Raw genomic sequence first — 115343 nt, 5'->3', positions numbered from 1 at the left:
TGCGGTTTTCCGCGAGCATCGGCGTGAGCAGCCTCACCCCGGACGACGCCGACTTCGGCACGCTGCTGCAACGCGCTGACCGCGCGCTGTATGCGGCCAAGCAAGCCGGCCGCAACCGCGTGGCCGTGCTGTGACACCCCTACCGTACTGACGAATCGACGAAAGCATGGGCAAAAGCCGACTGGAAGCCTTCAGCGATGGCGTAATCGCCATCATCATCACGATCATGGTGCTGGAAATGAAAGCACCGCACGGCAGCGAACTGGCCGACCTCCTGCCGGTCGCGCCCACGTTCCTGACCTACATCCTCAGCTATGTCTATGTGGGCCTTTACTGGAACAACCACCACCATCTTTTCCAGGTGGTGCAAAAGGTCTCCGGCGGCGTACTCTGGGCCAATCTGCATCTGCTCTTCTGGCTGTCACTGATTCCGTTCGTCACGCACTGGCTGGGCGAAAACCACTTCACCGCCTGGCCGACGGCGCTCTACGGCGTGGTGCTCTGCATGGCGGCCATTGCTCACTTCATTCTGTCGCGCGCCCTGCTGGCCGTGCACGACGGCGGCAACAAGCGACTCGCCGCCGCCCTCGGGCGCGATTACAAGGGCAAGCTCTCGGTCGTAGTGTATGCCGTGGCCATCGGGCTGGCGTTCGTGGTGCCCGCGGTTTCACTCGCGCTGTATGCGCTGATGGCCGCCGTGTGGCTGATTCCCGACCGCCGTCTCGAACACGTGATCGACGCCTGAGCGTCTGAACCGATGCGCGACACCTGTCGACGCGCATCGGGTTTTTACGTAGTATCCGCTCCACTATGCAAAACGTAACTTTTGAATTGACGGGCGAATTCGTCGCCCTGAACGACCTGCTCAAACTCACCGGGGTCGTCGACTCCGGCGGCGCGGGCAAGGTCCTCGTGGCCAACGGCGAAGTCACGGTCGACGGCCAACTGGAAACGCGCAAGACCTGCAAGATCCGCGCGGGTCAGACCGTCGCCGTGGGCGGGATCCGCATTCGCGTCAAGGCGGCCTGAGCGCGGGCTCAGCCCAACCGGCGGGAAAGTCTCGCGAAGGCCGCTCAATACCGTCCACCGACCGCTTTTCTTCCGTCTGTCGTATTGCCCGGGACGCCATCGTCACGTGTCGTCTCCCGGTTTCTCCCACGTGAGCCTGCCCCCGCAGGTCGCTATACTTGAAAGCGATTTTGGCGTGTCAGCCCCAGTCACACCCGACAATGTCCTCAGGACGTCCGAGGAGGTCCGCTCGATGGTCGCGCCCGGTTCACCGTCCGCCGTCGGCGCCACACCGGCGCCAGGGCGCGAAGCGTTGCTCGAAGCACTCGACCGCTCGCTGGGCATGCTCACGCTCACGCCGGATGGCACCGTCGTCGATGTCAACGACAAACTCCTCGGTGTCTTCGGGTACACACGCGACGCGCTGATCGGCAAACGCCACGCCATGCTGTGCGATCCGCTCGACGACACCTGCGGCGACGCACTCGCGCAAGTCGTCAGCACCCGACGCTCACACACCGATCAGGTACGGCGTCTTCGCCGCGACGGCAGCGCGCTCTGGCTCGAAGCCACCTACAACCCCGTATTCGACGACGACGGCAATCTCACTTACGTGATCAAGTTCGCCGTGGACGTGACCGAGCGCGTGGCGCGCCAGGCCGCCGACGACGCCCGCCTGCACTTGCTCTCGCTCGGCGTCGACGAGACGGACAACGCCGTGCTCATCACCGACGCAAAAGGCAGCGTCTGTTACGTGAATGCAGGCTTCACGCGCATGCTCGGCTATGCCGCGAGCGAGGTGCTCGGCAAATTGGCCCATGCCCCGTTCGCCGATGCCCCGTTGGGCGAGTTCGCCGACGACACGTCGGCGCTCGACATCCGGCAGGCGCTCTCAGGGTGTCTGGTGGCCGCCCGCGACGGCCGCAGTTGCCATTGCGAAGTGCTCGTACGGACCGCGCAGCGTCAGCCGCTGTGGGTCTCCGTTGTCACGAACCCGATTCTGGATGCCCACGGCAAGCTCGTGAATGCCGTGGTGCTGTTCACCGACATCACGCAATCGAAGATTCAGGAAGTGTTGCAGCACAAGGCGCTGGCCGCGATGGTGCGCGATGCACCGCTCGTGGAAGTGCTCACGCTCGTGTGCCGCGAACTGGAGCAGATCGCCCCCGAGGTCATGGCCTCGGTCGTGCGGGTCGACGCCGAGGGCCGGTTGCGCCCGCAAGCCGGGCCAAGTCTGCCCGCGCAATACCATAAGACGATCGACGGCGTCGCCATCGGGCCGAACGTGGGCACCTGCGGCACGGCCGCCTTTCTGGCGCGCCCCGTCATCGTGACCGACATTGCGAACGACCCGCGCTGGGCCGATTTCCGGGAGATGGCCGCCGAGTTCGGTCTGGCGGCGTCATGGGCCATGCCGATCATTGCGAACGACGGGCGGGTGCTCGGCGTGCTGGCGTTCTATTACCGCACCGTGCGCGGCCCGAATGCGCTGCACGAGCGTCTGGTCGACGTGTGTGTGCATCTCTGCAAGCTCGCTTTCGAGCGCGACGAATCGCGCACGCGTATTCGTCAACTGGCGTTCTCCGACAGCCTGACCGGCCTGCCCAACCGCAGCATGCTCGGCGTGCTCGCCGCGCAGGCCATCGCCAGCGCGACGGAATTGAACACGCGCATGGCCGTCATCTTCATCGATCTGGACCGCTTCAAGCAGGTCAACGACTCGCTCGGGCATCAGGCGGGAGACGTGCTGCTGCGCACGATCGCGCAGCGTCTGCGCCGGGCGCTACGCGGTGCGGACATCGTCGCGCGACTCTCGGGCGACGAGTTCGTGGCCGTGCTCACGGAGTGCGACCCGGAGCGGCTCGACATCGCCATCGAACGCATGCGCAGCGCCCTCACGGCGCCGTGCCAGATCGACGGCGTAACGCTGGTCCCGTCGGGCAGCTTCGGCATCAGCCTGTTTCCGAATCACGGTCGCGAATTCGACATCCTGCTGCAACATGCCGACATGGCGATGTATCAGGCGAAGATGACGAGCCCGGGCAGCGTGCGCTTCTACAGCGAAGACATGAATATCCACGCGCAGGAGCGCCTCGAACTCGAGACCGCCATGCGCGACGCCCTGCGTCTGGGCAAGCTCGAACTCTTCTATCAGCCGCAGATCAATCTGCTCGACGACTCGGTGTACGGGGCGGAAGCGCTCACGCGCTGGAAACATCCGCAACACGGTGACGTGCCGCCGTCGCGCTTCATCGCGCTTGCGGAAGAATGCGGACTGATCGGCGAACTGGGGATATGGACGCTGCGCGAGTCGTGCCGTCAACTGGCGGACTGGCGGCGGCGCGGCATCGGTATCAGCAATGTGTCGGTCAACCTGTCGCCGACCAATTTCCACGACCACGATCTGCCGCGCACGATTGCCGAGGCGCTGGCCGATCACGAGTTGCCGCCGTCGTGCCTGGCCATCGAAATCACGGAAAGCGTGCTGATGGACCACAACCCGAGCACGTTGCGCATCATCGAGGAAGTCCACAACCTGGGCGTGCGTCTCTCGATGGACGATTTCGGCACCGGCTATTCGAGTCTGGGGTATCTGCGGCGTCTGCCGGTTTCGGAACTGAAGCTCGATCGCAGCTTCGTCCATGACATCACGCGTGATGAAACGGTGCGCGCGCTGACCAATGCCATCATCAGCATCGGCCGCAATCTGCATCTCACCGTGGTCGCGGAAGGCGTGGAAGATGAAGCCCAGCGCGATCTGCTGGTCGCACAGGGCTATCGTGTCGCACAGGGGTATCTGTTCTCGCCTGCGCTATCGGCCGACGGTATCGAGCATTGGCTTGAGCAATGGTCTGCGCGTCGGCATACGGTTCACCCGGCCTGATTTCGATGGCTCACGATGGATTTCGGCGCGCCGCGCTCCGGATTCATCCGCTGAACGCCAACCGCCAATTCAAGGCGCGAGGCCCAACTCCATTTGATGCAAGGCCGTCTCGATCGCCTGACTTTGCTCGCCATTGAGGGCGTCGGCGGCAACGCTCGTCTCTCGACGATAGATCATCTCGCCATAAACGTTCGCCAACGCGCGTGCCGACGGGCAGAGCGACAGGTTGCTGTCGGCGGCCTGATGGCTTGTCCAGTAATTGATCGCCTGTTCGATGTCGGCGATGGAGTAGTTGGCTTTCATGGGATATCGTGTCTCGCCGTGGAGTGAATACTGTAATTATATACAGTATTCAGGGAGTCTGAGAATGCCTGCGTATTTGCATGGCGCATGAAGCGCCTCGACGTTGATTCTCCGGTGCACGTTTCGGAACTGCAACACTTGATGCAGGAGAAGTCGCTCCAGCTTGTGCCACATCACGAATAACACCATATAAATCAGCAAGTTATTGGATCCGGCACGATATTGGCTTCTGGTTGCGGGAAACGTTGCACGATGCGCCATGCGCTTCGATGCAATGCCCCTCTCAACGATTGCCCCGACGGAGCCCATCATGCCGCCGAGACACGTCACACCGCCTCGCCACGACCTTCGACGCACCCGGTCGACGGCCGTTGACCCAACCGCCGTTGCCGAATGGCGGCGCGTCGACCTGATGGGCGTCCTCGCCATCCTCATACTCGGTCTTCTGGCACTGAGCGCATCGCCACTTGCCCGAGCGCAGTCGATGCCGCCTGCCTCCGCCACACCCGTCGACGCATTTCATCAACCGTGTGTGGCCGTTCGGGCGATGCCGAACGCGCCGATCCCGGACAAGCGCCCCGCCACCACAACCGCCATGTCCGCCATGCCCGCCACGTTCACGGGCCAACCGGTGCAAAAGTGGCACGTCGACCTCGACAACCGGTGTGCCACGCCGCCCGCCTTCGCGCCGACGCGCGACGTCGACTCGACATCCATCTGGTATGTCGATGCACCGGAGCGAAACCCCGGCATGTCGCAGCGACACCCGGGCGCGCTCACCTTGCATGGCGTGACGTCCTGAGCGATTGACCATCACGTTTGCTATGCTGCGGCTTTCGCGTGTCGTCCCCATCGATTTCCGACACGCCTACCGCCTCTCATGAATCGCAATGTCCGCCAATACCCCTGAGCCTCGAGACACCGCCAACAAAGCCCGTCAAACCAAACCGGCCGCCGTCGACGTCACACCGCCGCCGCCGGGCGCCACGCCGCTCGCGTGGATCGGGCTGCTCGCTGCGGCCGCCTGGGTCCTCAAGAGTCCGAACCCCACCTGGGGTGTCGGGGTACTGTGCCTTTGTGCGGGATTGATCTCGTCGTTCGGTGCACGCCGCCGCGCACGCGCCCCGTGGCCCGCCTTCTTCACGGGACTGTTGCCTGTCGGTGTTGCGCTGTTCTTCGCCCTGCTGATGCTGCGTCCCCTGTTTCGGTGACACGTCACACAGGGGTCACGCCGCTGACATCGCGGCGAATCCCTGTCGTCCCCTTAAAGTTACCCACAGCTTCTGTGGATAACCCACTGGATAACCTCACACCACCCTCGCAGAACGCCCGCCGTTACACGCTGTCAAGAGGATTGCCCGTTTCAGCGTCAGCATTGGACAAATTTATTGGGCTTGACGTTTGCCCCCGCTTCTGGCTCGTTTCCGGGTCACGTCGACCCTGCTTCCAGACAGCCTTGTCACAGCTTTGACACGCCGCGAATCGGCGCGAAACAGCACGAGATGCTGCCAACCGCTCCCTGCCGGTTCACGGCTCAGGTGCCCGGCATCGCGTGCACGGGAGGGTTCGCAGCACAAGGGAAACGGCCTATGATGGAGACATGCGACACCTCGCGAGGAGAACGTCTCGTATGACCCAATCCGACAAGCCGTCCGTCAACGCCACGCCAGCAGACGCCCGAACCGATACGCACGACACATCGGTAACGGAAGCCGAACGCGTCCATCTGGACGAATTGCTCGCGCGACACTCGGTCACCGAAACCGTCGACCGGGCCTCCGTCATCGATCTGATCAAGCGGCTGCGCGAACCCGATGTGCAGACCTCGGAAGATCGCGATCGTGTCGTGAAGGAAAGCCGGTTGTGGAAGGAAGTCTCGCACCGCGATACCGCCATGTCCCTGCTGAACTCGCTGGCCCAGATGGCCCCGATCTTCCTCAACCAGATTCACTGGTGACGGTTGCCGCGCCGGTGTCTGCCGGCGCATCCCCTGCCGTTGCGTCGCGGCGCGCCACTGGCATTTCCCCTTCGATCCATTGATCTGGATTAACTTTGCGCACCGGCGCCGGTTCGCAAACAGGACGATGTCGCGCGCGTGCCTTACAATGCGGGTCGCCCAAGTTTTCCCTGATGAATCGACATCATGACCACCACGCTGGACACCCCCACTGAATTCAAGAGCTGGATTTGCCTGATTTGCGGCTGGATCTATAACGAAGCCGAAGGCGCGCCGGACGACGGCCTCGCCCCCGGCACGCGCTGGGCCGACGTGCCCGCCGACTGGCGCTGCCCGGAGTGCGACGTGTCGAAGGAAGATTTCGCGCTGTCGGAGTTCTGACACGAGACGGCGTTGCCCGGCCCGGGCGCGTCGGCTATGCCCTCCCCCCCGGGTAATGCTGCGATATCGGTCAAGCATCTGCGCTCAAGTGTCTGCGACGCCGAAGGTTCGGCTCGCAGATGCGGCATCAGTGATGCCAGCCCCACCCACGGCCACGGCCCCATCCGCGGTGATAGCCGCCTCCGTAGTACCCCCCGCCCGACACGCCGAACGTGACGACCGGCGCCGGCGCCACGGCATAGCCCGGCGCGTAGTCGTATCCGCTGTAATATCCGCCGCCGTATGCGGGCGCCCCGTAAGGCACCGCCACACAACCGCCCAACAATAAGGCGACGGCAGCGCCGCCGGCCAGCATGAGTGTGCGTTTCACGATGATGTCTCCTGCACGAACTATTCGGATCCTGCGTGACGAAGCATTCGCCACGCCTGCTTGATCCGTTAGACATGCGGGTTCCCGTGAAATGCGGGGAAAGGACTCGCTCTTTGGTTACCAAACGTGACATTGGTAACCGCAGCGAAACTGGATTGGCGGCCTCAGAACACCCAGCAGCGGTCGCGCCCGGCGCGCTTGGCGCGATACAGCGCCATGTCGGCACGCTCGACCATGTTCATCGGTGAATCTGTCTCCTGCCATTCAGTGATGCCGAAACTGGCCGAGAAGCGCAGCGGCGGTTCGCTGCCTTCCAGCGATTCACGTTTGCAGCGCTCACGAATCCGGTCAGCCACACGCAGGGCATCGCGCTCGCTCGCGCCCGGCAGCAAAATCGCAAACTCCTCGCCACCGATGCGTCCGATCAGATCGTCACCGCGCAGTGTCGACGAGCAGACAAGCACAAACCGGCACAGCACCTGATCGCCGATGGCGTGCCCGTAGGTGTCGTTGATCGTCTTGAAATGATCCAGATCGGCCACGATGAGGCTCATCGGTTCGTTCTTGCGTTGCGCGGCCTCCAGCAACTGCTCGAAACGATGGAAGAAGTAGCGGCGCGTGAGGCTACCCGTCAGTTCGTCGTAGCTGGCTTCGAACGCCAACTGGTTGTTCGCCGCGCGGAGCTCTTCGTTCGACTGACGCGTCTCGCGATGCTGCACACGCTCGCGCCAGTAAGTCCAGCCGGCCAGCGCCACGATGACGACACCGCCCAGATACAGTAACAAGCACAGCGCCAGGTCCTTGGCGTGCTGGCGCGTCAATGCCTCCCAGGCTTCGACGTTCTCGACCGCATAGACCACCAGATCGTTACTCGAACTCGGACGCGACGAGATCACGAACGGCTTGTGCTGGTCGTTGAATTCGGACATCCGGTCCAGCAATTCCTGCGGCACCCAGGCATTGGAGCGCCCCGGCGCCCGCTTGAACTGCGAAATCGGCATGCGCGCGAAATCGTCACGCTGATACAACGCCAGACGCTCGACGTCAGACAGCGAACCAAGCTTGCCGTCGAGCATGAAGCGATTCTCGAAGCGCGGATCGTTGGCCATGATTACGACACCGTTGCCGTCGGTGATGAACGACTCCCCGCTGCCAACCCAATGGCGCAGACGCGTGAGTCCAATCTTGGTCATGACCACGCCGATCAGCGAGCCGTCGCGATAAATGGGGGCGCTGAAGTAAAGACCAGGCGCCTGCTGCTCCCAGCCGGAGGCATAGCCCTCGAAGCGATCGCCGAGCAAGGCATGTGTGACATACGGAACACCGGCCACGGATTGCCCGACGGGAGACGGCGCATCACGATAGTTGCTTGCCGCCACACAGACGCCATTGGGGTCGAGCACCCACACGCGGTCTACACCGAAGTAGCCCTGTGCCCCGCGCAGAAATTCGTTGGCGCGCGCCACGATGTCCGCGCTTGCAGGGCGGGCGCCCGCTGCGGGCAGAACGTCACGCAGCAAATCCACCTCGGCCAGTGTCGACGGGATGGCTCTGACCATCGACAAATCCGTGTTGATGGCGTGCACCATGCCGTCGGCAACGCGATCAGCGACCGTTTGCCCCGCATCGACACTCTGCGAAAGCTTGTCACCGACCAGAGACGTCGCCGTGCGGTCAGCGGCAACCCAGCAGGCGACCAGCACGCCGACCGAGACACAGGCGGCATAAAGCCAATGCCTTATCCTCATCCGAAAATCAAACGCTCGTTCTAATATTTTTCACTTATTACGTTGGCAAAGTATTCGCTTCCATCTAGTCGCGTTTCTGTCACTTCCCCGGACAGCGCATCTGGTCACGACCGGCATTCGTTGTGCCTGCGAATTCCTGCCAATTCTGGTCTGCGCGTCAAACACTTTCCCTCGTTTCCGATCCCCGGCTTGTCGCGCCCCGCGCCTTCGGATCCCTGCTACCTGCCATTGTCCACCCCGACAATTGCAGGCTGTTGACAGCCCGTCACCCCTGCCCGATCTACTGCCGGTTGGGGCCGACGGCCATCCGTTCACGCCGTTTCAAACCATTGCGAGAACGAAGTGATTCTATAGTACTCCGACGATGATGCCGTATGAAAAACCGTCGAACATTCGAAATATTACCAATATCTATTTAACGTATTAACTAGCTCGGTTTTACGTTTATCATTTACTGCTTCTTTATCGGCAAATGCCAAATCGGGCAATTAGCGAATCCAGCTGCTCAATTTCCACCGGACGGGAAAATAAATAGCCTTGAGCGCTGAGTGGAACGAAGTGGCGCAGCCAATCGAGTTGCCGTTCGTTCTCTACCCCCTCGACGATCAAATCGATGCCGAGCGAGCGGGCAATATTGACGATATTCGAAATCATCAGGCATGAACGCGATGAATCGGGAATCGATTCGACGAACGAGCGATCGACTTTCAATGTGTCGACGGGAAAACGCGTCAGATAGGACAACGACGAGTAACCGGTGCCGAAATCATCGAGCGCGATGCGCAAACCGGCACGCTTGAACTGCTCGATCTTCATCTCCACAAGCGCCGGATTCTTCACCATCACCGATTCGGTGATTTCCAGTTCGAGCCGCTGCGGCTCAATGGCGTATTCCTTGACCAGACGCTCGACCAGTTCCCCGATGTCCCCCCGCCAGAACTGCACGGACGAGACATTGACGGCCAGGCGCAGCGAGCCCATCGGCGTATCGCGCCAGGCCACGAGTTGACGGCAGGCCTGAGTGAGCGCGAACTCGCCGATGGCCACGATCTGCCCGGTCGTCTCCGCCAGCGGGATGAACTCGCCTGCGCTGAGCACCCCACGCTCCGGGTGACGCCAGCGAATCAGCGCTTCCATGCCGCAGATGCAATCGCTGCCGAGCGAAATGATCGGCTGATACGCCAGGAAGAACTCCCCGTTGGCCAGCGCCTGCTCCATCTGACGCTCCCAGACGACCAATTGATGGGCCTGATACGTCATTTGCTGCGTATAGACGCGCACCACGCTCTTGCCGGCCTCCTTGGCCGAGTACATCGCGAGATCCGCCTTCTTGATGAGATCCGCCTCGGTCTCTTCCGGCTTGGTCCAGAACGTCACCCCGATGCTGGCATGCAACGCAAACGACGTGCCGTCCGCCACCATGGGCGCCTTGAGTGCCGCCAGCAGCGTTTCGCCCAGGGGCTCGGCTTGCTCGGGTGCTCCATCGCCTTCGAGCAGCACCATGAACTCGTCGCCGGCGAAACGCGCGAGCATCGCCCCGGCGGGCATACGGGGAATGAAACGCTCCGAGACCTGCCGGATGATCTCGTCGCCCTGCGAATGGCCAAGCGTGTCGTTCACGCTCTTGAAGTTGTCGAGATCGATGTGCAGCAGGGCGACCTTGCCCAGTTGATCGGGACTCGACAGCGACTGGCGCAACGACTCCATCAACGCATAGCGGTTCGGCAGACCGGTGAGCGCGTCGTAGGAAATGAGCCTTGTGAGTTGCTGATCCCGGCCGATCAGGCGTTGCATCAGGTAGGCGATGAGTGCGAAGAACACCACGAGCGCCACCGAAATGAACGTCGCCATCGTGAGATAGACACGCTCGACGTGACGGTACTCGGACAACTCCTCATCAAGCGACAACCCCACCTGTACCGCGAGCGGGTAATCGCGTAAATGGCGATAGGCGACAATGCGCTCGACACCATCGATCGGATCACGCTGCACGCCGGAACTGCGTTGCTCGGCGGTGAACGGCGGCAACTCGCCGGTCCCGGTAATGGCGACGCTCGCGCCGGTGCTACGCGCGAGCAATGCACCATCGTCCGCAATCACGGCGATCTGGCCGTACTGCCCGAGCACGGCATTCGTGTAGAAATCAGACGTGAAGTAACTCGGCTCCTGCGACACCACGACCACCCCCGCGAAGGTGCCGTCGGGATTGTTCAGGCGTCGGCTGAACTGGAGCACCCACTTGCGCGAGACGCGCCCGAAGACCGGGTGACTGATGAACAAACCGTCGCTCTCGTCGTCGAGATGCACCCGAAAGTGCTCGCGATCGGCAATGTTCACGCCCGCAGTGCCGGGCATCGTGGCGGTGACAATGTTGCCTTTGGCATCTGCCACGCTCACGAGCACCATGTAGCGCTCGGCCACGATGCCGTCGGAAAGCGTCTGCTTCAGATTGAAATCGCTGCGGCGACGTTCGTACTCATACTTCACGAAGCGCGTGATCTGATCGACCTGGCGGATGGCGCGCAGGGTCTGTTGCTCCAGCGCGGTGGAGACTGTCGATGCCGACGCCGCCGTGTCACGCAGAATGGCTTTGTGCTCGATGGAGATGCGCCAGAGCACCGCCGTCCAGAGAAGGACAAGAATCAGGAGACCGAAAATCAGGATCGCGACGATCGAGCGATAGGAAGTCGCCCAACGTCCGCGTCGCGCTCCCATCATGCTCGGTTCCGCCATAGGTCGAGATCCTTTCAGCCCTTCGCGCCCCCGCGCGATAAGGTCGGTATTGGCCCGTTCGTTAAGAGGATCCAGGCGACGCCACTGACGGGCGTCATGTTTCCGGCAAGTGTAAGGCAATCGCCCCGCCCCCGGAAGTCGTTCTGTATCGTCTCAATCGGGGGATGTATGGCGTTCATCGTGCCGGACGAGCGTCGCCCCGCCGTGAAGCGTGCCTTATCTCGGATTACGGAAGTTTCGGCCACCGCCGCATTAGGAGAATCCCGGATCCGGCGAGCACCAGGACGTGGCGCCGGATAGACCGGATAGACCGGATAGACCGGATAGACCGAATAGGCCGGATAGGCCAGATAAGCCGGACGGCCCCGGCTCAGGACTTCAGCAGGTCGATGACGGATTCGAGACGGCGGCGCAGGTCGCCTACGTCGAGCGCCCCTTCGTCCATTGCCGCTGTATCGGCAGTCGCCTGACCAGACGCCTGGGCGCCGGCGGCAGTGGATGCGCGGGCACCGCGGGGCGTGTCCGCCTCCAGACGATTGCGTGCGCCGTTGATGGTGAAGCCCTGCTCATAGAGCAGTTCCCGGATTCGCCGGATCAGCAGGACTTCGTGATGTTGGTAGTACCGTCGGTTGCCGCGTCGCTTGACCGGACGCAGTTGCGTGAACTCTTGCTCCCAATAGCGCAGCACATGCGGCTTGACACCACATAGCTCGCTCACCTCACCGATGGTGAAGTAACGCTTGGCGGGAATCGGCGGCAAGGCAACGTGATCCATCGCGGCGTTAGCGGAATGGGACGACGGTTAAATTGCGGACGAAAAACCAGCGGCCGCCACAAAATGCGGCGGCCGGGGAATTACTTGCTCAGTACACCAGACTCGACCATCGACTTGAGCTTCTGGCTGGCGTGGAAGGTGACGACACGACGCGCAGCAATCGGAATCTCCTCGCCCGTCTTCGGATTCCGGCCCGGCCGTTTTGGCTTGTCGCGTAGCTGGAAGTTACCGAAGCCCGACAGCTTGACGCTGTCACCGGACTCAAGCGCATCGCGAATCGATTCGAAGAAGGCTTCGACCATATCTTTCGCTTCGCGCTTGTTCAGACCGACGTGCTCGAACAGCAGCTCAGCCAGTTCGGCCTTCGTCAGCGTCGGCGCCTCGGTCGAGACCTCGTTCACTTCGCTGCGGCCCAGCGCGATCCGCTGCGCCGCAAGCATGGCTTCAAATTCACCAGGATTCATTTCGTTCATACGTCCCACGCGATGGCGATGACAGTGCGATAACCCACTCGCACCCGGATTTTTTACTGAGCTTTAGGCGCGCAAACGTGCGCCAAACCCTTCTACCCGTTGTACCAGTGCGTTAATGGCGCCCTGGACCGTCTCGTCCTGCAACGTACCCGAGGGGTCTTGCAGAGTAACACGAAACGCCAAGCTTTTGTCCTGCGCTCCCAGCGAGCCCGACGCCGCGCCGGCCTTGGGCCGGAACTCGTCGAACAAGCGCACCGATTGCACGACGTTGCACGCCGGATCGTCCTGACGTGCGGCGAGCATGGCATCGAGCAACACCTGCACCGGCTGCGATTGATCAACCACCAGGGCAATGTCACGGGTGACAGGCGGGAACTTCGAGATGTCCTCGTAGCTTGCCACGTCACGACCGAACAACGCCTCGGCTTCGATTTCGAACAGCACCGGCGCGTGCGGCAGATCGTACTTTTGCTGCCAGCGCGGGTGAAGCTCACCGATGAAGCCCACGCGCTTGCCGTCCACTTCGATCGCAGCACTGCGTCCCGGATGCAGCGCCGGATGCTCAGCCTTCACGAAACGTGCCGTGCGCGGCGCCAGCAACGCTTCGAGATCGCCTTTCACGTCGAAGAAATCGACCTGACGTGCTGCCGCACCCCACTGCTCGTCGAGCACCGGACCATAAGCCAGTGCGGCAACCGTCAGCGGCTGACGATAACCGCCAACGCTCAACTCGCCCGATGCCACCGTGTTGTCACGGTGATAGGTGCGACCGATTTCGAACACGCGAACGCGCGATGCCTTGCGATTCAGGTTGTAGCGCGCCGTCGCAATCAGGCTGCCGATGAGCGTCGAGCGCATCACGGCAAGGTGACTCGCGATCGGATTGAGCAACTTTATCGGATTGTCATTGCCCGCAAAGTCGGCTTCCCATTCCACGTCGACAAAGCTGAAACCAACCGTCTCGTGATAGTCACGCGCGGCGACGGCATGACGAACGGCATGCTGCGAACGGCGGCCTTCCTGGGTGGGACGCATTTCGCTCGCCGCCACCGGCGGATTGGCCGGAATGCGATCGAAACCGTAAATACGTGCAATCTCTTCGATCAGATCTTCTTCGATCTCGATGTCGAAGCGGTACGACGGCGGCGTCACTTCGAACACGCCATCCTGCAACGTGAACGGCAGGCCGAGACGCGTGAAGATCTCGCTCATCTCCTGCTCGGAGACCGGCACGCCCAGGATCTTGACGGCACGCGCCACGCGCATCTTGACCGGCTGACGCTCAGGCAGCTTCGCCACCTGGTCTTCCAGCGGACCCGCCTGACCACCGCAAATCTCGAGCACCAGTTGCGTTGCGCGCTCAAGCGCACGCACATTGCCCGCGAAGTCGACACCGCGCTCAAAGCGATGCGATGCATCGCTCGTGAAGTTGTACTTGCGTGCACGTCCCTGAATGGCCTGCGGGAAGAAGAACGCGCCTTCCAGGAAGATGTTCTGCGTCTCCAGACCGGCCTTCGTCGAATCACCGCCCATGATGCCGGCCAGGCCGATCGGGCCGCTGGCGTCGGTGATCGCGAGCGTGCTCTCATCGAGCGTCACGGTCTGTTCGTTGAGCAGCTTGAGCGTTTCACCCGCACGACCGAAGCGCACGTCGATCCCGCCTTGCAGACGGTTCAGATCGTAGACGTGCAACGGCTGGCCCAGTTCGAGCATCACGTAGTTGGTGATGTCGACCAGCGCCGAGATGCTGCGCTGGCCAGCGCGCTCGAGGCGTTCGACCATCCAGCGCGGCGACGGTGCGGCGGCATTGACATTACGGATGATGCGACCACCGAAGCGGCCACAGCCCTCCGGCGAGCTGATGCGCACGGGCAACGTGTCGGCGATGGTCGCCGCTTGCGTGCCCTGCCCCGGCAGATCCTTGAGCGGGGCACCGGTGATGGCAGCGACTTCACGCGCCACGCCGAGCAGCGACAGGCAATCCGCCTTGTTAGGGGTGAGCTTGACGACGAACACCGTGTCATCGAGATCGAGATACTCGCGGATGTTCATGCCGACCGGCGCATCTTCCGGCAGGATCATCAGGCCGGCGTGATCTTCCGAGAGCTTCAACTCGCGTGCCGAGCACAACATGCCGAAGCTTTGCACGCCGCGCAGCTTGCCGATCTTGATCTGGAACGGCGCACCGCCGGCTTCTGCCGGCGGCAATGCCGCGCCCACGGTCGCGCAAGGCACCTTGATGCCCGGCGCAACGTTCGGCGCTCCGCACACGATGGTGAGCGTCTCGCCGGTGCCAGCATCCACCTGGCAGACATTCAGACGGTCGGCATCCGGATGACGGGCGACTTCGAGCACCTTGGCCACGACCACGCCGTGAAACGGCGGGGCGACCGGATCGGTTTCTTCGACTTCCAGCCCGGACATCGTCAGGGCGTGCGCCAACGCGTCCGTCGACAAATCCGGGTCGACCAGGGTACGCAGCCACGATTCAGAGAATTGCATGGATCAGTTCGCTCGCAGTTAAGTCTTCACTTCCGGCAGCCCGGCGGCAGCGACGTTGCGCGCCAGCCAGGGGCGGCCGGTATCGATTACATGAATTGGCGCAGGAAGCGCAGGTCGTTCTCGTAGAACAGGCGCAAGTCCTGCACGCCGTAACGCAACATCGTGAGTCGCTCCAGACCCGAACCGAACGCGAAACCGATGTAGCGCTCGGGATCGAGCCCCATGTTGCGGATCACCGTCGGATGCACCTGCCCCGAACCCGAGATCTCGAGCCACTTGCCGGCGTTCTTGCCGGTCTCGAACTGCATGTCGATCTCGGCGGACGGCTCGGTGAACGGGAAGTACGACGGACGGAAACGCACCTGAATGTCGTCGCGCTCGAAGAACTTGCGCAGGAAGTCGGTGTACACACCCTTCAGGTCGGCAAAGCTGATGTCTTCGGCGATCCACAGCCCCTCGACCTGGTGGAACATCGGCGAGTGGGTGGCATCGGAGTCAACGCGATACGTACGGCCCGGCGCGATCACCTTGATCGGCGGCTTGTTCATGCGCGCGTAGCGCACCTGCATAGGGCTCGTGTGCGTGCGCAGCAGCAACGGCTTGCCGGCGTCGTCATTGCCTTCGACATAGAAGGTGTCCTGCATCGAACGTGCCGGGTGATTTTCCGGGCTGTTCAGCGCAGTGAAGTTAAACCAGTCGGATTCGATCTCGGGGCCGTCGGCCACGTCGAAACCAATGGAACGGAAAATCTGTTCAACGCGCTCCCAGGTGGTGAGCACGGGGTGCAGGCTGCCAGCGCCCAGGCCTCGGCCGGGCAGCGTGACGTCGATAGCCTCGGCGGACAGGCGCGCATCGAGCAGCGCGTCGGCCATGGCCTGACGGCGCGCCTGCAAGGCGCCTTCGATCTGTTGCTTGGCCGCATTGATCCGTGCGCCTTCGGTCTTGCGCGCTTCGGGATCGAGCTTGCCGAGGCCCTTGAGCAACTCGGTCAGCTGACCGGTCTTGCCAAGAAAGCGGGCTTTCTCGTTTTCCAGTGCGGCGGCGTCGGGAGCGGCGGCGAATGCACGCTGCGCTTCGCTGACGATAAGTTCCAGATCCATATGCTACAGACTCAGGTTAGGCGGTCGGAGTGGCCGCATGTTCAAGCAAAAAAGCGGGCGAAAAACAAAAGGGGGCTCCGATGAGAGCCCCCTCCTGGCGAATGGCGCGCGATAAAACGCGCTATACGCTAACTACAGCTTAGGCTGCGACGGCGGCTTTCACCTGGGCGACAATCGCGGCAAATGCCGGCTTGTCGTTGATGGCCATGTCGGACAGCACCTTGCGGTCGAGTTCGATCGAGGCCTTCTTCAGACCAGCGATGAACACGCTGTAGGTCATACCGTGCTGACGCACACCTGCATTGATACGCGCAATCCACAAAGCGCGGAACACACGCTTCTTGTTACGGCGATCGCGATAGGCGTATTGCCCAGCGCGCATGACCGCTTGCTTGGCGATGCGGAAGACGTTATTGCGGCGGCCGCGGAAACCCTTGGCTGCTGCGATGACTTTCTTATGGCGGGCCCGTGCGGTGACCCCACGTTTGACTCGAGGCATGTTTCTCTCCTATCTAAGTCGGGGTTTAAGCGAAGGGCAGCATTGCGCGTACGGAGTTCAGATCAGACTCATGAACGCCGACGGCACCGCGCAGGTGACGCTTATTCTTGGTGGTCTTCTTCGTCAAAATGTGACGCTTGAAGGCCTGACCACGCTTAACGGTACCGCCAGGACGCACGCGAAAGCGCTTCTTGGCACCGCTCTTGGTTTTCATCTTGGGCATGAAAAACTCCAGGGTTTTTAACATGATCACAGGTGTGACGCCAAAATCGCGCCCCTTTCAGGACCTGGGACCACTTATTTTCAGGGTCTGACTGCACCCTGCATCGCTGCTGCGGTCCTTGCGGACTACAGTGGCAATTCCTTACCGCCTGACGGCGCCACTCGGCACCGCCATGGCCTTATTTCTTCTTCGGCGCGATGACCATGATCATCTGACGGCCTTCCATCTTCGGCATCTGTTCCGGCTGGCCGAACTCTTCGAGATCGGACTTCAGACGTTCCAGCATACGAGCACCGATTTCCTGGTGAGCCATCTCACGACCGCGGAAACGCAGCGTGATCTTGGTCTTGTCGCCGTCTTCGAGGAAACGCTTCAGATTGCGCAGCTTGACGTTGTAGTCACCGTCGTCGGTGCCAGGACGGAATTTGACTTCCTTGATCTGGACAACCTTCTGCTTCAGCTTGTTCTCGTGCGCTTTCTTCTGTTCCGAATACTTGAATTTGCCGTAGTCCATCAGACGGCAAACCGGCGGATTCGCGGTCGGTGCAATTTCCACCAGATCGACATCAGCCTCTTCGGACAGACGGAAAGCTTCTGCCAGTTTCACAATGCCGAGCGGCTCGTTGTCGACGCCATTTAGACGCACTTCGGGCGCAGTGATTTCGCCGTTGATGCGATGCGACTTATCGGTAGCGATGTTGCTTATCCTCGAAAAAAGTCAAAAATTTAGCCGCGCTGTCCGACAGGCGTTATTGGAACGATGCGCAATCCTGCGCAAGACGTTCGATGAGCGCGTCAACGGGCATCACACCCAGATCCACGCCGCCACGGGCACGCACGGCTACCGTATTCCCCTCCTGCTCTTTATCCCCTACCACGATGAGATAGGGAACTTTCTGCAAGGAGTGCTCGCGTATTTTATAGCTAATTTTCTCGTTGCGCAAATCGCTGCGAGCCCTAAGCCCTTGTTCTTTCAACTTTTTCGTCACTTCCTGAGCGTAATCGGCCGTTTTTTCCGAGACATTCATCACGATCACCTGCTCCGGCGCGAGCCAGACCGGCAATGCACCAGCATGGTGCTCGATCAGAATACCGATGAAACGCTCGAGCGATCCCAGGATCGCGCGGTGAAGCATGACGGGGCGCTTGCGGCTGTTGTCCTCGGCGACGTACTCGGCGTCGAGACGCTCAGGCATCGAGAAGTCGACCTGCATCGTGCCACACTGCCACTGACGGCCCAGCGCGTCCTTGAGCGTGTATTCGATCTTCGGACCGTAAAACGCCCCGTCGCCCTCGGCGATCTCGAATTCGCAGCCCGAACGGCGCAGCGATTCCATCAACGCAAATTCGGCCTTATCCCAGTTCTCGTCGGAACCGACACGATGCTCAGGGCGCGTAGCGACCTTGTAGATCATGTCCGTAAAGCCGAAATCCTTGTAGACGGCATGCAACAGCGCCGTGTAGTTCACGCACTCATCAAGGATCTGGTCTTCCGTGCAGAAAATGTGACCGTCGTCCTGCGTGAACCCGCGCACGCGCATCAGTCCGTGCAAACCGCCCGACGGCTCGTTGCGATGGCATTGCCCGAACTCGCCGTAGCGCAGCGGCAGATCGCGGTAGCTATGCAGCGCCGAATTGAAAATCAGAACGTGCCCAGGACAGTTCATCGGCTTCAGCGCGTAAGCGCGATTCTCCGACTCCGTCGTGAACATGTTGTCCTTGTAGTTCTCCCAGTGCCCCGACTTTTCCCAGAGCGAGCGGTCGAGAATCTGCGGCCCCTTCACTTCCTGATAGCCGTTGTTGCGATAGACGCGGCGCATGTACTGCTCGACCTGCTGCCAGAGCGTCCAGCCCTTCGGGTGCCAGAAGATGAGACCGGGCGCCTCTTCCTGCATATGGAAGAAGTCCAGCGCACGGCCGAGTTTGCGGTGATCGCGCTTTTCCGCCTCTTCGAGCATATGCAGATACGCGTCCTGGTCTTCCTTCTTCGTCCAGGCCGTGCCATAGATACGCTGCAACTGCTCGTTCTTCGCATCGCCACGCCAGTAGGCGCCGGCGACCTTCATCAGCTTGAAGACCTTGAGCTTGCCCGTCGACGGCACGTGCGGACCACGGCACAGGTCGACGAACTTGCCTTCGCGATACAGGCCGATCTCATCCGTTGCCGGAATCGATTCGATGATCTCCGCCTTGTACTTCTCGCCCATCGACATGAACAGACGCACGGCGTCGTCGCGCGACATCACTTCGCGCGTGACGGGCTCGTCCTTCTTGGCGAGCTCATGCATCTTCTTCTCGATGGCTTCGAGGTCTTCCGGCGTGAAAGCACGGTGGAACGAGAAGTCGTAGTAGAAGCCGTTGTCGATGACCGGACCGATCGTGACCTGCGCCTCGGGGAACAACTCCTTGACGGCATATGCCAGCAAGTGAGCCGTCGAGTGACGAATGATGTCCAGGCCGTCGGCATCCTTATCCGTGACGATGGCGAGACTCACGTCGCGATCGATCAGATAAGACGTGTCGACCAGCTTGCCGTCGACGCGACCTGCGAGGGCCGCCTTGGCCAGCCCCGTGCCGATCGAGCCGGCCACTTGCGCCACCGTGAGCGGGGCTTCGTACTGGCGTTGCGAACCGTCAGGCAAACGTACCGAAATCATGTCGCACTCCCATGCGCAAAAACGTCACGCGCGGCCCACGCCACGCGGCAAACCACGAAAAAAAACGGCCTCGACTGTCGTCGAGGCCGTCTCTTCATTCCTTGCATCCAGACGAAAAACACCCTCGACTTAACGTCGCACCTTCACCACTGTGAAAGTTCGGGCAGTCTTCAACATGAGTGTTTTCCAGCGCCTGTGTCTGCGGGGTTTCGCGGACTGTAATGCATTAAATTTCGTTGGTAGGCTCGATTGGATTCGAACCAACGACCCCCACCATGTCAAGGTGGTGCTCTAACCAACTGAGCTACGAGCCTACTGCAAGAGAACGAGATTCTAGCAAGGTTTCGTCACATCGCCAAGCGATTATTGTGCCTGCCGATCGAAAACCGCATCAAACAAGGCTTTCACGCGTTGTTGCATCGCAAGGTCAAGCTCTTGAAACGGCTCGATCGGCCGTCAAAACCGCCGACCGAGCCACCCCGCGACGACTTGTCGCTTATCGCTTAACGTCGGCGCGACGACACCACACCCGTCACCCCGGTCAGTTGCGCCAGCGCACGCTGCAACTGACCGCCATCGCGCACTTCCACGGTGAATTGCATGAATGCCTGCGCCCCGCGAGATTGCGTGCTGACGCCTGTCACATTGAGCTTTTCCCGAGAAAACACTTCGGAGATATCCCGCAGCAACCCCTGACGGTCGGTCGCCTCGATCTGAATATCAACCGGATACGCGGCCACACCACGCCCTTCCAGCACATCGGACGACCAGGCCGTCTGAATCACACGCTCCGGCGAACGCGCCTTCATCGCCTGGAAACTATGGCAGTCCTGCCGGTGAATCGACACGCCCTTGCCGCGCGTGACGAACCCGACGATCGGATCGGGCGGCGCGGGGCGGCAGCACTTCGCCAATTGCGTGAGCAACGCGCCCACGCCGACCACCAGCACACCGCTCTTCGCGCCCTGCGCCACGCTCGTGTCGAGACTCTTCTTGGCAACGAGCGTGTCTTCGTCACGCGGCTCCGGCCCCGGCAAGTTGCCGGACAACGCCTGCTCCACGTGACGCAGACTGAACTCGTCCTTCGCGATGGACGCGTAAAGATCGTCCGGCGTACGAAAACCGAGACGCGCTGCCAGTTCCTCGAGATTGACGGACGTCTTGCCTTCGCGCTGCAACGTCTTGTCGACCAGCGTACGGCCCTGCGCGATCGTCTCTTCGAGGTCGATCGCATTGAACCACTGCCGCACCTTCTGACGCGCACGATGGCTCTGCAAATACCCTAGCTGCGAATTGAGCCAATCCCGCGACGGCCCACCCTGCTTGACCGTGACGATCTCGACCGTTTGCCCGTTTTGCAGCGGCGTATTGAGCGGCACCATCGCGCCATCCACTCGAGCGCCACGGCAGCGATGCCCCAGCTCCGAATGCAGGTGATAGGCAAAGTCGACCGGCGTCGCGCCTTGCGGCAACGAAATGACACGCGCCTGCGGCGTCAGCACATAGATGTGGTCGTCGATGGTCGCCCGCTTGAGCTGCTCCCACGGCTGCACCGCGCCTTCGGCACCGACGGTATCGGCAACATCGTCCTTCCATGCGAGCAATTGACGCAGCCACGCGATCTTCTCGTCGTAGGCCTCGTTCGCCGAAAACGCGCCGCCATAACCGCGCTGCCCGGCTTCCTTGTAGCGCCAGTGCGCCGCGATGCCGTACTCGGCAAAGTGGTGCATTTCGTGCGTCCGGATCTGCACCTCGAACGCCCGCCCGTCGTCACCAATCACTACCGTATGCAACGACTTGTAGCCGTTGGGTTTCGGCCGCGAGATGTAATCGTCGAACTCTTTCGGAATCGGCTGCCACAGGTTATGGACGATGCCCAGCACCGTGTAGCAATCCTTGATGTCTTCGACGATCACGCGAAACGCCCGCACATCGTAAAGCTCGGCAAAATCGACCGCCTTGCCGCGCATCTTCTTCCAGATGCTGTAGATGTGCTTGGGCCGCCCCGACACCTCGGCCTTCACTTCGGCGCGCGCCAGTTCATCCTGAAGACGCTGAATCGCTCCTTCGATGAACGTCTGCCGCTCGACGCGCTTTTCCTCCAGCAGCTTGGCGATCTGCTTGTAGGTCACCGGCTCCAGAAAGCGGAACGCGAGATCTTCGAGTTCCCACTTCAGTTGCCAGATACCAAGACGGTTCGCCAGCGGCGCATAGATCTCAAGCACCTCGTGCGGCATGTCCTCCGGCGGCGCCTTCTTTTCGGCGGCATACCAGCGCAGCGATTGCAGACGCGACGCCAGCCGGATCATCACGACACGGATGTCCTGAGCAAATGCCAGCAGCATCTTGCGCAAGCCTTCGACCTGCGACTTGCGCTCCGCCGACGCGTCGCGATCGCGCCCATCGGACGGCATCGCCTGCGCAGCGCGGGCGCCCGCGCCGGACAGACGTTGCAGCTTGCGCACATCGATCACGAGCGCAGCCACTTCCGCGCCAAACTTCTGCGTCAGTGTGGTTTGCGGATCCGGGAGAAATTCGACGGCAGAGAACAGCGCCGCTGCCTGATGCGTCGCCTCGTCGACACGCAGCGTGTCGAGAATCGCGATCATGCCGCGCGCATGCGCCATGATCGGCTCGCCGGACGAAAGCACGTTCTCGCCGCACAGCGTCGCGGCGAACGCGAGGGCGTCGTCGAGCGTGGCGGGCAAAGGTGCATCACCCACACCCGGCGTCGAGGGCGACCCTGTAGATGTCGGTGCTTGGTGTTGGTTCATGTCGGAACGCGGGGCGACCAGCGCCCCGGATATTGCGGGTCGCGCACTCAGCTTTCGCGCTGGGCGGCCACGACCACGATTTCAACAAGCATGGCAGGATCGGCGAGCAATGCCTGCACCGTGGCGCGCGGGGGAGCGTTACCGGCCGGCACCCACTCGTCCCACACCTGGTTCATTTCACCGAAGTACTTCATGTCCGAGATGAAAATCTGGCAGGACAGAATCAGCGACTTGTCGCTGTTGGCCTCGCCGAGCAGACGGTCGATATGCGCGAGGACCTGACGCGTCTGACCGGCCATGTCCTGCGAGCGGTCATCGGGGGTCTGACCGGCCAGATAAACGGTGCCATTGTGCACGGCCATGTCCGACCAGCGCTTTTCGACGTAAAAACGTTGTACTGCCATGATGTAAAACTCCTCGTGTTCTTCTGACTTCGGATAAGCCACCGCACGTCGCCGCCAAGGCGAGCATCAGTCGGCATACCCCTCAAAAAACCGGCGCGCGATCTCGATTTGATCCGCATGCACGAATGTCGGCGCGTGACCCACGCCGGGGATTTCCACGGCGCGCGCGTGTTGCGCGTGCGCCAGCATCTGTTCTTGCGTCGTACGTGAGAGCAGATCCGACTGCTCACCCCGCACGACCAGCGTGCGGCCCGGGAACGCCGCCAGCGACGCCCAGAGCATGGCCTCGCCAGCCGCAATGGCTTCGGGCGGAATTGCCGCGAATGCCGCGCCGATGGACGGATCGTAACGCAGCACATAACCGTCGCCATCGGCCTTGAGCAGCGGTTCGCTAAGACCAAGCCACTCCTCTCGCGTATGCGGCCCGAACGCCGACGAAATCGACCAGAGATAATCGGCGCCTTCGTCCAAGCTAGCAAAACGCTTCGGAATGCCGACATATTGACCGATGCGTGCGAGTGCCGCCGCATCGATATGAGGCCCCACGTCATTGAGCAACAAGTTGCGAATCGGCGTGTCCGGCAGTCCCGCGAGCCCCATGGCGATGAGCCCGCCCATCGATGTACCGAACCAGTCCACCGTCGCCACACCGAGACGCGCAATCAGCGTCACCATGTCCGACACGTATTGCGGCACGACGTAGCCTGCGGGATTCGCCAGCCAGGACGACTGCCCGCGCCCCACGACATCGGGACACACCACACGGTAGTCGTTCGCAAACACCTTCGCCAGCGCGTCAAAATCGCGGCCACATCGCGTGAGGCCGTGGACGCAGACCAATACCCGGGGATTGTCAGGGTCGCCCCATTCCGCGTAGGCCATGCGATGCAACCCGGAAGGACTCAGACACTGAACGTTCGATAGACGCGGCACGTGGCTCGGCATGACAGGCTCATCGGATCGGTTTCCAGACCCGAATTCTACCGCGCTTGCCGCGAACCGTAAGCTAGAATGAGGTCACTCATGAGTCGCACTGCGCCGCACCCTGCGGCCGCACTCATTGAACGCACTCATCGAATGCAGCTTCTTCCCCCCCTACTCCCGCACGGAGACCATGCAATGCTGAAAGGAAAAATCGCCCTCGTGACCGGCTCGACCAGCGGCATCGGTCTGGGCATGGCACAAGCGCTTGCCGCACAGGGCGCCACGCTCATCACGAACGGCTTCGGCGATGCCGACGCGGCGCGCGCCGCCATCACCGCCGCAGCGGCCAAGGCCGGCCACACGGGCACGCAGGTCGGCTATCACGGTGCGGACATGAGCCGCGCCAGCGAGATCGAGGCGATGATGCAATACGCCGAATCCGAGTTCGGCGGCGTGGACATTCTGGTGAACAACGCGGGCATTCAGCACGTCGCCGAAATTCAGGATTTTCCGACGGACAAATGGGACGCGATCATTGCCATCAACCTGACGTCCGCCTTTCACACCACGCGACTTGCATTGCCCGGCATGCGTACCCGCAACTGGGGACGCATCATCAACATTGCGTCGGTGCACGGTCTTGTCGGATCGGCTGGCAAATCAGCGTATGTGGCAGCCAAGCACGGCATTGTCGGCCTGACCAAGGTCACGGCGCTGGAAAACGCACAGACCGGCGTGACGGCAAACGCCATTTGCCCGGGATTTGTCCTCACCCCGCTCGTGCAGAAGCAGGTGGACGATCGCGCGGCACGGGACAAGCTCTCCGGCGACGAAGCGAAGCGCTCGCTGCTTGGCGAGAAACAGCCGTCGGGTGAGTTTGTTACCCCCGAACAACTTGGCGCCCTTGCGGTCTTCCTGTGCAGCGAAGCCGCGGCGCAGGTGCGTGGCGCCGCGTGGAACATGGACGGCGGCTGGGTCTCGCAATGAGTCTGCGATACTGTCGGCGCTATAAGTCGACGCTATAGATTGGCGACATCTGAAAAACAAAACGGGCGGGGATATCCCCGCCCGTTTTGCATTTGACGAACCAACTTCCTACTCGCACAGGCCGCCGGGTTCAACGGCCGCGGCAACCCACCCGTCGTCAATCGCGCGCTGCGACCTGCTCAACGGCCAACTCCCGCCGAGCGTGCGCAGTGCTTCGTCCAACGTCAGACAGCGCTCGTGTCGAGCGGCGCGCCGGTCTTCTGCGAGATTTCTTCCTTCGTCACGCCCGGTGCCAGCTCGGCCACCTTCAGACCCTCCGGCGTCACATCGATCACGCCCAGATCGGTAATGATGCGGTTGACCACACCCACACCCGTCAACGGCAGATCGCAAGCCTTGAGAATCTTGTGGGCATCGCCCTTGGCAACGTGCTCCATGAGCACGACCACGCGGCCAACGCCAGCGACGAGATCCATCGCGCCGCCCATCCCCTTGATCATCTTGCCCGGGATCATCCAGTTGGCGAGATCACCCTTTTCGCTGACCTGCATCGCCCCGAGAATTGCCAGATTGATGTGACCGCCGCGAATCATCGCAAACGAGTCGGCCGACGAGAAGATCGACGAACCGGCCAGCGTCGTCACCGTCTGCTTGCCCGCGTTGATCATGTCGGCGTCGACCTCGTCTTCCGTCGGGAACGGGCCGATACCGAGCAGACCGTTTTCCGATTGCAGCCAGACTTCCATACCATCCGGCACATGGTTCGCCACCAGTGTGGGCAAGCCGATACCGAGGTTCACGTAGAAGCCATCTTCAAGCTCACGCGCCGCGCGAGCCGCCATTTCATCACGATTCCATGCCATGGTTATCTCCTTGATCTCGGCGCTTACTTGGCACGTACCGTGCGCTGTTCGATGCGTTTTTCCGGATGCGCGTTCAGCACGATGCGTTGAACGAAGATCCCCGGCAGGTGCACGTCGTCCGGATCGATCGAACCGGTTTCCACCAGTTCCTCGACTTCGACGATCGTGATCTTGCCGGCCATGGCAGCCATCGGGTTGAAGTTACGGGCAGTGCGATTGAACACCAGGTTGCCGGCGCGATCGGCCTTGGCCGCTTTCACCAGCGCGACGTCGGCGCGCAGCGAGCGCTCCATGATGTACGTCTCGCCGTCGAACTCGCGCGTGTCCTTCCCTTCGGCCACGACAGTACCCACACCGGTCTTCGTAAAGAACGCCGGAATGCCCGCACCACCGGCGCGCAGCTTCTCGGCCAGCGTGCCTTGCGGCGTGAATTCAAGCTCGAGTTCGCCCGCCAGATACTGGCGCTCGAATTCCTTGTTCTCGCCCACGTACGACGAAATCATCTTCTTGATCTGACGCGTCTCGAGAAGCAGACCGAGGCCAAAACCATCGACGCCGGCATTGTTGCTGATGCAGGTGAGCCCCTTGACGCCCGAGTCGCGCAGCGCGGCGATCAGGGCCTCCGGAATGCCACACAGGCCGAAGCCACCGACGGCGAGCGTTTGCCCGTCTGCGACGACACCGGCGAGCGCCTCCTTGGCGCTGGCGTATACCTTGTTCATCGTTTGTCCCTTTCCCTCGGTTGAGAATTGAAATTATGCCGCGCTCTCACGCGTTGCGAGACTCGCGCGAACCCTCGAAATGCCACCGTCCACGCGCCTCATGCAACCACAGAGCTTACGGTGCCGCGCAAATGGGGCACAATACGTGAAATTACATATCTTCCCGCGCGCCGCGCCGCAACACGCGGCGAAGCCGCACGTGTGACCGACCGGATCGTACTTCCCCCATGCCGACGTTCGACTACCAGACAGCCTTTCACATCGCACCAGTGGGTCTGGTCATCTCACGCCAGCGCATCATCGAAGACTGCAACCGCCAGCTCGGCAAGATTTTCGGTTACGACCACGAAACACTGATCGGCCAATCCTTTCAGGTGTTGTATCCGTCGCCCAAAGAGTTCGAGCGCATCGGCGAGCGCATTCCTCCCATCATGAGCACACAGGGCGTCTATTCGGACGAGCGCATCATGCGTCGCGCTAACGGCGAGCTGTTCTGGTGCCATGTCACCGGCCGCTCACTCGACGTGAACGATCCGCACGCCGCCGGTTTGTGGACTTTCGAGGACATTTCGGCCACGCGACGCGTCGCCGTCGCCCTGACCGCCCGTGAGCGCGAAATCGCCGCGCAACTCGTGCAAGGCAAGACGAGCAAACAGATCGGCAAGATCCTCGAGATCAGCCCGCGCACCGTCGACATTTACCGGGCGCGCCTGATGCAAAAATACGGCGCCGGCACGGCGACCGAACTTGTCCAGCGCCTGCTCGGCAACTAACCCCAATCTCCCCCGTGCATCACGGGGGTGGAGAGGGCGGGAACATTACTCCCCGGCAAACAACGTCCGTACGGCCTGCGGCAGCGGCACCGACTTCTCGGCCTGATAGTTCACCCATACGATCTTGGCGCCGCCCTCGGCGACGAGGACGTCGGGCAGATCGGCGCGGCGCAGTTCGAAGCGCGTATCGACACTGCTGCGCCCGGGTTCACCGATGAACATGCGGCAATCGATATCGCCCGGGTAACGCAACTGACGCAGAAACGTCATATTCGCGTTGACGATGACCGGCCCCTCTCCCGTCTCACGCTCTTCCGACGCGATATCCAGCGTCTCCAGCCACGAAATACGCACCTGCTCCATGTAGCGGAAGTACACGGTGTTGTTGACATGCCCGAAAGCATCCATATCGCCCCAGCGAATGGGCATGCTCATTCGGAAGACTTCCTTGAACTCTGACGACACTGCAAATTCCTCATGATCGAAAACAGCGCCTTGCCGAGAAATGACAAGGCGTCATGAGAATGAAGTGTAGCGCCTCGGCCCGGGCGGCGCGCATCACGCCATGGGGATTGGCTTTGAGAAGGCGTCTTTTCAGAATTGCTGGAGAGCGCCGCCTCGGAAGATTCCGAAGCGGCAGCGCGGGATTGGCCCGAAGCCGTGAGTGCTACTTGCGAACGCCGCCAGTCTGGGCCGGGGTCTGCGGCTTGCTGGCCATCGAATCGTCCTTGACCGCTGCTTCCGCCTTTTCGACCAGATCCCGCCCGACGAGCGCCTTCCACTTGGCATAGACCGGACGCGTTGCATCGACAAAGCGCTGACGCTGCTCGGGCGTCAATCGGGTGACCTTCACGCCGCGCGCCTCCAGTTCATCCCACATGCCCTGCCCGGTGCTCAGCAGATCCTCGCGAGCGAGCGTCACTTCGAAGCGTGCCGCCTCCATGGCTGCGTCGCGTACGATGTCGCGATCCTGCGGTGACCAGCTATCCCAGACCTGCCGGTTGACCACGAAGACGATCGGGTCGGCCACGTAATCCCACATCGTGATGTAGCGTTGCCCGGCCGTATCGAGCTTGGCGTTGTTGAAAATCGTGATCGGATTTTCCTGACCATCGATCTTGCGCGCGCGCAGCGCGCGAATCGCCTCGCCCCACGTCATCTGGGTCGGTGCCGCGCCCAATGCCGTGAAAATGTCGTTGAACAGCAGGGACCCCACCACACGGAAACGCAGCCCGCGCATATCGTCAGGCGATCGGATCGCACGCCGCGAATTACTCAGTTGGCGAAAGCCGTTTTCCCCCCACGCAAGCGGCACGACGCCCTGCTCTTCCACGCGACGAAACAGCTCGCGCCCGACGTCGCCCTGCGTCAGCGCGTCGACGGAACGATAGCCGCGCAGCAGGAACGGTAGCGAGAAAACATTGAACTCCGGAATGGCCGACGACCAGTTGATCGTCGACCCCACGGCCATGTCGATGACCCCCTGACGCAACGCCGTGAACTCGCGCGTCTGGTCGCCGCCCATGAGCGTGGCGTTGGGATGCAGTCGAATGTTGATGCGCCCGTGAGTCCGTTCGCGCACCATGTCCGCCCAGAGTTGGGTGCCTTTGCCCCAGGGCGTGCCCGTATCGGGCACGATCGACAGCGTGTATTCGGCCTTGTAAGGTTGCGCGGCCACCGGCAGCGCGATTGCGGCGAGGGCAAGCGCGACTCCGACGAGCCCCCGCCAGCCTTGATTACGCATGTTGTCCTCGAGATGATTCGGGATCCGACGTCAACACGACGCCATTCGCGATTCCCGTAAACGTCCCGAAATTATGCGCTCGTCGTCATGAAGCTGACTGCCTCGGACAATCCCCGATTGCCGCATGGCGACTGGCCTGCGCAATCGGGAAAATCGTTTCGCCATCGGCGCGGATCGGGCGCCGCCATCGGCCCGCCCGGCCTGTCTTCACCCTCTCAGCCGATGGCCAGACCGTCGTCGATGGTCATGATGGAGCCGTTGATAAATCGGGAATCGTCTGAAGCCAGAAGCAGAATCAGCCCATCGAGATCGCCCGGCTCACCCACTCGCTGACGCGGCAACATCTGAATCAGTTTGCGCCCGGCTTCCGTCTGCCAATGATCGTGATTGATTTCGGTATCGATATAGCCCGGGCACAGCGCATTCACATTGATGTTGAAGCGCCCCCATTCGAGCGCCATCGAGCGCGTCATGTGAATGACCGCCGCTTTGCTCATGCAGTAGACGCCTAGCATGGATATCGCCCGCTGCCCGGCCACCGACGCCACATTGATAATTCGATGCTGTCGCTGCGGATCCCCCTTGCTGCGGCGGATCATGCGCTTGGCGACTTCCTGTGCGACGAAGAACGCACCGCGAGTGTTCGTGTCGACGACGTAGTCATAGTCCTGCGGCGTGACATCGACCAGCTTCTGCTGTGTCGACACCCCGGAATTATTGATCAGGATATCGATGGCCCCGGCTTCGGTCTCCGCGTGAGCGACGCCCGCGCGAATGCTGTCGTAATCGGTCACATCGAGCGGCACGACATGGGCAGCGCCGCCCTGCGCCTCGATTTCCGCCCGCAACTCCTTGAGCCGCTCCACGCGGCGGCTGGCCAGCACGACTTTGGCCCCCGCCTGCGCCAGCACCTTGGCGAACTGCATGCCAAGCCCGCTCGACGCCCCCGTGACCATGGCGACTTTGCCCTCCAGATTCAGCGAACGACCCATCTTGTTCTCCCTCATGCCTGGACCCGCATTGAACTACGGCGTTGCCGCAAGGCCCGCCGCTAGAGCTTCCTACCTACCAAACCGAACGATCGTGCTATTAATATGCGGTTGCGAGGTGAACCCCATTCCCGGAAAATGGCCGCACCCACGAATTCTAACGTTTATAACAGGAGCATCAATGGATCCCAAGCTGCTTGAGCAGTACGGCCCGAGGGAGTCGATGGAATATGACGTCGTCGTTGTTGGCGGCGGTCCGGCCGGCCTGTCCACGGCTATCCGATTGAAGCAACGTGCTCAGGAAGCGGGCAAGGAGATTTCCGTTTGCGTGCTGGAAAAAGGCTCGGAAATCGGCGCCCATATTCTCTCCGGCGCCGTGATGGATCCGCGAGCGCTCACCGAACTCATCCCCAACTGGAAGGAACTCGGCGCCCCCCTCGACACCCCCGTGGTCGAAGACCGTTTCCTGTTCCTGAACGAAACCGGTGCGACGGCCACCCCGTCCTGGCTGCTGCCCGCCTGCTTCCAGAACCATGGGAACTACGTCATCAGCCTGGGCAATGTCGTGCGCTGGCTGGGCCAGCAAGCCGAAGCGCTGGGCGTCGAAATCTTCCCGGGCTTCCCCGCTGCCGAAATCCTGTACGACGAGAACGGCGCGGTGATGGGCGTGGCGACCGGCAACATGGGCGTGGGCAAGGACGGCGAACCGACCGAAAACTTCCAGCTCGGCATGGAGTTGCACGCCAAGTACACGATCTTCTCGGAAGGGGCACGTGGCAGCCTCGGCCGTCAGTTGATGCGCAAGTTCAACCTCGACGATGGCCGCGATCCGCAGGCCTACGGTCTTGGGATCAAGGAATTGTGGGAAATCGATCCGTCCAAGCATAAGGAAGGCCTCGTCATCCACACCGCCGGCTGGCCGCTTAACGCGCAGACTTATGGCGGCTCGTTCCTTTATCACCTGCCAAATAATCAAGTCGCCGTCGGCTTCATCGTCGGTCTGGACTACAGCAATCCGTATCTGTCGCCGTTCGAAGAATTCCAGCGTTACAAGACACACCCGTCGATCCGTCACTTCCTCGAAGGTGGCAAGCGGATCTCGTATGGCGCGCGCGCCATTACGGCCGGTGGCCTGCTGGCCTTGCCGAAGCTGGTCTTCAAGGGTGGCGCGCTGGTCGGCTGCGAAGCCGGTTTCCTGAACGTGAGCCGCATCAAGGGCAGCCACGCCGCGATCAAGAGCGGCATGATGGCCGCCGATGCGGCATTCGATGCGTTGGCGGCGGACCGTCAGCGTGACGAGTTGAGCGCCTACCCGGTCGCGTTCGAACAATCCTGGCTGCATGAAGAGCTGAACAAGGCCCGCAACTTCAAGCAGTGGTTCAAGAAGGGACTGACGGTCGCCACACTGATGACCGGCATCGAGCAAAAGCTGCTGGGCGGCAAGATGCCCTGGACGATTCACCGCAAGAAGGCCGATCACGAATCGCTTCTGCCGGCCGCGCAATGCCAGCCGATCGTCTATCCGAAGCCGGACGGCAAGCTCACGTTCGATCGTCTCTCTTCGGTGTTCATCTCGAACACCAATCATGAAGAGAATCAGCCGGCCCACCTGACGCTCAAGGATCCGAGCGTGCCCGTCGGCATCAACCTGAGCGAGTATGCCGGTCCGGAGCAACGCTATTGCCCGGCAGGCGTGTATGAATTCGTGAAGAACGACGACGATTCGGAGCGCTTGCAGATCAACGCGCAGAACTGCGTGCACTGCAAGACCTGCGACATCAAGGACCCGACGCAGAATATCGTGTGGGTCACGCCGGAAGGTGGCGGCGGGCCGAACTACCCGAATATGTGATGTTGTGATGCCGCCGGTTCGTCCGGCGGTTTTTGTTTGGACGTCGACGTTGACGTCGCCCGGGCAACTCGCCCGAACGGCAAGTGTCGAATTGACTTCGAATCAACGCCAATGGCAAGGGGGCATGATGTCGAGCATTTCCTCAAGACTTTCGGGTGTGGCACTGGCCGGCGCGCTCGCGCTTGCGGCAGGTGCCGCGCAGGCCAAGACGGTGAGCTACTTGTGCGATAACTCGCGTGTCGCGGTGGTCGTCTATGACGATCACAATCTCGGCGGCAACGTGACACTCTATTGGATGGGGCAGCGCGAAGTGCTCAAACCCGCACGCGCGGCAAGCGGCGAAAAGCACGTGGGACGCACGCTCATCTGGTGGAGCAAAGGTCCGGAAGGCACGCTATATACCGCAAAGGACGAGCGCCCCATCACGCAATGCCGTGAGTGACTCAACCGCGCAGCGCATGCAGCCGTAAAAAAAACGCCAGACAGTCTGTTGTCTGGCGTTCTTGTTTGGCGCTCGATAACGCGACGAAGGCATCAAGAGCCCTGTCCGTTCTCCGCCTCGATTAATCCGGTTTAGTCCGGTGCGCGCGCAGGAATGACCGGCGTTTCGATGTGCACGTCCCCGCACTGCGCACGGTGACGCAGCGCATGATCGATCAGCACGAGCGCCAGCAGTGCCTCGGCAATCGGCGTCGCACGAATGCCGACACACGGATCGTGACGGCCGAACGTCTCCACCGTCGACGGTTGCCCTGCCACATCGATCGATCGACGCGGCGTGCGAATACTGGACGTCGGCTTGATGGCGATCGAGACGTCGATATCCTGGCCGGTCGAAATACCGCCGAGAATGCCACCGGCATTGTTGCCGACGAAGCCTTCCGGCGTCAGTTCGTCACCATGCTCGGAGCCCTTTTGCGTCACGCTGCGAAAGCCTGCGCCGATCTCCACCCCCTTGACGGCATTCAGGCCCATCATGGCGTGCGCGATGTCAGCGTCGAGACGATCGAACAGCGGCTCGCCCAGGCCGACCGGCACCCCGGTCGCCACGACGCGCAGCTTCGCGCCCACGGAATCGCCCGCTTTGCGCAAGTCGTCCATATACGTTTCCAACTGCGGGACAACGTCGGCATTGGCCGCAAAGAACGGGTTCTGCGACACCTGCGCCCAATCGGTCTGCGGAATCTCCACCTCACCGAGTTGCGTCATGCAACCGCGCACCTGCACGCCATAACGCTCGGCAAGCCACTTCTTCGCCACAGCGCCAGCGGCCACCACAGGTGCCGTGAGGCGTGCAGACGAACGGCCGCCGCCGCGATAATCGCGCACGCCGTACTTCTGCAAATAGGTGTAATCGGCATGTCCGGGACGGAAAGTCTGGACGATGTTGCCGTAGTCCTTGCTGCGTTGATCCGTGTTGCGGATAAGCAAGGCGATGGGGGTGCCCGTCGTCACGCCCTCGAACACGCCCGAGAGAATCTCGACGGCATCCGGCTCGTTACGTTGCGTGACGTGCCGGGACGTCCCCGGGCGTCGGCGATCCAGTTCGATCTGAATGTCGGCTTCTGTCAACGCCATTCCCGGCGGGCAGCCATCGATGACACAGCCGATGGCCGGGCCATGCGATTCGCCGAAAGTGGTCACGGTAAACAGGGTTCCAAGCGTATTGCCAGACATACGGGGATCAGGTTGGGGTGGGACGGAAAGACTCTATTATACCGGCCAGGGGCCGCGCAGCTTGAGCACCTTGTCGCGCAACGACTCCGGCGTGGCCTGGGCCGGCGCGACCGGTTCACCGATCACCAGCTCCAGTCGATTCAGAATGCCGCGTTTGAACGGACGCGTCATCGCCGCCCCGCCGTGCCGCGAGAAGAAACTGCCCCAGAGCCCGCGCAATGCCATCGGCACGACCGGCACCGGCGAGCGCTCGATAATGCGTTGCACGCCTTGCCGGAAAACCTGCAGATCCCCCGACGCAGTCAGCTTGCCCTCGGGGAAGATGCAAACGACCTCGCCCGCCTCAAGCGCCTTGGCAATGTGTTCATAGGCCCGCTCGAGTCCGGCCGCATCTTCATGGGCTGGCGCAATCGGAATTGCGCCAACGGTCCGGAAGAACCACGAGAGCACAGGGATGCGAAAAATCCGTTGATCCATCACGAAACGCACGGGACGCCGGATCGACGCGCCAATGACGACCGCGTCGGCGAAGCTCACGTGATTGCACACGAGCACGCAGGGCCCCTCATCGGGAATCTGGTCGGCCCCTTTGACATCGATGCGGTAGATCGTGTGAAGCATCAGCCACATGACAAACCGAATCAGGAATTCCGGCAACAGCGTGTACAGATAGACGGCGACCAATGCGTTGAGGATCCCCGTCACCAGATACAACTGATCGATCGTGAACCCGGCCTTGGTGAGCGCCATCGCCATGAGCGCGGACACGACCATGAACAGTGCGTTGAGAATATTGTTGGCCGCGATGATGCGCGCCCGATGCGACGGTTTGCTGCGACTCTGGATCAGCGCATACAACGGCACGCTGTAAAAGCCACCGAACATCGCCAGCAAGAACAGATCCGCCAGCACACGCCAGTGAGCAGGCCGCGAAATGAACTCGCCGACCGTCAACAGCGACGTCCCTGCGGCACCGCCACGGCTTGCGAAATACAGATCGACGGCAAAGACCGTCATGCCGATCGAGCCGAACGGCACCAGCCCGATTTCCACCTTCCCGCCGGAGAGGCGTTCGCACAACAGCGAGCCCACGCCAATGCCCAAGGAGAACATGGCAAGGAGCAACGTGACGACGTCGGGACTCGCGCCGAGGACGTCGCGCGCGAAATTGAAGAACGAGGCGAGGAACGTTGCACCGAGAAACCAGAGCCAGGAAATACCGAGCAGGCTCTGAAATACCGCGCGGTCCTCACGCGCAATACGCAGATTCCGCCACGTCTCGGTCAACGGGTTCCAGTTGATGCGCAGATCCGGTTGTGCGGCCGGCGTTTGCGGCACCCACGTCGATACGACGCGCCCCACCACGGCGACACCGATGCACACGCCCGCGATCCAGGGCAGCGCGCCTGCCCCTGCGCCCGCCATCTCTCCCCCGATGATCGTGCCCAGAAGAATCGCCACGAACGTGCCCATTTCGACAAGTCCGTTCCCTCCGACCAGTTCATGGTTGGCGAGATGCTGAGGCAAATAGGCGTATTTCACCGGTCCAAACAGGGTCGAATGCAGCCCCATCAGGAAGGTGCAGGTATAGAGAAGCGGCGCGCTCGTCCAGACGAAACCCGCTGCCCCCACGACCATGATGGCGATTTCCAGCGTCTTGACGAATCGAATCAGACGCGCCTTGTCCCACTTGTCGGCAATCTGTCCGCTGGTCGCCGAAAACAGCAGGAACGGCGCAATGAAGATCGCCGAAATCAGGAACGCCGCCGTCTTGCCGTCGACGTCCTGAAACAGCGATGCGTGGTAGGTGACGAGCGACGTGAACGCGATTTTGAACACGTTGTCGTTCATCGCGCCCAGAAACTGCGTCCAGAAGAACGGCGCGAACCGACGCTCTCTCAGCAGTCGTGATTGGTGGCCGTCGCCGCGAGCCTCGCGCTGACTGGCCTCACTCACTTTGCGTTTTCCGCTTCCTCGGCAGGCCAGTCGCGAATGTAGGCCTTAAGCATGCGGTTCTCGAAGGATTGCTCCTCGACGACCGCACGCGCCACGTCGTAGAACGAAATCACGCCCATGAGCGTGCGGTTCTCCATGACGGGCAAATAACGGGCGTGACGCTCGAGCATCATGCGGCGCACTTCGTTCACGTCGGTCTCGGGGGTGCACGTGAGCGGATGGTCATCCATGATCTTGCGAATCGTGGAGCCACCGACCGTGCCGCCGTTCTTGCTGATCGTGTTGATGATTTCGCGGAACGTGAGCATGCCCACAAGATCGCCGAACTCCATGACGACCAGCGAACCGATGTCGTGCTCCGCCATCGTGTCGACGGCATCGGCCAGCGACGTTTCCGGGGTCACGGTGAAAAGGGTGTTGCCCTTTACTTTCAGAATGTCAGACACACGCATGGCACACACTCCTCATTGTGTTGCTCGGGCAATTCGCGGTACCTCGCGGCAATTCGCGCCGATGTGCGACGAAGCACCCTCGCCGGACTTCGGCTTGCGAGACGGATGACCGACGCGTACGCCCGTTGTCTCCGCGTCAAATAGGGATTGAAACCTGTTCGATGGATGCTATCGGAAAGCGTCCGAAAAGGAAAGGCGAAAGACGCTCGCACGACCGCTCCGCGCGGGTTTTCGGGCGATTCCACCCCCGTGATAAGACAACACCTTACCCCCGACATCGGACAACACCGCAATTTCCCTGATGGGCCAGATAAAGGCTGCCGGAGCGCACGAAGGTGGTGCTAGCATTGCCGTATACGTAAAGCCTGCATCACGAGTCAGCCCGGTCAGCGCTCATCACTCAAGCGCCCACTTCACGCCATCAGCGAGGCCCTCTCCGACATGTCAGTTCCGCACTTCGACACGCTTGCCCTGCACGCCGGGGCCGCTCCCGATCCCGCCACCGGCGCACGCGCCACGCCGATTTACCAGACCACGTCGTTCGTTTTCTCCGATGCCGACCAGGCTGCCGCCCTGTTCAATATGGAGCGCGCCGGACATGTGTACTCGCGCATATCCAACCCGACCAATGCCGTATTCGAAGAGCGTATGGCCGCCCTGGAAAACGGCGTCGGGGCCATCGCGACAGCCAGCGGTCAGGCCGCATTGCATCTGGCCATCGCCACGCTGATGGGGGCGGGCTCGCACATCGTCGCGTCAAGTGCGCTCTATGGCGGCTCACATAATCTGCTGCACTACACGCTGCGCCGTTTCGGCATCGAAACGACCTTCGTTCGCCCCGGCGATCTGGACGCATGGCGCGCCGCGGTCCGGCCGGAAACGCGTCTTTTCTTCGGCGAAACGCTCGGCAACCCGGGGCTCGATGTGCTCAATATCGCGCAAGTCGCCGGGATTGCGCACGACGCCGGTGTGCCGCTGCTTGTCGACAGCACGTTCACTACGCCGTGGCTCATCCAGCCGTTCGCACATGGGGCGGACTTCGTCTATCACTCGGCGACCAAGTTTCTGGGCGGACATGGCACGACCATCGGGGGTGTGCTGATCGACGGCGGAACCTTCGATTTCGAAAAGAGCGGCAAATTTCCCGAGCTGACCGAACCGTACGACGGTTTCCATGGCATGGTCTTCGCTGAGGAAAGCTCCGTTGCCCCCTTCCTGCTGCGCGCCCGTCGTGAAGGATTGCGCGACTTTGGCGCGTGCCTGCATCCGCAAGCGGCATGGCAACTGCTGCAAGGTGTCGAGACGTTGCCGCTGCGCATGGCGCGACATGTCGACAACGCACGCCGTGTGGTGGAATTTCTGGCGGGTCACGAAGCGGTGGCCAGTGTGGCCTACCCCGAGTTGCCATCGCACCCGGACTACGCGCTGGCCAAGCGACTGCTGCCTCGCGGCGCCGGCGCGGTCTTCAGCTTCAACCTGAACGGCGATCGTGAAGCCGGCAAGCGGTTCATCGAGTCGTTGCAACTGTTCTCCCATCTGGCAAATGTGGGAGATGCCCGCTCGCTGGTCATCCACCCGGCGTCCACGACACACTTCCGCATGGACGCTGCCGCTCTCGCCGCCGCGGGGATCGGCGAAGGCACGGTGCGTCTGTCCATTGGACTCGAAGACCCCGACGACCTGATCCAGGACCTCAAGCGCGGCCTGAAAGCAGCCGTCAAATCGTCCACGACGTCCACGAAGGGGCAAGGCCGATGAACTTCGAAATCGCAGGCAACAACCTTTATGCCTATACAGCAGGCAAGGCGATGAACCCCGCGCAGCCCACGGTCGTCTTTCTGCATGGCGCGCAACACGATCACAGTGTCTGGGGCTTGCAAAGCCGGTACCTCGCGCATCACGGCATGAACGTACTCGCCCTCGATCTGCCCGGACATCATCGAAGCACCGGGGCGCCCCTCGAAACCATTGGCGAGATGGCGGACCGCGTGGTCGACGTACTGAATGCCGCCGGCATCGAGCGGGCCGTCTGGGTCGGTCACAGCATGGGATCGCTGATCGCGCTGGATGCAGCGGCGCGACACCCCGAACGCGTCTCGCGCATCGCGCTCGTCGGCACGGCGTATCCAATGAAGGTCTCCGACACGCTACTCACGGCCGCCGCAGAACGCGAGCCCGAGGCCATCGCACTCGTCAACGCGTGGTCCCATAGCACGCTCGCGGCCAAACCCTCGGCGCCGGGCCCGGGATTCTGGACGTGGGGCGGCAATCAGCGATTGATGGAGCGCGTGGCGCAGCGCAATCCGGCGAAGGTGTTCCTGACGGATTTCATCGCCTGTAATTCGTACGATCTGGGTACGGAGGGGATCGCAAACATCCAATGTCCGGTGCTTGCCGTGTTAGGGCAGCGTGACCAGATGACACCGCCGCGCGCGGCACAGGCGTTGCTCGACGCCTTGCGCAACGCGGGCGCACCGGTGACGGTGGAGATCGTCAACGCGGGGCACGCGATCATGACGGAGCAACCGGACGCCTTGCTCGATGCCCTCAAGCGATTCGTGCGAGACTGAGCGCGTCACCTTCGCCATTCAGGACAAGGAGGCTTGCCATGACCGAGGAACAAAAGCCCGCACCGTCGGCGCAAACCTTTGACCGGTTTGCAGACTTTTACCCGTTTTATCTCGGTGAGCACCGCAACGCCACCTGCCGTCGTCTGCACTTCGTCGGCTCGTGGGGTGTTATCGCCTTACTGGTGACATTCGCCGTAACAGGCAATGCCTGGTGGCTGCTCGCGGCGGTGGTATGCGGTTACGCGTTCGCATGGGTCGGTCACTTCTTCTTCGAAAAAAACCGCCCAGCCACCTTCCGCCATCCGATCTACAGCCTGATGGGCGACTGGGTCATGTTTCGCGATATCTGCGTGGGCCGCATCAAACTCTAGCGCGCAGACGGATGGGCCTCGCGTTCGCGATCCGAGCGTGCCTTATCTGCCGCGACCTGCCGCGACGCCTTCGCCGTCATCGATGATGTCGCGATCGTCATCGGCATCGCTGGCCGAGGGATCGCGCGGCAAGGCGTCGGCCAGCGGCACGTCCCACTTGCCTTCGCGCAGGATGTCGGCCACATGGGCGCCATCGAGCGCGTGACGCTCCATCTGCCGCGCCAGTTCGTCGACGTTGAGCGCCAGTTGGGCCACCAGCGGGGAAAGCGTAGTCGTGCGTGGATTGGCTAACAGCAGCCATCGCTCGGCGGGAGGCTGCATGGTGAGACGCCCGACCCACCCCATGCGCTCGAGCCGACAAAGCAGGTCGTTGGCGTGCTCCAGACTCGTGCGCATGGTGCGCGCCAGTTGCTGTGTCGTGAACCCGCCGCCGCCGGTTTCACGGTCCTGATTGAGCAGATGGATGAGCGTGAGGCCATCGAGCAGATCGCTGCCCGGGAAGCGCGGATACTGGAAATGTCCGAGCCGCAACGCCGGTAATACGGACGTGATCGTCGCACCCAGCAGTGCCACCAACCACGACAGGTAAATCCACAGCAGAAAAATCGGCACCGCTGCAAATGCCCCGTAGACCGCGGTGTAGGTCGGGAATTGACGGATGTACATGCCGAAACCGCGCTTGGTCAGATCGAATGCCAGCGCCGCCACCACACCGCCGACCAGCGCATCGCGCCAGTCCACCTTGCAGTTCGGCATGTAGACGTACATCAGCATGAACGCCACGCTCGTGAGCGCCAGCGGAATCAGGCTCAGCATTGACGCCACCGCAGGCGGCAGTGTGCTCACCAGCGACATCGACTGGCTGAAGACGTACGAACTGATCGACAGACTCACGCCGAACAGCAGCGGCCCGAGCGTGAGGAGGCTCCAGTAGATGAGCAGACGTTGCGCCAGCGGACGCGGACGCGGCACACGCCAGATCACGTTGAATGCCGATTCGATCGTCATCAATGTCAACACGGCCGTGACCAGCAAACCGATCAGGCCGAATGCCGTCAGGCTTTTTGCCTTCGACGCGAACTGATTGAGATAGTTGAAGATCTGCGCGTTGACGCTCTCCGGCATCAGATGTTCGAGCAGGAAGCCCTGCAAGGCGTCGCGAAACGAATTGAAAATCGGGAAGGCCGTGAACAGCGCGAACGTCACGGCGAACAGCGGGACGATCGACAGGATCGAAGTAAACGTCAGACTGCCTGCGACTTGCGGAATCCGGTCGTCCTGCGCCCGCGCAAGCGCGTACGTCAACAGTTGGCGAGCGTTATTCCAGTTGATGCGGGACAGTTTGAGCAAATCGGGCTCCGTAGTGAATGCCGGCGCGTGTCGCCACGCTCAAGGGAACGTGGGAACGCGGGAACGCGGGAGAGTCATGCGTCGAATGCACGTCAACGATGCGCTTACGCACGCCGCCATACCGTAACGCCATGAGGAACGCCCTATAATACCCGCACTTTTCGCGGGCTTTTCAGTCCGAACCCAATGTTTTGGCCGGTTCACCACCGACTCGACCGCTTCGATTTCATGACCGAAATTCTCGTCCTGTACTACAGCCGTCATGGCACGACCGCACAACTCGCACAATGCATTGCGGCGGGTATCGACAGCGTGCCCGGCGCGCAGGCACGGGTGCGCACCGTTCCCGCCGTGTCGACGGTATGCGAAGCCAGCGCACCGGACATTCCCGATAGCGGCCCGCCTTATGTGGAACTGCGCGATCTCGAAGAGTGCGCCGGTCTGGCGCTGGGCTCGCCGACACGCTTCGGCAACATGGCCGCCGCGCTGAAATATTTCCTCGACGGCACCACACCGCAGTGGCTCTCGGGTGCGCTCGCCGGCAAGCCTGCGTGCGTCTTCACGTCGAGCGCCAGCCTGCATGGCGGTCAGGAAAGTACGCTGCTGTCGATGATGATCCCGCTCCTGCACCATGGCATGTTGCTCATGGGCCTCCCCTACACGGAGCCTGCGCTGTCCAGCACGCGCACCGGCGGCTCGCCTTACGGCGCGACACACTTCGCGCACGACGGCAATCCGCTCTCGGCCGACGAACGTCAATTGGCGTCGGCCCTCGGCGCGCGACTCGCACGTGCGGCCAGCAAGCTGGCAGAATAAACGTTTGCTACGCGTGAACGGCGGCGGCGCCGATTTGCCGATGTCCCCCCCCTGTCGGGCGACGGATCGAAGATTGGCGTTAGCGGCCGGCGTTATAGGGTGGCGGTAAAGGACGGCGAGCGAACAAGCGTCGCCCACGACACCCGGCCGGCCCGGTCACCCCGCGTCATCACGCCTCACTCCGCAGTATTCAAGGCCCACGAGACAAGCCCATGACTGCTACACCGCCCGATCTGCCGCACGACGTTACCCGTCAGGACGTGCCCCCACACGCCTCGGCGAACCGCGCGCACTGGCTGCGACGCGTGAGCATCGCGAGTTTGCTGGCATTGATTGCGTTGTCGGTGGCGTGGGAGTTATGGCTCGCGCCGCTGCGTCCTGGCGGCTCGTGGCTGGTGCTCAAGGCATTGCTTCTGTTGTTGCCGCTACGCGGTGTGCTGCGCGGCAATCTGTACACGCTTCAATGGTCGAGCATGTTCATCCTGCTGTTTCTTGCGGAAGGCGTAGTACGCGGGATGTCCGATACCGGCGCATCCGCCTCACTGGCCTGGATCGAGACGGCGCTCTCGCTCGTCTTCTTTTTCGCCACGGTCTTTTACCTGCGCCCCTACAAGCGCGCGGCGAAAGCACGTGCGGCAGCCGCCCGTTAGCCGTCGCCCGCTATCGTTTCAGACCGCACTCACCGATCAGCCGTCACGCCTCTCACGTCTCCCACGTCTCTCACGCTGCTCATGTCCGCGCCGTCAGCTTCGCCCGCCTCGCCTGAATCAACAGCGGGCTGCGCGATCTCAGGCCAGGCAAGGTCCCCACTGCCATGAACCACGCCGAATTCCTCACCGCCTGCCGCGACCTGCTGGGACGTGACCATGTCCTGGAAGCGGCCACCGACACCAGCGCCTACCTCACGGATCAACGCAAGCGCTATGTCGGCAATGCCCTCGCCGTGCTGCGCCCGGCTGACGCAGCACAGACCGCCGCACTGGTGCGTCTATGCGTTGCGCACGGTGTACCGATGGTGCCCCAAGGCGGCAATACAGGCCTTGCGGGAGGCGCGACACCCGACGCGAGCGGACGCCAGGTCGTCATCAACCTGCGTCGCCTGGATCGCATCCGGCAAGTCGACGCCGATAACATGACCCTGACCGCCGAGGCCGGCTGCCTGCTCGCCAACGTGCAGGCAGCAGCAGCCGCCGTCGAACGACTCTTTCCGCTGAGCCTCGCGGCGGAAGGCAGTTGTACCATCGGCGGCAATCTCGCCACGAATGCGGGCGGCACCGCCGTGCTGCGTTACGGCAATGCGCGCGACTTGTGTCTCGGGCTCGAGGTCGTGACGCCACAAGGCGAACTTTGGGACGGACTGCGCGGTCTGCGCAAGGACAATACCGGTTACGACCTGCGCGATCTCTTCATCGGCGCGGAAGGCACGCTCGGCCTCATTACCGCCGCGACGCTCAAGCTCTTCGCGCAACCGGCGGCCCGCATGACTGCGCTCGCCGCACTCGACAGCCCCGCTGACGCCCTCGCGCTACTCAACCTCGCCCAACGCATGGCAGGGCCGTTGCTCACGGGCTTCGAGCTGATGTCGGACTTTTGCCTGAAGCTCGTCGCGACGGTGTTCGAACAGCAGCGATATCCGTTCTCGCAACCGTATGCCCAAGCTGTCCTGCTGGAGCTTTCCGACAACGAGAGCGAAACGCACGCCCGCGACCTGCTCGAGCGAGTGCTGAACGACGCCATCGAACAAGGGATCGTGCGCGACGCCGTCGTCGCGAGCAGCCTCGCCCAGTCCAGCGCGCTCTGGCATTTGCGCGAGAGCATTCCGCTCGCGCAATCGGCCACCGGCCTCAACATCAAGCACGATATCGCGGTGCCTGTCTCGCAAGTGCCAGCGTTCATCGCGGCCACCGACCCTATCGTACAGCGCATCGCGCCCGGCGCTCGCATGGTGACGTTCGGTCATCTCGGCGACGGCAATCTGCATTACAACGTCATGGCGCCCGAAGGCGTCGATCCTGCCGCGTTTCTCAAGCGGTATCAGGCACCCGTGACCTCCGCCGTGCACGACAGCGCGCATGCGCATCGCGGCACCATCAGCGCGGAACATGGACTCGGTCAGTTCAAGCGCGAGGCGGCGGCCGCTTACAAATCGCCGGTAGAGCTTTCGCTGATGCGCGCGATCAAGACCGCCCTCGATCCGCTCGGCCTGATGAATCCTGGCAAGGTGCTGCCCGACTGAGTGGGCAAGCGGACACGCGTATTCGGGCCAATCAGGCTCGACCCCAGCCTCGACGCATCGCACCAGGTGATTCGCATTAAGAAATCGCCAAAATTTGAAGAAATGTCGTCAATTTCGCGACAAAAAGCCGCGAAATGCCGCCACTTTCTTTACATGGGTGCACCGAACCCCTAGAATGGCATCTTTCCAATGACGACGGAGTTTTCCGTGGGCAGTTGCTCTAGTAGCACGCAAGCGTCGGCAATGACCGGCGACGCGTTGGCCCGGTAACCCGCAGTCGTCCTCGACTGCCGCTGCCGGTCCCAATGCCGCAGCGGTAGTGCATCGATCGCACCGAGTTCCGATGACGCCAGCGTCATCCGCGTCTTTCGGCAGCGATCTCTCGATCTCGCAATCACGCGACTCGTTTTCCCGCATCTACCCCGCAGTTCAGCGTTTGTTTGACGGATGGGGACACCTCGTCCGGCACAAGGCACGCTCCAGGCGCTATTGCGCGTCCGACATCTCACCGTCGCTCGCATTCAGCACCGAAAGCCTGCCGACGCTTGCGTCGAATTCATGTATTGCATGGCGTCTCGTACGCTCCCGTCCCGGTTGACACCGGACGAGGCCATCACGAGTCCGATGCGACACATCGCCAAGCCCCGGCATCCGCCGTCTCAGGCCCTTGATTCAGGAGGACACCATGACGCTGCAAATGCTTATCCCCTCGCTGCTCGACCGCGCTCGCGCCCGGCTGGCGCCCAACGCCGCAGCCTCGACGCCAACCGTAGCCCAGGCCAGCGACGCACACCTGCCTCATTCGCCGCAGTACCGGCTGGTCGTCCTGACGCTGACATCGAAGGCCGACGCCATCGACGCGACCGTCCGCGACGCACTGCGCACTCAGCGCATTGCGCCGGAAATGGCGACCCGCACGGACCGCTCGGGCGGTTACCTGCTCGAACTCGATTACGTGCTGCGGTGCGAGCGCAACCGTCGCGCAGCGCTCGTACACCTCGTCTCGACGCTCGGCGACACCGCTGGCGTGCGCGCGATCCGCTGGGAAACGGCGCCAAATCTCTCGGCACGCTGACCCAGTCCTTCCCTCGATCCGTCGGCCCGCCACATTTCGACGCTCCCGCGTCGTGGTGTGGCGGGCCGATTGTCCTTCAAGATCACCGACATACCCAAACCTGTACGTTTACGTACAGGTTGTGCTAATATTCGTGCCATCATTCGATCGGAGGCACGTTCATGCCCGCAGATACCTCATCCCCAGCCGCCTCGCTCGACGTCGACACCTCGTTCGATGACACGTCAATGCTGAGCGTCGGTCAGGCGGCCGCTGCGCTCGGCGTCACGGCCCGCACGCTGAAGTACTACGAAGAGCTGAATCTCGTCGTTCCGGCCCGCAGCGGCGGACGTTACCGGATGTACACGCAAGCCGATCTGGCCACGTTCGACCGCATTTTGCGCATGCGCTCGCTAGGCTTCTCGATTGCCGCCATCACGGAAATGCTCAAGCGCCCGCGCCGGATGGTCGAAGCCGGCAAGTCGCGCATGAACGAGGAAGACCTCCAGGTGGTGCGCGAGGCGTTGACGTCCCAACTCGACACCCTCCGGGAACGCACTGCGCAGGTTCGACGCGAGTTGCGCGAAGCGGAAAAACTCGAAGCCCAGATCGAGCACGACCTCCAGTACATCGAGCAGCGGCTTCGCGGCGTGCCTGCCGACGAGTTGCTGGCCGAACGCGCCGCGAAAGCGCGCCAGCCGTCGTCTCGCTGATCCTTCGCTTCCGCGCCAACCTTCGCCCGCCATGACACGCACCGCAGCGCCCTCCGATACCGCACCATCGCCGCCGACGACGCCTCCGCGCCCGCCGGCGTCCGGGGGTGTAGGCGGCGCCGGCCCCTTGCGGCCGATGCGGGTGGAGGCCTATCGCTATGCCCTTGGCCTGATTCCCGGTCTCGAGTTCTTCGAAAACGCACTGCTCGTCTACTTCGCCGTCTATGTGTCGGGCGGCGTGGACGCCTCGCCGAAAGAGTTCGTCTGGATGACGACGGCCTACGGCATCGCCTCGGTGCTCGCCATCCTCAAACAACAATGGTTCGTCGAGCGCATCGGTTACCGTCGCTATCTGACGGCATCGCTACTGCTCTATGCCTGCGGCGCCATCCTCGCGGGCACCAGCGAGAGCGTGACGCAGCTCGTGATTGCCCGGGCGTTTCAGGGCTTTTGCGCAGGTAGCTGGATGAGTTCGTGCCGCATTCTGGCGCAGGTTAGCGTGCCGGCGGAGCGCCGCGGCAAGACGGTGCAGACGTTCGCATTGCTGCTGTTCACCGGGTCGGCCGCCGCACCACTCATCGGTGGCTTGCTGGTGTCCGAATACACCTGGCGCACCCTCTTCCTGTGCACGGCGCCGCCCGCGGTGCTGCTCGCCGGGCTCGCCTGGTTCGCCGTGCCGGACGTCGGCCGTCTGCGCGATCGCCTCTCGGGCGGCAGCTACCCGTTCGCGCCATTCATGGCATTCGCCCTTGCAATGGGCGCGTTTCAGGTCGTGCTTCAGGAAATGCGTTACACGCTCTGGCTGCAAACGCCGGCGCTGCCCTTGCTGACCGTCGTCGGTGTCGGTGCGCTGGTCTGGTTCGGCTACCACCAATGGCAGCACCCCGCGCCGTTCATCCGCCTGCAATCGCTGCGTCGACGCGAGTTTCAAGTCGGCCTGGTCCTGTACGCGGCTTACTACTATCTGGCAAACACCCAGAGCTATCTGATGCCTCGCCTGCTGGAGCAGGGCCTTGGCTTCACCGTCGAGCGCACCGGACAACTGCTGGGTTATTCGGCATTGCTCACGGTGATCCTGCTGATCGCCTACTTCCGTGTCGCGAAGTTCATTACGAACAAGAAGCTGCTGATCGTGAGCGGCTTCCTGATGACGATCGGCACCAGCGTCTGGCTTGGCGCCATGCCGCCCGACGCCGGCCAGTCGCAGCTCTACGGCGTGCTCGCCCTCAAGGCTGTTTTCGGCATTTTCACCGTGCTGCCGGTGGCAAACCTGACGTTTCGCACGTTCGATCACGAAAGCTTCGTACACGGCTACCGGCTGAAGAACATTCTTCGCCAGTTGTCCGGCTCGTTCGCCGTCTCGACGATCGTGGCCTTCGAGCAGCATCGCGAAGCGCTGCATCGCACCCGGCTCACGGAGGTCGCCAATCCATACAACCCGATCTTCACGCAGACGCTGGACACCCTCGCCAATGCGCTCACTCACGCAGGCGTTGCCGCATCGCAGGCGCACGGCGCCGCGCTTGCGCAAATCGCCCAGATGATCCAGCGGCAAGCCGCGTTTCTCTCGTTCATCGACGGCTTTCACTTCATCGCCATCGTGGCGCTGTGTGGCGCAATTTTTGCGGCAATCCAGAAGCAGCTAAATTAGAATCGTCAGCGTCATTTGCCTTTGCGCCGCAGGCGCATTGGTACCGCACGAACCCTCGCCGCAGCGCCACGCCGGCCACGCACGCCATGCTCAAGACTCTGTTCGCCAGCCTCGGACTCTCCCGCAAAGCCACAGCGATCGACGACAACGTCTGGCACGAAGTTGTCGGCGCATTGCCATTCCTTTCCCGACGCACCTCGGCAGACCTCGAAAAGCTCCGCACACTGGCCACCGACTTTCTGGCCAGCAAGCACTTCTCCACCGCGCACGACCTGCCGCTGACCGACGCCATGTGCGTCTCCGTCGCCGCACAGGCGTGCCTGCCGATTCTCCATCTGCCCCCGGCGTTGTATCGCGGATGGACCGGCATCGTGCTCTACCCGGGCGAGTTTCTGATCCGCAAGACGGTGCAGGATGAGGCCGGCGTCGTGCATGACGTCGAACAGGAGGCCAGCGGCGAAGCGTGGGAGGGCGGACCTGTCGTGCTGTCGTGGCAAGACGTTCAGGCGAGCGACGTGCTCGCCTACAACGTCGTGATCCATGAGTTCGTCCACAAGATCGACATGGAGGGTGGCGAGGCCGACGGCGTGCCGCCGATGCTGCGCCGCCTTCACGGCGACCTGACGCCGGAAGTGTGGTGCAACGTCTTCGACCCGGCCTACGAGGAGTTCTGTCACCACGTGGCGAATGTCCCGGACGCCGACTGGGATGCCTTCGCGTCGACCTCACTGCTCGATCCCTATGCGACGGAACACGAGTCGGAATTCTTCGCGGTATGCGCCGAAGCGTTCTTCGTGGCCCCGGAGGCCTTCCGGCACGAATATCCGGCCCTGTACGCGCTGTTTTCGCGCTATTTCCGGCAAGATCCCGCCGCGCCAGTCGGCGCGCTGCCGGACGCCACGCCGCCCGTGACGCCCGGGTCTGCCGCAACCCCATGAAAACTTTGCGAAAATTGTGGTTTTCGTGGCATAATGCGCGTTTTCCAAATCCGGAAAGTGGTCGACGCGTATTCCGTCACAAGACGGCAATTGCGTTAGCGAGTCAGGTGACTCGCGCAGGCTGGCTACCGACTTAACTCAAGGCCCATCATGAAAGAAGGCATTCACCCGAATTACCGCGAAGTCGTGTTCAAGGACATGACCCCGGGCATCGACTTCCAGTTCATCTGCCGCTCGACGGTTCAGTCGAAGGAAAGCATCGAAATCGACGGCAAGACCTACCCGCTCGTGAAGCTGGATACGTCGTCGGCATCGCACAACTTCTACACCGGCGAAACCCGCATCATGGACGCGGAAGGTCGTGTGGACAAGTTCCGCAAGAAGTTCGGCAACCGCGCCGGCGGCAAGGCTGCCTAAGTTTTACAGGCAGATCGCCGCACAACGCGATGCGGGGCCCGGCAGACGATGGCGGGCCAGTGCATCAGGGGCAATACCCCGGCGTTGCGGAAAGTGTTGGAAAGGGGCAGCTCAGGCTGCCCTTTTTTCTTGGTTCTGTTCTGCGCCATTTCATCGGTTACTGTCATACTGTCGGCTTTTCCGGGCGCCCCGGGCCTTCCTCCAGGTTGGCACCACGCGTTGCCGCAGGTTTGACCCCCGGGTCATTTCCGGCCATCCCCTCCGCTTTCCCGATCCGGCCGCTCTGCCGGTCCTGCCGTATTGCCTATGAAACGAGTTCGCATCACTGCCTCCGCCACCAGCGCGCTGCCGCGTTCGCTGCTGATCGCCATTTGCGTCATCTATGTGCTGGCGGGGTTGTTTGGTCGCGACCCGTGGAAAAACGAAGACGCTGCCGGCTTCGGCATCATGTGGACGATGGCCCATGGTCATTTGTCCGACTGGCTGCTGCCGAACATCGCAGGCAAACCCATTTACGATAACGGCCCGCTTGTCTCGTGGCTCGGTGCGCTCGCCATTCGCGCTTTCTCATGGCTCGACGCGCCCGACGCCGCCCGCATCGTCACAGGCCTCTGCTTCTACATCACCTGCACGTTCATCTGGTACGGCACCTATCTGCTCGGTCGCCGCCCGGAAGTGCAACCGTTCAAATACGCTTTCGGTGGCGAACCCGAGCCGCGCGACTACGGCCGCACGCTTGCCGACGGCGCGCTGCTGATTCTGCTGGCCTGTTTCGGTCTGGCCGAACGCGGTCATGAAACCACGGCAACGGTCGGACAGCTCACGCTCATCTCGATGGCCATCTACGGTCTGGTGCGCAGTCTGGACAAGCCGCGCCAGGGCGCCGTGTGGTTCGGCTTCGCGCTCGGCGGCATGGCGCTCGCGTCTTCACCGCTGATGACGCTCTCGCTGTGGATCGCCGGCATCGTCGCCGCCGTGGTGTGCCGCGCTCTGCCCCTGCGCATGCTGTTGCTGGTGTCCACCCCCATCACGTTGCTCCTCGCCTGCACCTGGCCGCTCGCCGCGCTCAAGTTCGCAGACGGTGCACGTCGCTGGCTCGGCGAATGGGCCGACATCGGCGTAGACACCTTCAGCGGACCGACACTCAGCTCGCTGAGCTATATCGTCAAGAACCTCGCACTGTTCGCGTGGCCAGCATGGCCGCTGGCGGCGTGGTCACTGTATTCCTGGCGCGGTATGCGACGCGCGCCGCATATCGCCATCTCGCTCGTCTTCGCTATCACGCTGCTTGTGCTGATCGTGCTGCAAGCGCATCAGGGCAACCAGCTCTTCATGCTGGTGCTGCCCGCACTGTCCATCATCGCGGCATTCGGTTTGCCCACGCTCAAGCGCGGCACGGTCAACGCCATCGACTGGTTCGCCGTACTCTCGTTCACCGTGCTGGCGGGCTTCGTATGGATCGTCTGGCTCGCAGGCATTACCGGCTTCCCGGCCTCGACGGCACGTAATCTGCGACGCCTTGTGCCCGGCTTTGCCCCGGAATTCAGCTGGATCACGCTCATCAGCGCCCTGCTCGTCACGGGTGCCTGGGTGACGCTCGTGGCATGGCGCGTGTCGCGCAGCCCGAAGGTGCTGTGGCGCAGCGTGGTGCTGTCGTCCGGCGGCACGACCCTGATGTGGGTGCTGCTCATGACGCTCTGGCTGCCGGTCGTGAACTACGGGCGCACGTATCGCGACGTGGCCGCGCAGATCTCGGCACACCTGCCCGCCGATTACACCTGCATCCGTACCGCAAGAGTGGGCGACGCACAGCTCGCGTCGTTCGCGTACTTCGGCAACATGCGCTTCGGTTCGGCAGACGACGATTGCGACGTGCTGCTGCGTCAGGATTCACAGGATTACAGCGAACCGCTGTCGCTCGCGCCGTACGAATGGCGCCAACTCTGGGAAGGCCGCCGCGCGGCCGACCGCGACGAGCGCTTCCGTCTCTACGTGCTCCAGGAACGTCCGTGGCGGCGCGCCGCGCGCCCGCGCTGATCGCTCGCCACCGTCACCGACCCTCACCATGTGGCACGACATCAAACGCATTGCCACACTCGCGTGGCCGGTTCTGATTGGTCAATTGGCCGTCATCGCCTTCGGGGTGATGGATACCGCCATGGTCGGACGCGCATCCGCGTTCGATCTGGCATCGCTGGCCCTCGGCGGCTCGATCTACATCACGGTCTACGTGGGCCTGATGGGCATTCTCGTCGCGCTCTCCCCCATCGCCGCACAGCTTTACGGCGCGGGTGAGCGCACCGCGATCGGCGAAGAGGTGCGTCAGACGTTCTGGCTCGCGCTATTCCTCGCGATTCCGGGGTTCCTGGTGCTGTCGCATCCACAGTTCATCCTGCGTCTCTCGCAAGCGACACCCGAACTCGAAGCCCGCGCAAGTGCGTATCTACACATCCTCGCGTACGGCCTGCCTGCCGCCATGCTGTTTCGTGTGTATTCGTCGCTGTCGACGGCCGTCGCGCAGCCACGCATCGTCATGGTCATTCAGGTGACAGGGCTGGCCCTCAAGGTGCCGCTGAACCTCGCCCTGATTTACGGCGTCGAGCGGTTCGGCATTCCGGCACTGGGCAGCACCGGCTGCGCCATCGCCACCACCGCCATCAACTGGGTGTCGTGCGGGCTGGGACTTACGCTCATGGCGCGCCACCCGAAGCTGCGCGAGTTCGGCGTCTTCGCGAAGTTCTGCTGGCCGCAATGGCAGGCAATCCGCGCGCTGCTGAAGCTCGGCGTGCCGATGGGGCTGAGCTACCTGATCGAAGTGACGGCGTACTCGTTCATGGCGATCTTCATCGCCCGCCTGGGAGACGTCACCCTCGCCGGCCACCAGATCGCCGCGAACCTCGGCGCACTCATGTACATGCTGCCGATGTCGATCGGCATCGCGACGGCAACACTCACCGCCCAAGCCATCGGCTCGCGTGACTTCAAAGCTGCGCAGTTGGTGGGACGCCGGGGCGTCGAGCTCGCAGGGACTTTGGGGCTGGTGATGGCTGCGCTGATGTGGCTGTGCCGACCATTGGTTCTCGCCGCCTATACCGCCGATCCGCTGGTCGCCGCCGTCACCACGCCGCTGCTCGCCATCGTCGCCGTTTATCACATCTTCGATGCGCTTCAGGTCAACGCTGTCTTCGTGCTTCGCGCATGGAAGGTGGCGGTCGTGCCGACGGTCATCTATGCCGTGTCCTTGTGGGGCGTCGGCCTGGGCGGCGGTTATGTCCTGGGTTTCGACGTCGGCGGTGTCTCCCCCGCCTGGCTGCACGGTGCAACGGGCTTCTGGGCGGCCAACAGTGCCAGCGTTGCGGTCGCCGCCGTCGGGCTGCTGATGTACCTGCGATGGGTCGTTCACGCGAAGGCACGTTGAGTATTGAGCGACGCGCACACGCCGGACGGTACTTGCAACGTAGTATCCGCCCCTCCTCGTCTTCGATTGTTGTACGACAACAATCGCAAAGCGATATGCCAGCCCCCCTCTAGTCCGGCTGGCATCAGACACCTACACGGCCAAATCCCTTAACTCACAACGCCTTCATGACGACGTGGTCATCGCGAAACGGGTATACCCGAAAAGGCAACGCACTGAACTTTTCATAGAATGTTGTCTGACGACATACAACAAAATGTATGTCTGACACTTCGTTCCCTTTGGTCTGATCAACGTTCCCTGCCATGAGCCGAACCCCCATCGTCACCGAATTGCGCGTTGTTCCCGTCGCCGGCCGCGACAGCATGCTGCTGAATCTGAGCGGTGCGCACGGCCCCTTCTTCACGCGCAACCTCGTCATCCTCCAGGACAGCGCCGGACACACCGGCGTTGGCGAAGTGCCCGGCGGAGAATCGATTCGCAAGACGCTGGAAGACGCACGCCCCTACGTCGTCGGACAATCGGTCGCGAACATTCAGGCAATCCTCGGTCAGACCCGTCGCGTGTTCGCCGACCGCGATGCCGGCGGACGCGGCCTGCAAACCTTCGATCTGCGCACCACGATCCACGCCGTGACCGCGCTCGAGGCCGCCTTGCTTGATCTGCTCGGTCAACACCTCGAAGTCCCGGTCGCCGCACTGCTTGGCGAGGGGCAGCAGCGCAGCGAAGTCGCGATGCTTGGCTACCTCTTCTTCATTGGAGACCGACAGGCGACCGATCTCGCTTACGCAGATAACCAAGGCGCCAGTGACGATTGGGAGCGCGTTCGTACCGAAGTCGCCATGACACCCGACGCGGTCGTTCGTCTGGCGGAAGCCGCCCACGCGCGATATGGCTTTCAGGACTTCAAGCTCAAGGGCGGCGTACTCGATGGCGATGCCGAGATCGAGGCCGTCACCGCGCTCGCCAAACGCTTCCCGCAAGCTCGGGTCACACTGGACCCGAACGGCGCATGGTCGCTCGCAGAAGCGGTGCGCCTGTGCCGCGACCAGCATGATGTGCTCGCGTATGCCGAAGATCCCTGCGGCGCAGAAAACGGATACTCGGGACGCGAAGTCATGGCCGAATTCCGTCGCGCGACGGGCCTGCCGACGGCCACCAACATGATCGCGACGGACTGGCGTCAGATGGGTCACGCGATTCAGCTTCAGTCGGTCGACATCCCGCTGGCAGACCCGCATTTCTGGACGATGCAGGGTTCGGTGCGCGTCGCCCAGATGTGCCATGAATGGGGACTGACATGGGGCTCGCACTCGAACAATCATTTCGACGTTTCGCTCGCGATGTTCACTCACGTCGCCGCGGCGGCGCCCGGCAAGATCACTGCGATCGACACACACTGGATCTGGCAGGATGGCCAGTACCTCACGCGCAATCCCCTTCGCATCGTCGACGGCAACGTTCAGGTGCCGACGACGCCGGGGCTGGGTGTCACGCTGGACATGGAGGCCGTTGAAGCGGCTCACGCGCTTTATCTGGAACATGGTCTGGGTGCGCGCGATGACAGCGTCGCCATGCAATACCTGATCCCCGACTGGAAATTCGATCCGAAGCGCCCCTGCCTCGTGCGGTGATCGAGGCACGGCATGTTGAATTCAGGGCGAGTTGGCGCAAAAAACCAGCCGCCCTGTCAGCAGGAAGTCGCAATGCGCGCGATCTACGAATTTTTCATAGATTGCGCGAAAAATCCGCAGGCCACCTTGAGATCGAATCACTGAGGGAAAAATCGATATTGAAGCGCCCGAATAGCCCCGTTGCAGGACATCGATAAAGCGGCGCAACAAACCAACATATCTGCGACAGACATAAAAAAAACCCAGGCGGTTAAGCCTGGGCTTTCTTCGTTTGGCGGAGCGGACGGGGCTCGAACCCGCGACCCCCGGCGTGACAGGCCGGTATTCTAACCAACTGAACTACCGCTCCAAACTTGCTACAGCATCGTGATGTCACTCACTTTGCTTTCCTGCTTGTTGTCCGGCATTGCTGCGTTTTCACGCGCATATCACCGAACTTCGTAGGTTTTGGCGGAGCGGACGGGGCTCGAACCCGCGACCCCCGGCGTGACAGGCCGGTATTCTAACCAACTGAACTACCGCTCCAAAACCGACAAAAAAACCCGCCTAACTTTCAGCGGGCTTTACGCCACTAACTGCTTGGCATTTTCAAACTGATACCGACTCGCTACCGGCACCAATTCTGGCGTCCCCTAGGGGATTCGAACCCCTGTACTCACCGTGAAAGGGTGATGTCCTAGGCCTCTAGACGAAGGGGACAAAATCGTCAAAACTTTGTCTGTTTCGCTAACTGCTTACTGCATTTCGCGAAGAACGCTATTCTAAACAACATTTCTTCGCTTGTGAAGCTTTATTTTCAAGTTTTTTGCATCGTTTTTGCAAGAATCTTGCTGTTTCGACGCAGCCTGAAAATCAAGCTTCTGAATCCGTGGTGGAGGTAAGCGGGATCGAACCGCTGACCTCTTGCATGCCATGCAAGCGCTCTCCCAGCTGAGCTATACCCCCCGAACAGAGAAATGAGATTCTAATGACAAACCCATTTCCTGTAAATACCCTTCCCGCATTTTTTCCGCATTATTTTGCGAATCCGTGCGAAAGATGAAAAAACGGCGACTCGTTCGAGTCGCCGTTTCGCTTTCGGCAGTGGCGGTGCAGCTACGCACCGCCCTGCGTCATGCCGATACCCTGCTTACTGGGCGTCGCCTTCACGCTTGACGAGCAGCGGACCACCTTGCTTCTCTTCATCGGTCAGCGCCTTGTGCGACAGACGCAGACGACCCTTGTCGTCCTGCTGGATCACCTTCACGCGCACGGCCTGACCTTCCTTGACGTACTCGTTGATGTCCTTGATACGCTCGTTGGCGATTTCCGAGATGTGCAGCAGACCGTCCTTACCCGGCAGCACCGAGACGATCGCGCCGAACTCGAGCAGCTTGAGCACGGTGCCGTCGTAGACCTGACCCACTTCGACTTCCACGGTGATCAGTTCGATACGACGCTTGGCTTCGGCAATGCCTTCGGCGCTCGGGCTGGCGATGGTGACCACACCATCGTCCGAAATGTCGATGCTCGTGCCCGTCTCTTCCGTCAGCGCGCGAATCACCGAACCACCCTTGCCGATCACGTCGCGGATCTTTTCCGGATTGATCTTGATGGTGACCATGCGCGGTGCGAATTCCGACAGCTCGGTACGAACGCCCGACTGCGCTTCCGTCATCTTGGCGAGGATGTGCAGGCGGCCTTCCTTGGCTTGCGCCAGCGCGACCTGCATGATTTCCTTCGTGATGCCCTGGATCTTGATGTCCATCTGCAGTGCAGTCACGCCATTCGACGTACCCGCCACCTTGAAGTCCATGTCGCCCAGGTGATCTTCGTCGCCGAGAATATCGGTCAGCACGGCAAACTTGTTGCCGTCGAGGATCAGGCCCATCGCGATACCGGCGACCGGCGAGGTCATCGGCACACCGGCGTCCATCATGGCGAGGCTACCGCCGCAGACCGAAGCCATCGACGACGAACCGTTCGATTCGGTGATTTCCGACACGACACGCACGGTGTAGCCGAAATCGTCGGCGCCCGGCAGGCAAGCCACCAGTGCGCGCTTGGCCAGACGGCCGTGACCGATTTCGCGACGCTTGGGCGAGCCCACGCGACCCGTTTCACCCGTCGAAAACGGCGGGAAGTTGTAGTGCAGCATGAAGCGATCACGGTACTCGCCTTGCAGCGCGTCGATGATCTGCTCGTCGCTCTTGGTACCCAGCGTGGCAACCACGAGGGCCTGCGTCTCACCACGCGTGAACAGGGCCGAACCGTGAGCACGCGGCAGTACGCCGGTGCGGATCGTGATCGGACGCACGGTACGCGTGTCGCGGCCGTCGATACGCGGCTCGCCAGCCAGGATCTGGCTACGCACGATCTTGGCTTCCAGATCGAACAGGATGTTGCCGACTTCGATGTCGTCCGGCGCAGCTTCGCCCTTGGCGGCAGCGGCTTCGCCCAGCTTGGCGATGACGTCCGTGCTCACGGTACGCAGTTGTTGCGTACGCGCTTGCTTTTCACGCGTTTGATAAGCGGTGCGCAGCGAGCCTTCGGCCAGCTCGCTCACTTGTGCGATCAGCGCATCGTTCTTGGCGGCCGGCGCCCAGTCCCACTCCGGCTTGCCGCCGTCACGCACGAGATCGTGAATGGCGTTGATGGCCGTTTGCATTTGCTCATGGCCGAACACCACGGCGCCGAGCATCACGTCTTCCGGCAGCTCTTGCGCTTCCGATTCCACCATCAGCACGGCTTGTTCCGTGCCGGCGACGACCAGGTCGAGCTTCGACTTGGCGATCTGCTCACGCGACGGGTTCAGCACGTACTGGCTGTCGACGTAGGCAACGCGTGCGGCGCCGACCGGACCGTTGAACGGCAGACCCGAGATGGCGAGCGCGGCCGATGCGCCGATCAGGGCCGGAATGTCAGCCGGCACTTCCGGGTTCAGCGAGACGACCTGCACCACGACCTGGACTTCGTTGTAGAAGCCTTCCGGGAACAGCGGGCGAATCGGACGGTCGATCAGGCGCGACGTCAGCGTTTCGTTTTCCGACGGACGGCCTTCACGCTTGAAGAAGCCACCCGGGATCTTGCCGGCGGCGTAAGTCTTTTCCAGATAGTCGACGGTCAGCGGGAAGAAATCCTGGCCAGCCTTGGCCTTCTTCGCGCCCACGACCGTGGCGAGCACGACGGTATCGTCCATGTCGACGAGCACGGCGCCGGATGCCTGGCGAGCAATCTCACCGGTCTCCATACGAACCGTGTTTTGTCCCCATTGGAAAGACTTGACGACTTTATTGAACATTTGCACTCCTATATCGAATCGCGCGAATGCAGCAGCGGCGCGATATCGCTGCCGGGGTGATCCCGACGTCTTACAGGGGGGAGTGTTATGCCATTCCAGCGTAGTCCGGTGCTCAGTGCGACCGCTTGCGCTGAGACGACCCTGGAATGACACAAGCCCTGCTTGCCGACGAGGCCCCATAAACTGGGTAATACCGGACAATCAGACGGGCATTTCGCGAGCGTTTGCGTGACCGTTATCGTCACCGAAGCCCGCGACAATCACCGGATCGATAGCCCCCAAACCTGCGCTCAGGACATCGATCGGGCGCCGCCCAAAAACAAAATGCCTGCATCAGCACGCTGATACAGGCATCTTGTCGTAATCGTAATCGCTTACTTACGCAGGCCCAGCTTCTCGATCAGGGCGCGGTAGCGGTCTGCATCCTTGCCCTTGAGGTAGTCGAGCAGCTTACGGCGACGGCTCACCATGCGCAGCAGACCGCGGCGGCTGTGGTGATCCTTCATGTGTGCCTTGAAGTGCGGGGTCAGTTCGTTGATGCGCGTGGTCAGCAGCGCAACCTGAACTTCGGGGGAGCCGGTGTCATTGGCGGCGCGGGCGAATTGCGCCACGACGTCCGACTTCTTGATATCTGCGTTCGACATTTTCTTTCCTTTGGATACACGCGGTCACGGAAGAATGGCCGTGCCGTGAACTTACAAAAACATGTACGTTGCCGTACATAAACAAAACTGCAAGTGCGCGATTATACGGGAACTGGCTTTACGACGCCACTTTTTTCCACGCTGTGCCGCAGCAGACGGGGCGCAAGGCGCTATCAGGGCCTTGCAATCCGGGAAACCCCAAGAACAATCCTTAAAAAATCCCCCGGATTATCCCGAAATTCACGACAAATCGACGGTTTGCCGCTTAACCGGGAGGCCACGCCCCCGATCAGCGCTGACGCGCCATCCGGCAGGTACTCGGCAGCGCCACCTTGTTCGCGGGCAGTTCCATGACGGTCCGGAAACCATAGCCCGAGCCTTCGTTGTCGAATTTCACCCCCGGTTCGCCCGCACGACGCATCACCGACACGTACAGCGGTTCGATCATCTGGTGGTCGTTCGCTCGCATCCACGCATCGGCCGGCGCCTCGCGGACCCGGCGATTCTCGAGCGCGCGCGCCACCGTCGTCACGTCGGTCGTGCCCGCCTGCTCCAGCGCGGCGGCAATCATGTCGATCATCACGCTCATGCGCAGCAACGGATAGTCGTCGCGCGCATCCGGATAACGTGCCCGGAACGCCTTGTAATACGCGTCAGACGCCTCGCCACCCACATTCGGATGCCATTCGGCGACGGCGTACACCCGCCCTACGCCCGCATCGCCCAGCGCCGCCGGCGCCCCCAGCGCATTGCCGTAGAACGTGTAGAACTTGAGCTCCATCCCCTGCTCGCGCGCCGCCTTCACGAGCAACGTCAGATCGTTGCCCCAGCTTCCGGTGACGACCGTATCGGCCCCTGACGCCCGGATACGCGCCAGATATGGCGTGAAATCCTTCACTCTGCCGACCGGGCTGAACTGCTCGCCCACGATCTGCACATCGGGACGCTTCGACCCGATCATCTGACGCGCCAGCCCGGCGACCTGACGCCCGAAGCTGTAGTCCTGATTGAGCAGATAGATCTTCTGAATGCTGTCGTCGACCTTGATGGCTTCGGTGAGCGCCTGCATGCGCATGGCGGCATTGGCGTCGAACGCGAAATGCCAGAAGCTGCACTGCTCGTTGGTCAGCGCGGTGTCCACGGCCGAGTAGTTGAAGAACAGCATTCGCTGCCCCGGCTCACGCGCGTTGCGTTTGTTAATGGCATCGATCAGCGCCGACGCTACCGCCGAACTGTTGCCCTGGAGCACAAACGGAATGCCAAGGTCACCCGCCGCCTTGAGCTGGACGAGGCTGTCCTCGACCGCCCCTTTGCTGTCGAATACCGTCAGTTCCAGCGGATGGGCGCCGTCGCGCAACTTCACGCCACCCCGCGCATTCACGCGATCGATGGCGAACCGCAGATTACGCTCGACCATCGCCCCGGCGTTACCGAACGGCCCGCTCATCCCTTCGATGAGCGCAAGGCGAATCGGCGGCGCCGCATGCGCCACGCTGGCAGCGGCCAGCAGGCCGAAAGTGCAAACCACGGCACAGATACGCGAAAGCAAGACTTGAGATTTCATCGAGGCCTCTAGGACTGTCCCGGCGCGAATCATAACTGCCACGCCTGCCCCGGGCAAGCCGAGCGCCCCCACGATAAGGAACAGGGGCGTTATCCTAGCCAAATACAGCCAGTGCCCGGTTCCCGCACCACCATCGCACTGCTTTTTGGGCCATTCCCTACGACCACGAGGGCCACCATGACGTATCGTACTCACACCCGCTTTGTTCCTTCGAAAGCGTCGACTATCGACCCTTCCGGCACGGCACGCCCCCACCGGAACCGGCGCACCGGGGCGAGCGCCCCCGTGCGCTGGCTGAGCGCGGGTGCGCTGGCGCTCTCGCTCACCGCGGGCCTGACCGGGTGCTATACACCCGCCTGGCAAACGCTGACGCCGATGGCATCGCAAGCCGATGTGCAGGCGCAGCTCGGCAAGCCGAAGGAGGTCTACGCGCTGGCGCCGGGCATCACGCGCTGGCTGTATCCGACGAAGCCGTTCGGTGAAGAAACGATCGCCGCCGACTTCGACGCACAGGGCCGTCTGCTGGGCACGGCCCAGGTGCTTTCGACGACCGAGTTCAACAAGGTCGAAGTCGGCAAGTGGACGAAAACGGATGTCCTGCATCACTTCGGCGAGCCTGTCGAGACATCGGCATTCCCGCTGATGAAACGCGAAGTCTGGACGTACCGGTTCAAGCAGGACGACGTGTGGTTTTCGATGATGAACTTCTACTTCGATCCGGACGGCATCGTCCAGACCACGCAAATCAGCCCGGATCCGCTGCACGAGAAACGGGAGAACAACATGTTCTGAGCACAGGAGAGCGCCCTATTCCCGCGAATTCCCCTCTCGACCCCGCCTATCTGGCCCACTTGCGCCGCGACCTGCTGCGCTTCGCCCGGCTTCAGTTGCGAGACGATCATCTCGCTGAAGATGTCGTTCAGGACGCCCTGACGGCGGCCTGCCTGTCGTCGGATGCGTTCTCGGGACGCGCTCAGCACAAAACGTGGGTATTCGCGATTTTGCGAAACAAGCTCATCGACATGATGCGGGCGCGACGTCGCACCATCAACGCGTCTGCCCTGGAGGGTGAGGCCGGCGACGACTCCGTCTTCGACCGCGAACTGTTCAACGACAACGGGCACTGGACGGATCACGCACGTCCACGCCCGTGGCCACGCCCGGAGACACTCGTCGCCCGGCAGCATTTCTGGCAATTGTTCGACTGGTGTCTGAACGCGTTGCCCGAATCCACCGGTCGTGTGTTCTCGATGCGCGAGTTGCTCGAAATGGACATCACCGAAATCTGCCAGGAACTCGGACTGGAAGCCAACCATTGCAGCGTGCTGCTTTACCGTGCGCGCACTCGCTTGCGCACCTGCCTGTCAGCCAAAGGTCTGGAGACGAACGATGCTATTGGGTAACTGCGCCACCGCCACTCGTTCGATCTCCGAGCAACTCGACCGGCCGCTCACGCGAGGCCAGCGCGTGCGCCTGCGGGTCCATTTACTCGCTTGCCGTGGATGCCGGGCCTATGCGTCGCAACTCGCGACGCTGCGTCTTGCCACGCGCATCGTGTCGGGTCAAAGCGACGTCGGCGCAACGTCGACAAGCGACGCGGCACCCTTCTAAAATTTTTTTTGCATCTCTCTGTCATATCCGGCATCTCCGTACGACTAATCGGTGCGATCGGTAGCCAACGCGCTGCTTGATCGGAACCTTTTGTCCTATTGCACTTTTGGAGATACCCACCATGAACACGTCCATCCTCGCCACCACGACCGCCATCCTCATCGCCGCTTCGAGCGTCGCCATCGCTGCACCGCAAGCCGGAAAAACGCGTGCGGAAGTCCGCGCCGAACTCAAGGCTCTGCACGATGTGGGGTACACCTCTGCCAGCGACAACACGCGCTATCCGGCAAACATTCAGATGGCAAACGCCGAGCTCGCACGCCAGTCGCGAAATCGCGCCGCAGCGGGCAGCAGTGACGCAAACAACACGAATGCCACGAGCGTCACCGGCGTCGCGACGGGCGACACCGTCTCGGCGTCGGGCGCGATGCAACGTGTTTATCGCGGCATTCAGCACCTCGATAACATCTACCACGGCCAGTAACCCAGCGCCTGTCGGCATGCACGCCGGCCTGCCAGTCAGCAACACCGGCTGGCAGGCCGCTGCGAAACCCATCACGCCACGGCCCAGCGCTGCACAGCGGTTGCAGCCCGCACGTCACGCTCAGCCGAGCTAAACCTGCACGTCATCGGCGCCCCCCCCCTCAGTCCCACCCATTGGAGAAACGTCGCCAATGCATCCCTCTCATACGTCTTGCCCAACTGCGCTTCGTCTTGAGCGCTTCGCGTACCACTTCGCGCTGTATAGCGTCGTCTGCATCTTCCTCGGCTACGGCGCATACAAGTTCACCGCGCGCGAAGCTACCGCCATTTTTCCGCTGGTCAACCATCATCCGCTCGTGAGCTGGCTCTATCTCATTTTCAGCAAGCAAAGCGTGTCGAACCTCATCGGGATCTTCGAGCTGAGCGCGGCACTCGCGATGGCATACACCGGCAACTGGCGAGTCCGTTTTGCGGGCAGTCTGGGCGTTGCGCTGACCCTTGTCGTCACCCTGTCGTTCATTGCGACGACACCCGACCTGGGTAGCGGTACGTTTGGCTTTCTGATCAAGGATCTGGCGTTGCTGGGTATCGCGTTGATCGTCGCAGCCCGCACGCTCGCTCAAGGTCATGACCAGGAGGCGCACGGCCCTCGCCATCCGGCGTTGAAATAGCAAAAGCGCTCGCCCCTGACGAGCAGAGTGCGAGCGCTTGCGGCGGGTTCCATCGATTTCTGGCGGCTGCCCCAGCTTACGTCAACTTCACCAAACTCATCGGCTTGTCGACGAAAGAGGCCTCTGACGGTACAACACAGATGCGTTGTACCGCCCGCATTACGGCGTGAGTTGCGGGTTGAGCTTCTCGGCCTTCGAGTACAGCTTGTTGAGCGCCGAGAGATAAGCCTTGGCCGATGCGGCGACGATGTCCGGATCCGTGCCGACGCCGTTCACGATACGACCCGCCTTCGACAGACGCACCGTCACTTCGCCTTGCGATTGCGTACCCGTCGTGATGGCATTGACCGAATACAGCAGTTGCTCGGCACCGCTCTGGACCTGTGATTCGATGGCGTTGAGCACCGCGTCGACCGGACCGTTGCCGTCCGACTCGCCGACCAGTTCCTTGCCCTGTGCGGTGAACACCACGCGTGCGCTCGGGCGCTCGCCCGTCTCCGAATGCTGGGCCATCGACACGAGGTAGAAGTGCTCGCCGCCTTCGGCCTGCGCTTCGTTCGAGACGATCGCCAGAATGTCTTCGTCGAAAATCTCGGCCTTCTGGTCGGCGAGTTCCTTGAAGCGGGCGAACGCGGCATTCACGTCCTGCTCCGACTCCATCTCGATGCCCAGCTCCTGCAAACGCTGCTTGAATGCGTTACGGCCCGAGAGCTTGCCCAGCACGATCTTGTTCGCGGTCCAGCCCACATCTTCCGCGCGCATGATTTCGTAGGTGTCGCGCGCCTTGAGCACGCCATCCTGGTGGATGCCCGACGCGTGCGCAAAGGCATTCGCGCCCACGACCGCCTTGTTCGGCTGCACGTTGAAACCGGTGATCTGCGAGACGAGTTTCGAGGCCGGCACGATTTGCGTCGTGTCGATGCCCAGATCCAGACCAAAGTAATCCTTGCGGGTCTTGAGCGCCATCACGACTTCTTCGAGCGACGTGTTACCCGCGCGCTCGCCCAGACCGTTGATCGTGCACTCGATCTGACGCGCACCGCCCAGCTGCACGCCGGCCAGCGAGTTCGCTACGGCCATACCGAGGTCGTTGTGGCAGTGCACCGACCAGACCGCCTTGTCCGAGTTGGGCACGCGCTCGCGCAGCGTACGCACGAGTTGACCGTAGAGCTCCGGCACGCCATAGCCGACCGTATCGGCCACGTTGATGGTCGTCGCGCCTTCGTTGATCACGGCTTCGAGCACACGGCACAGGAAATCCAGGTCCGAACGGCTGCCGTCTTCCGGCGAGAACTCGATGTTGTCAGTGAACTGACGCGCATAGCGCACCGCGAGCTTCGCCTGCTCGAACACCTGATCCGGCGTCATGCGCAGCTTCTTTTCCATGTGCAGCGGCGACGTGGCGATGAACGTGTGGATACGCGACGAATTCGCCCCCTTGAGCGCTTCGGCGGCGCGGGCAATATCGCGGTCGTTGGCACGGGCCAGCGAGCACACGGTGCTGTCCTTGACGATGCCGGCGATGGCCCGGATCGATTCGAAGTCGCCGTTCGAGCTGGCGGCGAAGCCGGCTTCGATGACGTCCACGCGCAGACGCTCCAGTTGGCGGGCGATGCGGATCTTCTCGTCGCGCGTCATCGACGCGCCCGGCGACTGCTCACCGTCGCGCAGGGTCGTGTCGAAAATGATCAGCTTGTCGGCCATGATTTGCTCCTGTGGGGATCTCGTAGGGATTGTTCTTGATGTCTGACGGCAGCGCCTGCGCGCAAACACGCACACGGCCGCTGAGGCGGGCAACTACCGGGAGGGAATCAGCGCGCGACGCGCGCAGGCATGGCCGGCCCGAAGGCGGAAAAACGGCATAGCGGTGGCGTTGCGTGAGGAAGGCCCGGAGCCGGGGTGGCGCCTGAAATCATGAGCGCCAATATAGTCGCAATCGGGGGTTTTCGCAACGCGGGGAATCGGCGGCAACGCCCATGCGCACGGGCGTTTGCAGGCGACGACACGCCCCGCGCAACGCGCCCGCCCAAAACGACAAAGCCCGGCCGAAGCCGGGCTGATCGGGGTGCCGTCGCCGCCGACGAATCAGAGCGGCGGAATCCGCAGCACCTGCCCCGGGTAAATCTTGTCCGGACTGGAAAGCATCGGCTTGTTGGCCTCGAAGATGGCGTTGTACTTGTTGGCGTCACCGTATTGCGCCTTGGAGATCGCCGAAAGCGTGTCGCCCGATTTGACCGTGTAGTACGTCGCCTCGGCGGATGCCGTCGAGACGGACATCTGATCGTTCACCGTCGCAACACCCCTGACGTTGCCGCAGCACAGCAGGATCTTTTCCTTGGTCGCCTGATCCGGCGCCACGCCGCGCGCCGTTGCCGTACGTGTCGCGCCGTCGAACTCGACACTGAGCGCCGTCGCACTCAGCCCCTGGCTGCCGATGTATTTCTCGATGGCTTCACCTGCCGCACGATTGGCCGCATCGGCATCGGGGCCGGGGGGCGGCGGCTCCGCCGCCTGCGCCTTGCCGAGAAGCGCTTCGCCAGCTTCCTTCACGAAGTCCAGAATGCCCATGATTTCTCCTTCGTCACATTGACCTACGGAAACGGCACCGGGTCACGCATGCCTTACCTCGCGGACCGGGCCACAGGGGGTACTTCGATGCCACCATCGTCAAGCGTAGAACATTCCGATGGCGTAATACCTGACAACTCTGACAGGTAGATGTGACAAGGGGCGTACTCATACGCCCCTTGCATTGACCGATTTACTCGTCCACCTCACCGAAGATCCGCTGCCGGCGGCCCTTCAGGAAGCGGAACGCCCACAGCACGTAGCCCGAAATGCTGTACAGGCAGAACATGCCGAAAAGCACCAGCGGCGGGTCGGACGACACCAGAATAAAGCCGACCATGAACAGCAGCACCACGCCGAACGACACGCGCTGGCGCACGTCCAGCGCCTTGCCGCTGTAGAACGGCGCATTCGAGACCATGGACATCCCGGCGTAAATCGTCAGGAAAAACGCCACCCATGGCATCCAGAACACGTTGACCGGCAACTTGTTGTCGATCGTGATCCAGACGAAACCGGCAATGAGCGCCGCCGCCGCCGGGCTGGCCAGCCCCTGGAAGAAACGCTTGTCGACCACGCCGATGTTCGTATTGAAACGGGCCAGACGCAGCGCCGCACCCGCAACGTAGACGAACGCCGCGAGCCATCCCCACTTGCCGATCTCATGCAGAATCCACTCGTACATCACCAGCGCCGGCGCTACGCCGAACGAAGTCATGTCCGAGAGCGAATCGTATTGTTCGCCAAAGGCGCTCTGCGTATTGGTCATGCGGGCCACGCGCCCGTCCATGCCGTCGAGCACCATCGCGAAAAAGATCGCGATGGCGGCTTGCTCGAAGCGGTCGTTCATCGCCTGGACGATGGCGAAGAAGCCGCAGAACAGCGCGGCAGTCGTGAAAGCGTTGGGCAGCAGATAGATGCCGCGATTGCGCGGGCGCACCGGCAGGTCCTCGTCCACACCCGGATCGTGGTCTTCGTTCATCGATGGCTCTGAGGGATTCTTGTGACGGCCGAACGGCGAGAGATGCCTGACATTGTTGCGCAAGCGGCCGCGATGGTTTTCCGGCATCTGTAACTCCTTGACGATGCTAGGGTCGACTCACTGACCCTAAGACTGCGGGCGAACCCGCGACGGATCACCGCTATTGGAACGCGAAAAGCGAAAGCAGTTGCAGGCCGTGTCGTCATGACGCTCAGGATACGAGCCCCGACGCGACGATCCGGCGACGTGCGACCCCGTGTCACACCGCCGCCGACGGCCCTGATGCAGCCCGGCGCAGCTTACAGCTCGGCGAGGATCGTCGAGGTGGCGGACACCTTGTCGCCAATGGCCACGCGCGGACGCGAACCGAGCGGCAGGTACACGTCGACACGCGAACCGAAGCGAATGAAGCCGTAGCGCTGGCCGCGCGAGAGACGGTCGCCCGCCTTCACGTAGCACAGGATACGGCGCGCAATCAGACCGGCGACCTGCACGCTCGTGACGATCTGGCCACCGACGTCGATCACCAGCGCATTACGCTCGTTCTCGAGCGATGCCTTGTCCAGATCGGCGTTGAAGAAGCGGCCCGGGAAATATTCCACCTTGGTCACCGTGCCGTCAACCGGCGCACGATTCGAGTGGACATTGAAGACGTTCATGAACACGCTGATCTTCAGCGCTTCACGGCCTGCATAGGGGTCCTGCGTGGTTTCGATGGCCACGATGCGACCGTCTGCCGGGGACAGCACGGCACCGGCCTGCTGGGGCACTTCACGCGGCGGATCGCGGAAGAACTGCAGTACGAACAGGGCGATCACCCAGAACGGCGCGGCCCAAAACACGCCAGCCATGAAATGCACGACGAGCGCAACGGCGACGGCGATACCCAGGAAGGGCCAGCCCTCGCGGGCGATGATCGGGTGAGGATAATTCATGCGATTGAACTCGCGTCCTTGGTAAAACGGTTGAGTGAGCGGGTCGGCCTGCTTCGGGCCAAACCGTGACGTGGCGGCATTGTAGCAATGCGCGCGACGTGGCGACACTTTTTCCCCAATCGACACGTTCGCGTCACATTCGCGAGACCGGACAACACCGCTCCCGACGACGCGAAAAAAGCCCTGGGTTTGAAACGAAAAAGGCCGTCCGCCTTGCCATAGCAACGGCTACGGCAAAACGGACGGCCTGACGCAACGATGATTCACGGATGGCCGAACCTCGTGTCGCCACGAGCCCGACTCTCCATCATCGTCTGCCAGCGATGCATGGGTCCGGAGAGATCCGGAGACTTCCCAGCCCACGCACCGAGCGGCACGTCGCGCTTACAACTTAGTTCTTCGACTGGTCGACCAGCTTGTTCTTGGCGATCCACGGCATCATCGCGCGCAGCTTGCCGCCAACTTGCTCGATCTGGTGCTCGGCCGTGATACGACGACGCGAGATCAGGGTCGGAGCGCCTGCCTTGTTTTCCAGAATGAACGACTTGGCGTATTCGCCCGTCTGGATGTCGGTCAGGCACTGCTTCATGGCCTTCTTCGTCTCTTCCGTCACGACACGCGGGCCCGTGACGTACTCGCCGTACTCGGCGTTGTTCGAGATCGAGTAGTTCATGTTGGCGATACCGCCTTCATAGATCAGGTCGACGATCAGCTTGAGTTCGTGCAGGCACTCGAAGTAGGCCATTTCCGGCGCGTAACCGGCTTCGACCAGCGTTTCGAAACCGGCCTTGATCAGCTCCACGGTACCGCCGCACAGCACGGCTTGTTCGCCGAACAGGTCGGTTTCCGTTTCTTCGCGGAAGTTGGTCTCGATGATGCCGGCACGGCCACCGCCGTTAGCGGCAGCGTACGACAGTGCGATGTCGCGAGCGGCGCCCGACTTGTCTTGGGCGACGGCGATCAGGTGCGGCACGCCGCCACCTTGCGAGTACGTCGAGCGCACCGTGTGGCCCGGGGCCTTCGGGGCGATCATGATGACGTCGAGGTCAGCACGCGGGATCACGCAACCGTAGTGCACGTTGAAGCCGTGAGCGAACGCGAGCGCTGCGCCTTCCTTGATGTTGGCGTGCACTTCGTTCTTGTACACGTCAGCGATTTGCTCGTCCGGCAGCAGCATCATGACGATGTCGGCCGACTTCACGGCTTCCGCCACTTCCTTGGTGTTCAGGCCGGCGTTGACCGCCTTGTTCCACGAAGCGCCGTTCTTGCGCAGACCGACCGTCACGTTCACGCCGCTGTCCTTCAGGTTCTGTGCGTGGGCGTGACCTTGCGAGCCGTAACCGATGATCGTGACTTGCTTGCCCTTGATGAGGGAGAGGTCGGCGTCTTTGTCGTAGAAAACTTTCATTTGGAGTGTCCCGTATTACCAAAAATAAACTGAAATCAGAATGGATCGAAATCCGCTTACCGCGTTGTCGTTGCCGGTCAGACCTTCAGGATGCGCTCACCGCGCCCAATGCCCGAGCCACCGGTACGAACCGTCTCGAGAATCGCCGTCTGGTCGAGCCCTTCGATAAATGCATCGAGTTTCGATGAATTGCCGGTGAGCTCAATCGTATAGGTCTTTTCCGTAACGTCAATGATGCGGCCGCGGAAAATATCCGACATCCGCTTCATCTCTTCCCGCTCTTTACCCACCGCGCGAACCTTGATGAGCATGAGTTCGCGCTCGATATGGGCCCCCTCGGTCAGATCGACCACCTTCACCACTTCGATGAGCCGGTTCAGGTGTTTGGTGATCTGCTCGATGATGTCATCGGAGCCGGTCGTGACCACCGTCATGCGCGAAAGCGAACGATCTTCGGTCGGCGCGACGGTGAGGGTCTCGATATTGTAGCCACGTGCCGAAAACAGCCCGACAACGCGCGACAGCGCGCCCGGCTCGTTTTCGAGCAAAACAGAAATAATGTGCCTCATGGTGTATCCCGGATTGTCCTGGTTTGGGACGTCGCGCCCGCGCCCCGGCAATGCCGGAAGCGGCTGGCAGCGCGAGCGTGCCTCGTCGTCTTACAGATCTTCCGAACCGAGCAGCATCTCGCTGATGCCCTTGCCCGCCTGAACCATCGGCCAGACGTTTTCGGTGGGATCCGTTTGGAAATCCATGAATACCGTACGATCCTTCAGGGCCAGCGCTTCGCGCAGTGCCGGCTCGACGTCCGACGACTTCTCGATGCGCATGCCCACATGACCGTACGCCTCGGCGAGCTTCACGAAGTCCGGCAGCGCATCCATGTACGAACTGGAGTAACGCTTGCTGTACTCGATCTGCTGCCACTGGCGAACCATGCCCAGATAGCGGTTGTTGAGCGACAGGATCTTGACCGGCGTGCGGTATTGCAGGCACGTCGAGAGTTCCTGAATGCACATCTGGATCGAGCCTTCGCCGGTGATACAGGCGACTTCTGCGTCCGGATGCGCCATCTTCACACCCATCGCTGCCGGCAGGCCGAAGCCCATCGTGCCCAGACCGCCCGAATTGATCCAGCGGCGCGGCTTGTTGAAGCGATAGTACTGAGCCGCCCACATCTGGTGCTGACCGACGTCCGAACACACGAACGCTTCACCGTCCGTAAGCTTCCAGTACGTCTCGACCACATGTTGCGGCTTGATGATTTCACTCTCGCGATCGAAGGCGAGGCAATCGCGCGAACGCCATTGCTCGATCTGCTTCCACCAGTCGGCGAGCGCCGCGGTGTCCGGGCCATGTTCCGCCGTTTGCAGATTCTCGATCATTTCGCGCAGCACTTCCTTCACGTCGCCGACGATCGGGATATCGACCTTCACGCGCTTGGAGATCGACGAGGGATCGATATCGACGTGAATGATCTTGCGGGCGGTCGAGGAGAAGTGTTCCGGGTTACCGATCACACGGTCGTCGAAGCGCGCGCCGATGGCGATGAGCACGTCGCAGTGCTGCATGGCCATGTTGGCTTCGTACGTGCCGTGCATGCCCAGCATGCCGAGGAACTTGGGATCGCTCGCGCGATACCCGCCCAGGCCCATGAGCGTGTTGGTCACCGGGTAGCCGAGCAGGTCGCAGAACTGGTTCAGTTCCTTCGACGCATCGGCCAGAATGATGCCGCCGCCGGTATAGATATAGGGACGCTTGGCCGAGAGCAGCAGGCTCATCGCCTTGCGGATCTGGCCCGAGTGGCCCTTCGTCACCGGGTTGTACGAGCGCAGCGCCACCGACTTCGGATATTCGAAGCGGCAACGTGCCTTGGAGACGTCCTTCGGAATGTCGACCAGCACCGGACCCGGACGGCCCGTCTTGGCGATATAGAAGGCTTTCTTGATGGTGGCGGCGAGGTCGCGCACATCCTTCACGAGGAAGTTGTGCTTCACGCACGGACGCGTGATACCGACCGTATCGCATTCCTGGAAGGCGTCCTGACCGATCGCGGCCGTCGGCACCTGCCCGGTAATGATGACGAGCGGGATCGAATCCATGTACGCCGTGGCGATACCGGTGACCGCATTGGTCACGCCGGGGCCAGACGTCACAAGGCACACGCCGACTTTGTCGGTGGAACGCGAATAAGCGTCGGCCGCATGCACGGCTGCCTGCTCATGGCGCACCAGAATGTGCTGGATCTTGTCCTGCTTGTAGAGTTCGTCGTAGATGTAGAGAACCGAACCGCCGGGATAACCCCACAGATGTTCGACTCCCTCTTCCTGAAGCGAGCGCACGAGGATCTCGGCGCCAATCATGTCTTCAGTCGTATTTTGGTGGCGTGTAGCTTCCGCCTCGGAGAATTCCGCGCTTGGCATGTTCATCGTCGACCTTTCAAAGTTTCGGCAAAAATTTTGATCGGGTGCTCTCCCCGCGAACTTATGGTCCGGGCTCAAGCTGCGCGTCTGAATGATGGACACACCGGATAGGCGTGCCGATATTGAGACAATCACAGATATTGCGAACTGGCAACATTACTGGTTTGCAGCAAAATGGTCAAGCGAGTTTATGCATTTGCAGCATGGTCGCGAAGTTCGCTTCGCAAAATTCCCACACTGTGCGGTGCAAGACCCCACGCTGGTGCACAATCTTCACATCATAGGAAGCTGGCGAATGCGCCGGTGTCGTAACACGACACAACGCGACACAACCGGAAGCAAAAGCGGTTACAGGCAGGCGCGTTTTTGGTAGCATCCGCACCGACTACGCGATCTTTACGTAATCTTTACGCTTACACGGCATTTCACAGGCGCAGCGGCAAACGCTGCGTGCACCCCACCGGATGGCATCTGACAAGGAACTGGCGGATTTTCTCGCAGGCATCGAACGGCGCGCTTTCAAGCAGGCCGTGTATGCCGTACGCGACGACGAGGCCGCCCTCGATATCGTTCAGGATGCGATGATCCGTCTGGCCGAGAAGTACGGCGACAAGCCGCCGGCCGACCTGCCGTTGCTGTTCACGCGCATCCTCCAGAACACCATTCACGACTATTTCCGCCGCCAGAAGGTGCGCAACACCTGGGTGACGCTGTTCTCGAACCTGGCCGGCCCCGGCGAAGACGAGCGCGACGATTTCGACCCGCTGGAAACCTTACTGGGCGAGGATGGGTCAGTGCAAACCGAGAGCAGCGAGGACTCGGTTTCGCGTGCCGAAATCCTCACGCTGATCGAGGCAGAAATACAGAAACTACCGACACGTCAACGGGAAGCGTTCCTCATGCGTTATTGGGAGGACATGGACGTTGCCGAGACCGCCGCCACGATGGGGTGCTCGGAGGGCAGCGTCAAGACGCACTGCTCGCGTGCTACTCACGCGTTGGCACAGGCGTTGAAGGCAAAAGGGATCAGGTTATGAGTCACGATCTGGAAACGAGGGAAATTCGCTTCGCACATCGCGTGCGACTGGCATTGGACGAAGCGTCCGATTCGCCGTCGCCGAACATCGCGGCCCGGCTGGCCGCCGCGCGCCAGGAGGCGCTCGCCCGCAAAAAGCCAGAACCGGTCGCCGTCGTGCAACCGGCGCTGGTGCTCGCGGGTGTGGGTGCCGTGCAGTCGCCGGAAATCGGCGGCCCGCGCCGCGCATTCGACAAGCTCGGCCGCCTTGGCCTGCTCTGGCCGCTCGCCGCACTGGTGATCGGTCTGGCCGGCATCGCGTACTGGGAACATCAGCAACACATTCAGGATCTGGCGGATATCGATGCTGCCGTATTGAGCGACGAATTGCCGCTGTCGGCCTATGCCGATCACGGCTTCAACGCCTATGTGAAGCGTGCCCAGTAGTCCCCCCATCCAAGACCGCCCAGTGACGCGACGCAACGTACTTTTCCTGGTCGCCGCGCTGATCGTCGCCGCTCTTGCCGGCACGGCCGCGCTGCGCCGCTCGCAAGCACCGGATGCCACCCCGGTGTCCGACGCCCCGCCGACCATCGCCGCAACGTCGGCCGCGACCGGCAACGGCGCGCCGGGCACGTCCTCGGCCCCGGTCGGCGCGCTGAGCGCCGATGTCCCGGCCAACGGCAGCGCACCCGCGGCCGCACTGCCCTCACCCGGCGGCGCCTGGGCCAAGCTCAATGCGGCGCAGCAAGAAGCGCTCGCCCCACTTTCCCAGGACTGGAACCGCATGAGCGAGCGCCAGCGCGAGAAGTGGATCGAAATCGCCAAGCGTTTCCAGACGTTGTCGCCGGAGGCCCGCAAGCGCCTACATGACCGCATGGCCGACTGGGTGCGTCTGACGCCCGAGCAGCGCCAGTTGGCGCGCGAAAGCTACCAGAACGCCAAGACGTTGCCGCCGGAGCGCAAGGCGCAGGTGTGGCAGCAGTACCAGCAGCTCACGGAAGAACAGAAAAAACGTCTGGCGGCCGACGACAAGAAGCAGTCCAATCGCCCCAACGTCGTGAGCGCCCCGCCCTCGGGCCGCTCGGGCGTGAAGACCCCGTATGCCGCCGTGCATCGCAAGGACACCGGCGCAGCCGCCAAGAACGGTGCGCTGCCCGTTCCCGCGCCGGTCGCTTCGGTGCCCGCCGCCTCGCAGCCCGCTGCGGCGTCGATGCCGGGCGCTGCGGCATCCGTCCCGTCGGCGGCCAGCAACGGCGCGGCGAGCGCCGCCCCGGCCAATGGCGACAAGAGCGGCGACGCGTTCAATTCCGATCTGTACCACCACAACTGACGCGACGTCGCTTATCAGCACGTAGCGACTCGCAGCAACACGCCATGACGGCCGCCTCCGGGCGGCCGTTTGCATTACGGCACACCGGACCACCGACCGGCGGGCTCGCTGGCCCATCGGCACAATCTTCCGCATAATGGGCGACGCTCCCGACGCGAACGCACAGCGCCCAGGCCGAACGTGGCGAACGTCGCCAACGCGGCACGGGACTTCCGATACCCAATACCCGATAACAAGACCTCAGACCACGCTGCGATGACCGACTCCGCTACGCCTCAGCCTTCCAAGCCGCCGCGTTCGCAACCGTTTGCCGGGCAGACGTCCGGGCGCAATGCCTCGCAGGGCAGCGCCCCTGGCAGCTATGCCGTGCCCACGCTGCGTCGCCGGCTGCTGTCGATGGTCTACGAGTCGCTGCTGCTCTTCGGCGTGCTGTTCCTGGCGGGCTACCTCTTCAGCGCCCTGACGCAGCAACGCAGCGGTCTCATGTACCGCCATGCCATGCAGACGTGGCTGTTTCTCGTTCTCGGCGCCTATTTCGTCTGGTTCTGGACTCACGGCGGCCAAACCCTTGCGATGAAGACCTGGAAGATCCGTCTGGTGGACGCGCATGGGCAGCCGCTGCGCGTCGGCCGCGCCATCATGCGCTACGTGCTTGCCTGGCTGTGGGTACTCCCGGCCATGGCCATCGACTGGGCGTTCGGCTTAACCGGCTGGAGCAGCGTCGCGCTGCTCGCCGGCTGGATCGTGCTCTGGGCGCTGGCCATGCGCGTGATGCCCGACCATCAGTTCGTGCATGACCGGCTCGCAGGCACGCGGCTCGTCAGCGTCCTCGACAAATGACGAGACGATGAGCACGCCCCCCGCCGCCAGCGCCGTCGCATTGCGCGCCTCCCGCCCGCATCTGGTTTATGGCGGCGTCGAGATCGCGCTGTCGATCGTCGTTGCCATCGCGACCTGGTCGGCCTGGCACAGCCCCTGGACCACGTTCCTCTGGACGATCCTGTGGTTGCCCGTCTCTCACGCCATCGGTCTCGCTGCGGGCTTCGTCATGGCCGCGCATGGCGATCCCACGCCCGAGCGCCGCACGCTCGCCGGCACCAACATCGCGGTCTGGGCTTACGAATGCGCGGCGTCGATCCTGTTGCTCGACATCTACCAGCCGTGGTTCAGTGCCGCGCCACTGGCCGCACCCAGTGGTCCGGCGCGCCCCGTGGCCGTTCTGCTGCTGCATGGCTACGGCTGTAACCGGGCGTTCTGGCTGCGCTTCTCGCGCCATCTGGCAGACGCCGGCTATCATTGCGACGCCATCAACCTCGCCCCGCTGCTCGGCGACATCGACGACTACGCCGACACCATCGCGGGCGCCGTACAGGCGCTTGCCGAACGCACACGCGCGCCGGTCGTCATCGTCGGCCACAGCATGGGCGGCCTCGCGGCACGCGCCTGTCTGCGGCGCTATCCGACGCTGCCCGTCGTGCATACGGTCACGCTGGGCTCGCCGCACTTCGGCACGCTTCACGCGCGGCATGGCATTGGACGCAACGTACGCCAGATGAGCATCGGCAGCGACTGGCTCGTGGCGCTCGCCAACGGCGAAAACGACACGGCACGCGCGCGCATCACGTCGATCTATACCGCGCACGACAACGTGGTGTATCCCGTGCGCACGTCGGTGCTGCCAGGCGCGCACAACATCGCGCTGGAAGGGCTCGGCCACGTGTCGCTCGGCACGCACCCACGCTCACGGGCACTGGTGCTGGAAACGCTCGAACGCGTTGCACAGGGATTGCGTCACCCGAACTGACGCGCACGGCACACGGGTGTCTGAGGGCATGGCAAGCGGCTTGTCCCGCTTCGACGGCTGTCGCATCTGCGCGACGTCAAAAGACACTTTCGCGACACGCGCATGACTGTCATCTTCCCTTCACGAAGGCATGGCGCAATGCACGCATGTTCAACGCGACGTGCGAGCCGCTATGACGACGACACCCACCTTCGAGTTGCCGATCCCCACACCAGCGGCTCGCGCCGGTCACTTCGCAGACACCCCGCCGGGCCGCCCCGCCTCCCCGCCCGCCCCCCCACCCGCCGCGCCGCCTTCCACGATCGATCTGCCGCCGGACACCCCCGACCCGCTCGACCCGCCGCCCGAGGGCATCACCCGCTACCGCACGATCTGGCTCTCCGACATTCACCTCGGCACGCAAGGTTGTCAGGCCGAATACCTGCTCGACTTCCTGCGCCACCACGATTCGGACTATCTGTATCTGGTCGGTGACATCATCGACGGCTGGCATCTGCGTAAGGGCTGGCACTGGCCGCAGGCGCACAACGATGTCGTGCAGAAGATGCTGCGCCGCGCGCGCAAGGGCACGCAAGTCATCTATGTCCCGGGCAATCACGACGAAGCCGCGCGCCAGTTCTGCGGGCTGGCCTTCGGCGACATCGCCGTGCGCGACGAAGCCTTTCACACCACGTTGTCGGGCAAACGCCTGTGGATCACCCACGGCGACCTGTTCGACGGCGTGATCCAGCACGCCAAGTGGCTCGCCTATCTCGGCGACTCGCTCTACACGCTCACGCTGCTGCTCAACCGCTGGTTCAACCGTGTACGCACGCGTTTCGGCTTCCCGTACTGGTCGCTCTCGCAGTACCTGAAGCATCAGGTGAAGAACGCCGTGAACTTCATTTCGGCCTTCGAGAATGTGATGGCGGACGAAGCACGTCGCCGGGGTTGCGACGGCGTCGTCTGCGGCCACATCCACAAGCCCGAAATCCGCGAGATCGACGGCCTGCTCTACTGCAACGACGGGGACTGGGTCGAGAGTCTGTCGGCACTCGTCGAGACGATGGAGGGCGAGTTGAAGATCATCTACTGGACGCAAAAACGCGACACGCGCGTGAGCGTGAAAGCCACGCCGGTGAGCGCCTGAGACGACTGGCGCACTCCCCCCTTACCCCTTCACGCGCGGCTGCGCGTGTCATTCCACCCGCGCCATGTGCGCGAAGGAGCGCCCGATGAAAATCATGATCATCACCGACGCCTGGGATCCGCAGATCAACGGCGTGGTCCGCACGTTGAAGAACACGCGCGCTCAGTTGGAAGCTGCCGGCCATCGCGTCGAGCTGCTCACGCCGCAGGAATTCCGCACGATCCCGTGCCCCACTTATCCGGAAATTCGTCTCGCCTTCTTCGCCGGGGGCCGTGTCTCGCGGCGCATCGAGGAATTCGCACCGGACGCGCTGCATATCGCCACCGAAGGACCGCTCGGCATGGCCGCGCGCAAGTGGGCGCTGCGCAACGACTTTCCATTCACCACCGCCTATCACACGCGCTTCCCCGAATACGTGCAGGCGCGCTTCGGCTTTCCGCTGACCACCACCTACCGCTTTCTGCGCTGGTTCCACAAGCCGTCGCGCGCCGTCATGGCGCCGACCCCCGTGGTCAAGCGCGACCTGGAAGCCAACGGTTTCAACAACGTCGTGTTGTGGACGCGCGGCGTCGATCTCGACATCTTCCGTGTGCAGGAAGCACATGTGCTAAATTCAGCACATCCGATTTTCCTCTACGTGGGGCGCGTTGCCGTGGAGAAGAACATCGAAGCCTTCCTGAAGCTGGATCTGCCTGGCTCGAAATGGGTCGCAGGCGAAGGGCCGCAACTGGCCGAACTCCGCTCGCGCTACCCCGATGTGAACTATCTCGGCATGCTTTCGCAGCCCGAACTGGCGAAGGTGTATGCCTCGGCCGACGTCTTCGTCTTCCCGAGCCGCACCGATACGTTTGGTCTGGTGCTGCTCGAAGCCATGGCCTGCGGTCTGCCTGTCGCGGCCTTTCCGGTGACGGGTCCGGTCGATGTCCTCGACGGTTGCCCCGAAGGCGAAGGCGGCGCACTGCGTGAGGATCTGCGCGAAGCGTGTCTCGACGCGCTGAAAGTATCGCGAGAAAGCGCCCGTGCATGGGCCGAACGATTCTCGTGGCAAGCGGCCTCGGAAGAGTTTGCCTCGCACTTGCATCCTCGCAAGCCCGAGCCGTCGCTCGCGCCTGCGATCTGACCCACCTATAGAGCCCGTTGCGGCGAGGAACCTGACGCTTGTTCATCGATCACCCGCCGCCACGCGACAAACAACCGAACCCTTACAAAGGCAACCGGGGCGTCATGCGCGCATGGCGCGCCCTGAAGTATTCGCTGTCCGGATTCAAGTTTGCCGTGTTCGAGGAGAGCGCTTTCCGTCAGGAACTCGCGCTCGCCGCCATTCTGCTGCCGGCAGCCATTTTCCTGCCGGTCACCGCCGTCGAACGTGTCCTGCTGATCGGATCGATCCTGCTGGTGCTCATCATCGAGCTGGTCAATTCGAGCATCGAGGCCGCCATCGACCGGATTTCACTGGAACGGCATGAACTGTCCAAGCGCGCCAAGGATTTCGGCAGTGCCGCCGTCCTCGTCGCCCTCGGCCTGTGTCTGCTCACCTGGGCTTCGCTTGCGGGGCCCGTCATCGTGGAACTCGTACGTACGGCGTTTTTCTGATATCGCGCTTCCTGCCCCGCCCCCATGCTTGGCACCGGTCGGCTGCCGGGTATAATCGGTCGCCGTATACCTGACACTCAACTCATAAACGCAAGCGGAGAACATCCTTCGCCGAGCTTGCCGCTAACCGGGGCCGACAGACATGGAAGCAAAGCCGCCACGCCGAACCCGCGAACGAATTCTTGAAGTGTCGCTGCGACTCTTCAACGAAATCGGCGAACCCAACGTCACTACCACCACGATTGCCGAGGAGATGAAAATCAGCCCCGGCAATCTGTACTATCACTTCCGCAACAAAGACGACATCATCAACAGCATCTTCGCGCAGTTCGAGCAGGAAATCGAACGGCGTCTGCGGCTGCCCGATGACCACAAGCCCACGCTCGACGAAGTCTGGACGTATCTGCAATACATGTCCGAGTTCCTGTGGCGCTTCCGTTTTCTCTACCGCGACCTGAACGACCTGCTGGCGCGCAACCGCACGCTCGAGACGCATTTCAAGCAGATCGTGGGCCACAAGAAGCGTTTCGCACGCGAGATGTGCGACCTGCTCGTGGCCGACGGCGAAATGGAGATTACGCCGGAACAGATCGATGTCGTGACCACCAACATGGTGGTGTTGTCCACGTACTGGTTGTCGTACCAATTCGTGATGAACCCGCGCAAGTACAACGATCCTGAAGAAATCGGTGCGGGGTTGCATCAGTCGAGCTATCACATCCTCTCGCAGATGGCCCCGTATCTGAAGGGCAAGTCGCGCGAGCTTTATGACAAGATGGCTCGGGAATCCTCGTCCAAGGGAGCGCAGTAAGGCATGTCGTCGGAAGTCAAATCCATTTGTATCTACTGCGGCGCCGCCACGGGTGTGCGTCCTGCATACGCTGAAGCGGCCCGCGAACTGGGCCGTCGCATGGCCGAAGCCGGGATCCGTCTGGTGTACGGCGGCGGCAAGGTCGGCTTGATGGGCATCATCGCGGACGCCGTGCTCGCGCATGGCGGCGAGGCCGTCGGCATCATCCCGAAGGCGCTGATGGCCAGGGAAGTCGGTCATACCGGGCTGACGGAGCTGCATGTCGTCGAAAACATGCACCAGCGCAAGCAGATGATGGCCGACCTCTCGGACGCCTTCATCGCCATGCCGGGTGGCATCGGCACGTGCGAAGAGCTGTTCGAGGTGTTCACGTGGCTGCAAATCGGCTATCACGCGAAGCCGATCGGCCTGCTCAACGTCGAGCAGTACTACGATCCGCTGATGGTCTTCCTCAAGTCGATGGTGACCGAGCAGTTCCTGAAGGCACCGCAACTCGATCAGTTGCAAATCGCCTCGTCGCCGGAAACACTGCTCGACACGATGCGCAGCTTCAAGCCGGCGCAAATCGATCGCTGGTCGGATCAGCGCTCGCAGATCTAAGCCCTTCGATGTGATCGCTGCGCGGCAGCCATGCCGCGCAGTGCCTTCTCAAGTCCCCTCGCCGCCGCGCACCACCCTTCGGCATTCCATCGGCCTCGCGATCGCTCCTGCCGATCTTGCCGCTCATTGCCATCGCTGTTTGCCAAAATTGCGGCGCTCCTCTCCGCTCGCCTTCCCGCCGTCTTACCGCGTCAACGCCCGGTCCCGCACGGCCCTCTACGCCCTTCAGCGATATCGCACGCCCGCCGTTCGTCGGTTTGTTCGTCGGCTTGTTCGGCGGCGTCTTACCGGCATCTTGTGACATCTCCCGGCAACAGCGTGAGTCTGGGGCTGCATTGAACTCTTGCCCCCCGCCACACTCTGACATCCGTTGTATGCGGCCATTTGACCGTGCTGCGCCGCTTCCCCCATGCCCGCCTGGGTCCACATCCTCCGACGAGCAACCTGCCCATGATGTTAAAGATGCTTCGCCCGATGCGACTGCTGCGCTCGCGCTGGTTGCGCCCGCACGCCGGATTGTTGCTGCGCCGTAGCTTGTGGCAGGCCACGCCGCGGGGGGTCGCGGCCGGGTTGGCGTGTGGTGTCTTTTTCGGTTTCTTGTTACCCGTGGCGCAAATGCCGGTGGCGATTCTCGTCGCTGCGTTCATGCGCGGGAATCTGTTTCTTGCCACCGCCGGCACGCTGATCACCAACCCGCTGACCGTGCCGTTCGTCTATCTGGGGGCGCATCGCGTGGGGCGCTGGATGCTCGACTGGTCCCCCAAGGCCGAGATCGAAGCGACAGTCGCGGCGGCGGCGCATGCGAGCGAGAGCGTCTGGACACAACTGACGCAGTTCAACTTCGGCGCCGCGACCCTGTATCTCTGCGCCGGGTTGGCCGCCTTCGCCGTGGTCGGCGGCATTCTCGCGTACGTCATCGGATTCTTCGCCATTCACTGGCACCAAAGCCGACGCGTCAAAACGACGATCCCGGCTCCTTGAGAAACGCGATTTCCTCGGGCGTCGATGCACGTCCCAAGGCCGCGTTGCGGTGCGGATACCGGCCGAAACGCTCGATGATGACGGCGTGCTTGCGCGCGTAATCGAGGTTGTCCACGAGCCCCGACGCCTGCGCCAGTTGCTCATATAACGCCAGCGAGAGATGCTGGCTTTCCAACGACTCGTCGTGCTCGAAAGGCAAATAGACGAAGACACGGTGTTGCGCGGTCGGCAACCGACGATCGTCCCCCGCCTCCACCAGACGCCGCGCCACCGCCAGCGCCTGCGCGTCCCCGGCGAACGCCTCAGCCCGATGCCGGAAGAGATTGCGCGAGAACTGATCGAGCATCACGATCAACGCGCATGCGCCGAGCGGCGTATCGGCCCAATCACTCAATTCCCCCGCAACGGCACGCGCATGTAACGCGCCAAAGCGGGCACGAATCGCTTCGTCGAACGCATCCGACTTACGGAACCATTCGGGACGCGCCATCCCGTACACCTCCGCATCCGGCGTTCCGAACCAGAAATCAAGCACCGCTTGCCACGGTTGCATCGGTTGTGATTGCGTCGAAATCTCTGCTGCTGGCGTCGCCATCGAACGTCCTGAAGGAAATGAGGGATGGGCCGATGATGCCAGACTCAGGCGAATGCCAACACCACCCGACGCGTGCGAGACGTCTTCTTTTCGATCTTCGCCACGCGCAGCGCACCGATTTCCGACGTGTTCGCCACATGTGTGCCGCCGCACGGCTGCAAGTCGATGCCCTCGATGCGCACCAGACGCACGCGCCCCAGCCCGACCGGCGGCTTCACGCTCATCGTGCGAACCAGCTCCGGACGCGCGGCCATCTCCTCGTCGCTGATGCTATCGATCGCCACCGGGCGCGCGGCCTCGATCAGCGCCGCCAGCCCGGCCTCGACCGTCTCGCGCTCGATGGGATCATTCGTGACGAAATCGAGCCGCGCGTATTCCGTGGTGATGCTGCAACCATCGACCGGGTGCGGCAGCACGGCGCACATCAGATGCGACGCCGTATGAAACCGCATATGCCGGAAGCGTCGCGCCCAATCGATTTCCGCCTGGACGACATCGCCGACCGACAACCCGGCCAGTGCATCGGCTTGCCCCTCGGCCGGCACATGCACCGCATCGTCCGGCGTCGCGCCTTCGCGCTTCGATTTGCGTGTGTCGGCAATGCTCAGACGCGTGCCGTCGGCAAGCACGAACGTACCGGCGTCGCCCGCCTGTCCGCCGCCTAGCGGATAGAACACGGTGCGGTCGAGCATGATGCCCGTCTCGTCGATATGGGTGATGCGCGCCTCACATTGGCGCAGATAGGCGTCTTGTCGAAACAGCGCTTCGGTGGTCATGGTGCCTCCTTTGGGAACGGGACATATTCGCGCGACTTCGGTTCTCATGGCAAGGCACAATCGCACGCCCCAATGCCGGTACGGTCGACGTTATCGGCCACTGCGGCAGGTTCCTGAGCCATCGCCCAAGCGCGCCCGCTTTAGTCCCTGACGCCTCAAATCCCATAGGGCGTGCCCCAACCGCCCGCAACTTGCGCGAATTCTCGACACCGTTTGTCGCGGTGCAATAGCCGCAACTTTGTGTGAGCCGCACATTACGTGGCGGTCGCATCCACGCGATCGAATTCGAAGCATCAGCAAGGAAACCTGCCATGACGAGACCCCACATTGCCCAGCGCAACCCATACGCGCCGGGCACCTTCGCTCGACCACCTGCGCGTGACTTCATGGAACGCGAGCCCGGCGCCTCCACCAATTCGTGTCTCCATGGGCACATCAACGGACCGGTCGACGCCAGCGCACTCGCGCACGCATACGCCCTCCATGCCGCGAACGATCTGGAAGGCGCGGCGCGGGCCTTTGCCGTCCTATGCAGCGCGCTTCCCGAGCACGCCGACGTCTACAAGGCGTTCGGTTATGTGCTCTGCCAACTCGGTGACCACGAACATGCCGTGGCGCCGCTCATGGTTGCGGTGTCACGCGAATACGGCAATCCCGAGCCGCTCTACTTCGCCGCTATTTGCATGCAGCAACTGGGCGATGCGCACACGGCTCGCGAGATGGCCAGCGACGCACTGGAAATGGTGCGGTGCTCGAATCGCCACGCGGGTCTGCACGACAACCTGACGCGCCTGCTCGACAGCCTCTGACTCACCTCGTCCCGCCATTTTGATCAAGGATTTGCCCCTCGATGCACAGCCCTCGCTTCTCCCCCAACACCCCATCGATTTCCCCGTCGCTCGCCACCGGCACGCGGTTTCCCGGCAACGACGGGACATCATTCAAGACCGACGCGGGCGACGCGCTCAGCGCACTCGCGCGAAAAGCCGGATCGCTGGAGGAGTTCGCACCGTCGCCGCCGGCCGTCGGTCGATTTGCCGCGTTGTTTCAGCACATCAGCAATTTCGTGCTGAGTGCCAGCGCATTGGGCGCGGCCAGCCTGAGCACGATCAAGGAAACCTATGAAAGCAGCACGCTTTCCACGGCCCATCAAGTTACGCTTTCCACTGCCACTGCCGCGTCGCTTTCGAGCTTGATGGATTTGGCCGTTGCCGTCGGAAAATACTGCAATCCGTCGTCGACCAGCGCACAAATCCAAAATACGGCATGGATGGCGTCGGCCGGAAAACTCGTCGGCTCGAAGCACCTCGAGACTTACGGCGGGAAGTATCAAACAACCCTGCTCGGCACGTCGATGATGCTGTTCGTCAACGGCACCGGGGTGCTTGCGGGCGGACATGAAAGCAAGCAGGAAATGGACGAGACGTCGACGTCCGCGCCGTTGGGCTTGCCGTCGCCATCCGAAGCACCGGGCACCGAGTTACAACACCTCGACACCCTACAGAACTGCATCGGATTCGCGGCATTGGCCTACCGCCTGTTCGGCGATGCCTTGACAACCGGCGTCGTCGACTGGATGAGCGCCAGGGAAGCCAAACGCAATATGGATGTCGTCGAACGTGCCTTGAACTACGAGGACGGGTTCGGCACTGAAGGACGTTATCGGGTCAGGGACGCCGAATGGGATCTCGAAGCCGGCGAAGCCTCGGACGACAGCGGCATGGACGACCGGTCACTGAAAAGTGTGTCGTCGAGCGTGGCGAACGCCTCGGACACGCCGCTCGTCATGAATCTCTGATATCTGCCCGGAAGCGCCTTAGCTCGCCTTAGCTCGCCTCAGCCCGCCTTGTTGCGCATCCAGTCCGCAGTGCCGTAGAAGGCCTGCATCAGACGCTCCTGCAAGGTGGCCTCGACGTCGATATCCTGCATCGCCAGCGCCATGCAGCGCAGCCACTGGTCGCGCTCGCTCGACGCAATCGGAAACGGCAGATGGCGTGCGCGCAGCATCGGATGACCGAATCGTTCGATGTAATGGTTCGGCCCGCCCAGCCAGCCGCACAGAAACCAGAAGAGTTTATCGCGCGATCCGTCGAGCGACGCCGGATGCATGCCACGGATGCCCGCGAACTCGGGCTCCAGATCCATCAGGTCGTAGAAACGGTCGACGAGTTCGCGCACGCGCGGCTCGCCGCCGAGCAGCGAAAAGGCGGTCGGCTGGGCAGGCGTGTCCTGCGCATCGTCGTCCGCCGGAGAGGTTTGGGAGGTGTTTTCGGTCGTCATGGCCGATATTGTGCCCGAGGCCCGTCAGGCCTGCCATGATCGCCGTCTCGAAATCTCGGAGGCTGCGGTTGCGGCGCGAGACGCTGTCGCGCGCCGCCCCTTCGAGAGACTCAGATTTCGCGCAACGTGCGCAGTGCCGACTGACGCAGCACCGCCCGCAGACCGCTCCATCCACCGATCAATGCACACAGCACACCGGCACCGATGCCCAGCACCGGCAACCAGAGATTGAAGCTCAGCGCGAACTCGAAGACATAACGCGCCAGCGCCCAGCCCAGCGCACCGGCGCCCAACGATGCCAGCAGCCCGGCGAGCGCGCCGACCGTCACCAGCTCGGCCAGATGCACATCGCGAAGCTGTCGCGACGACGCCCCGAGCGCACGCAGAATGCCGCTCTCGCGCATGCGTTCGTCACGCGTGCCCGCAAGCGCCGCGTAAAGCACCAGCACGCCGGCGGCGAGCGTGAACAGGAAGAGCGCCTGCACGGCATCGATGACCTGCGACAGAATCTGCTGAATCTGCGCGAGCAAGGCACCCGTGTCGATCACCGTCACGTTCGGGAACTGACGCACCAGCGCGTCCGCCACGCCCTGCTGCTGCGGTTCCAGATGGAACGACGTAATCCACGTCATCGGAAAATCGTGCAGCGCCGCCGGCGGCATCACGACAAAGAAGTTCACGCGCATCGATCCCCAATCGAGCTTGCGCAGGCTGGTGATCGGCGCGTCGATGGTCTGCCCCGTGACTTCGAACCGCAACACGTCGCCCAGCTTCAGGCCCAGCGTCTTCGCAATGCCTTCTTCCATGGAGATCTGTGGTTTGGACGCATCGCCATACCATTGACCGGCCGTCACACGGTTCCCGTCGGGCAAGGCCGACGTGTACGACAGGTTGAACTCACGCTCGGCGAGACGTCTCGCCCGCTCCTCCGTATAGCTCTCGCCGGTCACCGGCTTGTCGTTGATGGCCGTGAGTCGCGCGCGAATCATCGGCGAGAGTTGCACGTCGGGCAATCCTGCCGCGTGAAGCTGAGTGAGAACCGGCGTGTCCTGCCCCGGCTGAATGTCGATGACGAAACGGTTCGGCGCGTCTGCCGGTGTCGATTGACGCCAGCCGGCCACCAGATCGTTGCGCGTGACGGCGAGCAGCAGCAGCGCCATCAACCCCAGGCCCAGCGCCACCACTTGCAGCGCGCTGCCAAGCCCGCGACGACGCAACCCCGCCACCGCGTAGCGCCAGCCGATGCCGCCCATGGCCCCGCCGGCCGCACCGTGGCGTCGCGCCCACGCCGCAAGCACGCGGATTGCCAGCCAGGCCAGCACGCCAAACACGATCGCACCGGCGATAAAACCGCCCGCCACCATCGCACCGAGGCGCAAATCGCGCGCCGCAAAGAGCAACAGCGCGCCGAATGCCAACGCGCTGGCCCCATAGGCGAGCCATCCCTGACGGCGTGCGCCGCCAACCACATCGCGACGCAGCACATGCAGCGGCGCGACTTCCGAGAGCGGCAGCAACGGCGGCAACGCGAAGCCCAGCAGCATCACCAGCGAACTCGCCAGACCGAACACCGCCGGACGCCACGTCGGCGCCGGCAATCCGGCCGGAATCACGTTGCCCAACTGTGCCAGCAGCACCTCATGCGCCGCATAGCCGAGGCCGACGCCCAGCACGCCGCCGATCAGACCGAGTCCGATGAATTCGAGCGTCACCATGCCGCGCAGCGCCCGGCGCGGCAGGCCCAGACAGCGCATGACGGCACAGGCGTCGAGATGCCGCTCGCTGTACCGCCGCGACGCAATACCGACCGCCACCGCAGCCAGCACGGCAGCGAGCAACGCGACGAGCGAGAGGAAACGTTCGGCGCGATCGAGCGTCTGACGCACCTGCGGCTGCCCGTCTTCCAGCGATTCGATATGCACACCGCGCGCCTGCTCCGCCGCCGGACGCGCCCATGCGGCGAACTTGCCGACTTGGGCGTCCGTGCCGGCGACCAGCAGACGGTAGGTGATGCGGCTGCCGAACTGCACGAGGCCGGTCGACGGCAGTTCGTCGAAGCGCATCATGACGCGCGGCGCGAGCGAGCCGAAGCCGTAGCCGCGATCCATCTCGCGGGTGATGACCGCCGCCACGCGCAACGTGCGGTTGCCCACCCGGATGCTGTCACCGGGCTTGACGTGCAACGCGTCGAGCAACGCGGCATCGACCCACACGGTACCTGGGGCTGGGATGTCGGTGGCGGGAGCGTCCGGGGTGTTGGCGCCAGCGTCAGGCGCGATGCGCACACGGCCACGCAACGGGTAACCACTGCTGACCGCCTTGAGCGAGGACAGACGGCTCGCGTTCGTTCCGGCGCTTACGCCGCTTACGCCGCTTTGACCGCTTTGACCGCTTTCACCACTTCCGCCGCTCTGGCCGGTAGCACTGGCCATGCTGGGGAAATTGGCGATGACGGCCGTCGCCAGCCCATCGGCTTGCGCCTGCCTGGCAAATTCGGGGGTCAGGGGAGCGTCGCTGCGAACGACGAGATCGGCGGCGAGCATCTGACGCGCATCGCGCTCAAGCCCGCCCTGCATCCGATCGGAGAGAAAACCCACGCTGGACAGTGCGCCCACCGCCAGCAACAACGCCACGAGAAGCAGATGCAACTCGCCCGCGCGCCAATCGCGCAGGAACATCCGCCATGCCTGGCGGGCAACCTCAGTGAACCCCATCGTTCCTCAATCCTTTGACCCGCGCCAGTAACGAGCGCCATCCGCGCCAGACACGCGGCAACCACCACCACGCCAGCACGACGAACACCAACAACATCACGAGAAAAACGGCGGGAAGGAAGAACGCGAGCGCCAGACCACCCACCGTGGAGACATCTTCGCCGGCTGAGGCCGCGACATTCGAGAAAGGTTCCGGCGACGTATTGATCAGCGCGCGACTGCCCGCCTTGGCCAGATGGGCCGTTCCGGCCAGCGCACCGCCGGCCAGACCGGCAAGTACCGTGACCGTCGGGTCCATCTGCCCCAGCGCCGCCGCGCCCAGCACGATCCCCGCCGGAATGCGGATGAAGGTGTGCACGGCATCCCAGGCACTGTCGACGAAGGGGATCTTGTCGGCGAAGAACTCGATGGCCGCCAGCACGCCTGCCGCCGCGATCACCCACGTCGACGCCAGCACGGCGAGCGTCGGAGGCAGATGCAACCAGCCCAGCCGCGCCGCCAGCCCTGCGCAGAACACCGTCAGGTACAACCGCAGGCCGCTGCCCCAGGACAGCCCTGCGCCGAGCGCAATCGATTCAAGCATGGTGACCTCGCTGCCGCCGACATGACGGCGTCGCACGATCACGCGTCCCGTCCTGCCGACGCGGTAACAGTGCGCATCAGACCGCGACCGTTACCGCGCCATTATGCCGCGCGTTACGGCGACGCACCACAGGGGACTCAAAAAGGGGGCGGCGACGTCATCGCCCCCGTGGCACATCACGCCGCCGTCAGCTTCAGCCCGACCAATCCGGCCAGAATGAGGGTGACGCTGGCGATGCGGGCGGCCGACGCCGACTCCCCGAACAGGACGATCCCCAGGACGAAGGCGCCGACGGCCCCAATCCCTGTCCAGATCGCATAGGCGGTGCCTAACGGCAAGGTCCGCACGGCGAGTGCCAGCAGCCACACGCTGCCGACCATCGAGACAAGGGTAAAAACGGAGGGGACGAGACGCGAAAACCCTTGCGTGTACTTGAGGCCGACGGCCCAAGCCACTTCAAGGAATCCGGCAAGCACGAGCAGAATCCAGGCCATGAGAGACTTCGATGAAAAAGCGGGGTCGTCCCCGGGAGATGCGCTAGTCTGCGCGAACCGCTTGCCGGGTCGTCCCGGCAATGGGCTCCATCGAAGGTCGATTGAATGGCTTGATGACTGAATGCCTGACGCTGCGGATGGAACAGCGTGATTTTAACAAACCAGGGCTTAACCGTTGACGTCCACTTCCAGCCGGTAACCGACGCCCGTCTCGGTCAGGATGTGCTGCGGCTGCGCCGGGTCGGCCTCCAGCTTCTGACGCAGGTGCCCCATGTAGATGCGCAGGTAGTGATTGCTCTCGACGTGCGACGGCCCCCACACTTCCTTGAGCAACTGACGATGCGTGAGCACGCGTCCGGCATGGCGCACGAGGGTGACGAGCAGGCGGTACTCGATCGGCGTGAGATGGACCGGCTCTCCGGCGCGCGTGACCTTGCGGCGCGCGAGATCGATATGGATCTCGCCGAAAGAGAACGCTTCGTCCAGCGTCTCCGAATTGCCGCCCCGATGATGACGCCGCAATTGCGCCCGAATCCGCGCGAGCAGCTCCGATACGCCGAACGGCTTCGTCAGATAGTCGTCGGCCCCAACATCGAGCGCGACGACCTTCTCCGCTTCCTCATTGCGTGCGGACAGCACGATGATCGGCATGTCGGTCCAACTGCGGACTTCGCGAATGACCTCGACGCCGTCGATGTCCGGCAATCCCAGATCGACGATCAGCAAATCCGGCTTGCGCGTGGCCGCCTCGACCATGCCCTGTCGCCCGGCTTCCGCCTCGTGCACGACCATGCCTTCCGCTTCCAGCGAGGTGCGCAGAAACCGCCGGATCTGGCGTTCGTCTTCAATCACCACGATGTTGATGGTCGGTTCACTCATGTTGTTGTGTCGCGTTTGCGTCAGCGGCACGCGGGGCTTGCCCGGTGGCGTCTGTCTGGTTTCGGTCGTTCGACGGGGACGCGTCATCCGCCGGGGCTTTCGATGCCACGACGTCGTCATCGGGACTGTCGAGCACCTCTAGTGCCTCCAGCCCCTCCGGCCCTTCCGGCGCCTCGGGGGGCACCGGCGGCGTCTCTACCGGCAACGTAAAGATAAAGCGCGCGCCATGCCCGTCGGGGACATTGGTGGCATGGATTTTACCGCCGTGGGCTTCCACGATGGCCCGGCAGATCGCGAGTCCCAGTCCGATACCGGGCTTGGCCGACTCCTTCTCGCCGCGCATGAATTTTTCGAAAATGCGGCCTTCCATGCCTGCGGGCAAACCGGGGCCGTCGTCGCTGACGCTCACCTCGACGTCCTCGCCAACCACGCGCGCGGCAATCTCGATATGCGACCCCGCAGGCGAGTACTTCGCCGCGTTCTCCAGCAGATTCGTAAAGAGCCGTTCCAGCAGCACCGCATCGAAACGCAGCAGCGGCAGATCGGCGGGCAGACGCGTCGTCACCTCGTAACCGGCCAGCATCCGCCGGCAAGCGCGTAGCGACGTACCCACGACCTCCTCCAGCATCTGCCACTGACGATTGAGCTGCACCCCCCCGGCTTGCAGCTTCGCCATGTCGAGCAGGTTCGTCACCAGCCCCGTCATGCGCTGCGCTTCTTCGTGGATCGCATCGACGAGATCGATACGCAGCGGCCCCGGCGTCTGCGCGTCGCGGCTCAGCATGCTGGCGAAACCGACAATGGATGTCAGCGGCGTGCGCAGATCGTGCGAGATCGCCGAGAGCAACGAATTACGCAGACGCTCGGACTCCATCGTCACCAAGGCATCCTGCGCGATTTCCACGTAGTGCACCCGCTCAAGCGCCAGCGCGATTTGCGCGGCGAACGTGTCGAGCAGACGTTGTTGCTCCGGCGTGCCGATCGCGCCACCACCCTCCTCGGGCGCGACGACCAGCACCCCGCGCGTACGCATCGGCGCGCGCAGCGGCAGATAGTAGGCGTCCGAGCCGGGCAAGGTATTCGTGCCCCGGCCCGCAGCCTGCTGGCGGTCGTACACCCATTGCGCGACGTCGGTATCGATGTGGGGCGGCATCGTCTCGGCGCGTGCGTTCTCCACCGGCTGGCGTACGCTGCCCTGGCTATCGGGCAGCAGCAACGCCACACGCGCCTGAAACACCTCGCGCACATGACGCGACCCGATTTCCACGATCTTCGGCGTCGTGAGTGCCGCCGCCAGCTCACGGGCCATTGCGTAGACAGCGCCCGTGCGCCGCTCGCGCCACGTCGCCAGACGCGCCTGAAAACGCAGGCTCGTCGTCAGATGGCTGATGACCAGCGCAACGGTCAGCATGACGGCGAAGGTCAGCAGGTACTGCGTATCCGAGACCGACAGCGACATCTTCGGCGGCACGAAGAAGAAGTCGAACGCCACCACCGAGAGAAACGACGCGAGCACGCCCGGCCCGCGCCCCAGCCGCATCGCCGCGACGATCACGCCAAGCAGATACAGCATCGCGATGTTGGCCAGATCGAGGAACGATGTCAGTTCGGCTGCCGCCACCGACACGACGCCGCAAATCCCGACCGCCCACGCATACGCACGCCAGGGCCCGCCGACGAGCCCCAGTTCGGGCGCCGTTTCGAACCAGTCGCGCCAATCGCCGCGCACCACGCGTTTGTCGGCCGACGTGTCGCCCGCAGCCGGGCCGATCAGCACGACGTCGACACCGCGCGCGAGACGCACCAGTTCCTCATGCAGCGGCGTACGCGCCGTCCACCAGCGCCGCGCCCCGCTCGCGCCGACGACCAGCTTCGAGACGTTGCGCAACTGCGCATAGGCCAGCAACGTGGTCGCGGCTTGTGCGCCATCGAGGGTGAGCGTCTCGGCGCCCAGTTCATGCGCGAGCTTGAGCGTGGCATAGACGCCTTCGCGACGCGCCGTCGATTGACGCAGTATCGCAGGCGTCTCCACATGGACCGCCAGCCAGTCGGCGCGCAGACTCGCCGCGAGCCGCGCGGCCGCCCGTACCAGCGCCACGCCTTCCGGCCCCGGCCCGATCGCGACGAGCAATCGCTCGCGCGCCTGCCAGACCTGACTGATCGACTGATCCGCGCGGTACTCGCGCATCTGCGCGTCCACGCGGTCTGCCGTACGACGCAACGCCAGTTCGCGCAGCGCGATCAGATTGCCCTTGCGGAAAAAGTTACGCACGGCGCGCTCGGCCTGCGCCGCCATATACACCTTGCCCTCGCGCATGCGTTCGAGCAGTTCGTCGGGCGGCAGATCGACCAGCTTCACTTCGTCCGCCAGATCGAAGACGCGATCGGGAATCGTCTCCCAGACGCGAATCCCCGTGATCTGACCGACCACGTCGTTGAGCCGCTCCAGATGCTGAACGTTGAGCGTGGTGTAGACATCGATGCCCGCGTCGAGCAGTTCGTGCACGTCCTGCCAGCGCTTGAGGTGTCGCTCCCCGGCCACGTTCGCGTGCGCCAGTTCATCGACCAGCGCGACGGCCGGTTTGCGCGCGAGCATGCCGTCGAGGTCGAACTCACGCAGCACACGCCCTCGGTACTCCACCGACTTCTGCGGCAGGACTTCGAGTCCTTCGAGCATCTGCGCCGTTTCCTCGCGGCCGTGCGTCTCCAGGACACCCACGACGACGTCGGTGCCCTCCTCGCGCAGCTTGCGCGCCGCCTGAAGCATCGCAAAGGTCTTGCCGACCCCCGCCGACGCGCCGAAGAAAATCTTCAGACGGCCGCGTTGCTCGCGAGCTTCGTCGCGTTGCAGTTTGCCAAGCAATTCGTCGGGATCGGGGCGTTCCATGCCAGCCATCGGATCAGTCCACTATGAAGACGCGAGCCACGTCGATGCAAAAAAACGCGGCACGCGCAGGGCGTGCCGCCAATCTACCGCAGGCCGAAGGGCAAAACCAGCGATTCTCCGGTTCTCGCTGCCTGCGGCTGCGCCTTTCAGACGGCGCCGCGTGCCAAACCATCCAACGCCAGGTTGAGCTTCAGAACATTCACCCGGGGTTCTCCGAAAATTCCCCATTGGCGGCCCTGCGTATTGCGCGCGACAAGCTCACGCACGGCGTCCGGCGTCAGACCGCGGGCCTTGGCCACACGCACCACCTGATACTCGGCGGCGGCCGGGCTGATTTCCGGGTCGAGACCGCTGCCCGAGGCCGTCACCAGATCGGCGGGCACCGGCAGTTGGGCGCTCGGATCCGCTTCGCGCAGCGCGGCGATGCGGCCCTTGACGGCGTCGGTCAGCCCCGGGTTGAGCGGGCCGAAGTTCGAGCCGCCCGACGCCGTGGCGTTGTTCGGATTCGGCGACGTGGCCGACAGGCGGCCCCAGAAGTACTTCGGTTCGTCGAAGTTCTGACCGATCAGCGAGGAGCCGACGGCCTTGCCGTCCTTGTAGATCAGGCTGCCGGCGGCTTCGCGCGAGAACGCCGCCCGGCCGATGCCGGTCACGACCAGCGGATACACCAGCCCCGTGATGACCGAGAGCACGACGAACAGGCTCAGCATCGGGCGCAAGAGGGTTTTCATGACGTCTATTCCTTAGAGTTTCTGCGATGTGGCCCGCACGCTCAGCCGCTTCGGCCAACGCGTCCGGGCCCTTTCACGATCAGGCCCAGCCCATCGCGGCGATGAACATGTCGATGATCTTGATCCCGACGAACGGCACCAGAATCCCGCCCAGACCGTAGATGAAGAGGTTGCGGCGCAGCAGCGTCGCGGCCCCGAGCGGGCGATACTTCACGCCCTTGAGCGCCAGCGGAATCAGCACCACGATGATCAGCGCGTTGAAGATCACCGCCGACAAAATGGCCGACGACGGGCTTGCCAGTCGCATCACGTTGAGCGCGTCGAGCTGCGGGTACGTCGTGGCGAAGGCGGCCGGAATGATCGCGAAGTACTTCGCCACGTCGTTCGCAATCGAGAACGTGGTGAGACTGCCGCGCGTCATCAGCATCTGCTTGCCGATCTCGACGATTTCGATGAGCTTGGTCGGGTTCGAATCGAGGTCGACCATGTTGCCGGCTTCCTTCGCCGCCTGCGTGCCCGAGTTCATCGCCACCGCCACGTCGGCCTGTGCGAGCGCCGGCGCGTCGTTCGTGCCATCGCCCGTCATGGCCACCAGCTTGCCTTCGGCCTGGTACTTGCGAATCGTCGCGAGCTTTTCTTCCGGCGTGGCTTCCGCGAGGAAGTCGTCCACCCCGGCTTCGGCGGCAATCGCCGCCGCCGTCAGACGGTTGTCCCCCGTGACCATCAGCGTGGTGATCCCCATCTGACGCAATTCGGCGAAACGCTCCTTGATGCCGCCCTTGACCACGTCCTTGAGCTCGATCACGCCCAGTGCACGTGCGCCGTTCGCATCCTGCTCGGCCACGACCAGCGGCGTGCTGCCGCGACGGGCGATGTCGTCCACCGCGCTCGCCAGCGCCACCGGCCATGCGCCGCCCGCCGCTTCGACGTAACGCTTCACGGCCTCGGCAGCACCCTTGCGGATCTGCTTGTCGGCGAGGTCCACGCCGCTCATGCGCGTTTGCGCCGTGAACGGAATGAAGAGTGCATTCAGACCGCTCATCTCGCGCTCACGCAGATTGAAGCGCTGCTTGGCGAGCACGGCGATGCTGCGGCCTTCCGGCGTTTCGTCGGCGAGCGAGGCGAGCTGCGCGGCATCGGCCAGCGTGCGCTCGTCCACGCCCGGGGCGGGCACGAACTGCGATGCCTGGCGATTGCCCAGCGTGATCGTGCCCGTCTTGTCGAGCAGCAGCACGTCTACGTCCCCCGCCGCTTCAACGGCGCGGCCCGACGTCGCGATCACGTTCGCCTGCATCATGCGGCTCATGCCCGCCACACCGATGGCCGACAGCAGCCCGCCGATGGTCGTCGGAATCAGACACACCAGCAGCGCGACGAGCACCGTGATCGTGACCGGATTCCCGGCGTGCGTGACGAATACGCTGTAGATCGAATAAGGCAGCAGCGTGGCCGTGGCGAGCAGCAGCACCAGCGTGAGCGCGACGAGCAGAATCGTGAGCGCGATTTCGTTCGGCGTCTTCTGACGCTTCGCGCCTTCCACCATCGCGATCATGCGATCGAGAAACGCCTCGCCCGGGTTGACCGTCACCTTCATGATGACCCAGTCCGACAGCACACGCGTGCCGCCGGTCACGGCCGAGAAGTCGCCGCCCGATTCGCGAATGACCGGCGCCGATTCGCCCGTAATGGCCGATTCGTCGACCGACGCCACGCCTTCGACCACTTCGCCGTCGGCCGGAATGACGTCACCGGCTTCGACCAGCACGAAGTCGCCGCGACGCAGACTGGCGCTATCGATGACCAGACATTCGGCATCGCGACGCGCCGAGCGCAACTGCTTGGCCGGCACGTTCTTCTTCGCCTGACGCAGCGATGCCGCCTGCGCCTTGCTGCGCCCTTCGGCCAGCGCTTCGGCAAAGTTCGCGAACAGCACCGTGAACCACAGCCACAGCGTGATCGCGAGGATGAAGGGCGCGCTCGCCTCAGCGTGGCCCGCCACGGCCATGCCGAACAGCACGGTCGTGAGCAGACTGCCGACGTACACCACGAACATCACAGGGTTCTTCGCCTGCGTGAGCGGATGCAGCTTGCGGAACGAGTCCACGATGGCCGGCTTGACGATGGCCGGGTCGAACATCGACTTTGTCGCCGATGTATGACCCTCGCCCGCCTGCCGGGTGACAGTATTTCCTGAGGTTTGATTCATGAGTGCCTCGAATGCCTCATTTCATTGTTCAATGCGCACCGATCATCGCCAGATGTTCGGCGACCGGACCGAGTGCAAGCGCCGGCACGTAGGTGAGCGCACCCACCAGCAGCACCGTGCCGAGCAGCAGCACGACAAACAGCGGACCGTGCGTGGGCAACGTGCCCGACGTCGCGGCAATGCGCTTCTTGCGCGCCAGCGCCCCGGCAATCGCCAGTACCGGCACGATCACCCAGAAGCGGCCGAACCACATCGCGATGCCCAGCGTGGTGTTGTAGAACGGCGTGTTGGCCGACAGACCCGCGAACGCGCTGCCGTTGTTGTTCGCCGCCGAGCTGTACGCGTACAGAATTTCGGAGAAGCCGTGTGTTGCCGGGTTCAGCACACCGGCTTGGCCGGCCGGCACGAGCACGGCGAGTGCGGTACCGAGCAGCACCAGCAGCGGCGTCATCAGCACGGCCACGGCGACCATCTTCATCTCGTACGCTTCGATCTTCTTGCCGAGATACTCCGGCGTACGACCGATCATCAGCCCCGCGACGAACACGGCGAGCATGGCGAAGACGAGCATGCCGTACAGGCCCGAGCCCACACCGCCGAAGATCACCTCACCCAGTTGCATCAACAGCATCGGCACCAGCCCGCCCAACGGGGTGAGCGAGTCGTGCATCGCGTTGACCGCGCCGCACGACGCCGCCGTCGTCACCGTCGCGAAAATGCCCGACGAGACGATACCGAAGCGCGTTTCCTTGCCTTCCATGTTGCCGCCCGACTGCGTCGCGCTGACCTGCTGGTCGACACCGAGCGTGGTGAGCACCGGGTTGCCTGCCTGCTCGGCAGAGACGGTCGCGACCGCTGCGATCGAGAACGCAATTGTCATGGCCGCCAGAATCGCCAGCCCCTGACGACGGTCGCCGACCATGCGTCCGAACGTGTGGCACAGCGCCGCCGGGATCAGGAAGATCGCGAGGATTTGCAGGAAGTTCGCGAGCGGCGTCGGGTTCTCATACGGATGCGCCGAGTTCGCGTTGAAGAAGCCGCCACCATTGGTGCCGAGCATCTTGATCGCTTCCTGCGAAGCCACCGGCCCCATCGGCAGGGTTTGCGTCTGCGTCTGGGCGGGGGTCGTCACCGGCTTGCCGGCGGCGTCCATCTTCGGCTGACCGTCCGGGCCGAGGACCGGATTGTCGTAGTGCGTGACCTGAAGCGTCGTCACGTCCTTATAGGCGTCGAAGTTCTGAATCACGCCCTGGCTCAAGAACGCCGCGGCAAGAATCACCGACAGCGGCACGAGGATGTAGAGCGTGATACGGGTCATGTCGACCCAGAAGTTGCCGATGGTCTGCGCCGTATGACGCGCGAAGCCGCGAATCAACGCGACGACGACCGCGATACCCGTGGCTGCCGACAGGAAGTTCTGAACGGCGAGGCCGAGCATCTGCGTCAGATAGCTCATCGTCGATTCGCCGGCGTAACCCTGCCAGTTCGTGTTCGCCACGAAGCTGACGGCAGTGTTCATCGACGAATCCGGCGTCACATTGCCGAAGGCTTGCGGGTTGAACGGCAACCACACTTGCCAGCGTTGCAGTGCATAAACGGCGAAGGCGCCCACGGCATTGAAACCGATCAGCGCAATCGCATAGGCGCGCCAGTGCATTTCCTGCTCGGGATGCACACCGCACAGGCGATACAGGCCGCGTTCGAGCGGCGCGAACCAGCGGTTCACGCGCGATTCACCGGCGAGCACGTCGGCCATGAAACGGCCGAGCGGGCGCGCCAGCACCAGTAGCACGACGAGGAAAACGCCGAGCTGGATCCAGGCATTGAGTGTCATGCGAGATCCTCCGGCTTGAACAGCGCGTAGACGAGATAAGCGAGCAGCGCGAGCGTGAGTCCGCCGCTCAGCCAATACATGGCTGTCATTGCTGCCCCCCTACCGACGCGCAAAACGCGACAAAGCCGACGGTCGTGGCAACGAACACCACGATCACGCCGAGATATAACCAGTCCATGACAACTCCCTATCGTGTGGCGGCCGGCAAGCCACGGACGCGACGCGCCCTTGCTCAGCGCTCGCCAGCCGTGCCCTGAACGATACGTAGGGGCGCATAAAGACGGGGACAAAAGGGGTAAAGGGGGTGTAAACAACGTGTAAACGCGGGGCCGAAATGTGTAAACGACGAAGCCCGCCGATATCGCTATCGGCGGGCTCCCGGGCCTTACGCTACGTGGCATTGCGGGACATGGCGTCCCGCTGCGTCATTCGGTCACTTGCGACCCCTTGCGCCAGACCTCGACCACTTCCTTGCTCGGTTCGAGGTTCAGATTCACATTACGCGGCGGGATCGGTTGCTGGAACCACTTGCGCTGAATGCGGCGGATCTCGCCCGAGCTATAGACGTGCGCCAGCGTGGTGTCCACGAAGCGCTTGAACTGCGGATCGTCGCGACGCAGCATCAACGCGTTGAGCTCCGTCTCCAGCGGTGCGCCAACGATGGCGAACGACTCCGGATCGCGGGCATTCGCGCGGAAGCCGGAGAGCAGCACGTCATCGAGGGCAAACGCCTTGGCGCGGCCGGTTTCCAGCGTAATCATCGATTCGGCATGGTCGCGGGCCGGAATCACGCGGAACCCGAACTTGTCGGCCTGCATGCGCGCCAGACGCTCACCGGTCGAGCCGGCCGAGGCGACCAGATTCTGCCCCTTCAGGTCTTGCAGGTCGCGAATGTTGTCCTTCTTGTTGACCAGCAGACGCACTTCCGAGACGTAGTACGGATTGCTGAAGCCCACCTGCTCGGCGCGCTCCGGCGTAATCGTATTCGGCGCGCAGTCGAGGTCGACCGTGCCGTTCTTCACCAGCGGAATACGGTTCTGCGGGGTGATCGACATTTCACGCACCCGCAGATTCGGCATGTTCAGCGCCGTCTTGACGGCATCGACCACCGCATAGCAGAGGTCCATCGTATAGCCGACGGGCTTGCCCTTGTCGTTCACGTAGGCGAACGGAATGGCGGCCTCACGGTAGCCGAGCGTAATCAGCCCGGTGTCGTGAATCTTCTTGAGGGTGCCGGTCAATTCACCGCTGACGGTCGGCAGCGCGACGACAGCGTCTGCCTTCGCGGGGGCTGCCATCGCGGTCGACACCCCCGCCTGAGCGGCGAACCACAGAGAGAGGCCGAGCGCGACACGCTTGGCGGCGATGTTCCAGTTGACTTCCTTGATACCGGTCACAGCAAATTCCTATCGGATTAACAGCACGATAGGAATTTACAGAGATGTGTGCAATCGCACAAAGAAATCTTCGTCATTAGCTTATGCGTGACGGGAATCGGGACATTCGTCGCGCCGACTAACTGCCTGCGGCAGGCGACGACGCCGAAGCCTCCTGCTCGACACCATAGCGCGCCCCGCTTTCCCATAGCGCCATCGTTTCAGCAGACGGTGCCAGCGGCTGGCCATGCCCGTGGGGTGACAATGCCGCCCGGAACGATTCGCGCTGAAGCCGGGCCATCTCGCCGCTACGGAACATCGCGGCCAGCACGGCATCGACCTTGTTCTTGAACGCCGGGTCGTCTTTCGGCATGACCAACGCGTAATACTCGGCCTGCCCAGAAAGCGGCTCGCCGACGATACGAAACGCCTCCGGCGCCTTGCTAGTGGCGCGCAAGCCTTCGAGCAGGACGTCGTCAAGCGCGAGTGCCTGCGCACGGCGCTCGCGCAGCATGCGAAAGGCGTCGTCGTAATCGCGGGCCATCAGTAACTGGAACCCGGCACGGGCATGCTGCGCGCGAACGAGCCGCTCGGCCGTGGTTCCCTGCACGACCGCGAGCCGCAACCCGCGCAGATCGTCGATCGAGTCGATGCCGGCCCCTCGGCGCACCATCAACCGGACGTGCGCCGCGTAATACGGCAAGCTGAACGCCACCTGTTGCTCGCGTGCGGCCGTGACCGTCGACGGCGCGCAATCGATGTCGATTGCGTCGCCCTTGATCAGCGGCCCGCGCATCTGCTCGATGATGCGCACCGGCGTGCTGCGCAGTTCGGGCATCGCCATCTCGCGCTGCAACGCGGGCACGATGCGCTGACAGAGCGCCCAGGCCAGGCCCATCGGCTGATCCTGTGCGTCGACATACGAAAAAGGGACGGCCGTCTGCCGATAGCCGAGCAGGATGCGTCCGCGCTCACGGATGCGGGTCAGGGTCGGGGTATCGTCCGCCGTCCCGGCGACTTCAGATGCCGCAGACACCTCATCGCCAGCAGGCAGCAACGCCGTCGACGGTTCCCGCGCGGGCGCGGATACCGTGCTCAGGCGCGGCATGCCGACCATTGGCGGCGCATCGGCCAGTGCCGTGCATGACGTTGCTGCGGACAAGGAAAGCGCGAGGACGCGAAGCCACCGGCGAAACGAGACGGGCAAACGGCATGAACGGGACGATATGGGCAGAAGGGGCATGATCGACGCGATACCAGGAAGGAAAATGCCCATACCTTAGCGATGGGCCGATCCCCATCCTCACGGCCTCGCGTCTTTTCGGAATATTCCCGTCGAGCGATGCGAGCGTCACGGCATGCGGCGGCGGCCGTGTCTTCCGGCCTGTCGATGACACGCCCAATGCCCTCGCCTGCCCTCCCGCTCAGCGCGTGTGTGCCAGCAGCGTCTGCAACAGTTGCTCGTCGTCTTCGGCCGTCGGCGCCGTGTTGTCGAATCGCACGAGCCCGGGGAACGCAGCCGCAGGCGGCATGAAGCGGCGCAGACGGTACTCCTCCCAATGCGCCAGCTTGTAGGCGTCGTTCGGATTGCCGCGGTTCACGATCCGCTCGTGCGCATGCGTCTCGTCCAGATCCACCCAGACCACATGCACGCCGACATCGTCGTCGACATCCAGCCACGCGCGATCGAACAGCAAGCCTTCGCGCAATTCGCGCGAAAGCGGTCCGACGACCAGCACGTTCACGCCCAGACGCAGATTCTCACGTGCCGTCTCGAGTAGCCCGGCGTACTCCGGCTCGCGCAACGTCTCCAGATAGAGCGGGCTGTCGCGGTCATTCGGATTGCCTGTCAGCGCACCCATGACGGATGCGCTGTAAGCCCCGTAAAGCGTGTCTTTATCGAGCAGGCAGAACGCTTCGCCGCTGCGCGCGATCAGCGGACGGATCAGCCGCTTCGCCAGCGTTGTCTTGCCTGCTCCGGCGTGACCGCAGAAAAAGATCAGACGTGTCATGACGCTGCCTCAGAGGATTCAGGTGATTCAGATGTTTCAGGCGGCCTTGCGCTCGAACATCACGAAATGCTTGCGCACCGGCTCCACGACCTCGAACACCCCTTCGAATCCCGCCGGAATCACGCAGGCGTCGCCGGGGCCGAACTCAGACGCATTGCCTGCGAGATCGCTGATCCGGATACGTCCCTCGATAATCGAGAAATATTCCTGACGGTGTGGGCCGAAGGCGATGCGCCATGCGCCGGGCTCGCACGTCCATTCGCCGCAATCGAATTCGCCGAGAGCGTCCGTGTAAAAGGGCCGTGTCACGCGCTGCGGATTGCCGCTCACCCGGCGCGCCTCTGCCGGATGATCGAAGATGGCCTCACCCGCTTGCGCGGGGGCGAAGGTAATCAGGGAAGGTGTCGAAGAAGCAGTCATCGGTGGTCGGTGAGAGTCAGAGGGCGTGGGTCACTCAGTTCGGCGCTCAGTTCAGCGCTGCGCTCAGTTTGCGGCGCCATGCGGCCACCGTCGCAGGATCGGATTCGGACAACGCGTCGAAAATCGCCAGCATCGACTTGCGTCCGGCATCGTCGCCAAACGACCGGTCGCGTTGCACGATGTCGAGTAGCGCCGCCAGCGCGGGCTCATATGCACGCTCGGCCAGATAACGATTCGCGAGATCCAGACGCGCCTGCAAATTGGACGGATCGGCATTCACCCGCGCGAGCAGCTCGTCGGCCGGCGGCAATTGGCTCGCCTGCTCGGCCGCAGCGATACGCGTATTGAGCGCCGCGATGCGGGCGTCGCCACTGGCGGCCGTGCGCGGGGACACCAGCGTCAACTCAGTGCGTGCGCCTTGCGTGTCGCCCATGCCGAGCAACACGTCGACGAGATCGAGGCGCACGTCGTCGTGCGCGGGGTCGAGCGCGAGCGCGGCTTGCAAGGCGTCGCGCGCCACGGCGGGCTGCCCTTCGGCCAATGCCGTACGGGCAACCTTGCGCGCCATCTCCGCGGGGTTCGGCACGATGCGCTCGATGAACGCGCGCAGTTGTCCTTCCGGCAGCGCGCCAACGAACTGATCGACGGGTTCACCGTCGACGAAGGCGACGACCGTCGGCAGGCTGCGCACGCCGTATTCTGCGCAAAGCTGCGCGTTCTCGTCGGCGTTGATCTTCACGAGACGGATGCGTCCCTGCGCTTCGGCCTCGAGCTTCTCGAGCATCGGCCCGAGCGTATTGCATGGGCCGCACCACGGCGCCCAGAAGTCGGCCAGCACGGGCACCTGATGCGAGACGGCCAGCACGTCTTCATCGAAGCTGGCAAGGTTGGTATCGATCATAGGTCCTATCGAGCGTGGTAAATTGCGTCCATAGCGGCCGTCACTCATAGAAAACGGCCGCCAGCTTGAAGCATGGTAATCGCAAAACTGGGCAAATCGGTACGGACGCGCTAACGCGCCCCAGGTTCCCGCCTCGGCCAAGCGTCTCGTCACATGCCCGACCGGTCCGATAACAGGCAGGGAGGCACATGCACGCAGGCCACGGCACGGCAATCTTCTTCACCCAACTGCTCTTGCTGGTCCTCGTCGGCCGTTTGCTCGGCGAGGTCATGCAGCGTCTGCGCCAACCCGCGGTCATGGGCCAGTTGCTCGCCGGCGTACTGCTCGGCCCGTCCATCTTCGGTGCGCTGTTGCCTGCCTGGCAACACGCCGTCTTCCCCGACACCGAAACCCAGAAAAAGATGCTCGACGCGGTCTCCGAGCTTGGGGTGCTGTTGCTGCTGCTCTCCACCGGTCTGGAGACCGATCTGGGGCTCGTGCGCCGCATGAAGCGCATGGCGATCTTCGCGTCTGCGGGCGGCATGATCATTCCGTTCGCGTGTGGCTTCGCGCTCGGCTGGCATCTGCCCGACAATCTGCTGCCGCACCCCGAGGCGCGGCTCGTCACGTCGCTGTTCCTCGGCACGGCCCTGTCGATCTCGTCGGTCAAGGTCGTGGCGATGGTCATTCGCGAAGTCGATTACCTGCGCCGCAACATCGGTCAGATCATTCTGGCCGCCGCCATTCTCGACGACACCACCGGCTGGATCATCATCGCCGCCATCGCCGGGCTGGGGGCCAGCGGAACGGTCGATCTCGGACATCTGTCGATCAGCCTCGGGGGCACGCTGCTGTTCATCGTCTTGTGCTTCACCGTCGGCAAGCGCGCCGTCGCCGTAGCGATTCGCTGGACGAACGATCGCTTTACCGTCGAGATGCCAGTGCTCAGCGCGATCCTCGTCATCACGTTCGTGCTGGCGCTCGCGACCGACAAGCTCGGCGTGCATACGGCGCTCGGCGCGTTCATGGCTGGCGTGATGATCGGGCAGTCACCCATTTTGTCCGAGCAGATCGAAGCCCAATTGCGCGGGTTGATCGTCGCGCTCTTCGCCCCGGTATTCTTTGGCGTGGCGGGATTGTCGGTCGATCTGACGATTCTGCTCGACTGGCGCATGCTGGGGCTGGTCGCCGGGTTGATTCTGATCGCGAGCATCGGCAAGTTCACGGGTTGCTTCATCGGCGGACGTCTCGGCGACATGTCCTCTGCCGAAGCGCTCGCGCTCGCCACAGGCATGAACGCGCGCGGCTCGACCGAGATCATCGTGGCGAGTATCGGTCTGTCGCTCGGCGTGCTGAGCAAGGACCTGTTCACAATGATCGTCATCATGGCGCTCATCACCACACTCATCATGCCGCCGGTGTTGCGGCGGGCGCTCGTGCGCATTCCTCTCTCGGCGCAAGAGAAAGCGCGCCTGGAGAAGGAAGCGGCGGAGGAGAAGGACTTTCTCCCGAACGTGGAGCGCATTCTCGCTGCCGTCGACGGCAGCGCCAACGGGCGCTTCGCCGCGTGGATCGCCGGGCTGACAGCCGGCGTGCGCGGCACGCTCACCACCGTGCTGGCGCCCGCGCCAGCGGGCACGGACGGCGGCAAGGTGGCACGGGAAGTCCGCGAGCCGCGAAAGGACACAGGCAAGGACAAAGAAGATAGCTCTGCGGCAGACGCCAACAACCACGCGGAGAACGGCACATCTCCCAAACGCGACAAGTCTGACGAGATGGACACGACGGCCCCGACGGGCGTCACATCTGAGACGTCCGCCGGTAGATCCCCTCGCCGCAACGGGAAACCGGCCAAATCCGAACACGGCGATGGCGGCAATAGCGACGACGAAGGTGCCGGGCTGGACGCCTACGACATCGCCCTCGCGGCCGCCACCCGCGCCATCCCCCGCGCGCCCGGCACGCCCGGCGTCGAAGAGGACAAGCCGACGGACGTCGAGCGTGAAGCGGCGCGCCTGGTGCTGCGCGAGCGCACGGGAAAATCGCCTCAGAAGACGCCCGAATTGCCGCACGGGCCGGTCAAGGAAGACAAGGATGGCACGGATGACAAGCCATCGTCCGCCGGCACGTCGGATAAGAACATTCCGAAGCACGAGCCTGTCGGCGAGGCGCATGACGACAAGCGCGTGAGCGACGCGACCGAAGAAGGCGAGTTCGTCGCGAGCGATCCGTCGGATACCGCGCGTGAGCAGGAAGCCGAGCAGCCGGAGCGCAGTCATGAGGCCGCGCGGATCTCGGACGAAATCGCCAAGGGCTACGGCTTCGTGATCGCCGGCTTCGACGCCCCCGGCGAGGAATCGGACTCCGACGTCCCGCCACTGCCCCTGCCGACCGGCGTGTTGCCGCTGACCAAAGCGTTCGACGGCGCGATCGCTATCGTGCTCGCTCATGGCGACCACGTGCGCAAGCCCGACGCGCCGCTCAACATCCTTGTGCCGGTCTCGGGCACGGACTATTCGCGGCACGCGGCCGAGCTGGCGATCACGCTTGCCCGGGCCGCCAACGCGCCCGTCACGGCGCTACACGTTTCCGCGCGCGTGGCGCCGGGCATGCTGCATCGCCGCTGGCGTCCGCGTGTGCTGCGTCCGGACGCCGCCGAAGCCGCCATGATGGACAACCTGCACTCGCTGGCCGAGCGCAATGGCGTGAAGCTGCGCACGCGGCTGCTCGCGGGCGGCAAGATCGACGACGCGGTGCTGCATCAGATCCGTCACGGCAAACACAATCTGCTTGTGCTCGGCGTGCAACCGCGCTTCGGCGACCGGCTCAACTTCGGTGCCGTCTCCCATCGTTTGCTCGAAGAGCGACACTGCTCGGTGATCGTGTTGAGCGCGTGAGTCGGCAAGATCCATAAAAAACGCCTGCTGCCGGTTATCTCGGCAGCAGGCGTCGGGGACTAAGGTACGAAGGCGCCAGGGCACTGGGACACGCTCGCTCACACGCCGCACGCCCCTCGGGCAAACCCCTCAGTTCGCCGACGGCTTACGCTCCGGCAATGGAATCCACTCCGTCTCACCCGGCACCGTGCCCATCTCCTGCGCGGTCCATGCGGCTTTCGCCTGCTCGATACGCTCGCGGCTCGACGACACGAAATTCCAGAAGATGAAGCGATCGCCGTCCAGCGGCGCACCGCCGAGCAGCATCAGGCGAGCCGGTTTGTCGCCCGCAACGATGCGCATGTCACCGCCCTGAGCCAACACACCCATGCGATGTTCGGGCAACGTCTCGTCGTTCACCGTCACCTCGCCCTGCACCGTATAAACAGCGCGCTCGGCATACTCGGGCGGCAGCACGAACGCCGCGCAGGGCTCCATCTCCACCGCAAGATAGAAGATCGGCGAGAAGACCTTCACCGGGGCCTTCTCACCGAACGCCTCGCCGAGAATCAGACGCATGTGAACGCCCGGCAGGAAGATGTCCGGCAGCGATGACGCTTCGTGATGCGCGAACGACGGCGCCGTCTCCTCGTCTGCCTGTGGCAGCGCGACCCACGTCTGAATACCGTGCACGTCGCCCCCGCGCTCGCGCACGTCGGGCGGCGTACGCTCCGAGTGGACGATGCCGCGTCCGGCCGTCATCCAGTTCACCGCGCCGGGCGTGATGCGCTGATCGCTGCCGAGGCTGTCGCGGTGCCATATCTGCCCGTCGAACAGATACGTAACGGTCGCCAGCCCGATATGCGGATGGGGACGCACGTCCATGCCCTGCCCCGGCGAGAGCGTCGCGGGACCCATGTGATCGAAGAAGATGAACGGGCCGACGGTTTTGAACGGCAGACTGGGCAGGCTGCGCTGCACGGTGAAGGCGCCGATATCGCTCAGATGCGGCTTGAGCACGGCAAGAAAAGGACTCGTGGAATCGGTCATGGCGCGGTTCTCCTGCGTGGCGGGGTTCGTGTGGGATTTGCTGCCCGATTGTAGAGGACATTGCCGGCGCGCTCCATGACACCTGAGCATGATTGCCATCGCCCCAGAGACCGGAAAAACCGGAAATGCGCAGCGTTGCCCATGCGCTCGCGGCATCGCTCCTATAATGCAGGGATTGTGTAACGCTTCTGGCACGCGCTCGCCGCGCGCCTCGACTTATGAACAAGGCCTTCGTCAAGGAAGATAACGGCGACGACGATGACGATCTCGACGCCGGCGCCCCGGAGATTCCCGCGGGTACCAAGAACTACATCACGCCGACGGGCTATCGTCGTCTGAAAGACGAACTGCTCGATCTCATCGACAATCAGCGTCCCGAAGTGGTGAAGATCGTGTCGTGGGCGGCGTCGAACGGCGACCGCTCGGAGAACGGCGATTACATCTACGGCAAGCGACGCCTGCGTGAGATCGATCGCCGCATCCGCTTCCTGACGCGGCGACTGGACAACGCCGAGGTGGTGGACACGCGCCGTCAGGAAAACGTCGATCAGGTGTTTTTCGGGGCGGAAGTGACCTATGCCGACGGCAAAGGTGACGAGCATACGATCATGATCGTCGGTATCGACGAGGTCGATCTCGAACGGGGTCACGTCAGTTGGATCTCGCCGATCGCTCGCGCCATCACCAAATCGAAGGTCGGTGACACCGTGCCGTTGCGCACCCCCGCCGGGCTCGATCAGATCGAGATTCTGGACGTGCGTTATCCGCCATCGGAGTAAACGCGACCGCGGACACATCGGTCGTCGCATCAACGAAAAACGCCTCCCGAAAGAGAGGCGTTTTTCATGTCATCGGTACAACTGATCAGTAGTTGCCGCGCTCGCGCGCAATGCGCATGGCGTGATTGGCGTGGATCTCATCCTGATGCCGCTCGCTCGGACGCTCTCGCGCCACGCGCATCACGTCAGGATTCACGCGAATCCGGCGCATCACGTTGGCGAGATGCACGCGGTCGCTCACCTGGATGAGGAAGCGCAGCGTGGCCGACTCGTCCGGCACCACTTCGTCCATGCCGATGTGCACGATGTTGGCATCCGACGCCGTGATATCCGCCGCCACGCGCGAGAACACGCCACGGTTGTGATGCACGAGCACCTTGATGCCGACGTCGAACAGACGGCCCGGCTGCGGCGCCCACGCCACATCGATCCAGCGGGTCGGATCCTTGCGATGGATGCGGCGCGCGACCGGGCAATCCGTCGTGTGAATCGCCATACCCAGCCCGATGCCGATGTAGCCCATGATCGCATCGCCCGGAATCGGACGGCAGCACGCCGAGAACTGCACCGACATGCCTTCGGTGCCGGTGATGAGCACCGGCGGGCCGACGTTCTCGTCGCCCGTACGCGGGGAATCGGGATCGTCCGGGCTGTCGTCGTTCTCGCCTTCCTTGCCCGACAGCAGCACCGCCAGACGCTTGGCCATGACCGCCGCCACGCGGCGTCCCAGCCCGATGTCCGCGAAGATGTCCTGACGGTCCTTGTTGCCGGTCCACTGCGCGAGCTTGTCCCAGATCTCCGGTGAAATTTCGCTCATCGTCAGGCCGTAGCCCTTGAGCGCCTGCTCGACGAGACGCTCGCCAAGCTGCACCGACTCGGCAAACCGCATCGTCTTCAGATAATGACGAATGGCCGAGCGCGCCTTGCCCGTACGCACGAAGCCGAGCCACACGGGGTTCGGCTTCGAATAGGGGGCGGTAATGACTTCCACGATGTCGCCGTTCTTCAGCTCGGTGCGAAGCGGCAGCAACTCGTTGTTGATCTTGACGGCCACGCACTGGTTGCCCAGATCGCTGTGGACCGAATAGGCGAAATCGAGCGCCGTCGCGCCGCGCGGCAGCGCCATGATGCGCGCCTTGGGCGTGAAGACGTAGACGGCGTCGGGGAACAGGTCGATCTTGACGTGTTCGAGGAATTCCGTAGAGTCGCCCGTCTCGCTCTGGATGTCGAGCAGCGATTGCAGCCATTGATGCGCGTGCTTCTGCACGTCGTTCATGTCTGCGCCGCCGTTCTTGTACAGCCAGTGCGCCGCCACGCCCGCTTCGGCAATCTCGTGCATGCGGCGCGTGCGGATCTGGAATTCGATCGGTGCCCCGAACGGACCGACGAGCGTGGTGTGCAACGACTGATAGCCGTTGACCTTCGGGATCGCGATGTAGTCCTTGAACTTGCCCGGCACCGGCTTGTAGAGCGCGTGCAGCACGCCGAGCGCGAGATAACACTGCGTATTCGATTCGACCACGACACGGAAGCCGTACACGTCCAGCACCTGCGAGAACGACAACTGCTTTTCCTGCATCTTCGTATAGATGCTGAAGAGCGTTTTCTCGCGGCCGAAGACGTCGGCGCTGACCTCGCCGTCCTTGAGCGCCTTCTCGACCGCGTCGAGAATCTTGCCGACCACTTCGCGCCGATTGCCGCGCGCGGCCTTCACGGCCTTGTCGAGCACGGCGTAACGACGCGGGTGGTAGTTCGCGAAGCTCAGATCCTGGAGTTCGCGATAGGTATTGTTCAGACCGAGGCGGTGCGCGATGGGTGCGTAGATGTCGAGCGTCTCGCGCGCCACACGGCGCTGCTTCTCCGTCGACGTGACACCCAGCGTGCGCATGTTGTGCAGGCGGTCTGCGAGCTTGACGAGAATGACGCGCACGTCGCGAGCCATCGCCAGCAGCATCTTGCGAAAGCTTTCGGCTTGCGCTTCTTCACGGCTGCGAAACTCCATCTTGTCGAGTTTCGACAGGCCGTCGACCAGTTCCGCGACCTTCGGCCCGAATCGCTCGGCGAGTTCGGCCTTGGTCACGCCTTGGTCTTCCATCACGTCGTGCAGCAACGCGGCCATGATCGACTGCGCGTCGAGCTTCCACTCGGCACAGATCTCGGCTACGGCAACGGGATGGGTAATGTAAGGCTGTCCGCTCTGACGATATTGCCCAAGGTGGGCTTCGTCACTGAACTGGAAGGCTTCTTTGATCAGCGCGAGGTCGCTTTCCTTGAGGTATTCCCCAAGCATGCCCTTGAGACGGGCGATCGAGACGACCTCGTGCTTGCGCGGCTGCTCAGGCGTTGCCGTCGGACCGAAAAGGTGCCGATAGGACTGCTCAAGCAGCGCGTCGATGTACTGTCGCGTGGCGCTTTCGCCCTTTTTCTTCTTGCGTTCGGGCTTCGGCTCCCCCGCTTTGGGTTCATCCGCAGCGATGGACGCGGCCGGTGATTTCGCGTGACTCATACGTGTACCTGCATCGTCGAGCGGCCCGGAACGTCACATCGCATCAGTGCAGTCTCCCGATCAGAGCGGCACTTTCTTGAGCATCTCGATGCCGACCTGGCCCGCAGCGATTTCGCGCAGCGCGACGACAGTCGGCTTGTCCTTGTTGTTCTCGAGCTTCGGCGTATGACCTTGCGCCAGTTGGCGGGCGCGGTAGGTCGCGGCGAGTGCGAGCTCGAAGCGATTCGGAATTTGTTTCAGGCAGTCTTCAACGGTAATTCGGGCCATAAGGAGGTTCCTTCTCAATATAAGGCGTATTCTATCGCAGCCGGCGCGCACACGCGCAAAACGCGCGCACTACGCGAAGGCCGCTTGTCCTGCGGGTGTTACTGATGTTCGCTCGGCGCGTGGATGTCCAGATCCGTGAACAACGTCTTGTGCCGCGCGTACTGCGAAGCAAAGCGCAGACGCACCGCCGTGAAGACCGATTGCAGTTGATCGAGCGCGCGCTGGAATTCGTCGTTGATGATGATGAAATCCGCCTCGGGCGCGTGGGCAATTTCACCGCCTGCGGCCAGAAGACGTCGCGCAATCACTTTGGGCTCGTCGGTCCCCCGCTTCTTCAAACGCTCTTCGAGCGCCTCGATGGACGGTGGCAGAATGAAGATGCCCACGGCGTTCGAAAAGCGCTTACGCACCTGCTGTGCGCCCTGCCAGTCGATCTCCAGCAGCACGTCCCGGCCTTCGCGCATCTGATCTTCGATCCACACACGCGAGGTGCCGTAATAGTTGCCGTGCACTTCCGCGCTTTCCAGAAATTCGCCGCGCTTGCGGCGCTCCAGAAACTGCTCGACCGAGACGAAGTTGTAATGCACGCCCTCTTCCTCGTTGGGACGCGGTGCGCGCGTAGTACTCGAGATCGACAGACGAATGTCGCTGTCCTGCGCGAGCAGGGCATTGACGAGCGTGGATTTGCCCGCGCCCGAAGGGGCGACCACCATGAACAGATTGCCGGGATACTCGGCATGCAGGGGGGTGTGCGGGGCTTGGGATGGCGAAGACATACGACTTACTCCAGGTTCTGCACTTGCTCGCGCATCTGCTCGATGTAGAGCTTGAGCTCCATCGAGGCATCCGCGAGTTCCTTCGAGGCCGCCTTCGAGCCGAGCGTATTCGCTTCGCGATTGAGCTCCTGCATCATGAAGTCGAGCCGTTTGCCGACCAATCCTCCCTTGTCGAGGATGTGGCGGGTTTCCTTCAGGTGAGCGTCGAGTCGCGTGAGTTCTTCCGCAACGTCGATGCGCACGCCGTACATCGTCACTTCCTGACGAATACGTTCTGCGATTTCTTCCTTGCCCGGCGGAACCGAACCTTCCGGCACGACGACGCCCAGCGCTTCCTGAAGGCGATCGACGATTTTCTGCTGATGGCGCGAGATCAGTTCCGGCACGAGCGGTTGCAGGCCGGTGAGGATCGTCTCCATCTTTTCGATGCGCTCGATCAGGCTCGCCTTGAGTTGCGCGCCCTCGCGCTTGCGCACGTCCACGAGATCGCCGATGGCCGTACGGCCCGCATCGATCACCGCGTCGCGCAACGCTTCGGCCGTTACCGACTCTTCGCCCAGCACGCCCGGCCAGCGCAGGATTTCGCCCGTGCGCATGCGTTCGGCATCCGGGAAGAGTGCGAGCACTTGCTGTTCGAGATCGGCGAGTCGTTTGACGGCGTCGAGATTGAGCGCACCGTTCGTGCCGTTCTCGGGACGTTGCACGTTGATACGGATATCGACCTTGCCGCGTGAGAGTTTCGCGGTGAGCGTTTCGCGCAGCACCGGTTCGCACGCCCGCGCTTCTTCGGGCATGCGGAATGCCAGATCGAGGAAGCGCGAATTGACCGTGCGCAATTCGACCGACACGCTCGCGCCTGCGGCTCCATCGGCATGCGCAATGTCGCGCGTGACGCTGGCGTAGCCGGTCATACTGTAGATATTGTTGTCTTTCATCTGGGTGACCGGTACCACAGCGCCGTGACAGAATTTTCGCGGAACAATGCAGCGACCGGTTTCGCATGCAATGGATGAAACGCGATTATCGCATTTTCCGGCCCAAGGCTCCCGATCAGGCTTCAGATCAGGCTCCCGATTCCGCTCAGATTGAACGCGCGATTGCGCTGCCGAATCGGACTGCGGCGACGTGACGTGCAGGCCAGCCGATGGCGTTTAGCGATACCATTCGGGTATTGCCGCATAAATTCACCTCGCAGGACATTCACTCATGACGCAAATCACCCGCCCGGACGGCCGTGCGCAAGACGCATTGCGCCCCGTGCGCATCACCCGCCAATACACCCGTTACGCCGAAGGTTCGGTGCTGATCGAATGCGGCGAGACGAAGGTCATCTGCACCGCCAGCGTCGAAGAAAAAGTGCCGGGCTTCCTGCGCGATTCCGGTCAGGGCTGGCTCACCGCCGAGTACGGCATGTTGCCGCGCGCCACGCACACCCGTGGTGATCGCGAGGCAGCGCGTGGCAAGCAAAGCGGCCGCACGCAGGAAATCCAGCGTCTGATCGGCCGTTCGCTGCGCGCCGTGTTCGACCTGGAGAAGTTTGGTCCGCGCACGATCCAGATCGACTGCGACGTCATTCAGGCCGACGGCGGCACGCGCTGCGCGTCGATCACCGGCGCATTCGTCGCCGCGCACGACGCCGTCTCGAAGCTCATCGCCGACGGCAAGCTTGAAACGTCCCCGATCCGCGCGCACGTCGCAGCCGTCTCCGTCGGCTTGTATCAGGGCCAGCCGGTCCTTGACCTGAACTACGTCGAAGACTCCGCGTGCGATACCGACATGAACGTCATCATGACGAGCGAAGGTGGTTTCGTCGAAATTCAGGGCACCGCAGAAGGTGAACCTTTCACGCGTGACCAAAGCAACGTGCTGCTCGATCTGGCCGACGCCGGCATTCGTCAACTGATCGACGCGCAGAAGCGCGCGCTGGGAGTCTGACGATGGCCATGCAGAAGATCGTGCTGGCGTCGAACAACCCGGGCAAGCTGCGCGAATTCGCGTCGCTGTTCGAGCCGCTCGGCATCGAGCTCGTGCCGCAGGGCATGCTCGGCGTATCCGAAGCCGAGGAGCCGCACGTCACCTTCATCGAGAATGCGCTGACGAAGGCGCGTCACGCGGCGGCGGCAACCGGTCTGCCGGCATTGGCGGACGACTCGGGGCTGTGCGTGCCGATTCTCGGCGGGGCGCCCGGCGTCTATTCCGCCCGTTACGCCGCGCGTGCCGGACGTGAAAAATCGGATGCCGCGAACAACCGTCATCTGATCGAACAACTGGCGCCGCACGCTGATCAGCCCGGATATCGCGACGCCTATTACTTCGCCGCACTGGTGCTCGTGCGTCATGCAGAAGATCCGCAACCGATCATTGCAGAAGGTCGTTGGGATGGGGAAATCGTCGATGTGGCGCGCGGCGCGCATGGCTTCGGCTACGATCCGCACTTCCTCATCCGTTCGCTGAATCAGACGGCTGCCGAGCTGGACCCTGCCGTCAAAAACGCCCACAGCCATCGTGCACGCGCGCTGCGCGTACTGCTGGAAAAGCTGGGGCGGGAGGCGTAAGCAGCATGAGCGGTATCCCTCAGTCCGTGCTGCCCGTGCAGAACTTCCTGCGGCCCGGCAAGATCAGTTTGCCGGCGTTGCCGCCGATGTCGCTGTACGTGCACTTCCCGTGGTGCGTGCGCAAATGTCCGTACTGCGATTTCAACTCGCACGAATGGCGTGGTGACGGCGGTGCGCAAGCGTTCCCGGAGCAGGCCTATCTCGACGCGTTGCGTCAGGACCTCGAACAGGCACTGCCGCTGGTGTGGGGACGTCCAGTGCATACCGTCTTCATCGGCGGCGGCACGCCGAGCCTGCTGTCGGCGGCCGGGCTGGACCGTCTGCTCTCGGATCTGCGCGCCCTGCTGCCGCTCGATGCCGACGCCGAAATCACGATGGAAGCGAACCCCGGCACCTTCGAGGCGGACAAATTCCGCAGCTTCCGTGCCAGCGGCATCAACCGGTTGTCCATCGGAATTCAGAGCTTCAACAGCGAACATCTGAAAGCGCTCGGCCGCATCCACGATGGCGACGAAGCGCGTCACGCCATCGAGATCGCGCAGGCGAACTTCGACAATTTCAACCTCGATCTGATGTTCGCGCTGCCGAACCAGACACTGGCGCAATGTCAGCAGGACGTGGAAACGGCGATCTCGTTCGCGCCGCCCCATTTGTCGCTGTATCACCTCACGCTCGAACCCAACACGCAGTTCCATAAGTACCCGCCGACGGTGCCGGACGACGATACGGCAGCCGACATGCAGGACTGGATTGCCGAGCGCACGGCGGCCGCGGGATACGGACGTTATGAAGTGTCGGCATACGCGCAGCCTCACCGACGCGCGAAGCACAATCTGAATTATTGGGAATTCGGGGACTATCTCGGCATCGGTGCGGGCGCGCACAGCAAGATTTCGTTCCCCCATCGCGTGTTGCGCCAGGTGCGTCACAAACATCCGCAGCGGTATATGGAGACGGCGGCGACGGGCAATCCCATTCAGGAAGAGCGCGAGGTGGACGCGCGCGATTTGCCGTTCGAATTCATGCTCAACGCGTTACGTCTGACTGAGGGCGTGAAGAGCGAGCTATTCGCCGAGCGCACCGGATTGCCTATGGCGAAGATCGGCAAGGTGCTGGCTGCGGGCGTCGAGAAAGGTCTGCTCGTCGACGATCCGCAACGCATTGCCCCGACCGAGTTGGGACAGCGCTTCTTGAACGATCTTCAGGAGATGTTCCTCGATCGGGAAGACAAGTAAGCGTCTGACGATGGCATTGACGAAAACGGCGGGACATCTTCATCGGAGATGTTCCGCCGTTTGATTTAGTGCCTCGATGCAGGTCGTCGGCGCGCCGTTCAGGGCCAACGGCCCATCACCCCAGCGCCGTGCCCATCTCCCGTAAGGCCTTGCGAATGATCTTGCCGGTGACAGTCATCGGCAGTTCCGGCAGGAAGACGACCTTGCGCGGGTACTCATGTGCAGCGAGTCGATTTTTGACGAACGTCTGGATTTCCCGGGCGAGCGTCTCGGACGGCTCGTGGCCTTCTCTCAGCACCACGAAGGCCTTCACGATCTCGGTCCGCAAGTCGTCCGGCTCGCCGATCACGGCGGCAAACTGCACCGACGGATGGCGAATCAGGCAGTCCTCGATGGGCCCCGGACCGATGCGATAGCCTGCGCTGGTGATCACGTCGTCCGAGCGGCCGGTGAACGTGATGTAGCCGTTATCGTCGACGAACCCCGAGTCGCCCGTCAGCAGGAAATCGCCGCGATACTTGTCCATCGTGGCGTCGGGGTTGTGCCAGTAGCCGAGGAACATGACCGGGTTGGGCCGTGCGATGGCGATGTTGCCGACCGAGCCGACGGGCAGCGGCGTGCCCTCGTCGTCGACGATGGTGACGTCATGCCCGCGCACCGCACGTCCGATCGCGCCCGGGAGTGCCGGGAATTCGGCCGCGCACGACGACACGACCATATTGCACTCCGTCTGCCCGTAGAACTCGTTGATATCGACGCCAAGGTGTTCGCGTCCCCACGCCAGCAGTTCGGGGCCGAGCGACTCGCCGCCGCTGGCGACTGAGCGCAGTTGCAGCGGCCAGTGCGTGCGCGGCGCCTCCACCGTGCGCAGCATCTTGAGCGCGGTCGGCGGCAGGAAAGTGTTGCGCACGCCGTGGCGAGCCATCAGATCGAAGGCGGCGACGGGATCGAACTTTTCGAAGCGTCGCGACAGGACCGGCACGCCGTGATGCAGCGCCGGCAGCAGCACGTCGAGCAACCCGCCGATCCAGGCCCAGTCTGCGGGCGTCCAGATCAGATCCCCGTCCTGCGGAAACCCGTTGTGCGACGTCTCCACGCCGGGCAGGTGACCGAGCAACACCCGGTGCGCATGCAGGGCGCCTTTGGGTTTGCCGGTGGTCCCAGAGGTGTAGATGATCAGCGCGGGGGCGTCGGCGCGGGTCTGGACAGGTTCGAAGTGGGCATCGCGCTGCACGATGGCGGGCCACAGCGCGAGCAGACCGTCTTCGGCGACACCCCAGTCCTGATCGTCGGACACGTGATGATGGGCTTCGGGGAGGTCGTCATGAACGACATACACGAGGCGCAGATCGGGCAATTCGGCGCGAATGTCGTCGATCTTGCCGATGCTGGCGAGGTCGGTGACGAGGACGGCGGCGCCGGAGTTTTGCAGGCGATAGGCGAGCGCTTCGGGTCCGAAGAGCGTGAAGAGCGGCACGGCGATAGCGCCGAGCTTGTAGGCGGCGACGTGGGCAACGAGGGTCGCGGGCGACTGCGGCAGGAAGATGCCGATACGGTCCCCGGCCTTGACGCCGTTGGCGCGCCATTCGTTGGCGAGTTGGTTCGAGAGTTGTTTAAGGGTGTCGAACGTTAGGCGCACGTGCGAGCCGTCGCCACTTTCGTGGACGAGTGCCAGGCGGTTGGTGCCGTCCGCCCATTTGTCGCAGACATCGACGCCGATGTTGTAGAGGGTAGGAATCTGCCAGGTGAAGGCATTGGCAGTCTGGGCGTCGTCGGTTGGGGCGATCGCCTTGCGCTCGCCACTGGCGTCATTTGACGTCTCTTGGGCGGGGGCGCGGGAGGTGTCGGCATCCATGCGGTGTCTCCGGGTCATGTCTGGCCTCGCACGGTAACGCCGGGGGCGTACACCGCACGTCATTGGGGCATGATGCATGCCGGACGAAGACAAGACAAGGGGGACGGGGGTCGGCGTAGGGAAAGCGAGGAAATTAGCGGGGTGTGAGGCGATTTAGGTGGAATGAAGGCTTCACATGATGGAATGAGCAGGTATAATGCGCGCTGCCGTGCGGTACCGGCCTGCGCCGGGATTCCGACGCCGATTTCCCCGGACCGCACGCATCTCAAGCCATCGCAAGGATGGCATCCCAAAGCCACGACCCCGCGTCGTGCGCAACGCCTCGGAGGCGTGCCAGAGTGGTTTAATGGACCGGTCTTGAAAACCGGCGAAGGGGTAACCCTTCCGTGAGTTCGAATCTCACCGCCTCCGCCAGAATTCTTTGATGCTCAATGTGACACGGATGCGCCGCAAGCGAAGGCTGCACTCAGAGACTTGCATCACACCAGATGCGGATGCTCTGCAATGAACTGCTGTAGCGCGGCATCGATTCTTGTTTGCCAACCTCGACCAGAAGCCTTGAAGTATTCGACAACTTCCGGCGACAGTCGAATATTGATTCGCTCCTTCGTTTGATCGGCCTTGGGCCTCCCACGAGGCCGAAGCAATTTCTCAGCCGCGTCTTCGCCCACAACTCCCGGCAATACCTCACTCGCAGACCGCGCTTTAGCGAAGTCCTTCTTCGTCCACTCAGGATTATCCATATCCTGACGACTCTGCTTTTTGAGTTCGGCATCCTCACCCCGAGTGGGGAGGATCGTTCCCGGCTTAAGTTTCGGCATAGCGTTTCACCTCTCGCGAATTCGCCTTGCGCAAGCTGATGACATGTATTTTTTCTGCGCGAGGCGTGAAGACCAATGCAAACAACCGTTCACCGACATACCCGAAAGCTCGGTAGCGGCGTTCGCCATAGTCGACTCGAACATCCTCTTCAATCACAGCGCTGTCCCATTCGAAGTCTTGGGCCATGGCGAACGGCAAACCCCGTTCCTGCACATTCCGTTCACTTTTCGCTGGGTCGAAACTGATATTTATGGGCATTTATTGTACCCACAAAAATTCTCGATCGGCCATTATTTTTTGTGGCGACAAAAAATCAGGAATTTTCCCGATCTCTCGCGACCGAATTCCATCAAACTCCGCTTCGCAACGCTTTCCCCACCCCCAGTATCACGGGCTCCCGACATGGAAAACCCGCGCCCCGCTATGCCCGTCAGGTCGTAGCCCGAAATTTCCGTGCCGCGGAAGGTAGTCCAACCACCACGGCAAGCCCCGCGGCGACCTGGACAGCCGCCACCAGATACAGCCCCCATGTCATGTCGCCCGTCGCATGCATCAGCGCACCTAGAACCCAGGACGACAGCAGCCCCGATATCTGCCCCAAGCTGCTAATGACGGCAATCCCCATTGCAGCGCTGCTAGGCGACAGGAACCCGGGCGGAATGCTCCAGAACACCGCAAACGCCCCGGACTGCCCCGCGCAAATCACCGCCAACAGTAGTACCGAAACGCCCCATCCAGGGTGGCATGCCGCTAAGAGCACCGAGCCGAATGCAACCACACCAACGCAAGCCAAAAAGTGCAAACGCCTTTCCTGACGTCGATCCGAATGCCATCCTACGCAAATCATTGAAATTGCCCCCACGATCCCGGGGATCGCGCCCAGCAAACCAATGAGGCGGATGTCCGTCAGGTGACCTGCCTGCTTGATGATGGTGGGGCCCCAGAAGTTGAGTACGCTGAGCGCCCAGGGATTGAACGAGTAACCAATCGATGCCAGATAGATCCTCGGATCGCGCAAAACACGCCAGATCAGCTTGCGATGCATGTGAGTCCCAGCAGCCCTCGCCCGCCCATCCTCCTCAATCCGGGTCAGCACGATCGCCTTTTCCCTGGCCGAAAGCCATGTAACGGACGACGGCACATCATCGAGGAAATAAAACGTCGCCACACCGATCAGAACAGCGGGCAACCCCTCAAGCAGGAACATCCACTGCCAGGATCT

109 protein-coding genes and 6 tRNA genes (2 of these 115 only partly in view) are annotated in these 115343 nt (G+C 62.8%); 50 read left to right on the top strand and 65 right to left on the bottom strand.

The features are described from left to right. The 4 genes from C5N93_RS18255 to C5N93_RS18240 all read left to right on the top strand — a co-directional run. Window positions 1–134, top strand: the 3' portion of a protein-coding gene (locus C5N93_RS18255; protein WP_242560377.1) for a sensor domain-containing diguanylate cyclase. Its footprint begins 1516 nt before the window's first position; only the last 134 of its 1650 coding nucleotides appear in the window; the start codon falls outside the window, past its left edge; its stop codon occupies window positions 132–134. Window positions 135–166: 32 nt separating this feature from the next. Then, window positions 167–745 carry a TMEM175 family protein gene (locus C5N93_RS18250; RefSeq protein WP_069343934.1) on the top strand — a complete coding sequence of 193 codons (579 nt, stop codon included), beginning with the start codon at window positions 167–169 and terminating at the stop codon, window positions 743–745. Window positions 746–810: 65 nt separating this feature from the next. Next, window positions 811–1029 carry an RNA-binding S4 domain-containing protein gene (locus C5N93_RS18245; RefSeq protein WP_069343933.1) on the top strand — a complete coding sequence of 73 codons (219 nt, stop codon included), beginning with the start codon at window positions 811–813 and terminating at the stop codon, window positions 1027–1029. 232 nt (window positions 1030–1261) lie between these two features. Continuing rightward, entirely contained in the window at window positions 1262–3892 is a 2631-nt protein-coding gene (locus C5N93_RS18240) for an EAL domain-containing protein (RefSeq protein ID WP_242560376.1), read from the top strand. A gap of 69 nt (window positions 3893–3961) precedes the next feature. Here C5N93_RS18240 and C5N93_RS18235 read toward each other — a convergent pair whose 3' ends face one another. Beyond that, a complete protein-coding gene (locus C5N93_RS18235; RefSeq protein ID WP_069343931.1) occupies window positions 3962–4195 on the bottom strand; it encodes a DUF3717 domain-containing protein in 234 nt (77 codons plus the stop codon). A gap of 310 nt (window positions 4196–4505) precedes the next feature. Here C5N93_RS18235 and C5N93_RS18230 point away from each other — a divergent pair, with 310 nt between their 5' ends. The 4 genes from C5N93_RS18230 to C5N93_RS18215 all read left to right on the top strand — a co-directional run bounded on the left by C5N93_RS18230 (window position 4506) and on the right by C5N93_RS18215 (window position 6533). Beyond that, window positions 4506–4997, top strand: a complete 492-nt coding sequence (locus tag C5N93_RS18230) for a hypothetical protein (protein WP_242560375.1) — start codon at window positions 4506–4508, stop codon at window positions 4995–4997. Between the two features lie 88 nt (window positions 4998–5085). Further along, window positions 5086–5406 (top strand): hypothetical protein, encoded by a 321-nt coding sequence (locus C5N93_RS18225; protein WP_242560374.1) that lies wholly within the window; start codon window positions 5086–5088, stop codon window positions 5404–5406. Window positions 5407–5825: 419 nt separating this feature from the next. After that, window positions 5826–6152 carry a hypothetical protein gene (locus tag C5N93_RS18220; protein WP_242560373.1) on the top strand — a complete coding sequence of 109 codons (327 nt, stop codon included), beginning with the start codon at window positions 5826–5828 and terminating at the stop codon, window positions 6150–6152. 186 nt (window positions 6153–6338) lie between these two features. Beyond that, window positions 6339–6533, top strand: coding sequence for a rubredoxin (locus C5N93_RS18215; protein WP_039397716.1), 195 nt, complete (start codon window positions 6339–6341; stop codon window positions 6531–6533). 127 nt (window positions 6534–6660) lie between these two features. Here the strand turns inward: C5N93_RS18215 and C5N93_RS18210 are convergent, their stop codons facing one another. The 15 genes from C5N93_RS18210 to C5N93_RS18140 all read right to left on the bottom strand — a co-directional run bounded on the left by C5N93_RS18210 (window position 6661) and on the right by C5N93_RS18140 (window position 23736). Further along, a complete protein-coding gene (locus C5N93_RS18210) occupies window positions 6661–6903 on the bottom strand; it encodes a hypothetical protein (RefSeq protein WP_242560372.1) in 243 nt (80 codons plus the stop codon). A 164-nt stretch (window positions 6904–7067) separates the two neighbouring features. Continuing rightward, a complete protein-coding gene (locus tag C5N93_RS18205; RefSeq protein ID WP_242560371.1) occupies window positions 7068–8651 on the bottom strand; it encodes a sensor domain-containing diguanylate cyclase in 1584 nt (527 codons plus the stop codon). A gap of 462 nt (window positions 8652–9113) precedes the next feature. Continuing rightward, window positions 9114–11384: an EAL domain-containing protein gene (locus tag C5N93_RS18200; protein ID WP_242560370.1), complete on the bottom strand. Its 2271-nt coding sequence runs from the start codon at window positions 11382–11384 to the stop codon at window positions 9114–9116. A 370-nt stretch (window positions 11385–11754) separates the two neighbouring features. After that, on the bottom strand, window positions 11755–12159 hold the full coding sequence (locus tag C5N93_RS18195) for a MerR family transcriptional regulator (protein ID WP_242560369.1): 405 nt from the start codon (window positions 12157–12159) through the stop codon (window positions 11755–11757). A gap of 80 nt (window positions 12160–12239) precedes the next feature. Next, complete coding sequence (locus C5N93_RS18190) at window positions 12240–12632, bottom strand: integration host factor subunit alpha (protein ID WP_069343923.1); 393 nt, start codon at window positions 12630–12632, stop codon at window positions 12240–12242. Between the two features lie 63 nt (window positions 12633–12695). Further along, window positions 12696–15134 carry a phenylalanine--tRNA ligase subunit beta gene (gene pheT, locus C5N93_RS18185; RefSeq protein ID WP_242560368.1) on the bottom strand — a complete coding sequence of 813 codons (2439 nt, stop codon included), beginning with the start codon at window positions 15132–15134 and terminating at the stop codon, window positions 12696–12698. A gap of 86 nt (window positions 15135–15220) precedes the next feature. Next, a complete protein-coding gene (gene pheS / locus C5N93_RS18180) occupies window positions 15221–16234 on the bottom strand; it encodes a phenylalanine--tRNA ligase subunit alpha (RefSeq protein ID WP_069343921.1) in 1014 nt (337 codons plus the stop codon). Window positions 16235–16373: 139 nt separating this feature from the next. Then, a complete protein-coding gene (gene rplT / locus C5N93_RS18175) occupies window positions 16374–16733 on the bottom strand; it encodes a 50S ribosomal protein L20 (protein WP_010806048.1) in 360 nt (119 codons plus the stop codon). A 25-nt stretch (window positions 16734–16758) separates the two neighbouring features. Next, window positions 16759–16956, bottom strand: a complete 198-nt coding sequence (gene rpmI, locus C5N93_RS18170) for a 50S ribosomal protein L35 (RefSeq protein ID WP_010806049.1) — start codon at window positions 16954–16956, stop codon at window positions 16759–16761. Window positions 16957–17134: 178 nt separating this feature from the next. Further along, on the bottom strand, window positions 17135–17662 hold the full coding sequence (infC, locus tag C5N93_RS18165; RefSeq protein ID WP_080759394.1) for a translation initiation factor IF-3: 528 nt from the start codon (window positions 17660–17662) through the stop codon (window positions 17135–17137). 43 nt (window positions 17663–17705) lie between these two features. Beyond that, window positions 17706–19613 carry a threonine--tRNA ligase gene (thrS, locus tag C5N93_RS18160; protein ID WP_069343920.1) on the bottom strand — a complete coding sequence of 636 codons (1908 nt, stop codon included), beginning with the start codon at window positions 19611–19613 and terminating at the stop codon, window positions 17706–17708. A gap of 237 nt (window positions 19614–19850) precedes the next feature. Then, a tRNA-Val gene (locus tag C5N93_RS18155) sits at window positions 19851–19927 on the bottom strand. Between the two features lie 189 nt (window positions 19928–20116). Further along, window positions 20117–22387 (bottom strand): bifunctional (p)ppGpp synthetase/guanosine-3',5'-bis(diphosphate) 3'-pyrophosphohydrolase, encoded by a 2271-nt coding sequence (locus tag C5N93_RS18150; RefSeq protein WP_242560367.1) that lies wholly within the window; start codon window positions 22385–22387, stop codon window positions 20117–20119. 47 nt (window positions 22388–22434) lie between these two features. Continuing rightward, window positions 22435–22791: a RidA family protein gene (locus C5N93_RS18145; protein WP_039397700.1), complete on the bottom strand. Its 357-nt coding sequence runs from the start codon at window positions 22789–22791 to the stop codon at window positions 22435–22437. Between the two features lie 66 nt (window positions 22792–22857). After that, window positions 22858–23736, bottom strand: coding sequence for an alpha/beta hydrolase (locus tag C5N93_RS18140; protein ID WP_242560366.1), 879 nt, complete (start codon window positions 23734–23736; stop codon window positions 22858–22860). A gap of 174 nt (window positions 23737–23910) precedes the next feature. Here C5N93_RS18140 and C5N93_RS18135 point away from each other — a divergent pair, with 174 nt between their 5' ends. Next, complete coding sequence (locus C5N93_RS18135) at window positions 23911–24702, top strand: 3-hydroxybutyrate dehydrogenase (protein WP_242560365.1); 792 nt, start codon at window positions 23911–23913, stop codon at window positions 24700–24702. A gap of 224 nt (window positions 24703–24926) precedes the next feature. On the opposite strand, the gene C5N93_RS18130 is transcribed toward C5N93_RS18135, so the two are convergent. Both C5N93_RS18130 and C5N93_RS18125 read right to left on the bottom strand, forming a co-directional pair. Next, window positions 24927–25565, bottom strand: coding sequence for a CoA transferase subunit B (locus C5N93_RS18130; protein WP_242560364.1), 639 nt, complete (start codon window positions 25563–25565; stop codon window positions 24927–24929). A gap of 23 nt (window positions 25566–25588) precedes the next feature. Beyond that, window positions 25589–26287: a CoA transferase subunit A gene (locus C5N93_RS18125; RefSeq protein WP_069344402.1), complete on the bottom strand. Its 699-nt coding sequence runs from the start codon at window positions 26285–26287 to the stop codon at window positions 25589–25591. A gap of 227 nt (window positions 26288–26514) precedes the next feature. On the opposite strand from C5N93_RS18125, the gene C5N93_RS18120 reads away from it, so the two are divergent. Beyond that, on the top strand, window positions 26515–27060 hold the full coding sequence (locus tag C5N93_RS18120) for a PAS and helix-turn-helix domain-containing protein (RefSeq protein WP_242560363.1): 546 nt from the start codon (window positions 26515–26517) through the stop codon (window positions 27058–27060). A 45-nt stretch (window positions 27061–27105) separates the two neighbouring features. Here C5N93_RS18120 and C5N93_RS18115 read toward each other — a convergent pair whose 3' ends face one another. From C5N93_RS18115 to C5N93_RS18105, 3 genes are all read right to left on the bottom strand, one after another. Then, a complete protein-coding gene (locus C5N93_RS18115) occupies window positions 27106–27525 on the bottom strand; it encodes a thioesterase family protein (protein WP_139133362.1) in 420 nt (139 codons plus the stop codon). A gap of 202 nt (window positions 27526–27727) precedes the next feature. Next, window positions 27728–28804, bottom strand: coding sequence for a DctP family TRAP transporter solute-binding subunit (locus C5N93_RS18110; protein WP_242560362.1), 1077 nt, complete (start codon window positions 28802–28804; stop codon window positions 27728–27730). 215 nt (window positions 28805–29019) lie between these two features. Next, on the bottom strand, window positions 29020–29796 hold the full coding sequence (locus C5N93_RS18105) for an SDR family oxidoreductase (protein WP_150723278.1): 777 nt from the start codon (window positions 29794–29796) through the stop codon (window positions 29020–29022). Window positions 29797–29974: 178 nt separating this feature from the next. Between C5N93_RS18105 and C5N93_RS18100 the strand changes: the two genes are divergently transcribed. Together C5N93_RS18100 and C5N93_RS18095 are read left to right on the top strand one after the other, a co-directional pair. Beyond that, the gene (locus tag C5N93_RS18100) at window positions 29975–31645 is read left to right on the top strand and encodes an electron transfer flavoprotein-ubiquinone oxidoreductase (protein WP_242560361.1); all 1671 of its coding nucleotides are present in this window, start codon (window positions 29975–29977) and stop codon (window positions 31643–31645) included. A gap of 124 nt (window positions 31646–31769) precedes the next feature. Next, window positions 31770–32087 (top strand): MliC family protein, encoded by a 318-nt coding sequence (locus C5N93_RS18095; RefSeq protein WP_242560360.1) that lies wholly within the window; start codon window positions 31770–31772, stop codon window positions 32085–32087. Between the two features lie 131 nt (window positions 32088–32218). Here C5N93_RS18095 and aroC read toward each other — a convergent pair whose 3' ends face one another. From aroC to C5N93_RS18080, 3 genes are read right to left on the bottom strand one after another with little or no spacing between them, the layout of a single operon-like run. Further along, on the bottom strand, window positions 32219–33322 hold the full coding sequence (gene aroC / locus C5N93_RS18090) for a chorismate synthase (protein WP_242560359.1): 1104 nt from the start codon (window positions 33320–33322) through the stop codon (window positions 32219–32221). 36 nt (window positions 33323–33358) lie between these two features. After that, entirely contained in the window at window positions 33359–35278 is a 1920-nt protein-coding gene (locus C5N93_RS18085; RefSeq protein ID WP_242560358.1) for an MFS transporter, read from the bottom strand. Continuing rightward, window positions 35275–35730 (bottom strand): CBS domain-containing protein, encoded by a 456-nt coding sequence (locus tag C5N93_RS18080; protein ID WP_069344393.1) that lies wholly within the window; start codon window positions 35728–35730, stop codon window positions 35275–35277. The genes C5N93_RS18085 and C5N93_RS18080 overlap by 4 nt, the downstream gene beginning before the upstream one ends. A gap of 441 nt (window positions 35731–36171) precedes the next feature. On the opposite strand from C5N93_RS18080, the gene C5N93_RS18075 reads away from it, so the two are divergent. From C5N93_RS18075 to C5N93_RS18065, 3 genes are read left to right on the top strand one after another with little or no spacing between them, the layout of a single operon-like run. Then, on the top strand, window positions 36172–37488 hold the full coding sequence (locus C5N93_RS18075) for an O-acetylhomoserine aminocarboxypropyltransferase (protein ID WP_242560357.1): 1317 nt from the start codon (window positions 36172–36174) through the stop codon (window positions 37486–37488). Further along, window positions 37485–38300, top strand: coding sequence for an alpha/beta hydrolase (locus C5N93_RS18070; protein ID WP_242560356.1), 816 nt, complete (start codon window positions 37485–37487; stop codon window positions 38298–38300). The genes C5N93_RS18075 and C5N93_RS18070 overlap by 4 nt, the downstream gene beginning before the upstream one ends. A gap of 38 nt (window positions 38301–38338) precedes the next feature. Then, on the top strand, window positions 38339–38671 hold the full coding sequence (locus C5N93_RS18065) for an Mpo1-like protein (protein WP_069344390.1): 333 nt from the start codon (window positions 38339–38341) through the stop codon (window positions 38669–38671). Between the two features lie 42 nt (window positions 38672–38713). Here the strand turns inward: C5N93_RS18065 and C5N93_RS18060 are convergent, their stop codons facing one another. Then, entirely contained in the window at window positions 38714–40021 is a 1308-nt protein-coding gene (locus tag C5N93_RS18060) for a YihY family inner membrane protein (RefSeq protein WP_242560355.1), read from the bottom strand. 228 nt (window positions 40022–40249) lie between these two features. Here C5N93_RS18060 and wrbA point away from each other — a divergent pair, with 228 nt between their 5' ends. The 11 genes from wrbA (at window position 40250) to gudD (ending at window position 52898) form a co-directional block, all read left to right on the top strand. Beyond that, window positions 40250–40837, top strand: a complete 588-nt coding sequence (gene wrbA, locus C5N93_RS18055; protein ID WP_069344408.1) for an NAD(P)H:quinone oxidoreductase — start codon at window positions 40250–40252, stop codon at window positions 40835–40837. Window positions 40838–41049: 212 nt separating this feature from the next. After that, window positions 41050–41487 (top strand): DUF2069 domain-containing protein, encoded by a 438-nt coding sequence (locus C5N93_RS18050; RefSeq protein ID WP_242560354.1) that lies wholly within the window; start codon window positions 41050–41052, stop codon window positions 41485–41487. Between the two features lie 164 nt (window positions 41488–41651). Further along, entirely contained in the window at window positions 41652–43073 is a 1422-nt protein-coding gene (locus tag C5N93_RS18045) for an FAD-binding oxidoreductase (protein ID WP_242560353.1), read from the top strand. Between the two features lie 685 nt (window positions 43074–43758). Continuing rightward, the gene (locus C5N93_RS18040) at window positions 43759–44148 is read left to right on the top strand and encodes a hypothetical protein (protein ID WP_242560352.1); all 390 of its coding nucleotides are present in this window, start codon (window positions 43759–43761) and stop codon (window positions 44146–44148) included. Between the two features lie 227 nt (window positions 44149–44375). After that, complete coding sequence (locus tag C5N93_RS18035) at window positions 44376–44840, top strand: MerR family transcriptional regulator (protein WP_242560449.1); 465 nt, start codon at window positions 44376–44378, stop codon at window positions 44838–44840. Between the two features lie 136 nt (window positions 44841–44976). Next, window positions 44977–46491, top strand: coding sequence for an MFS transporter (locus tag C5N93_RS18030; protein WP_242560448.1), 1515 nt, complete (start codon window positions 44977–44979; stop codon window positions 46489–46491). Between the two features lie 86 nt (window positions 46492–46577). Continuing rightward, a complete protein-coding gene (locus tag C5N93_RS18025; protein ID WP_242560351.1) occupies window positions 46578–47429 on the top strand; it encodes a M90 family metallopeptidase in 852 nt (283 codons plus the stop codon). Between the two features lie 150 nt (window positions 47430–47579). Continuing rightward, the gene (locus tag C5N93_RS18020) at window positions 47580–47846 is read left to right on the top strand and encodes a type B 50S ribosomal protein L31 (RefSeq protein ID WP_069344703.1); all 267 of its coding nucleotides are present in this window, start codon (window positions 47580–47582) and stop codon (window positions 47844–47846) included. 306 nt (window positions 47847–48152) lie between these two features. Beyond that, on the top strand, window positions 48153–49883 hold the full coding sequence (locus C5N93_RS18015) for a glycosyltransferase family 39 protein (RefSeq protein ID WP_150723292.1): 1731 nt from the start codon (window positions 48153–48155) through the stop codon (window positions 49881–49883). Window positions 49884–49911: 28 nt separating this feature from the next. Next, window positions 49912–51264 carry an MATE family efflux transporter gene (locus C5N93_RS18010; protein WP_242560350.1) on the top strand — a complete coding sequence of 451 codons (1353 nt, stop codon included), beginning with the start codon at window positions 49912–49914 and terminating at the stop codon, window positions 51262–51264. Window positions 51265–51569: 305 nt separating this feature from the next. Then, window positions 51570–52898: a glucarate dehydratase gene (gene gudD / locus C5N93_RS18005; protein WP_242560349.1), complete on the top strand. Its 1329-nt coding sequence runs from the start codon at window positions 51570–51572 to the stop codon at window positions 52896–52898. Between the two features lie 272 nt (window positions 52899–53170). On the opposite strand, the gene C5N93_RS18000 is transcribed toward gudD, so the two are convergent. From C5N93_RS18000 to C5N93_RS17970, 7 genes are all read right to left on the bottom strand, one after another. Beyond that, a tRNA-Asp gene (locus tag C5N93_RS18000) sits at window positions 53171–53247 on the bottom strand. 99 nt (window positions 53248–53346) lie between these two features. Beyond that, window positions 53347–53423 (bottom strand) — tRNA-Asp (locus tag C5N93_RS17995). Between the two features lie 98 nt (window positions 53424–53521). Next, window positions 53522–53597: transfer RNA gene (locus C5N93_RS17990), tRNA-Glu, on the bottom strand. Between the two features lie 170 nt (window positions 53598–53767). Next, window positions 53768–53843, bottom strand: a tRNA-Ala gene (locus C5N93_RS17985). Window positions 53844–54027: 184 nt separating this feature from the next. Then, window positions 54028–56184 (bottom strand): polyribonucleotide nucleotidyltransferase, encoded by a 2157-nt coding sequence (pnp, locus tag C5N93_RS17980; protein WP_242560348.1) that lies wholly within the window; start codon window positions 56182–56184, stop codon window positions 54028–54030. A 368-nt stretch (window positions 56185–56552) separates the two neighbouring features. After that, window positions 56553–56822 carry a 30S ribosomal protein S15 gene (gene rpsO, locus C5N93_RS17975; RefSeq protein ID WP_039397648.1) on the bottom strand — a complete coding sequence of 90 codons (270 nt, stop codon included), beginning with the start codon at window positions 56820–56822 and terminating at the stop codon, window positions 56553–56555. A 289-nt stretch (window positions 56823–57111) separates the two neighbouring features. Continuing rightward, the gene (locus C5N93_RS17970; protein WP_242560347.1) at window positions 57112–58386 is read right to left on the bottom strand and encodes a branched-chain amino acid ABC transporter substrate-binding protein; all 1275 of its coding nucleotides are present in this window, start codon (window positions 58384–58386) and stop codon (window positions 57112–57114) included. Window positions 58387–58563: 177 nt separating this feature from the next. On the opposite strand from C5N93_RS17970, the gene C5N93_RS17965 reads away from it, so the two are divergent. The 5 genes from C5N93_RS17965 (at window position 58564) to C5N93_RS17945 (ending at window position 61151) form a co-directional block, all read left to right on the top strand. After that, window positions 58564–59178, top strand: a complete 615-nt coding sequence (locus C5N93_RS17965) for a hypothetical protein (RefSeq protein ID WP_242560346.1) — start codon at window positions 58564–58566, stop codon at window positions 59176–59178. Between the two features lie 17 nt (window positions 59179–59195). Then, entirely contained in the window at window positions 59196–59789 is a 594-nt protein-coding gene (locus tag C5N93_RS17960) for a sigma-70 family RNA polymerase sigma factor (protein ID WP_242560447.1), read from the top strand. Then, on the top strand, window positions 59776–59997 hold the full coding sequence (locus C5N93_RS17955) for a zf-HC2 domain-containing protein (RefSeq protein WP_242560345.1): 222 nt from the start codon (window positions 59776–59778) through the stop codon (window positions 59995–59997). Before C5N93_RS17960 ends, C5N93_RS17955 begins: the two co-directional genes overlap by 14 nt. A gap of 121 nt (window positions 59998–60118) precedes the next feature. Continuing rightward, window positions 60119–60481, top strand: coding sequence for a DUF4148 domain-containing protein (locus C5N93_RS17950; RefSeq protein WP_242560344.1), 363 nt, complete (start codon window positions 60119–60121; stop codon window positions 60479–60481). Between the two features lie 190 nt (window positions 60482–60671). Continuing rightward, window positions 60672–61151, top strand: coding sequence for a DUF417 family protein (locus tag C5N93_RS17945; protein ID WP_242560343.1), 480 nt, complete (start codon window positions 60672–60674; stop codon window positions 61149–61151). A gap of 159 nt (window positions 61152–61310) precedes the next feature. Here C5N93_RS17945 and C5N93_RS17940 read toward each other — a convergent pair whose 3' ends face one another. From C5N93_RS17940 to C5N93_RS17910, 7 genes are all read right to left on the bottom strand, one after another. Beyond that, window positions 61311–62855, bottom strand: a complete 1545-nt coding sequence (locus tag C5N93_RS17940; RefSeq protein WP_069343115.1) for a 2-isopropylmalate synthase — start codon at window positions 62853–62855, stop codon at window positions 61311–61313. Between the two features lie 381 nt (window positions 62856–63236). Continuing rightward, the gene (lysM, locus tag C5N93_RS17935; RefSeq protein ID WP_242560342.1) at window positions 63237–63719 is read right to left on the bottom strand and encodes a peptidoglycan-binding protein LysM; all 483 of its coding nucleotides are present in this window, start codon (window positions 63717–63719) and stop codon (window positions 63237–63239) included. 193 nt (window positions 63720–63912) lie between these two features. Continuing rightward, window positions 63913–64788 (bottom strand): CDP-diacylglycerol--serine O-phosphatidyltransferase, encoded by an 876-nt coding sequence (gene pssA, locus C5N93_RS17930; RefSeq protein WP_069343113.1) that lies wholly within the window; start codon window positions 64786–64788, stop codon window positions 63913–63915. Window positions 64789–65000: 212 nt separating this feature from the next. Further along, window positions 65001–65636, bottom strand: a complete 636-nt coding sequence (locus C5N93_RS17925) for a phosphatidylserine decarboxylase (RefSeq protein ID WP_069343128.1) — start codon at window positions 65634–65636, stop codon at window positions 65001–65003. Between the two features lie 391 nt (window positions 65637–66027). Continuing rightward, the gene (gene ilvC / locus C5N93_RS17920) at window positions 66028–67044 is read right to left on the bottom strand and encodes a ketol-acid reductoisomerase (RefSeq protein ID WP_023595472.1); all 1017 of its coding nucleotides are present in this window, start codon (window positions 67042–67044) and stop codon (window positions 66028–66030) included. A gap of 77 nt (window positions 67045–67121) precedes the next feature. Further along, complete coding sequence (gene ilvN / locus C5N93_RS17915) at window positions 67122–67613, bottom strand: acetolactate synthase small subunit (RefSeq protein ID WP_069343112.1); 492 nt, start codon at window positions 67611–67613, stop codon at window positions 67122–67124. 90 nt (window positions 67614–67703) lie between these two features. After that, window positions 67704–69473 (bottom strand): acetolactate synthase 3 catalytic subunit, encoded by a 1770-nt coding sequence (locus tag C5N93_RS17910; protein WP_069343111.1) that lies wholly within the window; start codon window positions 69471–69473, stop codon window positions 67704–67706. Window positions 69474–69931: 458 nt separating this feature from the next. Between C5N93_RS17910 and C5N93_RS17905 the strand changes: the two genes are divergently transcribed. The 11 genes from C5N93_RS17905 (at window position 69932) to C5N93_RS17855 (ending at window position 78733) form a co-directional block, all read left to right on the top strand. Continuing rightward, a complete protein-coding gene (locus C5N93_RS17905; RefSeq protein ID WP_069343110.1) occupies window positions 69932–70504 on the top strand; it encodes an RNA polymerase sigma factor in 573 nt (190 codons plus the stop codon). Next, window positions 70501–70929 (top strand): DUF3619 family protein, encoded by a 429-nt coding sequence (locus C5N93_RS17900; RefSeq protein WP_150723302.1) that lies wholly within the window; start codon window positions 70501–70503, stop codon window positions 70927–70929. The genes C5N93_RS17905 and C5N93_RS17900 overlap by 4 nt, the downstream gene beginning before the upstream one ends. 22 nt (window positions 70930–70951) lie before the next feature. Then, on the top strand, window positions 70952–71815 hold the full coding sequence (locus C5N93_RS17895; protein ID WP_242560341.1) for a DUF3106 domain-containing protein: 864 nt from the start codon (window positions 70952–70954) through the stop codon (window positions 71813–71815). 255 nt (window positions 71816–72070) lie between these two features. Further along, entirely contained in the window at window positions 72071–72655 is a 585-nt protein-coding gene (locus C5N93_RS17890; protein WP_242560340.1) for an RDD family protein, read from the top strand. 7 nt (window positions 72656–72662) lie between these two features. Then, window positions 72663–73619, top strand: coding sequence for an alpha/beta fold hydrolase (locus tag C5N93_RS17885; protein WP_242560339.1), 957 nt, complete (start codon window positions 72663–72665; stop codon window positions 73617–73619). A 172-nt stretch (window positions 73620–73791) separates the two neighbouring features. Further along, window positions 73792–74748: a UDP-2,3-diacylglucosamine diphosphatase gene (locus tag C5N93_RS17880; protein ID WP_347403315.1), complete on the top strand. Its 957-nt coding sequence runs from the start codon at window positions 73792–73794 to the stop codon at window positions 74746–74748. A gap of 85 nt (window positions 74749–74833) precedes the next feature. Further along, window positions 74834–75868 carry a glycosyltransferase family 1 protein gene (locus C5N93_RS17875; protein ID WP_069343106.1) on the top strand — a complete coding sequence of 345 codons (1035 nt, stop codon included), beginning with the start codon at window positions 74834–74836 and terminating at the stop codon, window positions 75866–75868. 38 nt (window positions 75869–75906) lie between these two features. Beyond that, entirely contained in the window at window positions 75907–76341 is a 435-nt protein-coding gene (locus C5N93_RS17870; RefSeq protein ID WP_069343105.1) for a diacylglycerol kinase, read from the top strand. 142 nt (window positions 76342–76483) lie between these two features. Next, a complete protein-coding gene (locus C5N93_RS17865; protein WP_047905105.1) occupies window positions 76484–77152 on the top strand; it encodes a TetR/AcrR family transcriptional regulator in 669 nt (222 codons plus the stop codon). Between the two features lie 3 nt (window positions 77153–77155). Beyond that, window positions 77156–77752, top strand: a complete 597-nt coding sequence (locus C5N93_RS17860) for a TIGR00730 family Rossman fold protein (protein ID WP_242560338.1) — start codon at window positions 77156–77158, stop codon at window positions 77750–77752. 450 nt (window positions 77753–78202) lie between these two features. Next, complete coding sequence (locus tag C5N93_RS17855; protein WP_242560337.1) at window positions 78203–78733, top strand: DUF2062 domain-containing protein; 531 nt, start codon at window positions 78203–78205, stop codon at window positions 78731–78733. Here C5N93_RS17855 and C5N93_RS17850 read toward each other — a convergent pair. Next, window positions 78708–79328, bottom strand: coding sequence for a DUF924 family protein (locus tag C5N93_RS17850; RefSeq protein ID WP_242560336.1), 621 nt, complete (start codon window positions 79326–79328; stop codon window positions 78708–78710). The genes C5N93_RS17855 and C5N93_RS17850 overlap by 26 nt on opposite strands. Window positions 79329–79372: 44 nt before the next feature. Then, window positions 79373–80104 (bottom strand): alanyl-tRNA editing protein, encoded by a 732-nt coding sequence (locus C5N93_RS17845; RefSeq protein ID WP_242560335.1) that lies wholly within the window; start codon window positions 80102–80104, stop codon window positions 79373–79375. Between the two features lie 311 nt (window positions 80105–80415). Between C5N93_RS17845 and C5N93_RS17840 the strand changes: the two genes are divergently transcribed. Both C5N93_RS17840 and C5N93_RS17835 read left to right on the top strand, forming a co-directional pair. Beyond that, window positions 80416–80913 (top strand): hypothetical protein, encoded by a 498-nt coding sequence (locus C5N93_RS17840; RefSeq protein WP_242560334.1) that lies wholly within the window; start codon window positions 80416–80418, stop codon window positions 80911–80913. A 233-nt stretch (window positions 80914–81146) separates the two neighbouring features. Beyond that, a complete protein-coding gene (locus tag C5N93_RS17835; RefSeq protein ID WP_242560333.1) occupies window positions 81147–81902 on the top strand; it encodes a hypothetical protein in 756 nt (251 codons plus the stop codon). A 38-nt stretch (window positions 81903–81940) separates the two neighbouring features. Here the strand turns inward: C5N93_RS17835 and C5N93_RS17830 are convergent, their stop codons facing one another. From C5N93_RS17830 to trxA, 15 genes are all read right to left on the bottom strand, one after another. After that, window positions 81941–82384, bottom strand: a complete 444-nt coding sequence (locus tag C5N93_RS17830) for a group II truncated hemoglobin (RefSeq protein WP_242560332.1) — start codon at window positions 82382–82384, stop codon at window positions 81941–81943. Window positions 82385–82494: 110 nt separating this feature from the next. Then, a complete protein-coding gene (locus C5N93_RS17825; protein WP_242560331.1) occupies window positions 82495–85098 on the bottom strand; it encodes an FtsX-like permease family protein in 2604 nt (867 codons plus the stop codon). After that, the gene (locus C5N93_RS17820; RefSeq protein ID WP_150681189.1) at window positions 85085–85681 is read right to left on the bottom strand and encodes a DUF4126 domain-containing protein; all 597 of its coding nucleotides are present in this window, start codon (window positions 85679–85681) and stop codon (window positions 85085–85087) included. The genes C5N93_RS17825 and C5N93_RS17820 overlap by 14 nt, the downstream gene beginning before the upstream one ends. Window positions 85682–85857: 176 nt before the next feature. Next, window positions 85858–86175, bottom strand: a complete 318-nt coding sequence (gene sugE, locus C5N93_RS17815) for a quaternary ammonium compound efflux SMR transporter SugE (protein ID WP_242560330.1) — start codon at window positions 86173–86175, stop codon at window positions 85858–85860. 168 nt (window positions 86176–86343) lie between these two features. Beyond that, window positions 86344–87054, bottom strand: coding sequence for a two-component system response regulator KdpE (kdpE, locus tag C5N93_RS17810; RefSeq protein ID WP_069343094.1), 711 nt, complete (start codon window positions 87052–87054; stop codon window positions 86344–86346). Beyond that, entirely contained in the window at window positions 87047–89941 is a 2895-nt protein-coding gene (locus tag C5N93_RS17805) for a sensor histidine kinase KdpD (protein WP_242560446.1), read from the bottom strand. Before C5N93_RS17805 ends, kdpE begins: the two co-directional genes overlap by 8 nt. Window positions 89942–90087: 146 nt before the next feature. Continuing rightward, window positions 90088–90672, bottom strand: a complete 585-nt coding sequence (kdpC, locus tag C5N93_RS17800; RefSeq protein ID WP_069343092.1) for a potassium-transporting ATPase subunit KdpC — start codon at window positions 90670–90672, stop codon at window positions 90088–90090. A 79-nt stretch (window positions 90673–90751) separates the two neighbouring features. Further along, entirely contained in the window at window positions 90752–92878 is a 2127-nt protein-coding gene (gene kdpB, locus C5N93_RS17795) for a potassium-transporting ATPase subunit KdpB (protein ID WP_150723314.1), read from the bottom strand. A gap of 28 nt (window positions 92879–92906) precedes the next feature. Next, window positions 92907–94712, bottom strand: a complete 1806-nt coding sequence (gene kdpA / locus C5N93_RS17790; RefSeq protein WP_242560329.1) for a potassium-transporting ATPase subunit KdpA — start codon at window positions 94710–94712, stop codon at window positions 92907–92909. After that, window positions 94709–94801 (bottom strand): K(+)-transporting ATPase subunit F, encoded by a 93-nt coding sequence (gene kdpF / locus C5N93_RS17785; protein WP_063389843.1) that lies wholly within the window; start codon window positions 94799–94801, stop codon window positions 94709–94711. Before kdpF ends, kdpA begins: the two co-directional genes overlap by 4 nt. A 336-nt stretch (window positions 94802–95137) precedes the next feature. Further along, window positions 95138–96109, bottom strand: a complete 972-nt coding sequence (locus C5N93_RS17780) for a transporter substrate-binding domain-containing protein (protein ID WP_242560328.1) — start codon at window positions 96107–96109, stop codon at window positions 95138–95140. A 118-nt stretch (window positions 96110–96227) separates the two neighbouring features. Further along, the gene (locus tag C5N93_RS17775; RefSeq protein ID WP_242560327.1) at window positions 96228–97250 is read right to left on the bottom strand and encodes an amino acid ABC transporter substrate-binding protein; all 1023 of its coding nucleotides are present in this window, start codon (window positions 97248–97250) and stop codon (window positions 96228–96230) included. A gap of 262 nt (window positions 97251–97512) precedes the next feature. After that, window positions 97513–98100, bottom strand: coding sequence for an AAA family ATPase (locus tag C5N93_RS17770; RefSeq protein ID WP_242560326.1), 588 nt, complete (start codon window positions 98098–98100; stop codon window positions 97513–97515). Between the two features lie 36 nt (window positions 98101–98136). Next, window positions 98137–98520 carry a cupin domain-containing protein gene (locus C5N93_RS17765; RefSeq protein ID WP_242560325.1) on the bottom strand — a complete coding sequence of 128 codons (384 nt, stop codon included), beginning with the start codon at window positions 98518–98520 and terminating at the stop codon, window positions 98137–98139. A 46-nt stretch (window positions 98521–98566) separates the two neighbouring features. Beyond that, window positions 98567–99418, bottom strand: a complete 852-nt coding sequence (gene trxA / locus C5N93_RS17760) for a thioredoxin (protein ID WP_242560444.1) — start codon at window positions 99416–99418, stop codon at window positions 98567–98569. 191 nt (window positions 99419–99609) lie between these two features. Here trxA and C5N93_RS17755 point away from each other — a divergent pair, with 191 nt between their 5' ends. Further along, window positions 99610–102297 (top strand): cation:proton antiporter, encoded by a 2688-nt coding sequence (locus C5N93_RS17755; protein ID WP_242560324.1) that lies wholly within the window; start codon window positions 99610–99612, stop codon window positions 102295–102297. Window positions 102298–102426: 129 nt separating this feature from the next. Here the strand turns inward: C5N93_RS17755 and C5N93_RS17750 are convergent, their stop codons facing one another. After that, window positions 102427–103326, bottom strand: a complete 900-nt coding sequence (locus C5N93_RS17750) for a pirin family protein (RefSeq protein ID WP_242560323.1) — start codon at window positions 103324–103326, stop codon at window positions 102427–102429. Window positions 103327–103544: 218 nt separating this feature from the next. Between C5N93_RS17750 and greB the strand changes: the two genes are divergently transcribed. After that, window positions 103545–104105: a transcription elongation factor GreB gene (gene greB, locus C5N93_RS17745; RefSeq protein ID WP_069343084.1), complete on the top strand. Its 561-nt coding sequence runs from the start codon at window positions 103545–103547 to the stop codon at window positions 104103–104105. An 85-nt stretch (window positions 104106–104190) separates the two neighbouring features. Here the strand turns inward: greB and C5N93_RS17740 are convergent, their stop codons facing one another. The 4 genes from C5N93_RS17740 to C5N93_RS17725 all read right to left on the bottom strand — a co-directional run bounded on the left by C5N93_RS17740 (window position 104191) and on the right by C5N93_RS17725 (window position 108589). After that, window positions 104191–106611, bottom strand: coding sequence for a bifunctional (p)ppGpp synthetase/guanosine-3',5'-bis(diphosphate) 3'-pyrophosphohydrolase (locus C5N93_RS17740; RefSeq protein WP_242560322.1), 2421 nt, complete (start codon window positions 106609–106611; stop codon window positions 104191–104193). Between the two features lie 60 nt (window positions 106612–106671). After that, a complete protein-coding gene (gene rpoZ, locus C5N93_RS17735; protein WP_039397582.1) occupies window positions 106672–106878 on the bottom strand; it encodes a DNA-directed RNA polymerase subunit omega in 207 nt (68 codons plus the stop codon). A 98-nt stretch (window positions 106879–106976) separates the two neighbouring features. Continuing rightward, window positions 106977–107654: a guanylate kinase gene (gene gmk / locus C5N93_RS17730; protein WP_242560321.1), complete on the bottom strand. Its 678-nt coding sequence runs from the start codon at window positions 107652–107654 to the stop codon at window positions 106977–106979. A gap of 5 nt (window positions 107655–107659) precedes the next feature. Continuing rightward, window positions 107660–108589, bottom strand: coding sequence for a YicC/YloC family endoribonuclease (locus tag C5N93_RS17725; protein WP_242560320.1), 930 nt, complete (start codon window positions 108587–108589; stop codon window positions 107660–107662). 271 nt (window positions 108590–108860) lie between these two features. Between C5N93_RS17725 and rph the strand changes: the two genes are divergently transcribed. Genes rph through hemW form a run of 3 tightly spaced genes read left to right on the top strand, consistent with a single transcriptional unit; the run spans window position 108861 to window position 111444 of the window. Beyond that, window positions 108861–109589: a ribonuclease PH gene (gene rph / locus C5N93_RS17720; protein WP_242560319.1), complete on the top strand. Its 729-nt coding sequence runs from the start codon at window positions 108861–108863 to the stop codon at window positions 109587–109589. 2 nt (window positions 109590–109591) lie between these two features. Continuing rightward, the gene (rdgB, locus tag C5N93_RS17715) at window positions 109592–110209 is read left to right on the top strand and encodes an RdgB/HAM1 family non-canonical purine NTP pyrophosphatase (RefSeq protein ID WP_069343079.1); all 618 of its coding nucleotides are present in this window, start codon (window positions 109592–109594) and stop codon (window positions 110207–110209) included. A gap of 5 nt (window positions 110210–110214) precedes the next feature. Beyond that, the gene (hemW, locus tag C5N93_RS17710; protein WP_242560318.1) at window positions 110215–111444 is read left to right on the top strand and encodes a radical SAM family heme chaperone HemW; all 1230 of its coding nucleotides are present in this window, start codon (window positions 110215–110217) and stop codon (window positions 111442–111444) included. 115 nt (window positions 111445–111559) lie between these two features. On the opposite strand, the gene C5N93_RS17705 is transcribed toward hemW, so the two are convergent. After that, window positions 111560–113299: an acyl-CoA synthetase gene (locus tag C5N93_RS17705; protein WP_242560317.1), complete on the bottom strand. Its 1740-nt coding sequence runs from the start codon at window positions 113297–113299 to the stop codon at window positions 111560–111562. A gap of 324 nt (window positions 113300–113623) precedes the next feature. On the opposite strand from C5N93_RS17705, the gene C5N93_RS17700 reads away from it, so the two are divergent. After that, a tRNA-Ser gene (locus C5N93_RS17700) sits at window positions 113624–113713 on the top strand. 65 nt (window positions 113714–113778) lie between these two features. Here the strand turns inward: C5N93_RS17700 and C5N93_RS17695 are convergent. From C5N93_RS17695 to C5N93_RS17685, 3 genes are all read right to left on the bottom strand, one after another. Next, a complete protein-coding gene (locus C5N93_RS17695) occupies window positions 113779–114120 on the bottom strand; it encodes a BrnA antitoxin family protein (RefSeq protein ID WP_242560316.1) in 342 nt (113 codons plus the stop codon). Continuing rightward, entirely contained in the window at window positions 114107–114379 is a 273-nt protein-coding gene (locus tag C5N93_RS17690) for a BrnT family toxin (protein WP_242560315.1), read from the bottom strand. Before C5N93_RS17690 ends, C5N93_RS17695 begins: the two co-directional genes overlap by 14 nt. A 172-nt stretch (window positions 114380–114551) precedes the next feature. Continuing rightward, window positions 114552–115343, bottom strand: the 3' portion of a protein-coding gene (locus C5N93_RS17685) for an MFS transporter (protein ID WP_242560314.1). It continues 573 nt past the right edge of the window; 792 of the gene's 1365 nt are visible here — the last part of the coding sequence; its start codon lies beyond the right edge, outside the window; the stop codon is at window positions 114552–114554.

The sequence above is a fragment of the Pandoraea sp. LA3 genome (assembly GCF_022696215.1).
Classification (GTDB): Bacteria; Pseudomonadota; Gammaproteobacteria; order Burkholderiales; family Burkholderiaceae; genus Pandoraea; species Pandoraea capi.
This window is presented reverse-complemented; position numbering and strand designations above follow the sequence as displayed.

Coding starts and splice junctions, on each gene's coding strand:
- C5N93_RS18250 (WP_069343934.1), top strand. CDS start 167: ATGGGCAAAAGCCGACTGGAAGCCTTCAGCGATGGCGTAATCGCCATC.
- C5N93_RS18245 (WP_069343933.1), top strand. CDS start 811: ATGCAAAACGTAACTTTTGAATTGACGGGCGAATTCGTCGCCCTGAAC.
- C5N93_RS18240 (WP_242560376.1), top strand. CDS start 1,262: ATGGTCGCGCCCGGTTCACCGTCCGCCGTCGGCGCCACACCGGCGCCA.
- C5N93_RS18235 (WP_069343931.1), bottom strand. CDS start 4,195: ATGAAAGCCAACTACTCCATCGCCGACATCGAACAGGCGATCAATTAC.
- C5N93_RS18230 (WP_242560375.1), top strand. CDS start 4,506: ATGCCGCCGAGACACGTCACACCGCCTCGCCACGACCTTCGACGCACC.
- C5N93_RS18225 (WP_242560374.1), top strand. CDS start 5,086: ATGTCCGCCAATACCCCTGAGCCTCGAGACACCGCCAACAAAGCCCGT.
- C5N93_RS18220 (WP_242560373.1), top strand. CDS start 5,826: ATGACCCAATCCGACAAGCCGTCCGTCAACGCCACGCCAGCAGACGCC.
- C5N93_RS18215 (WP_039397716.1), top strand. CDS start 6,339: ATGACCACCACGCTGGACACCCCCACTGAATTCAAGAGCTGGATTTGC.
- C5N93_RS18205 (WP_242560371.1), bottom strand. CDS start 8,651: ATGAGGATAAGGCATTGGCTTTATGCCGCCTGTGTCTCGGTCGGCGTG.
- C5N93_RS18200 (WP_242560370.1), bottom strand. CDS start 11,384: ATGGCGGAACCGAGCATGATGGGAGCGCGACGCGGACGTTGGGCGACT.
- C5N93_RS18195 (WP_242560369.1), bottom strand. CDS start 12,159: ATGGATCACGTTGCCTTGCCGCCGATTCCCGCCAAGCGTTACTTCACC.
- C5N93_RS18190 (WP_069343923.1), bottom strand. CDS start 12,632: ATGAACGAAATGAATCCTGGTGAATTTGAAGCCATGCTTGCGGCGCAG.
- pheT (WP_242560368.1), bottom strand. CDS start 15,134: ATGCAATTCTCTGAATCGTGGCTGCGTACCCTGGTCGACCCGGATTTG.
- pheS (WP_069343921.1), bottom strand. CDS start 16,234: ATGGATCTGGAACTTATCGTCAGCGAAGCGCAGCGTGCATTCGCCGCC.
- rplT (WP_010806048.1), bottom strand. CDS start 16,733: ATGCCTCGAGTCAAACGTGGGGTCACCGCACGGGCCCGCCATAAGAAA.
- rpmI (WP_010806049.1), bottom strand. CDS start 16,956: ATGCCCAAGATGAAAACCAAGAGCGGTGCCAAGAAGCGCTTTCGCGTG.
- thrS (WP_069343920.1), bottom strand. CDS start 19,613: ATGATTTCGGTACGTTTGCCTGACGGTTCGCAACGCCAGTACGAAGCC.
- C5N93_RS18150 (WP_242560367.1), bottom strand. CDS start 22,387: ATGAACCAACACCAAGCACCGACATCTACAGGGTCGCCCTCGACGCCG.
- C5N93_RS18145 (WP_039397700.1), bottom strand. CDS start 22,791: ATGGCAGTACAACGTTTTTACGTCGAAAAGCGCTGGTCGGACATGGCC.
- C5N93_RS18140 (WP_242560366.1), bottom strand. CDS start 23,736: ATGCCGAGCCACGTGCCGCGTCTATCGAACGTTCAGTGTCTGAGTCCT.
- C5N93_RS18135 (WP_242560365.1), top strand. CDS start 23,911: ATGCTGAAAGGAAAAATCGCCCTCGTGACCGGCTCGACCAGCGGCATC.
- C5N93_RS18130 (WP_242560364.1), bottom strand. CDS start 25,565: ATGGCATGGAATCGTGATGAAATGGCGGCTCGCGCGGCGCGTGAGCTT.
- C5N93_RS18125 (WP_069344402.1), bottom strand. CDS start 26,287: ATGAACAAGGTATACGCCAGCGCCAAGGAGGCGCTCGCCGGTGTCGTC.
- C5N93_RS18120 (WP_242560363.1), top strand. CDS start 26,515: ATGCCGACGTTCGACTACCAGACAGCCTTTCACATCGCACCAGTGGGT.
- C5N93_RS18110 (WP_242560362.1), bottom strand. CDS start 28,804: ATGCGTAATCAAGGCTGGCGGGGGCTCGTCGGAGTCGCGCTTGCCCTC.
- C5N93_RS18105 (WP_150723278.1), bottom strand. CDS start 29,796: ATGGGTCGTTCGCTGAATCTGGAGGGCAAAGTCGCCATGGTCACGGGG.
- C5N93_RS18100 (WP_242560361.1), top strand. CDS start 29,975: ATGGATCCCAAGCTGCTTGAGCAGTACGGCCCGAGGGAGTCGATGGAA.
- C5N93_RS18095 (WP_242560360.1), top strand. CDS start 31,770: ATGATGTCGAGCATTTCCTCAAGACTTTCGGGTGTGGCACTGGCCGGC.
- aroC (WP_242560359.1), bottom strand. CDS start 33,322: ATGTCTGGCAATACGCTTGGAACCCTGTTTACCGTGACCACTTTCGGC.
- C5N93_RS18080 (WP_069344393.1), bottom strand. CDS start 35,730: ATGCGTGTGTCTGACATTCTGAAAGTAAAGGGCAACACCCTTTTCACC.
- C5N93_RS18075 (WP_242560357.1), top strand. CDS start 36,172: ATGTCAGTTCCGCACTTCGACACGCTTGCCCTGCACGCCGGGGCCGCT.
- C5N93_RS18070 (WP_242560356.1), top strand. CDS start 37,485: ATGAACTTCGAAATCGCAGGCAACAACCTTTATGCCTATACAGCAGGC.
- C5N93_RS18065 (WP_069344390.1), top strand. CDS start 38,339: ATGACCGAGGAACAAAAGCCCGCACCGTCGGCGCAAACCTTTGACCGG.
- wrbA (WP_069344408.1), top strand. CDS start 40,250: ATGACCGAAATTCTCGTCCTGTACTACAGCCGTCATGGCACGACCGCA.
- C5N93_RS18050 (WP_242560354.1), top strand. CDS start 41,050: ATGACTGCTACACCGCCCGATCTGCCGCACGACGTTACCCGTCAGGAC.
- C5N93_RS18045 (WP_242560353.1), top strand. CDS start 41,652: ATGAACCACGCCGAATTCCTCACCGCCTGCCGCGACCTGCTGGGACGT.
- C5N93_RS18040 (WP_242560352.1), top strand. CDS start 43,759: ATGACGCTGCAAATGCTTATCCCCTCGCTGCTCGACCGCGCTCGCGCC.
- C5N93_RS18035 (WP_242560449.1), top strand. CDS start 44,376: ATGCTGAGCGTCGGTCAGGCGGCCGCTGCGCTCGGCGTCACGGCCCGC.
- C5N93_RS18030 (WP_242560448.1), top strand. CDS start 44,977: ATGCGGGTGGAGGCCTATCGCTATGCCCTTGGCCTGATTCCCGGTCTC.
- C5N93_RS18025 (WP_242560351.1), top strand. CDS start 46,578: ATGCTCAAGACTCTGTTCGCCAGCCTCGGACTCTCCCGCAAAGCCACA.
- C5N93_RS18020 (WP_069344703.1), top strand. CDS start 47,580: ATGAAAGAAGGCATTCACCCGAATTACCGCGAAGTCGTGTTCAAGGAC.
- C5N93_RS18015 (WP_150723292.1), top strand. CDS start 48,153: ATGAAACGAGTTCGCATCACTGCCTCCGCCACCAGCGCGCTGCCGCGT.
- C5N93_RS18010 (WP_242560350.1), top strand. CDS start 49,912: ATGTGGCACGACATCAAACGCATTGCCACACTCGCGTGGCCGGTTCTG.
- gudD (WP_242560349.1), top strand. CDS start 51,570: ATGAGCCGAACCCCCATCGTCACCGAATTGCGCGTTGTTCCCGTCGCC.
- rpsO (WP_039397648.1), bottom strand. CDS start 56,822: ATGTCGAACGCAGATATCAAGAAGTCGGACGTCGTGGCGCAATTCGCC.
- C5N93_RS17970 (WP_242560347.1), bottom strand. CDS start 58,386: ATGAAATCTCAAGTCTTGCTTTCGCGTATCTGTGCCGTGGTTTGCACT.
- C5N93_RS17965 (WP_242560346.1), top strand. CDS start 58,564: ATGACGTATCGTACTCACACCCGCTTTGTTCCTTCGAAAGCGTCGACT.
- C5N93_RS17955 (WP_242560345.1), top strand. CDS start 59,776: ATGCTATTGGGTAACTGCGCCACCGCCACTCGTTCGATCTCCGAGCAA.
- C5N93_RS17950 (WP_242560344.1), top strand. CDS start 60,119: ATGAACACGTCCATCCTCGCCACCACGACCGCCATCCTCATCGCCGCT.
- C5N93_RS17945 (WP_242560343.1), top strand. CDS start 60,672: ATGCATCCCTCTCATACGTCTTGCCCAACTGCGCTTCGTCTTGAGCGC.
- C5N93_RS17940 (WP_069343115.1), bottom strand. CDS start 62,855: ATGGCCGACAAGCTGATCATTTTCGACACGACCCTGCGCGACGGTGAG.
- lysM (WP_242560342.1), bottom strand. CDS start 63,719: ATGGGCATTCTGGACTTCGTGAAGGAAGCTGGCGAAGCGCTTCTCGGC.
- pssA (WP_069343113.1), bottom strand. CDS start 64,788: ATGCCGGAAAACCATCGCGGCCGCTTGCGCAACAATGTCAGGCATCTC.
- C5N93_RS17925 (WP_069343128.1), bottom strand. CDS start 65,636: ATGAATTATCCTCACCCGATCATCGCCCGCGAGGGCTGGCCCTTCCTG.
- ilvC (WP_023595472.1), bottom strand. CDS start 67,044: ATGAAAGTTTTCTACGACAAAGACGCCGACCTCTCCCTCATCAAGGGC.
- ilvN (WP_069343112.1), bottom strand. CDS start 67,613: ATGAGGCACATTATTTCTGTTTTGCTCGAAAACGAGCCGGGCGCGCTG.
- C5N93_RS17910 (WP_069343111.1), bottom strand. CDS start 69,473: ATGAACATGCCAAGCGCGGAATTCTCCGAGGCGGAAGCTACACGCCAC.
- C5N93_RS17905 (WP_069343110.1), top strand. CDS start 69,932: ATGGCATCTGACAAGGAACTGGCGGATTTTCTCGCAGGCATCGAACGG.
- C5N93_RS17900 (WP_150723302.1), top strand. CDS start 70,501: ATGAGTCACGATCTGGAAACGAGGGAAATTCGCTTCGCACATCGCGTG.
- C5N93_RS17890 (WP_242560340.1), top strand. CDS start 72,071: ATGACCGACTCCGCTACGCCTCAGCCTTCCAAGCCGCCGCGTTCGCAA.
- C5N93_RS17885 (WP_242560339.1), top strand. CDS start 72,663: ATGAGCACGCCCCCCGCCGCCAGCGCCGTCGCATTGCGCGCCTCCCGC.
- C5N93_RS17880 (WP_347403315.1), top strand. CDS start 73,792: ATGACGACGACACCCACCTTCGAGTTGCCGATCCCCACACCAGCGGCT.
- C5N93_RS17875 (WP_069343106.1), top strand. CDS start 74,834: ATGAAAATCATGATCATCACCGACGCCTGGGATCCGCAGATCAACGGC.
- C5N93_RS17865 (WP_047905105.1), top strand. CDS start 76,484: ATGGAAGCAAAGCCGCCACGCCGAACCCGCGAACGAATTCTTGAAGTG.
- C5N93_RS17860 (WP_242560338.1), top strand. CDS start 77,156: ATGTCGTCGGAAGTCAAATCCATTTGTATCTACTGCGGCGCCGCCACG.
- C5N93_RS17855 (WP_242560337.1), top strand. CDS start 78,203: ATGATGTTAAAGATGCTTCGCCCGATGCGACTGCTGCGCTCGCGCTGG.
- C5N93_RS17850 (WP_242560336.1), bottom strand. CDS start 79,328: ATGGCGACGCCAGCAGCAGAGATTTCGACGCAATCACAACCGATGCAA.
- C5N93_RS17845 (WP_242560335.1), bottom strand. CDS start 80,104: ATGACCACCGAAGCGCTGTTTCGACAAGACGCCTATCTGCGCCAATGT.
- C5N93_RS17840 (WP_242560334.1), top strand. CDS start 80,416: ATGACGAGACCCCACATTGCCCAGCGCAACCCATACGCGCCGGGCACC.
- C5N93_RS17830 (WP_242560332.1), bottom strand. CDS start 82,384: ATGACGACCGAAAACACCTCCCAAACCTCTCCGGCGGACGACGATGCG.
- C5N93_RS17825 (WP_242560331.1), bottom strand. CDS start 85,098: ATGGGGTTCACTGAGGTTGCCCGCCAGGCATGGCGGATGTTCCTGCGC.
- C5N93_RS17820 (WP_150681189.1), bottom strand. CDS start 85,681: ATGCTTGAATCGATTGCGCTCGGCGCAGGGCTGTCCTGGGGCAGCGGC.
- sugE (WP_242560330.1), bottom strand. CDS start 86,175: ATGGCCTGGATTCTGCTCGTGCTTGCCGGATTCCTTGAAGTGGCTTGG.
- kdpE (WP_069343094.1), bottom strand. CDS start 87,054: ATGAGTGAACCGACCATCAACATCGTGGTGATTGAAGACGAACGCCAG.
- C5N93_RS17805 (WP_242560446.1), bottom strand. CDS start 89,941: ATGGAACGCCCCGATCCCGACGAATTGCTTGGCAAACTGCAACGCGAC.
- kdpC (WP_069343092.1), bottom strand. CDS start 90,672: ATGAAAACCCTCTTGCGCCCGATGCTGAGCCTGTTCGTCGTGCTCTCG.
- kdpB (WP_150723314.1), bottom strand. CDS start 92,878: ATGAATCAAACCTCAGGAAATACTGTCACCCGGCAGGCGGGCGAGGGT.
- kdpA (WP_242560329.1), bottom strand. CDS start 94,712: ATGACACTCAATGCCTGGATCCAGCTCGGCGTTTTCCTCGTCGTGCTA.
- kdpF (WP_063389843.1), bottom strand. CDS start 94,801: ATGACAGCCATGTATTGGCTGAGCGGCGGACTCACGCTCGCGCTGCTC.
- C5N93_RS17770 (WP_242560326.1), bottom strand. CDS start 98,100: ATGACACGTCTGATCTTTTTCTGCGGTCACGCCGGAGCAGGCAAGACA.
- C5N93_RS17765 (WP_242560325.1), bottom strand. CDS start 98,520: ATGACTGCTTCTTCGACACCTTCCCTGATTACCTTCGCCCCCGCGCAA.
- C5N93_RS17755 (WP_242560324.1), top strand. CDS start 99,610: ATGCACGCAGGCCACGGCACGGCAATCTTCTTCACCCAACTGCTCTTG.
- C5N93_RS17750 (WP_242560323.1), bottom strand. CDS start 103,326: ATGACCGATTCCACGAGTCCTTTTCTTGCCGTGCTCAAGCCGCATCTG.
- greB (WP_069343084.1), top strand. CDS start 103,545: ATGAACAAGGCCTTCGTCAAGGAAGATAACGGCGACGACGATGACGAT.
- C5N93_RS17740 (WP_242560322.1), bottom strand. CDS start 106,611: ATGAGTCACGCGAAATCACCGGCCGCGTCCATCGCTGCGGATGAACCC.
- rpoZ (WP_039397582.1), bottom strand. CDS start 106,878: ATGGCCCGAATTACCGTTGAAGACTGCCTGAAACAAATTCCGAATCGC.
- gmk (WP_242560321.1), bottom strand. CDS start 107,654: ATGTCTTCGCCATCCCAAGCCCCGCACACCCCCCTGCATGCCGAGTAT.
- C5N93_RS17725 (WP_242560320.1), bottom strand. CDS start 108,589: ATGAAAGACAACAATATCTACAGTATGACCGGCTACGCCAGCGTCACG.
- rph (WP_242560319.1), top strand. CDS start 108,861: ATGACGCAAATCACCCGCCCGGACGGCCGTGCGCAAGACGCATTGCGC.
- rdgB (WP_069343079.1), top strand. CDS start 109,592: ATGGCCATGCAGAAGATCGTGCTGGCGTCGAACAACCCGGGCAAGCTG.
- hemW (WP_242560318.1), top strand. CDS start 110,215: ATGAGCGGTATCCCTCAGTCCGTGCTGCCCGTGCAGAACTTCCTGCGG.
- C5N93_RS17705 (WP_242560317.1), bottom strand. CDS start 113,299: ATGGATGCCGACACCTCCCGCGCCCCCGCCCAAGAGACGTCAAATGAC.
- C5N93_RS17695 (WP_242560316.1), bottom strand. CDS start 114,120: ATGCCGAAACTTAAGCCGGGAACGATCCTCCCCACTCGGGGTGAGGAT.
- C5N93_RS17690 (WP_242560315.1), bottom strand. CDS start 114,379: ATGCCCATAAATATCAGTTTCGACCCAGCGAAAAGTGAACGGAATGTG.